77 protein-coding genes and 3 tRNA genes (1 of these 80 only partly in view) are annotated in these 98,313 nt (G+C 68.4%); 34 read left to right on the top strand and 46 right to left on the bottom strand.

Features of this window, described 5'->3' with window-relative positions; translation table 11 throughout:
- The 10 genes from AC0N04_RS08500 to trpE form a co-directional block, all read right to left on the bottom strand.
- On the bottom strand, window positions 1–428 hold a 428-nt coding region (locus AC0N04_RS08500), incomplete at its 3' end, for a GTP-binding protein (RefSeq protein ID WP_474280482.1).
- Between the two features lie 55 nt (window positions 429–483).
- A tRNA-Thr gene (locus AC0N04_RS08495) sits at window positions 484–558 on the bottom strand.
- A 103-nt stretch (window positions 559–661) separates the two neighbouring features.
- Window positions 662–735, bottom strand: a tRNA-Gly gene (locus tag AC0N04_RS08490).
- A gap of 29 nt (window positions 736–764) precedes the next feature.
- Window positions 765–850 (bottom strand) — tRNA-Tyr (locus AC0N04_RS08485).
- Between the two features lie 54 nt (window positions 851–904).
- On the bottom strand, window positions 905–1,624 hold the full coding sequence (locus AC0N04_RS08480; RefSeq protein ID WP_474280480.1) for a uracil-DNA glycosylase: 720 nt from the start codon (window positions 1,622–1,624) through the stop codon (window positions 905–907).
- A gap of 13 nt (window positions 1,625–1,637) precedes the next feature.
- The gene (gene trpC, locus AC0N04_RS08475; protein WP_474280478.1) at window positions 1,638–2,426 is read right to left on the bottom strand and encodes an indole-3-glycerol phosphate synthase TrpC; all 789 of its coding nucleotides are present in this window, start codon (window positions 2,424–2,426) and stop codon (window positions 1,638–1,640) included.
- A gap of 1 nt (window position 2,427) precedes the next feature.
- On the bottom strand, window positions 2,428–3,462 hold the full coding sequence (gene trpD / locus AC0N04_RS08470; RefSeq protein WP_474280476.1) for an anthranilate phosphoribosyltransferase: 1,035 nt from the start codon (window positions 3,460–3,462) through the stop codon (window positions 2,428–2,430).
- Window positions 3,463–3,476: 14 nt separating this feature from the next.
- Window positions 3,477–4,559 carry a low-specificity L-threonine aldolase gene (ltaE, locus tag AC0N04_RS08465; protein ID WP_474280474.1) on the bottom strand — a complete coding sequence of 361 codons (1,083 nt, stop codon included), beginning with the start codon at window positions 4,557–4,559 and terminating at the stop codon, window positions 3,477–3,479.
- Window positions 4,556–5,155 carry an aminodeoxychorismate/anthranilate synthase component II gene (locus AC0N04_RS08460; protein WP_474280472.1) on the bottom strand — a complete coding sequence of 200 codons (600 nt, stop codon included), beginning with the start codon at window positions 5,153–5,155 and terminating at the stop codon, window positions 4,556–4,558. Before AC0N04_RS08460 ends, ltaE begins: the two co-directional genes overlap by 4 nt.
- Before the next feature lie 79 nt (window positions 5,156–5,234).
- Window positions 5,235–6,710, bottom strand: coding sequence for an anthranilate synthase component I (trpE, locus tag AC0N04_RS08455; protein WP_474280470.1), 1,476 nt, complete (start codon window positions 6,708–6,710; stop codon window positions 5,235–5,237).
- A 345-nt stretch (window positions 6,711–7,055) separates the two neighbouring features.
- On the opposite strand from trpE, the gene AC0N04_RS08450 reads away from it, so the two are divergent.
- Window positions 7,056–7,673 carry a chalcone isomerase family protein gene (locus AC0N04_RS08450; RefSeq protein ID WP_474280467.1) on the top strand — a complete coding sequence of 206 codons (618 nt, stop codon included), beginning with the start codon at window positions 7,056–7,058 and terminating at the stop codon, window positions 7,671–7,673.
- Window positions 7,674–7,724: 51 nt separating this feature from the next.
- On the opposite strand, the gene AC0N04_RS08445 is transcribed toward AC0N04_RS08450, so the two are convergent.
- From AC0N04_RS08445 to rpe, 6 genes are all read right to left on the bottom strand, one after another.
- Window positions 7,725–8,753, bottom strand: coding sequence for a cation diffusion facilitator family transporter (locus tag AC0N04_RS08445; RefSeq protein WP_474280465.1), 1,029 nt, complete (start codon window positions 8,751–8,753; stop codon window positions 7,725–7,727).
- The gene (locus AC0N04_RS08440) at window positions 8,753–9,061 is read right to left on the bottom strand and encodes an ArsR/SmtB family transcription factor (protein ID WP_474280463.1); all 309 of its coding nucleotides are present in this window, start codon (window positions 9,059–9,061) and stop codon (window positions 8,753–8,755) included. The genes AC0N04_RS08445 and AC0N04_RS08440 overlap by 1 nt, the downstream gene beginning before the upstream one ends.
- A 141-nt stretch (window positions 9,062–9,202) precedes the next feature.
- On the bottom strand, window positions 9,203–10,387 hold the full coding sequence (locus AC0N04_RS08435) for a S53 family peptidase (RefSeq protein ID WP_474280461.1): 1,185 nt from the start codon (window positions 10,385–10,387) through the stop codon (window positions 9,203–9,205).
- Between the two features lie 152 nt (window positions 10,388–10,539).
- Window positions 10,540–11,055, bottom strand: a complete 516-nt coding sequence (locus AC0N04_RS08430; protein ID WP_474280459.1) for a response regulator transcription factor — start codon at window positions 11,053–11,055, stop codon at window positions 10,540–10,542.
- Window positions 11,052–11,765, bottom strand: a complete 714-nt coding sequence (locus tag AC0N04_RS08425; protein ID WP_474280457.1) for a response regulator — start codon at window positions 11,763–11,765, stop codon at window positions 11,052–11,054. Before AC0N04_RS08425 ends, AC0N04_RS08430 begins: the two co-directional genes overlap by 4 nt.
- Window positions 11,766–11,936: 171 nt before the next feature.
- Window positions 11,937–12,617: a ribulose-phosphate 3-epimerase gene (gene rpe / locus AC0N04_RS08420; RefSeq protein ID WP_474280455.1), complete on the bottom strand. Its 681-nt coding sequence runs from the start codon at window positions 12,615–12,617 to the stop codon at window positions 11,937–11,939.
- Between the two features lie 71 nt (window positions 12,618–12,688).
- On the opposite strand from rpe, the gene apaG reads away from it, so the two are divergent.
- The gene (gene apaG, locus AC0N04_RS08415; protein WP_474280453.1) at window positions 12,689–13,063 is read left to right on the top strand and encodes a Co2+/Mg2+ efflux protein ApaG; all 375 of its coding nucleotides are present in this window, start codon (window positions 12,689–12,691) and stop codon (window positions 13,061–13,063) included.
- A gap of 17 nt (window positions 13,064–13,080) precedes the next feature.
- On the opposite strand, the gene AC0N04_RS08410 is transcribed toward apaG, so the two are convergent.
- Complete coding sequence (locus AC0N04_RS08410) at window positions 13,081–13,212, bottom strand: hypothetical protein (RefSeq protein ID WP_474280450.1); 132 nt, start codon at window positions 13,210–13,212, stop codon at window positions 13,081–13,083.
- Here AC0N04_RS08410 and mltA point away from each other — a divergent pair.
- Window positions 13,211–14,395, top strand: coding sequence for a murein transglycosylase A (gene mltA, locus AC0N04_RS08405; RefSeq protein ID WP_474280448.1), 1,185 nt, complete (start codon window positions 13,211–13,213; stop codon window positions 14,393–14,395). The genes AC0N04_RS08410 and mltA overlap by 2 nt on opposite strands.
- Window positions 14,396–14,417: 22 nt before the next feature.
- On the opposite strand, the gene AC0N04_RS08400 is transcribed toward mltA, so the two are convergent.
- The gene (locus tag AC0N04_RS08400; RefSeq protein ID WP_474280446.1) at window positions 14,418–15,095 is read right to left on the bottom strand and encodes a hypothetical protein; all 678 of its coding nucleotides are present in this window, start codon (window positions 15,093–15,095) and stop codon (window positions 14,418–14,420) included.
- 201 nt (window positions 15,096–15,296) lie between these two features.
- Window positions 15,297–15,836, bottom strand: a complete 540-nt coding sequence (locus tag AC0N04_RS08395; RefSeq protein ID WP_474280444.1) for an Lrp/AsnC family transcriptional regulator — start codon at window positions 15,834–15,836, stop codon at window positions 15,297–15,299.
- A gap of 195 nt (window positions 15,837–16,031) precedes the next feature.
- On the opposite strand from AC0N04_RS08395, the gene AC0N04_RS08390 reads away from it, so the two are divergent.
- From AC0N04_RS08390 to AC0N04_RS08360, 7 genes are all read left to right on the top strand, one after another.
- Entirely contained in the window at window positions 16,032–19,589 is a 3,558-nt protein-coding gene (locus AC0N04_RS08390) for an indolepyruvate ferredoxin oxidoreductase family protein (RefSeq protein WP_474280442.1), read from the top strand.
- A gap of 150 nt (window positions 19,590–19,739) precedes the next feature.
- Window positions 19,740–20,387 (top strand): DUF6515 family protein, encoded by a 648-nt coding sequence (locus AC0N04_RS08385; protein ID WP_474280440.1) that lies wholly within the window; start codon window positions 19,740–19,742, stop codon window positions 20,385–20,387.
- A 214-nt stretch (window positions 20,388–20,601) separates the two neighbouring features.
- Window positions 20,602–21,912, top strand: a complete 1,311-nt coding sequence (locus tag AC0N04_RS08380; RefSeq protein WP_474280438.1) for an efflux RND transporter periplasmic adaptor subunit — start codon at window positions 20,602–20,604, stop codon at window positions 21,910–21,912.
- 12 nt (window positions 21,913–21,924) lie between these two features.
- Window positions 21,925–25,320 carry an efflux RND transporter permease subunit gene (locus AC0N04_RS08375; protein WP_474280436.1) on the top strand — a complete coding sequence of 1,132 codons (3,396 nt, stop codon included), beginning with the start codon at window positions 21,925–21,927 and terminating at the stop codon, window positions 25,318–25,320.
- Between the two features lie 34 nt (window positions 25,321–25,354).
- Window positions 25,355–28,447 carry a multidrug efflux RND transporter permease subunit gene (locus AC0N04_RS08370; RefSeq protein ID WP_474280434.1) on the top strand — a complete coding sequence of 1,031 codons (3,093 nt, stop codon included), beginning with the start codon at window positions 25,355–25,357 and terminating at the stop codon, window positions 28,445–28,447.
- Between the two features lie 9 nt (window positions 28,448–28,456).
- Window positions 28,457–29,878 carry an efflux transporter outer membrane subunit gene (locus tag AC0N04_RS08365; protein ID WP_474280432.1) on the top strand — a complete coding sequence of 474 codons (1,422 nt, stop codon included), beginning with the start codon at window positions 28,457–28,459 and terminating at the stop codon, window positions 29,876–29,878.
- 62 nt (window positions 29,879–29,940) lie between these two features.
- Window positions 29,941–30,156 (top strand): HP1242/YdcH family protein, encoded by a 216-nt coding sequence (locus AC0N04_RS08360; RefSeq protein ID WP_474280431.1) that lies wholly within the window; start codon window positions 29,941–29,943, stop codon window positions 30,154–30,156.
- Between the two features lie 37 nt (window positions 30,157–30,193).
- On the opposite strand, the gene glpK is transcribed toward AC0N04_RS08360, so the two are convergent.
- Window positions 30,194–31,744: a glycerol kinase GlpK gene (glpK, locus tag AC0N04_RS08355; protein ID WP_474280429.1), complete on the bottom strand. Its 1,551-nt coding sequence runs from the start codon at window positions 31,742–31,744 to the stop codon at window positions 30,194–30,196.
- A 72-nt stretch (window positions 31,745–31,816) separates the two neighbouring features.
- Between glpK and glpD the strand changes: the two genes are divergently transcribed.
- Both glpD and AC0N04_RS08345 read left to right on the top strand, forming a co-directional pair.
- Window positions 31,817–33,370, top strand: a complete 1,554-nt coding sequence (glpD, locus tag AC0N04_RS08350) for a glycerol-3-phosphate dehydrogenase (RefSeq protein ID WP_474280427.1) — start codon at window positions 31,817–31,819, stop codon at window positions 33,368–33,370.
- A gap of 135 nt (window positions 33,371–33,505) precedes the next feature.
- Window positions 33,506–34,063 carry a DUF3617 domain-containing protein gene (locus AC0N04_RS08345; RefSeq protein ID WP_474280425.1) on the top strand — a complete coding sequence of 186 codons (558 nt, stop codon included), beginning with the start codon at window positions 33,506–33,508 and terminating at the stop codon, window positions 34,061–34,063.
- A 22-nt stretch (window positions 34,064–34,085) separates the two neighbouring features.
- On the opposite strand, the gene AC0N04_RS08340 is transcribed toward AC0N04_RS08345, so the two are convergent.
- From AC0N04_RS08340 to AC0N04_RS08330, 3 genes are all read right to left on the bottom strand, one after another.
- Complete coding sequence (locus tag AC0N04_RS08340; RefSeq protein WP_474280423.1) at window positions 34,086–34,850, bottom strand: SDR family oxidoreductase; 765 nt, start codon at window positions 34,848–34,850, stop codon at window positions 34,086–34,088.
- A complete protein-coding gene (locus tag AC0N04_RS08335; RefSeq protein WP_474280421.1) occupies window positions 34,843–35,538 on the bottom strand; it encodes a class I SAM-dependent methyltransferase in 696 nt (231 codons plus the stop codon). The genes AC0N04_RS08340 and AC0N04_RS08335 overlap by 8 nt, the downstream gene beginning before the upstream one ends.
- Window positions 35,539–35,627: 89 nt before the next feature.
- Complete coding sequence (locus AC0N04_RS08330; protein WP_474280419.1) at window positions 35,628–37,259, bottom strand: GGDEF domain-containing protein; 1,632 nt, start codon at window positions 37,257–37,259, stop codon at window positions 35,628–35,630.
- A gap of 358 nt (window positions 37,260–37,617) precedes the next feature.
- Here AC0N04_RS08330 and gtfA point away from each other — a divergent pair, with 358 nt between their 5' ends.
- From gtfA to AC0N04_RS08315, 3 genes are all read left to right on the top strand, one after another.
- The gene (gtfA, locus tag AC0N04_RS08325; RefSeq protein WP_474280417.1) at window positions 37,618–39,081 is read left to right on the top strand and encodes a sucrose phosphorylase; all 1,464 of its coding nucleotides are present in this window, start codon (window positions 37,618–37,620) and stop codon (window positions 39,079–39,081) included.
- Window positions 39,082–39,281: 200 nt separating this feature from the next.
- Window positions 39,282–41,852, top strand: coding sequence for a TonB-dependent receptor (locus AC0N04_RS08320; RefSeq protein ID WP_474280415.1), 2,571 nt, complete (start codon window positions 39,282–39,284; stop codon window positions 41,850–41,852).
- A gap of 121 nt (window positions 41,853–41,973) precedes the next feature.
- A complete protein-coding gene (locus AC0N04_RS08315; RefSeq protein ID WP_474280413.1) occupies window positions 41,974–43,470 on the top strand; it encodes a tryptophan halogenase family protein in 1,497 nt (498 codons plus the stop codon).
- A gap of 15 nt (window positions 43,471–43,485) precedes the next feature.
- On the opposite strand, the gene AC0N04_RS08310 is transcribed toward AC0N04_RS08315, so the two are convergent.
- The 4 genes from AC0N04_RS08310 to AC0N04_RS08295 all read right to left on the bottom strand — a co-directional run bounded on the left by AC0N04_RS08310 (window position 43,486) and on the right by AC0N04_RS08295 (window position 48,059).
- Window positions 43,486–44,808 (bottom strand): MFS transporter, encoded by a 1,323-nt coding sequence (locus AC0N04_RS08310; RefSeq protein ID WP_474280411.1) that lies wholly within the window; start codon window positions 44,806–44,808, stop codon window positions 43,486–43,488.
- Window positions 44,809–44,898: 90 nt separating this feature from the next.
- Window positions 44,899–46,215 (bottom strand): ABC transporter substrate-binding protein, encoded by a 1,317-nt coding sequence (locus AC0N04_RS08305; protein ID WP_474280409.1) that lies wholly within the window; start codon window positions 46,213–46,215, stop codon window positions 44,899–44,901.
- Window positions 46,212–47,129 carry a carbohydrate ABC transporter permease gene (locus AC0N04_RS08300; RefSeq protein WP_474280407.1) on the bottom strand — a complete coding sequence of 306 codons (918 nt, stop codon included), beginning with the start codon at window positions 47,127–47,129 and terminating at the stop codon, window positions 46,212–46,214. Before AC0N04_RS08300 ends, AC0N04_RS08305 begins: the two co-directional genes overlap by 4 nt.
- Before the next feature lie 18 nt (window positions 47,130–47,147).
- A complete protein-coding gene (locus AC0N04_RS08295) occupies window positions 47,148–48,059 on the bottom strand; it encodes a carbohydrate ABC transporter permease (protein ID WP_474280405.1) in 912 nt (303 codons plus the stop codon).
- A 172-nt stretch (window positions 48,060–48,231) separates the two neighbouring features.
- On the opposite strand from AC0N04_RS08295, the gene AC0N04_RS08290 reads away from it, so the two are divergent.
- From AC0N04_RS08290 to AC0N04_RS08275, 4 genes are all read left to right on the top strand, one after another.
- Window positions 48,232–50,403 carry an alpha-galactosidase gene (locus tag AC0N04_RS08290; protein WP_474280403.1) on the top strand — a complete coding sequence of 724 codons (2,172 nt, stop codon included), beginning with the start codon at window positions 48,232–48,234 and terminating at the stop codon, window positions 50,401–50,403.
- A gap of 12 nt (window positions 50,404–50,415) precedes the next feature.
- A complete protein-coding gene (locus AC0N04_RS08285; RefSeq protein WP_474280401.1) occupies window positions 50,416–51,465 on the top strand; it encodes a UDP-glucose--hexose-1-phosphate uridylyltransferase in 1,050 nt (349 codons plus the stop codon).
- A gap of 7 nt (window positions 51,466–51,472) precedes the next feature.
- Window positions 51,473–52,648, top strand: coding sequence for a galactokinase (gene galK, locus AC0N04_RS08280; protein WP_474280399.1), 1,176 nt, complete (start codon window positions 51,473–51,475; stop codon window positions 52,646–52,648).
- Window positions 52,649–52,751: 103 nt separating this feature from the next.
- On the top strand, window positions 52,752–53,822 hold the full coding sequence (locus AC0N04_RS08275) for a LacI family DNA-binding transcriptional regulator (protein ID WP_474280530.1): 1,071 nt from the start codon (window positions 52,752–52,754) through the stop codon (window positions 53,820–53,822).
- A gap of 3 nt (window positions 53,823–53,825) precedes the next feature.
- On the opposite strand, the gene AC0N04_RS08270 is transcribed toward AC0N04_RS08275, so the two are convergent.
- Both AC0N04_RS08270 and AC0N04_RS08265 read right to left on the bottom strand, forming a co-directional pair.
- Window positions 53,826–54,821 carry a LacI family DNA-binding transcriptional regulator gene (locus AC0N04_RS08270; RefSeq protein ID WP_474280397.1) on the bottom strand — a complete coding sequence of 332 codons (996 nt, stop codon included), beginning with the start codon at window positions 54,819–54,821 and terminating at the stop codon, window positions 53,826–53,828.
- Between the two features lie 202 nt (window positions 54,822–55,023).
- Window positions 55,024–56,544: a CoA-acylating methylmalonate-semialdehyde dehydrogenase gene (locus tag AC0N04_RS08265; RefSeq protein WP_474280395.1), complete on the bottom strand. Its 1,521-nt coding sequence runs from the start codon at window positions 56,542–56,544 to the stop codon at window positions 55,024–55,026.
- Window positions 56,545–56,670: 126 nt separating this feature from the next.
- Between AC0N04_RS08265 and AC0N04_RS08260 the strand changes: the two genes are divergently transcribed.
- Together AC0N04_RS08260 and AC0N04_RS08255 are read left to right on the top strand one after the other, a co-directional pair.
- Window positions 56,671–57,642 carry a LysR family transcriptional regulator gene (locus AC0N04_RS08260; protein WP_474280393.1) on the top strand — a complete coding sequence of 324 codons (972 nt, stop codon included), beginning with the start codon at window positions 56,671–56,673 and terminating at the stop codon, window positions 57,640–57,642.
- 251 nt (window positions 57,643–57,893) lie between these two features.
- Window positions 57,894–58,559, top strand: coding sequence for a YecA/YgfB family protein (locus tag AC0N04_RS08255; protein WP_474280391.1), 666 nt, complete (start codon window positions 57,894–57,896; stop codon window positions 58,557–58,559).
- A gap of 31 nt (window positions 58,560–58,590) precedes the next feature.
- Here the strand turns inward: AC0N04_RS08255 and AC0N04_RS08250 are convergent, their stop codons facing one another.
- Together AC0N04_RS08250 and AC0N04_RS08245 are read right to left on the bottom strand one after the other, a co-directional pair.
- The gene (locus tag AC0N04_RS08250) at window positions 58,591–59,868 is read right to left on the bottom strand and encodes an Hsp70 family protein (RefSeq protein ID WP_474280528.1); all 1,278 of its coding nucleotides are present in this window, start codon (window positions 59,866–59,868) and stop codon (window positions 58,591–58,593) included.
- A gap of 154 nt (window positions 59,869–60,022) precedes the next feature.
- The gene (locus AC0N04_RS08245) at window positions 60,023–61,339 is read right to left on the bottom strand and encodes a D-amino acid dehydrogenase (protein WP_474280389.1); all 1,317 of its coding nucleotides are present in this window, start codon (window positions 61,337–61,339) and stop codon (window positions 60,023–60,025) included.
- A 372-nt stretch (window positions 61,340–61,711) separates the two neighbouring features.
- Between AC0N04_RS08245 and AC0N04_RS08240 the strand changes: the two genes are divergently transcribed.
- Window positions 61,712–61,924, top strand: coding sequence for a hypothetical protein (locus AC0N04_RS08240; protein WP_474280387.1), 213 nt, complete (start codon window positions 61,712–61,714; stop codon window positions 61,922–61,924).
- Window positions 61,925–61,950: 26 nt separating this feature from the next.
- Here AC0N04_RS08240 and AC0N04_RS08235 read toward each other — a convergent pair whose 3' ends face one another.
- The 4 genes from AC0N04_RS08235 to AC0N04_RS08220 all read right to left on the bottom strand — a co-directional run bounded on the left by AC0N04_RS08235 (window position 61,951) and on the right by AC0N04_RS08220 (window position 65,843).
- Window positions 61,951–62,373 (bottom strand): universal stress protein, encoded by a 423-nt coding sequence (locus AC0N04_RS08235; protein WP_474280385.1) that lies wholly within the window; start codon window positions 62,371–62,373, stop codon window positions 61,951–61,953.
- A 77-nt stretch (window positions 62,374–62,450) separates the two neighbouring features.
- Window positions 62,451–63,227: a metallophosphoesterase gene (locus AC0N04_RS08230; RefSeq protein ID WP_474280383.1), complete on the bottom strand. Its 777-nt coding sequence runs from the start codon at window positions 63,225–63,227 to the stop codon at window positions 62,451–62,453.
- A 43-nt stretch (window positions 63,228–63,270) separates the two neighbouring features.
- Window positions 63,271–63,870 carry a nitroreductase family protein gene (locus tag AC0N04_RS08225; protein WP_474280381.1) on the bottom strand — a complete coding sequence of 200 codons (600 nt, stop codon included), beginning with the start codon at window positions 63,868–63,870 and terminating at the stop codon, window positions 63,271–63,273.
- Window positions 63,871–63,980: 110 nt separating this feature from the next.
- A complete protein-coding gene (locus AC0N04_RS08220; protein WP_474280379.1) occupies window positions 63,981–65,843 on the bottom strand; it encodes a phosphoenolpyruvate carboxykinase (GTP) in 1,863 nt (620 codons plus the stop codon).
- Between the two features lie 367 nt (window positions 65,844–66,210).
- On the opposite strand from AC0N04_RS08220, the gene AC0N04_RS08215 reads away from it, so the two are divergent.
- Entirely contained in the window at window positions 66,211–67,902 is a 1,692-nt protein-coding gene (locus tag AC0N04_RS08215) for an isovaleryl-CoA dehydrogenase (protein WP_474280377.1), read from the top strand.
- A 12-nt stretch (window positions 67,903–67,914) separates the two neighbouring features.
- On the opposite strand, the gene AC0N04_RS08210 is transcribed toward AC0N04_RS08215, so the two are convergent.
- The 3 genes from AC0N04_RS08210 to AC0N04_RS08200 form a co-directional block, all read right to left on the bottom strand.
- On the bottom strand, window positions 67,915–68,355 hold the full coding sequence (locus AC0N04_RS08210; RefSeq protein ID WP_474280375.1) for a DUF3761 domain-containing protein: 441 nt from the start codon (window positions 68,353–68,355) through the stop codon (window positions 67,915–67,917).
- 545 nt (window positions 68,356–68,900) lie between these two features.
- Window positions 68,901–69,209, bottom strand: coding sequence for an STAS-like domain-containing protein (locus AC0N04_RS08205; RefSeq protein WP_474280373.1), 309 nt, complete (start codon window positions 69,207–69,209; stop codon window positions 68,901–68,903).
- Window positions 69,210–69,289: 80 nt separating this feature from the next.
- A complete protein-coding gene (locus tag AC0N04_RS08200) occupies window positions 69,290–70,303 on the bottom strand; it encodes an ATP-binding protein (protein ID WP_474280371.1) in 1,014 nt (337 codons plus the stop codon).
- A gap of 855 nt (window positions 70,304–71,158) precedes the next feature.
- On the opposite strand from AC0N04_RS08200, the gene AC0N04_RS08195 reads away from it, so the two are divergent.
- Together AC0N04_RS08195 and AC0N04_RS08190 are read left to right on the top strand one after the other, a co-directional pair.
- Window positions 71,159–72,217, top strand: a complete 1,059-nt coding sequence (locus AC0N04_RS08195; RefSeq protein WP_474280369.1) for a GSU2403 family nucleotidyltransferase fold protein — start codon at window positions 71,159–71,161, stop codon at window positions 72,215–72,217.
- A 393-nt stretch (window positions 72,218–72,610) separates the two neighbouring features.
- Entirely contained in the window at window positions 72,611–74,140 is a 1,530-nt protein-coding gene (locus tag AC0N04_RS08190) for a sigma-70 family RNA polymerase sigma factor (RefSeq protein WP_474280367.1), read from the top strand.
- Between the two features lie 10 nt (window positions 74,141–74,150).
- Here the strand turns inward: AC0N04_RS08190 and AC0N04_RS08185 are convergent, their stop codons facing one another.
- Both AC0N04_RS08185 and AC0N04_RS08180 read right to left on the bottom strand, forming a co-directional pair.
- Window positions 74,151–75,287, bottom strand: a complete 1,137-nt coding sequence (locus AC0N04_RS08185) for a metallophosphoesterase family protein (RefSeq protein WP_474280365.1) — start codon at window positions 75,285–75,287, stop codon at window positions 74,151–74,153.
- A 207-nt stretch (window positions 75,288–75,494) separates the two neighbouring features.
- Window positions 75,495–76,652: a hypothetical protein gene (locus tag AC0N04_RS08180; RefSeq protein WP_474280363.1), complete on the bottom strand. Its 1,158-nt coding sequence runs from the start codon at window positions 76,650–76,652 to the stop codon at window positions 75,495–75,497.
- A gap of 278 nt (window positions 76,653–76,930) precedes the next feature.
- Here AC0N04_RS08180 and AC0N04_RS08175 point away from each other — a divergent pair, with 278 nt between their 5' ends.
- From AC0N04_RS08175 to AC0N04_RS08135, 9 genes are all read left to right on the top strand, one after another.
- The gene (locus AC0N04_RS08175) at window positions 76,931–77,233 is read left to right on the top strand and encodes a type II toxin-antitoxin system HigB family toxin (RefSeq protein ID WP_474280361.1); all 303 of its coding nucleotides are present in this window, start codon (window positions 76,931–76,933) and stop codon (window positions 77,231–77,233) included.
- Window positions 77,234–77,252: 19 nt separating this feature from the next.
- Window positions 77,253–78,488: an ImmA/IrrE family metallo-endopeptidase gene (locus tag AC0N04_RS08170; protein WP_474280359.1), complete on the top strand. Its 1,236-nt coding sequence runs from the start codon at window positions 77,253–77,255 to the stop codon at window positions 78,486–78,488.
- Between the two features lie 247 nt (window positions 78,489–78,735).
- Complete coding sequence (locus AC0N04_RS08165; protein ID WP_474280357.1) at window positions 78,736–79,050, top strand: hypothetical protein; 315 nt, start codon at window positions 78,736–78,738, stop codon at window positions 79,048–79,050.
- Between the two features lie 4 nt (window positions 79,051–79,054).
- Window positions 79,055–79,495 carry a hypothetical protein gene (locus tag AC0N04_RS08160; RefSeq protein WP_474280355.1) on the top strand — a complete coding sequence of 147 codons (441 nt, stop codon included), beginning with the start codon at window positions 79,055–79,057 and terminating at the stop codon, window positions 79,493–79,495.
- Complete coding sequence (locus AC0N04_RS08155) at window positions 79,492–80,004, top strand: MPN domain-containing protein (protein ID WP_474280353.1); 513 nt, start codon at window positions 79,492–79,494, stop codon at window positions 80,002–80,004. The genes AC0N04_RS08160 and AC0N04_RS08155 overlap by 4 nt, the downstream gene beginning before the upstream one ends.
- Window positions 80,001–81,545 carry a ThiF family adenylyltransferase gene (locus AC0N04_RS08150; protein ID WP_474280351.1) on the top strand — a complete coding sequence of 515 codons (1,545 nt, stop codon included), beginning with the start codon at window positions 80,001–80,003 and terminating at the stop codon, window positions 81,543–81,545. Before AC0N04_RS08155 ends, AC0N04_RS08150 begins: the two co-directional genes overlap by 4 nt.
- A gap of 582 nt (window positions 81,546–82,127) precedes the next feature.
- Complete coding sequence (locus AC0N04_RS08145; protein WP_474280349.1) at window positions 82,128–82,547, top strand: hypothetical protein; 420 nt, start codon at window positions 82,128–82,130, stop codon at window positions 82,545–82,547.
- Window positions 82,548–82,562: 15 nt separating this feature from the next.
- Window positions 82,563–82,778 carry a BPSL0761 family protein gene (locus AC0N04_RS08140; protein WP_474280347.1) on the top strand — a complete coding sequence of 72 codons (216 nt, stop codon included), beginning with the start codon at window positions 82,563–82,565 and terminating at the stop codon, window positions 82,776–82,778.
- 1,165 nt (window positions 82,779–83,943) lie between these two features.
- Window positions 83,944–84,999 (top strand): site-specific integrase, encoded by a 1,056-nt coding sequence (locus AC0N04_RS08135; protein ID WP_474280345.1) that lies wholly within the window; start codon window positions 83,944–83,946, stop codon window positions 84,997–84,999.
- Window positions 85,000–85,008: 9 nt separating this feature from the next.
- On the opposite strand, the gene drmC is transcribed toward AC0N04_RS08135, so the two are convergent.
- The 6 genes in view from drmC to drmD are tightly spaced (at most 31 nt apart) and all read right to left on the bottom strand, a layout consistent with a single transcriptional unit that may run on beyond the window.
- Window positions 85,009–85,812, bottom strand: coding sequence for a DISARM system phospholipase D-like protein DrmC (gene drmC, locus AC0N04_RS08130; protein WP_474280343.1), 804 nt, complete (start codon window positions 85,810–85,812; stop codon window positions 85,009–85,011).
- 5 nt (window positions 85,813–85,817) lie between these two features.
- The gene (gene drmB / locus AC0N04_RS08125) at window positions 85,818–87,650 is read right to left on the bottom strand and encodes a DrmB family protein (RefSeq protein ID WP_474280341.1); all 1,833 of its coding nucleotides are present in this window, start codon (window positions 87,648–87,650) and stop codon (window positions 85,818–85,820) included.
- On the bottom strand, window positions 87,650–91,228 hold the full coding sequence (drmA, locus tag AC0N04_RS08120) for a DISARM system helicase DrmA (protein WP_474280339.1): 3,579 nt from the start codon (window positions 91,226–91,228) through the stop codon (window positions 87,650–87,652). Before drmA ends, drmB begins: the two co-directional genes overlap by 1 nt.
- 31 nt (window positions 91,229–91,259) lie before the next feature.
- Entirely contained in the window at window positions 91,260–92,675 is a 1,416-nt protein-coding gene (locus tag AC0N04_RS08115; RefSeq protein ID WP_474280337.1) for a hypothetical protein, read from the bottom strand.
- Window positions 92,675–96,964: an Eco57I restriction-modification methylase domain-containing protein gene (locus tag AC0N04_RS08110; RefSeq protein ID WP_474280335.1), complete on the bottom strand. Its 4,290-nt coding sequence runs from the start codon at window positions 96,962–96,964 to the stop codon at window positions 92,675–92,677. The genes AC0N04_RS08115 and AC0N04_RS08110 overlap by 1 nt, the downstream gene beginning before the upstream one ends.
- 2 nt (window positions 96,965–96,966) lie before the next feature.
- Window positions 96,967–98,313 carry the end of a DISARM system SNF2-like helicase DrmD gene (drmD, locus tag AC0N04_RS08105; RefSeq protein ID WP_474280333.1) on the bottom strand. The gene runs 1,830 nt beyond the window's last position, so only the last 1,347 of its 3,177 coding nucleotides appear in the window; its start codon lies beyond the right edge, outside the window; the stop codon is at window positions 96,967–96,969.

Here is a 98,313-nt window from a genome sequence, read left to right as displayed (position 1 = left end):
TCGTCCACCATGTCGCACTTGTTCAGGAACACGATGATGTACGGCACGCCCACCTGGCGCGCCAGCAGGATGTGCTCGCGCGTCTGCGGCATCGGGCCGTCAGCGGCCGAGCACACCAGAATCGCGCCGTCCATCTGCGCCGCGCCCGTGATCATGTTCTTCACGTAGTCGGCGTGCCCCGGGCAGTCCACGTGCGCGTAGTGCCGGTTGGCCGTCTCGTACTCCACGTGCGCCGTGTTGATCGTGATGCCGCGCGCTTTCTCTTCCGGCGCCGCGTCGATCTGGTCGTACGCCTTCGCCTCGCCACCGAACTTCGCCGACAAAATCGTCGTGATCGCCGCCGTCAGCGTCGTCTTGCCGTGGTCCACGTGTCCAATCGTGCCCACGTTCACGTGCGGCTTGGTCCGTTCAAACTTGCCTTTTGCCATCTTGCGCTCCTTGGGGAGTTCGAGTTCACAAAAACGTCGGAATCGACAAATCAGGTGGTGCCCATGGCGCGGATCGAACGCGCGACCTCTCCCTTACCAAGGGAGTGCTCTACCACTGAGCCACATGGGCATCGACACAGGACTGGACACACGCCTTCCGGCATGTCAGCACCCAGACCTGTGCCGACTCTTTCAAAACACCGCTCAACACCTCGCACAACCTTGGCCAACGCTGGAGCGGGAAACGGGAATCGAACCCGTGTCATTAGCTTGGAAGGCTAAGGTTCTACCATTGAACTACTCCCGCCCGGGACAGTTCGTCAAATTGTGTCGCTGTGGTGGAGGAGGCTGGATTCGAACCAGCGTAGGCGTAAGCCAACAGATTTACAGTCTGCCCCCTTTAGCCACTCGGGCACCCCTCCGCAGCGAGCCTGAGACTATAGCACGAGCTTGTGTCGATGCAAACAACGCGGCGTTCAATCCAGCGTCCAGTCGATGCCGGCACATGCCGCGGCACCGAAATGCCCGCAACCGATGAAGGGCAGCGGTGGCCGACGAGCCGCCAGCGGCGACGGGTGATTGGACTTGAGCACGACGTGACGCCCTTCGCCTTCGGCCTCGATCAACGGCGCCTTGGCCTGGGCATGCGCGCCCCACAGCAGGTAGACCAGCGCCCGCGGCTGCCGTGCCGTCGCCGCGATGACCGCGTCCGTCAGCGACTCCCAGCCGCGCTTGGCATGGCTGCCCGGCTGGCCATCCTCGACCGTCAGCGAGGTGTTGAGCAGCAGGACGCCACGGCGCGCCCAGGCGCCCAAGTGCCCGTGGCGCGGCGGCGCCAGTCCCAGGTCCCGCTGGCGTTCCACGAAGAGGTTGCGCAGGCTGGGCGGTATCGGCACGCCGGGCGGTACCGAAAACGCCAGGCCCTCCGCCTGGCCCCTGCCGTGGTACGGGTCCTGGCCCAGGATCACCGCGCGAACCTGCGCCAGCGGCGTCAGCGCCAGCGCCTTCAGGGGTTCGGCGGGGTAGATGTCGGCACCGGCGCGTTGGCGCGCCTCGACGAAGCCGACCAGGGCCTGGCCGGCCGCCGAGGCGCGCCAGGGCGCGATCACGGGCCGCCAGTCGGGCGGCGCGTCGTCCAGTACCGCCGTCAGCGAGCGGGCCAACCGCTGGCCCGGCGCAGCGTCGAACAAGGTCATCGCGAAAACGGCTTCAGGCGAACAACTCGCCGAGCGCGACCCCGGGGTCGGGCGCGCGCATGAACGCCTCGCCGACCAGGAAGGCGTTGACCTTGGCTTCGCGCATGCGCAGCACGTCGGCCCGAGCCAGGATGCCCGATTCGGTCACCAGCAGGCGGTCCGCCGGCACCCGGGGCAGCAGCCCCAGCGTGGTGTCCAGCGTCACATCGAAGGTGCGCAAATTGCGGTTGTTGATGCCCACCAGCGGCGTCTTGAGCCGGAGGGCGCGATCCAGCTCGGCCCCATCGTGGACCTCGACCAGCACCGCCATGCCGAGCGCCATCGCGACCGCCTCCAGATCGGCCATCTGCGCATCGTCCAGGCAGGCGGCGATCAGCAGAACGCAGTCGGCGCCCAGCGCGCGGGCCTCGACGATCTGGTAGTCGTCGACCATGAAATCCTTGCGCAGCACCGGCAGGGCGCAGGCGGCGCGGGCCTCGCGCAGGAACTCGGCATGGCCCTGGAAGAACGGGCGATCGGTCAGCACACTCAGACAGGCCGCGCCGTGGCGGGCGTAGCTGGCGGCGATATCGGCTGGCACGAACGGGTCGCGGATCACGCCCTTGCTCGGGCTGGCCTTCTTGATCTCGGCGATCACGCCCGCCCGGCCGGCGGCGATCTTGGCGCGCAATGCGCCGACGAAGTCGCGCTGGCCACCGAGGGCTTCGGCGTCGCGTCGCAGCAGGGCCAGCGGCCGCGCCAGCTTGGCGGCGGCGACTTCTTCGCGCTTGACGGCGACGATGCGGTTCAGGATATCGCTCATGTCACACCGGCTTGAACTGCTGGGTGGCCGCGACGAACTGGCTCAGCTTGGCCTGCGCCTTGCCGGAGGCCACCGCGTCGCGGGCCATCCTCACCCCCTCGGAGACCGAAGCCGCGTTGCCGCCGCAGTACAGCGCGGCGCCGGCGTTGAGCAGCACGATGTCGCGCACCGGACCGTCTTCGTTGGCCAGCGCGCGCTGGATGCACAGCACCGACTCGGCCTGGTTGGCGACGCGCAGCACGCGCGAGTCGTACACCGGCAGGCCGAAGTCGCTGGGGTGGACCACGTATTCCTTGACCTCGCCGTCGAGCAGCTCGCCCACCAGGGTCTCGCCCGACAGCGAGATTTCGTCCATGCCGTTCATGCCGTGCACCACCATCACGTGCTCCGAGCCCAGGCGTTGCAGCACGCGCACCTGGATGCCCACCAGATCCGGGTGGAACACACCCATCAGCTGGTTGGGTGCCCCCGCCGGGTTGGTCAGCGGCCCCAGGATGTTGAAAATGGTGCGCACGCCCAGTTCCTTGCGCACCGGCGCCGCATGCTTCATCGAGGCATGGTGGCTGGGCGCGAACATGAACGCGATGCCGGTCTGCTCCAGGCAGGCCGCGACCTGCTCGGGCGTGAGCATGATGTGCGCGCCCAGCGCTTCCATCACGTCGGCCGAACCCGAGGTGGACGAGACGCTGCGGCCGCCGTGCTTGGCGACGCGCGCGCCCGCAGCCGCGGCCACGAAGGTCGACGCGGTGGAGATGTTGAAGGTGTGCGAGTTGTCGCCGCCGGTGCCCACGATGTCGACCAGCCCGGTCTTGTCGGCCACCGGCACCGGCGTGGCGAACTCGCGCATCACGGTGGCCGCGGCGGCGATCTCACCGATCGACTCCTTTTTCACCCGCAGGCCGATCGCGATCGCGGCGATCATCACCGGCGACATCTCCCCGCTCATGATGCGGCGCATCAGTGCCAGCATCTCGTCGTGGAAGATTTCGCGGTGGTCGATGACGCGGGTCAGCGCGTCGACGTTGGTGATGGTCATGAGCTGTCCCGAGATCAATACACGCCGCGGGCGGCCGTCGCGGTGGCCGGCCCGTTGGCAGGGTCGAAGAAAGAACGCACCGCCGCCACGGCTTGCGCGATGCCGGCATCGTCCACGTCCAGATGCGTCACGAAGCGCAGGCCGATCAGTCCGGTCGCCAGCACGCCGCGTGCTTGCAGGTGCGCCAGCAGCGCCGGGCCGCGCCCGTCGTCGACATCGACGAACACGATGTTGGTGTTCGCAGAGCGCACGCGCAGGCCCGGCAGGCCGGCCAGGCCCTCGGCCAGTGCCGCGGCGCGGGCATGGTCGTCGGCCAGGCGGGTCACATGGTGGTCCAGCGCATGCAAGCCCGCCGCCGCCAGCAGGCCGACCTGGCGCATCCCGCCGCCCAGCATCTTGCGCAGGCGATGGGCGCGGGCGACCAGCTCGCGCGAGCCGCACAGCACCGACCCGATCGGCGCGCCCAGGCCTTTGCTCAGGCAGACCGAGACGCTGTCGAACCCGGCCGCGATGCGGCGCGCCGCGTCGAAGGCATCGCCGCCCGGCCCGGCCGTGGCGACCGCGGCGTTGAACAGCCGCGCGCCGTCCAGGTGCGTTGCCAGACCGTGCCGGCGCGCCAGCGCCGTGGCCTCGGCCAGATAGTCCAGCGGCAGCACGTGGCCGTTCCAGGTGTTCTCCAGGCACAGCAGCCGCGTGCGCGCAAAGTGCGGGTCGTCGGGCTTGATCGCGGCCTCGATGTCGGCCAAGGCCAGCGTGCCATCCGGCTGCTGCGACAAGGGCTGCGGCTGGACGCTGCCCAGCACCGCCGCGCCCCCGCCTTCGTAGCGGTAGATATGGGCCAACTGCCCCGCCAGCGCCTCGTCGCCGCGTTGGCAATGGGCCATCACGGCGCAGAGATTGCTCTGCGTGCCGCTGGGCACGAACAGCGCGGCCTCCTTGCCCAGCAGCGCCGCCAGGCGTTGTTGCAGGGCCAGCACGGTGGGGTCGTCGCCGAAGACGTCGTCACCCAGTTCGGCATCGGCCATGGCCGCGCGCATCGCGGCAGTGGGGCGCGTGACGGTGTCGCTGCGCAGATCGATCGGTCGATTCGCGTTCATGCCGGGGCTCCCGCGCGACTCATCGCGACAAAGTTGCGCAGCATGGCGTGGCCATGCTCGCTGAGGATGGATTCGGGATGGAACTGCACGCCTTCCAGCGGCGTCGCGGTGCCTGCCAACTCGCGATGGCGCACGCCCATGATCTCGCCGTCTTCGGAGCGAGCGGTCACCTGCAGCATGGGCGGCAGCGTCGCCTCCTCGATCACCAGCGAGTGGTAGCGGATCACCGTGAAGCGGCTCGGCAGGCCGGCATAGACGCCCTGCCCGTCGGTCGCGATCTCGCTGGTCTTGCCGTGCATCTGGGTCTTGGCGCGAATGATGCGGCCGCCCAGCGCCGCGCCGATGCTTTGGTGGCCCAGGCACACCCCCAGGATCGGCAGCCGGCCGGCGAATTCCCGGATCGCCGGCACGCAGATGCCGGCCTCGGCGGGCGAGCACGGGCCGGGCGACAGCACCAGCTGGTCCGGCTTCATCGCGCCGATCTCGGCCAGCGTGACCTCGTCGTTGCGCACCACCCGCACCTCTTCGCCCAGCTCGCCGAAATACTGCACCAGGTTGAAAGTGAAGGAATCGTAGTTGTCGATCATGAGCAGCATGGTCAGGACTCCCGCCGTGCCGCCCCAAGGGAGGCCTGCCCCCTCGGGGGGCTGTGAATGAAATGAACGTGGGGGCTCATCAAAATCCCTCCTCGACCAGTTCAGCGGCGCGGATCACGGCCCGCGCCTTGGCCTCGGTTTCCTTCCACTCCAGCTCGGGCACCGAATCGGCCACCACGCCGGCACCGGCCTGCACGTAGAGCGTGTTGTCCTTGACGATGCCGGTGCGGATGGCGATCGCCACGTCCATGTCGCCGGCGAAGCTGAGGTAGCCGCAGGCGCCGCCGTAGATGCCGCGCTGGCTGATTTCGAGCTCGTCGATGATCTCCATCGCGTGGATCTTGGGCGCGCCGCTGAGGGTGCCCGCCGGGAAGCTGGCGCGCAGCACGTCCAGGCTGGTCAGCCCGGGCTTGAGCAGGCCCTCGACGTTGCTGACGATGTGCATCACGTGCGAGTAGCGCTCGATGCCGAAGGCTTCGGTGACCTTGACCGAACCGGTCTGCGCCACCCGGCCGACATCGTTGCGGGCCAGGTCGATCAGCATCACGTGCTCGGCGCGCTCCTTGGCATCGGCCAGCAGTTCGTGCTCCAGCTGGCGGTCGGCCTCCGGCGTGGCACCGCGCGGTCGGGTGCCGGCGATCGGGCGGATGGTCACCACCTCGCCTTCGGGTCGGGTTTCCTGCCGCACCAGGATCTCGGGCGAGGCACCGACGATCTGGAAATCGCCCATGTCGTAGTAGTACATGTAGGGCGAAGGGTTGAGCGAGCGCAGCGCGCGGTACAGCGACAGCGGCGACTCGGTGTAGCGCTTCTTCAGACGCTGGCCCAGCACGATCTGCATGCAGTCGCCGGCAGCGATGTATTCCTTGGCCTTGAGCACCGCGCGTTCGAAATCCGCCTTGTCGAATTCGCGCTCCACCGCGTAGCTGGCGCCGCGCCGCACCACCGGCGCGGCCACGCTGTAGCGCAGCTTGTCGCCCAGCTCGGCCAGGCGCTTCTTGCCGTTGAAGTAGGCCTCGGGCTTCGCCGGGTCGGCCCACACGATCAGGTACAGGCGGCCCGAGAGGTTGTCGATCACCGCCAACTCCTCGGTCTGCAGCAGCAGGATGTCCGGCGTGCCGATGCCGCCGGCCTTTCTGACGCCGGCCAGCTTCTTTTCCATGTAGCGCACCGTCTCGTAGCCGAAGTAGCCGGCCAGTCCGCCGCAGAAGCGCGGCAGACCGGGCCGGATCGCCGGCTTGAAGCGCTGCTGGTACTCGGCGATGAAGTCGAGCGGATTGCCCTCGTGGGTTTCCACCACGCGGCCGTCGGTGACGACTTCGGTCACACCGTCGGTGGCCCGCAGCAGCGTACGGGCCGGCAGGCCGATGAACGAGTAGCGGCCGAAACGCTCGCCCCCCACCACCGACTCCAGCAGGAAGCTGTGCTTGCTGCCACCGGCGAGCTTCAGGTAGAGCGACAGCGGGGTTTCGAGGTCGGCAAAGGCTTCGGCGATCAGCGCGATGCGGTTGTAGCCTTCGGCGGCCAGGCTCTTGAATTCGAGTTCAGTGATCACAGGTCGGTTCCTCCGGGGCCCGGAGCACGGCGCAGCCTGGGATCGGGCCGCCGCGGTGTCGGGCTGAGATGGGGTGGCGGCCTCGGGGCCGCCGCGGAGATCCGGCGCAGGCCGATCGGGCGATCGGCCGACACGCGGCAAATGGACTCAGGCTCGCCAGCGACGCCAGGGCCAGGCTCCCCGGTCGTTTGACGACGCCATCCATTTGCGCGGTATGAACATGCGCAAAGTGTAGCAGCGCCCATCCCTCCGGTGCATCCCGCTGGACAGGCCCGGCGACGCCAGCGACACTGCCGCGCCGGGTCGACGACCGAGCCGACCGGTGTTGTATGCAGGAGCAGTTTCATGAAGCGTCGTCTTGTTGTTCCGGGGCTGGCCCTCGCCCTGGCCTGCGGCTTGTCGGCCGCACCGCCAAGGGCCCACGCCGAAGACGTGGCCGGCGTGCCCTACGAGCCCACGGCCCAGGTCGGATCGAGCCGCCTGCTGCTCAACGGCGCGGGTGTCCGCTACAAGCTGATCTTCAAGGTCTACGCCGCCGGCCTGTACACCAGCGTCCGGGCGACCACCCCCGACGCGGTCTACAACGCGCCGGGGCCGCGGCACCTGCACATCGTGATGCTGCGCGCCATCGACGCCCACGAGCTCGGCAAGCTCTTCACCCAGGGCATGGAGAAGAATGTCCCGGCCGAGATCTTTGCGCGCTCGATCAACGGCACGCTGCGGCTGGCGGACCTGTTCTCGCGCCGGCACACGCTGGCCGCCGGTGAATCCTTCGACGTCGACTGGCTGCCGGGTACCGGCACCGTCGTGTCGGTCAACGGCCATCCCGAAACGGAGCCGATCAAGGAGCCCGAGTTCTTCACCGCGCTGATGAGCATCTGGCTCGGACCGCACCCCGCCGACGAACAGCTCAAGCAGGCGCTGCTCGGTCACCGCGCGGTGACCCGCGCTTACGGCAGCTGAAGACAGCGCGCCCCCACCGGCCGGGTCGAGCCAGCCGGCCCGCAGCGCAGGTCACGCCGCCAGGCTGCAGTTGTGGCGGGTCGTACCCTGCTCGACCTGCAGCGTGCTGTGATGGACCGAGAAGCGCTCGGTCAGGGCTGCGGCGATCACATCGACCTCGACATCCCCGGGATAGCCGTCGGGCATCACCAGGTGCACGGTCAGCGCGGTCTCGGTCGTGCTCATCGCCCAGATGTGCAGGTCGTGCACGTCGCTGACCCCCGGCAGCGCGCGCAGGTAGCGCGCCACCTCGGTCGCATCGACGCCGGGCGGCACCGCGTTCAGCGCCAGTTGCACCGAATCCCGGAGCAGGCCCCAGGTCCCCGCCAGCACCACGGCGACGATGACCAGGCTGACCAGCGGGTCCAGGAGATACCAGCCGGTGTACAGCATCGCCGCACCGGCCACCACCACGCCGAGCGACACCGCGGCGTCCGCCGCCATGTGCAGATACGCGCCGCGCAGGTTCAGGTCCCCCCGGCTCCCCTCCATCAGCATCCAGGCCGAGACGCCGTTGACGACGATGCCTGCGCCGGCCACCCACATCACGGTCAGCCCGGCCACCGCCGGCGGCTGGGACAGGCGCAACACCGCTTCCCAGCCGATCGCGCCACAGGCGATCAGCAACAACATGGCATTCGCCAGCGCCGCGAGGATCGAACTGCCGCGCAAGCCGTACGTGAAGCGCTCGCTGGGCGTGCGGCGCTGCATCAGCATCGCCGCATACGCCAGCGCCAGCCCGAGGACATCCGACAGGTTGTGGCCGGCGTCCGCTACCAAGGCGGTCGAGTGGGCGGCCAGGCCGTACCCGAACTCCACCGCCACGAACGCGGCGTTCAACACCATGGCGACGATGAAAGCCTTGCCCTGCCGGCGCGGGTCGCCATGGTGATGGTGGTGGCTGCCATGGTCATGGTCGTCATGGACATGGCCGTGGCCGTGATCGTGGCCGGCATGGGCGTGGTCGTCCGCATGGCGGCAGGTCGAGTCGTGGTCGTGGTCGTGGTCGTGGTCGTGGTCGTGGTCGTGGTCGTGAGCCATCAGTCGGCGTCTCCGTCAGGTTCTGCAATGTGATCGAGCATGTCCGCAAGCACGCCCGAGACATGGCGGTCCGCCGCGGCGTAGAACACCTGCTTGCCGTGCCGATCGGCCTTGACCAGCCGCGCTGCGCGCAGCAGCCGCAGGTGATGGCTGACCAACGAGGGGCTCAGGCGGAGTTGGTCCGCGATGTCGCCCACCGCAATCGGCGCGTCCAGGCAGGCCAGCACGATGCGCAGGCGGGTGGTATCACCCAGCAGGCGAAACATGTCGGCGAGTTGGATGATGTCGCCGTCGCTCGCGGGGGCCATCGATTGATCAAATAAGTGAACAGATGTTCACATGATAGCCAACACGAACGCCGCGAACGGCGGAGACCACAACGCAAAGCGGGCGGCCCGGGTGGATCACCCGGGCCGCCCGCAGCAATATCGCCGCAGCGACGGAAGCGCTCAGAACGCCGATACGCCGTTGGGTGTGCCCAGCCCGGTCGGGCCGTCATAGCCCACGCCCGCCGTGCAGAGGTAGGCCGGGCTGCAACTCCCATTGCTGCCCGAGGTGACGTCGAACAAGGCGCCCACGTTGGCGTAGGGGTCGCTGCCGTAGTTCACCGGCCCGCCGTTGACGGCATAGACACCGCCGATCACCGGCGCCGCCACGCTGGTGCCACCGAACACCAGCCAGCCGGACGTCGTCGAATTGACCGGGCCGTAGACGGCCACGCCGGTCGACGGGTTCGCCACCGCCGAGACATCCGCCACGGTGCGCTTGGCGCAGCCCGCATCCGTCTGCCAGGCCGGCTTCGCATACACGGTGCTGCAGCCACTGCCCGCACCGGACCAAGCCGTCTCCGACCAGCCCCGATCGTTCACCGCCTTGACCAGCGTGGTGCCGCCGACGGCCGTCACATGCGGCGACGACGCCGGGAACTCGACCCCGTAGCCGCCGTCACCCGAACTCACCGTCACGGCCTGCCCGGGGTGGTTGTAGCTGGGTTCGTAGCCGGAGGTGCCCGATTCGCCGCCGCCATAGCTGTTGCTGATCACCAGTACGCCGGGCAGCGTCGAGGCGGTGTTGACCGCCGTGGCCAGGTTGGCGTAGCTGTTGCTGTTGGCCTCGACCAGCACGATCTTGCAGCTCGGGCAGATCGCGCTGGCCATCTCGATGTCCAGCGCCTCTTCCTGGTTCCAGCCCAGGTTGGTGGCCGGATAGTTCTTGCCGCCGTTCTGATCGACCTGCTTGAAGCAGCCGTTCTTCTTGGTGCACGGCGGCAGGCCGAACTTCTTGCGATAGACCTTGAGATCGGCGTTCGCGGTCTTGTAGTGGTAGGCGTCAACGATCGCGATCACGGTGGTCGCGCTGCCGGTGCCGGTCACCTTGTACGCACTGCGCAAGTCGGCCGGCCCATAGCCTTGAGGCAGCAGGTTCGGCACCAACTGCCCATTGACGTTCGACACGATTCGGGCATGGCAGCGTGCATGCCCCGCGGGCGCCGGGCCCGCGCAGGCCTGGACGCTCGGCACCGTCGGCACGGCGTCCTGTCCGGGGGCTGCACTCTGGGCGAAAACGCCCAGGCTGATCAGGCATCCGCCGGCCACCGCGGCCCAGCCGAGACACCATGACTTCAAACCTTGCATGACGGGTCTCCTGTGAAGTTCGATCCGAATTGATCGGACCCCATTGGGAACTTCGCACGGCCAGCGTCAACCCAGGTTCTAGGGACTATCCCTAGGGTGGAGCGGCACCGCGGCGTGCCCCTGGCGGCCGATGCCGCGCCCGGCCCGTCACGTCACACCAGCGAGTCGCGCCGCAGCAGCACCGCGCCGGTCAGGTCCTGATAGCGCCGCAGCAGGTCCAGCACGCGGCGCGGCGTGTAGGGCTTCACGACGAAACCGCTGGCGCCCATGGCCAGCGCCTGCCGCACGTTGTCGGCCGAACTCTTGCCGGTGACCATGGCGACGAAGGCCGACGGATCGGCCTCGCGGATCTGCTGCAAGACGGCGAATCCGTCCAGGCCGGGCATGTCCAGGTCCAGAAAGGTCACGCGCGGATAGAGCTCGAACCAACGGCTCAACGCCTCCACGCCGTTGCGCGCCTCGCTGATCTGCAGGCCGCCGGCGAAGTTGCGCAACACCGCCGACAAGATCTCCCGGCTGGCGCCGGTGTCGTCGGCGATTAGCACGTCGCAGCCATGGGTGCGTCGGGTCCGGTCCGCGTCGGCGGAACGGACGGCATCGGGCTCGTCGGCAGCAACGCTGGCACCGGCCGCCGCGATCTGCGCCGACACGTCGTCGGTCCCGCTCATCGCACCCCCTGCTCCGTTGGCGCCACCACGCGCCAGCCGGCCACCAGCAGCGCCTCGCAACAGGTTTGCGCTTCGTCAAACCGACCCGCATCGATCAGGACTTCCACCGGCCGCGCCAGCCGGCTCAGGGCCGGCTGGCCCAGGCTGCCGGCCGCCCCCTTCAGGCGGTGCGACGCGCCACGCAGCGCAGGCCATTGGCGGTCGTGCAGGGCCGTCTCGATCTCGGCGAGCATCGCCGGCAAACCGAGCAAGAACTTCGATGCCAGGCGCGCGACCAACGCGTCCAGCGCCACCTGCGCGGCGGCGTCCAGCACCTCCTCGGGTTCGCGCAGGCACTCCAGCGCCGACCGCACCGCAGCCGGCTCCGCCGGCAACACCCATCCGCCGTCAAAACCCAGCGCCGCCAGATCGGTCTCGGACACCCTCTCCTCTTCGGGCGCCAGCGCCAGCAGCGTGCCGCGGTAGCCGGCCCCGCGCAGCAACGACGCCACACCCGCGCCGTCCAGTCCGGGCAGGCGCAGCTCAATCAACAGCATGCCGTGATCCCCGGCCAGCGCCTGCTCGACCACTTCCTCGCCATCGAACACCGCCGTCACGCCGGCACCGCACGCCGCCAGACAAGCCGCCAGGGCATCGCCGTACGGGTCCCTGCGGCATGCCAGCAGAACGCTGACGCGCGTGGACGGATCATCGACCTGGGATTGCGACACCGGCTTGCGTCCTTTCTGTGATGCTGCTCAGGAAACGGCGGGCCGCTCCTGGGTTGCGCTGGCTGCCCCGGCCGCCACGGCGACCCGGGAGACGCCAGTGTGTCGCCGACGGGCCGTCGCCAAGCGCTCAAACAACGGCACGCAAACCGTCCATTCGGCCGCCGACGCCGTTCAGCGCGCCAATTCGGCCCGCATCGCGGCCATCACCGCACGGTAATCCGGCTGGCCGAAGATCGCACTGCCCGCAACGAAGGTGTCGGCCCCGGCGTCGGCGATACGGCGGATGTTGTCGGTCTTGACCCCGCCATCGATCTCGAGCCGGATGTCGCGCCCCGAGGCGTCGATGATCTTGCGCACCTTCTCGGCCTTGCGCAACGTGCTGTCGATGAAGCTCTGGCCGCCGAAGCCCGGGTTGACGCTCATCAGCAGCACCACGTCGATCTTGTCGATCACCCACTCCAGCACGTCCAGCGGCATCGCCGGGTTGAACACCAGGCCGGCCTGGCACCCCTCGGCCCGGATCAGCTGCAGCGTGCGGTCCACGTGGGCCGAGGCGTCCGGGTGGAAGGTGATGATGTCCGCGCCAGCCTTGGCGAAGGCCTGCGCCAGCGCATCCACCGGTTGCACCATCAGGTGCACGTCGATCGGGGCCGGCGTGCCATCGGGCTTGACCGCATGCGGCTTCAACGCCTGGCAGACCATCGGGCCGAAGGTCAGGTTCGGCACGTAGTGGTTGTCCATCACGTCGAAGTGGATCCAGTCGGCGCCGGCGGCCAGCACGTCTTTCACCTCCTCGCCCAGGCGGGCAAAGTCGGCGGACAAGAGGCTGGGGGCGATGCGATAGGCGGGCATGGGCAACAGACCGAAAGGGGTGAAGAAGGCGAGCGACCGGAATTCTAGGCAGGCTTGCTAGCATCGGGTCCATGACCGGACCCCAATTCACCTGCACGGTGGTGACGCAATACCTGCCCGAGCAGTCGTCGGCGGCCGACAAGGTCTACGCCTTCGCCTACACCATCACCATCCGCAACACCGGCGCCGTCACGGCCCAGCTCGTGGCGCGGCACTGGCAGATCACCGACAGCGCGGGCCATGTCGACGAAGTGCGCGGCCTGGCCGTGGTCGGCCACCAGCCGCTGCTCAAGCCGGGCGAGCAGTTCGAATACACCAGCTGGACCCGGCTGGCCACGCCGCGCGGCCGGATGCAGGGCACGTTCTTCTGCATCACCGAAGAGGCGCGCTGGTTCGAGACGCCGATCCCGGCCTTCGAGCTCTCGCAGTCGCACGCGCTGCATTGACGGCTCGCCACGGCGGCTCAGGGTTCGGGCCGCGTGGCATCCTCGGCCTCTTCGAGGGGCTCGTTCGGGCTGCGGCCTGACACCGTCCACCAGACCATGAACACCAGCAAGCCGGCCGCGCCGACGGCTTCAAAAAACAAGGTCCACATGCATTCGTCCTCTAGGCACCCAGGCACCAAGGCTGCATTGTCGCGCTGGCGCCGGGCCGGCGCGGCGCTGGCGGCGCTGAGCCTCGCCGCCTGCGGCCTGCTGCCCTCGCAGGGGCCGGCGCCGGTCGAGTCGCGCAGCCCCGTGGTCGCGCCGGTACCGCCCGGCGAACCGGCGGCCGGCGCGATCGAGCGACCCCACGCCCGCTGGGTTCCCGCCCGCTATGCCGATTTGCCGGGCTGGTCGGCCGACCGGGCTGCCGCGTTCTTCCCGGCACTGCGCCTGGGCTGCGCCCGACCGGCCGAAGGCTGGGCGCGGCTGTGCAGCCAGGCACGCGACTTCACGCCTGCCGACGACGCCAGCGCCCGCCAGTGGCTGGAACAGCGGCTTCAGGTGCTGCGGGTGGAATCGCCGGACGGCGACGCTACCGGCCTGGCCACCGGGTACTTCGAGCCGCTGGTGGCCGCACGCCGCCGCCCCACCGCGCGCTTCAACGTGCCGCTCTACGCCCCGCCCGCCGACCTGGGCCGCCGCAAGCCCTGGTGGACGCGCCAGCAGCTCGACACCCAGCCCGCCGCTCAGGCGGCCTTGCGAGGCCGGGAAATTGCCTGGGTCGACGACCCGCTGGACGCCTTGATGCTGCAGGTGCAGGGCTCGGGCCGGCTGCAACTGACCGAACCGGACGGCACGGTGCAGCTGCTGCGCCTGGCCTATGCCGGCAGCAACGACCAACCCTACCGTTCGGTGGGCCGCTGGCTGATCGATCAGGGCGAGCTGCAACCCGGCGAAGCGTCCTGGCCGGCGATCAAGGACTGGGCTCGGCGCCATCCGCAGCGCCTGACCGAGATGCTGGCGCAGAACCCGCGCCTGGTGTTTTTCCGCGAGGAACCGCTGCCCGATCCGACGCTGGGCCCCAAAGGCGCCCAAGGCGTGCCGCTGACCCCGGGCCGCTCGATCGCGGTCGACCCGCTGAGCATTCCGTACGGCACGCCGGTCTGGCTGGACAGCACCGAGCCGCTGTCGGCCCGGCCGCTGCAACGCCTGGTGATGGCGCAGGACACCGGCAACGCCATCGTCGGCGCCGTGCGCGCCGACTACTTCTGGGGTTGGGGCGACGAGGCCGAGGCGCAGGCCGGGCGGATGAAGCAGCCGCTGCACGCCTGGGTGCTGTGGCCCAAGTCCTGAGCGCCGCGCGGCCCGGGCCGGCTCAGCGACGGCGGATGCGCACCTCGACCACGCGTCCGGCATCGGCCGACGCCGGGCGGGTCGACACGCTGTAGCCGTCGGTCGCCGCGTCGGGGCCGGCCGGCTCCAGTTGCGCCAGCGGCACCCATTGATCCAAAGGCACGTCCAGCTGGCCGGCCAGATCGGTCTGGTCGGCTGGGACGTCGTCGCTCACGGCCTCCTGCGGCAGGCTCAGCGCCCAGCGCAAGTCCACCGGCGCGGCGCCGCCGCCCCAGCGCGGCTGAAAGACCAACCGGGTTTGCCGGGCCACCATCCGGGTGCCGCCGCGCAGCCCCTGCCCCCGGGGCGTCCAGATCCAGTGCAAATCCTGCAGCGGCTGCCAGTGGGTCAGCTGCATCTGCGCCGTCTCGCCGTTGCGCACCCACAGTACCGGCAACGCGCCGGACGGTCGCCCCGCAGCCACCGTGCCGACGACCTGGTCGCCGGCCCCTGCACTGCGCGAGCGGGTGGAGACCACGCGATCAGGCTGGCCGCCGGTCATGCCGACGGCGGGTCTCGCAGTGGCCTCGCGCAATTCGATCTGCAGTTCGACCCGGGGCAGTCCGGCGCGCTGCGCCGCTGCGGGCCGGCGCGCGGCGGCCCCTGGCGCCGTCTCGGCCCGCGCCCCCCAGGGGAGCCACGCCGCCACGGCCGCCGTCACGACCCAGGCAGCCGCGCGCCACCTCGGCCGAGGTGGAACACATCGCGCCCCGGCGGGGGCGGCATCGGAATAAAGGAATGAACGCATCGTTCCAGCTTATCGGCAGTGCTTGGCGGCCAGTCGGTGGAATCACGCCCCTCGCCCCCCTCTGTTCCGGCTCGACCGGGGCCGCCTGCCCGACCTGGCCGGCGGCCGCACGCGTCAGGGACTGCCCGGTCGCAGATGCCCCAGCGGCAACGCGCCGCCGGCCTTGACCTCGCCCAGCGAGAAGCTGGTGTGCAGGTCCTTCACGGTCGGCAGCTTGAACAAGGTGTCCATGGTCCAGCGCGAATAGGCGTCCAGGTCGGTCACCAGCACCTGCAACTCGAACGTGCCGGCGCCGCTGATGTAGTGGCAGGCGATCACCTCCGGCCATTCGCGGATCGCCGCCTCCAGCGCCCGGGTGGTGTCGGCGTTGTCGCGCTCGGTATCCACCCGCACGAAGGCCAGCACGCCCAGGCCGATCTTGCGGCGGTCGATCTCGGCCCGGTAGCCGGTGATCACGCCGATCTCCTCGAGCCGCCGTACCCGCCGCCAGGTCGGCGCGGGCGACAGGCCGATGGCCGCGGCCAGATCGGCATTCGACTGGCGGGCGTCGCGCTGCAGCGCCGCCAGGATCGCCACGTCGTAGCGGTCCAAGGCGGCGGGGCCGCCGGGCGCCGGTGAAATTCGGGTTTTCACTGATTCGCCTGAATTTGGCATGAATGTTTCCTTCGATTGACTATTTTCGCAATATTGTTTTCTCATCATGCGGCCAGAGGCAATCGAAAGAAAGCACCTGTCGCGACCTTGCTCCTACACTCGATCCACTGCCACCGGCGTTTGCGGCGGGGCCGGGTCACAAGCCCAGCCTCGCTGCGCGCCTCGTCGCACCCTGTGCACGCAAGGAGTCCCGCCATGAACGCCCCGCTCCCCGACGCCGTCCTGAAGGCGTTGTCCACCGTCACCCTGGACGACAAGTACGCGCTGCCCAGCGGCCGGGCGTTCATGAGCGGCGTCCAGGCGCTGGTGCGCCTGCCGATGCTGCAGCAGGTGCGCGACGCCGCCGCCGGCCTGAACACCGCCGGCTTCATCAGCGGCTACCGCGGCTCGCCGCTGGGCACCTACGACCAGGCTTTGTGGGCCGCCAAGAAGCATCTCGCGGCGCGGCACATCGTCTTCCAGCCCGGCGTCAACGAGGAATTGGGCGCCACGGCGGTCTGGGGCACGCAGCAACTGGACCTGTTCCCCCAGAAGGCGAAGTTCGACGGCGTGTTCGGCCTCTGGTACGGCAAGGGCCCGGGCGTGGATCGCTGCCTGGACGTCTTCAAGCACGCCAACATGGCCGGCACCTCGCAGCACGGCGGCGTGATCGCGATCGCCGGCGACGACCACGTCGCCAAAAGCTCGACCGCACCGCACCAGAGCGACCACGTCTTCAAGGCCTGCGGCTTCCCGACCTTCTTCCCCTCCAGCGTGCAGGACATCCTGGACATGGGGCTGCACGCGTTCGCGATGAGTCGCTTCGCCGGCGTGTGGACCGGGATGAAGACGATCCAGGAGGTGGTGGAGTCGGCCGGCAGCGTCGACGTGTCGCCCGACCGGGTCAAGATCGTGCTGCCCGAAGACTTCCGGATGCCGCCCGGCGGCCTGCACATCCGCTGGCCCGATCCGCCACTGGAACAGGAAGCGCGGCTGATGGACTACAAGTGGTACGCCGCGCTGGCCTATGTGCGCGCCAACCGACTGAACCACGACGTGATCGCCAGCCCGCGCGACCGCTTCGGCATCATCGCCAGCGGCAAGGCCTTCAACGACACCCGCCAGGCGCTGGCCGACCTCGGGCTGGACGACGCGAGCTGCCACGCGCTGGGCATCCGGCTGCACAAGGTCAACGTGGTGTGGCCGCTGGAAGCGACGATCACCCGCGAATTCGCGCAAGGCCTGCAGGAGATCCTGGTGGTCGAGGAAAAGCGCCAGGTCATCGAATACCAGCTGAAGGAAGAGCTCTACAACTGGCGAGCGGACGTGCGGCCCAACGTGATCGGCAAGTTCGAGGAGGACGAAGGCGACCTCTCCGGCGGCGAGTGGAGCCGGCCGAACCCGAGCGAGAACTGGCTGCTGCGCGCCAAGGCCGACCTGACGCCGGCGATCATCGCCAAGGCGATCGCCAAGCGCCTGAAAAAGCTGGGCGTGCCGCGCGAGATCGCCGCCCACATGGATGCGCGCCTGGCGGTGATCGCCGCCAAGGAGCAGCAGCTCGCCGCGATGGACGTGAGCACGGCCGAGCGCACGCCGTGGTTCTGCTCGGGCTGCCCGCACAACACCAGCACCCGTGTGCCCGAAGGCTCGCGCGCAGTGGCCGGCATCGGCTGCCACTACATGGTCAACTGGATGCCCGGTCGCCACACCGAGACCTTCACCCAGATGGGCGGCGAAGGCGTGCCCTGGGTCGGCCAGGCGCCGTTCACCGGCGAGCAGCACATCTTCGCCAACCTCGGCGACGGCACCTACTTCCACTCCGGCCTGCTGGCGATCCGCCAGAGCATCGCCGCGGGCGTCAACATCACCTACAAGATCCTCTACAACGACGCGGTGGCGATGACCGGCGGCCAGCGCGTCGGCGAGCGCCCCGAAGGCCACAGCGTGCTGCAGATCATGCACAGCCTGGTCTCGGAAGGCGTGGCGCGACTGGTGATCGTGACCGACGAGCCGGCGAAGTACGCCGGCGTCGCGCTGTCGCCCGGCGTGACCGTGCACCACCGCGACGAGCTCGATGCGATCCAGCGCCAGTTCCGCGAGATCGCCGGCACCACCGCGATCATCTACGACCAGACCTGCGCCACCGAAAAGCGCCGCCGCCGCAAGCGCGGCACGCTGGTCGACCCGGCCCAGCGCGTGGTGATCAACGAGCTGGTCTGCGAAGGCTGCGGCGACTGTTCGGTGCAGAGCAACTGCGTCTCGGTCGAACCGCTGGAGACCGAGTTCGGCCGCAAGCGCCAGATCAACCAGAACAGCTGCAACAAGGACTTTTCCTGCGTCAAGGGCTTCTGCCCCAGCTTCGTCACGGTCCAGGGCGGCACGCTCAAGAAGCCCAGTGCCGCCGCCACGCCGGCGCTGCCGCCGGTGCCCGAGCCGGTGCTGCCGGTGGCCCGCGAGGCCTGGGGCATCGTGGTGGCCGGGGTCGGCGGCACCGGCGTGATCACGATCGGCCAGTTGCTGGGCATGGCGGCCCACCTCGAGGGCAAGGGCGTCGTCACGCAGGACGCGGCCGGCCTCGCCCAGAAGGGCGGTGCCACCTGGAGCCACGTGCAGATCGCCGAGCGGCCCGAGGCGCTCTACACCACCAAGGTCGACACCGCCAAGGCCGATCTGGTGATCGGCTGCGACGCCATCGTCACGGCCCACAAGACCACCCTCGCGGTGCTGCATCCCGAGCGCAGCTTCGTCGCGCTCAACACCCACCGCACGCCGACCGCCAGCTTCATCGGCGACGCCGACTGGCAGTTCCCGGCGGCCGCCTGCGAGAACGCGGTGGCCCAGGCGGTCGGCGCCGGCCACGTCGCGGCCTTCGATGCCGAGCACCTGGCCACCCGCCTGCTCGGCGACTCGATCTACACCAACCCGCTGCTGCTGGGCTTTGCATGGCAAAAGGGCCGCATTCCGCTGGGCCAGGCCGCGCTGCACCAGGCCATCGCGCTCAACGGCGTGCAGGTCGAGAAGAACCAGGCAGCCTTCGAATGGGGCCGGCGCTGCGCGCACGATCTGGCCGCAGTCGAGGCCTTGTTCGCCACCCGCCAGGTAATCCAGGTGGTGCGCCGGCCCGCGCTGGCCGAACTCGTCGCGCGGCGCGTCGAGTTCCTGACCGGCTACCAGAATGCGGCGTGGGCCACGCGCTACAGCGAGTTCGTCGAGCGGGTGCGCGCGGCCGAGGCACCGCTGGGCAGCACCCGGCTGGCCGAGGCGGTGGCGCGCTACCTGTTCAAGCTGATGGCCTACAAGGACGAGTACGAAGTGGCGCGGCTGCACACCGACCCGGCCTTCACCGCCCGCATCGACGCGATGTTCGACGGCCCGGTGACCCTGGTGCACCACCTCGCGCCGCCGCTGCTGAGCCGCACCGACGCGCAGGGCCAGCCGCTCAAGCAGGCCTTCGGCCCGTGGATCCGGCCGGTGTTCAAGGGCCTGGCGAAGCTCAAGGGCCTGCGGGGCAGCGCGTTCGATGTCTTCGGCCGCAGTGCGGAGCGCCGCGCCGAGCGGGCGCTGATCGACGACTACCGGCAGGCCCTGGACGCGGTGCTGGCCGGGCTGAGCACCGACCGGCTGGCGCTGGCGGTCGAGATCGCCAGCCTGCCCGAGCAGGTGCGCGGTTATGGCCATGTCAAGGCGCGCCACCTCGCGGACCTGCAGCCGCAGTGGCAGGCGCTGATGGCGCGCTGGCGCGAAGGCATGGCGCCGCGGCGACCGGGCGCCTGAGGGGCCCGCCGGCTGCCGGCTGCCGGCTGCGCAGTACGGCGCAGCCGGCGCATCGCGCGGGGATACGCGAGCGCAATACGGTGCTTACATGTTCGCGCGATGATCCCTTCCGGTCGGCGGCCTGAATCGCTGGCCGGAAAGGATCCGACGATGAAGCTCTCGATCATCCGGCGTGGCACGCTGCTGGCGACCCTCGCCTGCCTGGCCGTCCCCGCCCTGGCGCAGGACCGCCACGACCACCGCGAGCGGATCATGCGCGGGCCGATGCGCTTCGACGCCCGCTACCACCACGACCATTACTACCCCTCGGTGGGTTTCGTCACCGGCGTGCTGCCCGGCGGCAGCATTGGCATCGGGTTTGGCGGCGGGCATTACTACTACAGCGGCGGCGTCTGGTTCCGGCCCTACGCAGGCCGCTTCGCGGTGGTGGTGCCGCCGATCGGCATCGTGGTGCCGATGCTGCCGCCGTCGTACGTGACGCTCTGGATCGGCGGCGCGCCGTACTACTACGCCAACGGCGCCTACTACGCGGCCGTCGCCGGCCAGGGCTATGCGGTGGTGGCGCCGCCCCCGGGCGCGGACGGCGCCCAGCCGGCACCCGCCGCGCCGCCGGCGCCCCCGGCACTGCCGGATCCGATTTACTACCCGCGCAACCAGCAAAGCGCCGAACAGACCGAAGCCGACCGCCAGGCTTGCAACCGCTGGGCCACCTCGCAGCCCCAGGCGATGGCCGACGCCAGCGTGTTCCAGCGCGCTGTCGCGGCCTGCATGGACGGCCGCGGCTACTCGGTGCGCTGAGCGTGCCCGTGCCCGGGGCCGACGACGCCACCCGGGCCTGCGCCGCCGCGGTTACAGTCATCCGGCATCGTGGCCGCGCGGCGGAACCCGCGCGGCGCGCTCCCGGCGGCCTGTCTCGCGCCGTTCGTGGGTCGGACAGATGCCCGCTGCCGACCCGTGGCGCCTGCCTGACCCCGTTTCGCCCTGTCACGACCCCAGCCCCCATCGGCCCCGCATGACCGCCCTCCCTCACCCCCCTTCCCGTCGCTCCCCTCGTCGCCCGACCGAATCGGGCCGGGTGGGGCCCTGGCTGCTCGTCGCGCTGCTGGTCCTGGGCCTCGGTGCCGTGGCCTGGACCTGGCGGGCGCACCATCCGGCTGCCGGTGGCCCGGGCGGGCGGGCCGCCGGCATGGCGGCCGGTGCCGGCCGGGCCGGCGGTTTCGGCGGCAGCCAGCCGGTGTCGGTCGGCCTGGCGGCGCGGCGTGACATCCACGTCAGCGTCAGCGCGATCGGCAACCTCGTCGCGTCGAACACCGCCACCGTGCACGCCCAGGTCAGCGGCGTGCTGCAGAAGCTCGATTTCACCGAGGGCGGCCCCGTCCGTGCCGGCCAGGTGCTGGCCGAGATCGATCCGCGCGCCTTCCAGGCGGCGGCCGACCAGGCCGCCGGCACGCTGGCGCGCGACCAGGCCCAGCTCGACAACGCGCGGCTGGACCTGGCCCGCTACCGCGATCTGCGCGCCAAGGATGCCGCACCCCAGCAACAGCTCGACACCCAGCAGGCGCTGGTGCGACAGCTGGAAGGCACCGTCAAGGCCGACCAGGGCACGCTGGCCAGCGCCCGCCTGCAGCTGGCCTACACGCAGGTGCGGGCACCGATCAGCGGCCGCGCCGGCCTGAAACAGGTCGACCTGGGCAACGTGGTCGGCCCGTCCGATGCGGCCGGCGTGGTCACGATCGCCCAGACCCGGCCGATCGCGCTGGTGTTCGCGGTGCCCTCGGCCCATCTGCCGGCGATCACCCAGGCCTTGCGCAACGGCCAGCCGCTGCCCGTGCAGGCCTGGGACCGCGAGGGCCAGCAGCGCCTCGCGCTGGGCCAGGTGGCCACGATCGACAACGCGATCGACCCGAGCACCGACACGATCAAGGTCAAGGCGATCTTTCCGAACGCCGACGACGCGCTGATCCCGAACCAGGCGGTCGGCGTCAGGCTGCAACTGGCCACGCTGGCGCAGACGCTGGCCGTGCCTCAAGCCGCCGTGCAGCGCGGCGCGCAAGGCTTCTACGTCTACGTCGTGAAGCCCGACAACACGGTGGGCGCCAGGCTGGTCCGGCCGGGCGCGGTCGATGGCGACTGGATGGCCGTCGCCGGGCCGCTGAAGCCGGGCGAGCGGGTCGTGGTCGACGGCATCGACCGGCTGCGCGAAGGGGCCCGGGTCGAGGTCATCGCCGCCGACCCGAACCAGCGCGCCGGTGCCGCCCCGGCGCCGCAGCGCCCGCGCGGCCAGGGCAGGGCCGCCTCGCGCGCCAGCGCCGCGTCGAACTGAGCGGCGCGCGCCATGAACCCGTCGCGCCTGTTCATCCAGCGCCCGGTCGCCACGTCGCTGCTGATGCTGGCCATCCTGCTGGCCGGCCTGCTGGCCTACCGGATGCTCCCGCTGTCGGCCCTGCCGGAGGTCGACTATCCGACGATCGCCGTCACCACGCTCTACCCGGGCGCCAGCCCCGACGTCATCTCCACCACCGTCACCGCGCCGCTGGAGCGCCAGTTCGGCCAGATGCCGGGCCTGGGGCAGATGACCAGCAGCAGCTCGGGCGGCGCCTCGGTGATCACGCTGCGCTTCTCGCTCGGCCTGTCGCTGGACGTGGCCGAGCAGGAGGTGCAGGCCGCGATCAACGCCGCCGGCAACCTGCTGCCGGGCGACCTGCCGATGCCGCCGGTCTACAGCAAGGTCAACCCGGCCGACGCCCCGGTGCTGACGATCGCCGTGACCTCGCCGTCCCTGCCGGTGATCAAGGTCCACGACCTGGTCGAGAACCGGCTCGCGCCCAAGCTCTCGCAGGTCGACGGCGTCGGCCTGGTCAGCATCGCCGGCGGACAGCGGCCCGCCGTGCGCATCCAGGCCAATCCCGCGGCGCTGGCGGCCGCCGGCCTGTCGCTGGAAGACGTGCGCAGCGCGATCGCCGCCGCCAACGTCAACCAGGCCAAAGGCAGTTTCGACGGCGCCCAGCGCGCCTCGACGATCGACGCCAACGACCAGCTGAAATCGGCCGCCGAATACCAGAACCTGATCCTCGCCTGGAAGAACGGCAAGGCGCTGCGCCTGAAGGATGTGGCGGCCATCGTCGACGATGCCGAGAACCTGCATCTGGCCGCGTGGTCGGACACCACGCCCGGCGTCATCCTCAACGTGCAGCGCCAGCCCGGCGCCAACGTGATCCAGACGGTCGACCGCGTCAAGGCCTTGCTGCCGCGCCTGCAGGCCAGCCTGCCGGCCTCGATCGACGTGCGGGTGATCGCCGACCGCACCACCACCATCCGCGCCTCGGTGGACGACACCCAGTTCGAGCTGCTGCTGTCGGTGGCCCTGGTCGTGATGGTGATCTTCCTGTTCCTGCGCAGCGCCAGCGCCACGCTGATCCCCAGCGTCGCCGTGCCGCTGTCGCTGGTCGGCACCTTCGGCGTGATGTACCTCGCCGGCTTCTCGATCAACAACCTGACGCTGATGGCGCTGACCATCTCGACCGGCTTCGTGGTCGACGACGCGATCGTGATGATTGAAAACATCGCCCGGCACCTCGACGTGCCGGGCGATGTTTCGGCGCAGGCTCATGTCGCTGAAAGCGACGTGAAGGACGCGAACGCGTCCGGCCGAAGCCAAAACATGGCGCCGGAAGCTCCGCTGTCGGCGCAGGCTCATGTCGCTGAAAGCGACGTGAAGGACGCGAACGCGTCCGGCCGAAGCCAAAACATGGCGCCGGAAGCTCCGCTGTCGGCGCAGGCTCATGTCGCTGAAAGCGACGTGAAGGACGCGAACGCGTCCGGCCGAAGCCAAAACATGGCCCTCACACCCATGGCCGCCGCCCTCAAGGGCAGCGAACAGATCGGCTTCACGATCATCTCGCTGACGGTGTCGCTGATCGCGGTGCTGATCCCGCTGCTGTTCATGGGCGACGTGGTCGGCCGCCTGTTCCACGAATTCGCGATCACGCTGGCGGTGTCCATCCTGATCTCCGCCGTCGTCTCGCTGACGCTGACGCCGATGATGAGCGCGCGCCTGCTGCGGCCCGAGGGCGAGCGTCGGCACACCCGGCTGGGGGCCTGGTTCGGCCAGGCCTTCGAGCGCCTGATCGACCGCTACGGCCGCGCGCTGGACTGGGTGCTGGACCGGCCGCGCGCCACGCTGGGCGTCTTCGGCCTGACGCTGTTGCTGACCGGCCTGCTGTACGCGGTGGTGCCCAAGGGCTTCTTCCCGGTGCAGGACACCGGCCTGATCCAGGTCATCACCGAGGCCACGCAGACCACCTCGTTCGGCGCGATGGCGGCGCGCCAGCAGGCGCTGGCCGCGGTGATCCTGAAGGACCCGGACGTGGACCACCTGGCGTCGTTCATCGGCGTCGATGGCGCCAACCCGACCCTCAACACCGGGCGCATGCAGATCTCGCTCAAGCCCTTCGCCCAGCGCAGCGATTCGGCCTCGGCGGTGATCCGGCGGCTGGCCGACGCCACCTCGCACGTGCCCGGCATCACCGCCTACATGCAGCCGGTGCAGGACCTGACGATCGAGGACCGGGTCTCCAAGACCCAGTACCAGTTCCTGCTCAGCTCGCCCAGCGCGGACGACCTGGCGCTGGCCACCGGCCAGTTGCTGACCCGGCTGAAGACCTTGCCCGAACTGGCCGACGTCGCCGACGACCTGCAGACCCAGGGCCTGCAAGCCTATGTGCAGATCGACCGCGAGGCCGCCGGGCGCCTGGGCGTGACCGTGGCCGCGATCGACAACGCGCTCTACGACGCCTTCGGCCAGCGCCTGATCTCGACCATCTACACCCAGTCCAGCCAGTACCGCGTGGTGTTGGAGGCCGGCGACCGCTTCCGTCGCGGACCGGCGGCCCTGGCCGGCCTGTACGTGCCCGGCAGCACGGTCGGCGCGAACGGCGTCGCGACGGCGGTCCAGGTGCCGCTGGGCTCGGTGGCGCAGGTCGTCGAGCGGCCGGCGGCACTGGCGATCAACCACGTGGCGCAGTTCCCGTCGGCGACGATTTCGTTCAACCTCGCCAGCGGCGTCTCGCTCGGCGCCGCGGTGGATGCGATCAAGGCACAGGAGGCGCAGCTGGCGCTGCCCGTCAGCGTCGAGACCAGCTTCCAGGGCGCGGCCGAAGCCTTCCGCGCCTCGCTGTCGAGCACGCTGCTGCTGATCCTGGCCGCCGTGGTGACGATGTACATCGTGCTGGGCGTGCTCTACGAGAGCTACATCCACCCGCTGACCATCCTGTCCACGCTGCCCTCCGCCGGCCTCGGCGCGCTGCTGGCGCTGCTCGTCTCGCACCAGGACCTGGGCGTGGTCGGCATCATCGGCATCGTGCTGCTGATCGGCATCGTCAAGAAGAACGCGATCATGATGATCGACTTCGCGCTCGACGCCGAGCGCGAACAGGGATTGACGCCGCGCCAGGCGATCCACCAGGCCTGCCTGCTGCGCTTTCGACCGATCCTGATGACCACCTTGTCGGCGCTGCTGGGCGCGCTGCCGCTGATGCTGGGCACCGGCGCCGGCCACGAGCTGCGCCTGCCGCTGGGGGTGACGATGGTCGGCGGGCTGATCGTCAGCCAGTTGCTGACGCTGTTCACCACGCCGGTGATCTACCTCGGCTTCGAGCGCCTGGTGCAGCGCCAGAGGGCCTGGCGCGAGCGGCGCGTGCAGGCCGGGCTGGCGCGGGCGGGTGGCGCATGACGCGGGCCGCCATCGAGCCCGGACGGGGTGGGCGGTGAACATCTCGGCCCCGTTCATCGCTCGGCCGGTGGCGACCACGCTGATCACGCTGGGCGTGGCGCTGGCCGGCCTGCTGGGTTTCCAGCTGCTGCCGATCGCGCCGCTGCCGCAGGTCGACTTCCCGACCATCTCGGTCAGCGCGTCGCTGCCCGGCGCCAGCCCGGACACCATGGCCGCCACCGTCGCCACGCCGCTCGAACGCGCGATGGGCAGCATCGCCGGCGTCAACGAGATCACCTCGCGCTCCTCGCTCGGCTCGACCAGCATCACCTTGCAGTTCGACTTGAACCGCGACATCGACGGCGCCGCGCGCGACGTGCAGGCCGCGATCAACGCCGCCCGCACGCTGCTGCCCACCGGCATGCCCGGCAACCCGACCTACCGCAAGGTCAACCCGGCGGCGGCGCCGATCATGATCCTGGCGCTGACCTCGGACACGCTGTCGCGCGGCCAGATGTACGACGCCGCGTCGACCGTGCTGGCGCAGCGCCTGTCGCAGGTCGACGGCGTGGGCCAGGTCACGGTCGGCGGCGGCGCGCTGCCCGCCGTGCGCGTGGAGCTCAACCCGGACAAGCTGGCCGCCGCCGGCATCGCGCTCGACAGCGTGCGCGCCGCGCTGGTCGCCACCAACGCCAACCGGCCCAAGGGCGCCGTGGAACAAGGCGGGCGGCACTGGCAGATCGGCGCCAACGACCAGGCCCGCACCGCGGCCGACTACGCCCCGGTGGTGCTGCGCTACCGCGACGGCGCCGCCGTGCGCCTGCGCGATGTCGCCGAGGTCAGCGATTCGGTGCAGGACGTGCGCAACTACGGCCTGGCCAACGGCAAGCCGTCGGTCGTGCTGTTCGTGCTGAAGGAGCCGGGCGCCAACATCATCGAGACGGTGCAGCGGGTGCGCGCGCTGCTGCCGCGGCTGCAGGCCTCGATCTCGCCGGCGATCGCCGTCAACGTGGTCAGCGACCGCACGCCGACGATCCGCGCGTCGCTGCGCGAGGTCGAGCGCGCGATGGCGATCGCGATCGGCCTGGTGATCCTGGTCGTGCTGCTGTTCCTGCGCAGCTGGCGCGCCACGCTGCTGCCGGCGGTCGCCGTGCCGGTCTCGCTGGCGGGCACCTTCGGCGTGATGTACCTGTGCGGCTACAGCCTGGACAACCTGTCGGCGATGGCGCTGACGGTGGCGACCGGCTTCGTCGTCGACGACGCGATCGTCGTGCTGGAGAACATCACCCGCCACGTCGAGCAAGGCATGGCGCCGCACGCGGCGGCCTTGCGCGGCGCGCGCGAGATCGGCTTCACCGTGGTGTCGATCAGCCTGTCGCTGATCGCGGTCTTCATTCCCATCCTGCTGATGGGCGGCGTCGTCGGGCGGCTGTTCCGCGAGTTCGCGGTGGTGCTGTCGTCGGCGATCCTGGTGTCGATGGTGGTCTCGCTCACCACCACGCCGATGATGGCCGCCCAGTTGCTGCGCACGCCCGCGCCCCGGCGCGCGCCAGGGCGGCTGGGCACCGCGTTGGCCCGTGCCAACCGCGCCGTCGTTCGCGGCTACCGCCGCTCGCTGGCCTGGACGCTGCGGCACCAGCCGGTGGCGCTGCTGTCGCTGCTGGCGGTGATCGTGCTCAACGTGACGCTGTACGCCACCATCCCCAAGACCTTCTTCCCGCAGCAGGACACCGGCGTGATGTTCGGCGGCGTGCAGGCCGACCAGAGCAGCTCGTTCGCGATGATGCGCCAGCGCCTGGACACCTTCATGGCGATCCTGCGCGCCGACCCGGCGGTGGCCAACGTCAACGGCTTCACCGGCGGCGGACGCACCAATTCGGCCAACTTCTACATCACCCTCAAACCGCTGGCCGAACGCAAGGTGCCGGTGGACGCGGTGATCGCGCGGCTGCGCAAGCGCCTGGCGCACGAGCCCGGCGCCAACCTGTTCATGGTGCCGGTGCAGGACATCCGCATCGGCGGCCGGCAGTCCAACTCGCAGTACCAGTACACCTTGCAGGCCGACGATCTGACCGATCTGCGGACCTGGGAGCCGCGGATCCGCAACGCGCTGTCGCAACTGCCCGAGCTGACCGACATCGACACCGACCAGCAGGACCACGGCATGCAGACTTCGCTGCTGATCGACCGCGACGCCGCCGCGCGGCTGGGCGTCAGCGTCAACAGCATCGACACCACGCTCAACGATGCCTTCGGCCAGCGCCAGGTCGGCGTGATCTTCAACCCGCTCAACCAGTACCGGGTGGTGATGGAATTCGCACCCGAATTCCTCCAGGACCCGGCCACGCTGGGCAAGGTCTATGTCACCAGCAACAGCGGCGCACAGGTGCCGCTGTCGGCCTTCGCGCGCGTGGAAACCACCAACACGCCGCTGGCCGTCAACCACCAGGCCGGCACACCCTCGTCGACGATCAGCTTCAACCTGCCGCAGGGCGTCTCGCTGTCGCAGGCCACCGCGGCGATCGACCGGGCGATCGCGCAGCTGGGCGTGCCGGTGTCGGTGCGCGGCGGCTTCGCCGGCACGGCCAACGCGTTCCAGCAGTCGCTGTCGTCTCAGCCCCTGCTGATCGCCGCGGCGATCGTCGCGATCTACCTGGTGCTGGGCATGCTGTACGAGAGCCTGGTGCACCCGGTCACGATTCTGTCCACGCTGCCGTCGGCCGGCGTCGGTGCGCTGCTCGCGCTGATGCTGTTCAACACCCAGTTTTCGATCATCGCGTTGATCGGCGTGATCCTGCTGATCGGCATCGTCAAGAAGAACGCGATCATGATGATCGACTTCGCGATCGCCCGGCAGCGCGCCGGCCAGACGAGCGCCGGCGCCGCGATCTTCCGCGCCGCGGGGCTGCGCCTGCGGCCGATCCTGATGACCACCGCCGCGGCGATCTTCGGCGCCGTGCCGCTGGCGCTGGGCACCGGCGACGGCGCCGAGATGCGCCAGCCGCTGGGCATCGCGATCGTCGGCGGCCTGATCCTGAGCCAGTTGCTCACCCTCTACACCACGCCGGTGGTGTTCGTGCTTATGGACCGGCTGCGCCGCCGCCCGCCGCAGCCGCGCGCAGCCCCCGTGCTTGCGCCGACGACCTAGGACCGCCCCATGCCCGCCCGCCCTCGCTCCTCCCCGTTCCGCGCCCGCCGCCTGGCCCCGCTGGGCGCCAGCCTGGTGCTGGGCGCCTGCGCGCTGACCCGCGTCGCGCCGCCGCCGCCCGTCGCCCCGCCGGCGCAGTTCAAGGAAGCCGGCGCGTGGCAAGCCGCCGCGCCCGAGGCCGCCGTGCCCGACCGCTGGTGGACGCTGTTCCAGGACCCGCAGCTCGACGCGCTGGAGCAGCGCCTGGTGATCGGCAACGAGAACCTGAAGGCCGCCGCGGCCCAGGTGGCCAGCGCGCGCGCCGTGGTCACGGCCAGCCGGGCCGCGCTGGCGCCGACCCTGTCGATCGGGCTCGCCGGAACGCGCAGCGCCGGCCCGAGCGGCGCAGCCGGCAGCGGCGCCCATCCGGCCAACAGCGTCTCGCTGAGCGCCAGCGCCGGCTGGGAGCTGGACCTGTGGGGCCGCCTGGCCCAGGCCAGCGAGGGCGCCCGTGCCAGCCTGCAGGCCAGCGCCGACGACCTCGCCGCGGCCCGCCTGTCGGCCCAGGCGCTGCTGGTACAGACCTATTTCTCGCTGCGCGCGGCCGACTGCGAACTGGCGCTGCTCGAACGCAGCGTGCTGGCCGATCAGCGCGCGCTGGAATTGACCCAGGCGCGCTACGACGCCGGCGTGGCCGCCCGCACCGACGTGCTGCAAGCCCAGACCCAGCTGCACAGCGTGCAGGCCCAGATGGCGGACTGGAAGGCGCAGCGCGCCCAGCTGGAACACGCGATCGCGTCGCTGCTCGGCGAGCCGGCGGCGCGCTTCGCGCTGGCCCGCGACGCGCGCTTGCCCGAGGTCCCGGCGGTGCCCGAGCTGCTGCCGGCCACGCTGCTGCAGCGCCGGCCCGACATCGCCGCGGCCGAACGCCGCATGGCCGCCGCGGCCCTGCAGGCCGGCCAGGCCCGCGCCGCGTTCTTCCCGGCGCTGAGTCTGTCGGCCGACGCCGGCTGGCGCCACACCTCGCTGAGCCAGCTGGTCAGCGCCCCGAACCTGTTCTGGTCGCTCGGCCCGTCGCTGGCCGAGGCCGTGCTCGACGGCGGCCAGCGCCGGCTCGCCAGCGCCCAGGCCCTGGCGGCGCTGGACCAGGCAGGCGCCAGCTATCGCCAGACCGTGCTGGCCGCGCTTCAGGAGGTGGAGGACAACCTGGTGCTGGCCACGCAGCTGCAGGACGAGTCGCAGTCCCAGTCCCAGGCCCTGCAGGCCGCGCAACGCGCGCTGGAGATCACGCTGGACCAGTACCGCGCCGGCACGGTCAGCTACCTGGGCGTGGTCAGCGCGCAGACCGCCGCCCTGAACGCCGAGGCCACGCTGCTGGCGGTGCGCAACCGGCAACTGGCGGCCGTGAACGAGTTGCTGAAGAACATCGCCGGCCGCTGGGCGCCCGCCTGAGGCCGCCGCGCGGCCGGATGCAGTAGAGTGGTCCGGCACCCCACCTCCGAGGAGAAGCACCGATGTTTCCCGAATACCGCGAGCTGATCCACCGGCTCAAGACCAGCGACCATCACTTTGCGCAACTGTTCGACAAGCACAACGCGCTGGACCAGCAGATCAGCAACATGGTGTCGGGCGTCGCGCCGGGCAGCCATGACGAGATCGAGATGCTGAAGAAGGAAAAGCTGCATCTCAAGGATCAGCTCTACGCCCTCTTGCGCAAGGCCGGCGGCTGAGCCGGGAGGCCTCCGCGCCCGAGGAGCGGCGCTCTGTCTACGGTGCCACCACCTGCCGCACGGCATGTTCCCAGCGGGCCAGGCGTTCCTCGGCCTGGTCGCGCGGCAAGGTCGGGTGGAAGCTGCGCTCCGCCCGCCAGTGCCGCGCCAATTCATCGGTGCTGCGCCACACGCCGGTGGCCAGGCCGGCCAGGTAGGCGGCGCCCAGCGCGGTGGTCTCGGTCACCGCGGGGCGCAGCACCGGAATGCCCAGCAGGTCGGCCTGGAACTGCATCAGCAAGTCGTTGACGCAGGCGCCGCCGTCCACGCGCAGCTCGCTCACCGGCCCCGCCCCGGCGGCCACCGCGTCGCGGCTCATCGCAGCCAGCAAGGCGGCACTCTGGAACGCGATGCTTTCCAGCGCCGCCCGCGCGATGTGGGCCACGGTGCTGCCGCGCGTCAGGCCGACGATGGCACCGCGCGCGTCGGCGTTCCAGTACGGCGCCCCCAGCCCGGTGAACGCGGGCACGAAGACCACGCCGCCGGCGTCGGGCACGCTCTCGGCCAGGCCTTGCACCTGGGCACTGCCGGGGATCGCGTGCAGGCCGTCGCGCAGCCACTGCACCACCGCGCCGCCGATGAAGACGCTGCCTTCGAGCGCGTACTGCGGCGTCCCCGCCGGCCGGGCTCCGTGGCCGGTCGCCGCGGCCCCGACCGGCCCGTCCCGGTCGCCGGGCATCTGCGCGGCGCAGGTGGTGATCAGGCCGTTGGCGCTGGCCAGGGCCTGCGCGCCGGTGTGCAGCAGCATGAAGCAACCGGTGCCGTAGGTGTTCTTGGCGACGCCGGCCCGAAAGCCGGCCTGGCCGACCAGCGCGCTTTGCTGGTCGCCGGCGATGCCGCCGATCGGGATCGGCGCGCCGAACAGCGCCGGATCGGTCTCGCCGTAGCGGTGGCTGCTGGCGCAGACCTGCGGCAGCAGGCTCTCGGGCACGTGCAGCAGGCCGGTCAGCTCGGGGCTCCAGCGGTGATGGTGGATGTCGAACAGCATGGTGCGCGACGCATTGCTGACATCGGTGGCGTGGACCCGCCCGCCGGTCAGCTTCCACAGCAACCAGCTGTCGATGGTGCCGAAGGCCAGCTCGCCCTGCGCGGCGGCGAGGTGGGCGCCGGGCACGTGGTCGAGCAGCCAGCGGATCTTGGTGGCCGAGAAATACGGATCGATCACCAGCCCGGTGGCCTGCCGGATGCGGTCCGCATGGCCTTGCTCGCGCAGCTGCGCGCACAGCGGCTCGGTGCGCCGGTCCTGCCAGACGATGGCGTTGTGGATCGGCGCGCCGCTGCGGCGGTTCCACAGCACGGTGGTCTCGCGCTGGTTGGTGATGCCTATCGCCGTCACGTCGCGCGCCTGCAGTCCGGCCTCGGCCAGCGCCTGCCGCGCGGTGGCCAGCTGGCTGGCCCAGATCTCCTCGGGGTCGTGCTCGACCCAGCCGGGCTGCGGAAAGATCTGGCGGAACTCGCGCTGCGCCCGGGCGACGATGCGGCCTTGGGCGTCGAACACGATGCTGCGCGAGCTGGAGGTGCCCTGGTCCAGGGCGAGCAGGTAGGTCATGGCGTCATCAGGCCGTCGTGAACAGGGGCCGACAATAGCGGCCCGTCCGCGACTTGACCACCCTGGTTTGCTTTGAGCCCCACGACCCCCCTGCCACCTGCCGATCCGATCGAGACGGATGTCCTCGTCGTCGGCGGCGGCATCAATGGCTGCGGCATCGCACGCGACCTGTCCGGCCGCGGCTGGCGGGTGCTGCTGGCCGAGCAGCACGACCTGGCCTCGCACACCTCGTCGGCCAGCACCAAGCTGATCCACGGCGGCCTGCGCTATCTGGAATATTACGAATTCGCGCTGGTGCGCAAGGCCTTGCAGGAGCGCGAGGTGCTGCTGCGCAGCGCACCGCACATCATGCGGCCGCTGCGCTTCGTGATGCCGCACGACCCGGCGATGCGACCGGCCTGGATGATCCGCCTGGGCCTGTTCCTCTACGACCATCTGGCCCGCCGCGAGGTGCTGCCCGGCTCGACCGGGCTGGACCTGCGCCGCGACGTGGCGGGCGCCCCGCTGCAGCCGCGCTTCACCCGCGGCTTCGCCTACTCCGATGGCTGGGTGGACGACGCACGGCTGGTGGTGCTGGCGGCGATCGACGCGCGCGAGCATGGCGCGACGGTGCTGACCCGCACCCGCGTGAGTCAGGCCCGGCGCGAGCCCACCGGCTGGCGCGCCACGCTGGTGGGCGACGACGGGCGCGAGCGGACGGTGCGGGCGCGCGCGCTGGTCAATGCCGCCGGCCCGTGGACCGAGCGCTTTCTGCGCGACGTGGCCCGGCCGGAGCACGGCGAGCCGCTGGCCCGCCGGCACCTGCGGCTGGTCAAGGGCAGCCACATCGTCGTGCCGCGCTGCTTCGAGCACGACCGCGCCTACCTGTTCCAGAACCCGGACCGGCGCATCATCTTCGCGATCCCGTACGAGCAGCGCTTCACCTTGATCGGCACCACCGACGAGGACTTCCACGGCGAACCCGGCCAGGCCGCGTGCAACGACGCCGAGGTCGCGTACCTGTGCGAACAGGCCAGCCGCTATTTCGCGCGGCCCGTGCTGCCGTCGACGGTGGTGTGGCGCTACGCCGGCGTGCGCCCGCTGCTGGACGACGAGGCCGGCGACGCCTCGGCGGTGACCCGCGACTACCTGCTCGAAAGCCACGCCGGCGGCGCGCCGCTGCTGAGCGTCTGGGGCGGCAAGATCACCACCTTCCGCAAGCTGGCCGAGGACGCCGCGAGCGAAGTCGGCCGGCTGCTGGGCGAGGTGCGCCGCCCCTGGACCGGGACCGCCGCGCTGCCCGGCGGCGACCTGCGCGAGTGGATCGGCGCGCCGCAACGACCCGACCTGGACATCGAGCGCCTGCAGCAGGCCGTCGCGCAGCGCCATCCCTGGCTGCCGGCCGCCACGGCGCGCCGGCTGGCGCAGGCCTACGGCAGCCGGCTGTCGCGGGTGATCGGCTCGGCCGCGTCGCTGCACGAGCTCGGCGACGAGCTCGCGCCGGGGCTGTTCGAGGCCGAGTTGCGCTACCTGCAACGCGAGGAGTGGGCACGCGACGCCGACGATGTGCTGTGGCGTCGCAGCAAACTGGGGCTGCACCTGGACGCGGCGCAGCGCCAGCGCGTCGCCGACGCGCTGCGGCCGTAGCGGCGCGAGGCGGCAGCGCCTGCCCCCACGGATCGCGCCTCCCGCATCCCCAAGTTCGCGCTTGCGCGGCGCTTGACCCGCGCCGCACACTCACGCGGGCGAGGCAAGCGGCCCGCGCCCTGGCGAGGCATCGACATGAACACAGCACTCCCTTCCCTGCCCTGGGTGGTGGCCATCGCGGCCATGGCGGTCGGCGCCGTGTCGCCGGCACAGGCCCAGGCCGGCCTGCAGCCCGGCCTGTGGGAACACCGGATGCAGATGAAGACCGCCAGCGGGCAGATGGAGGGCGCGATGGCGCAGATGCAGAGCCAGCTCGCCAACATGCCTGCAGAGCAGCGCAAGATGATCGAGGAGCGCATGTCCCACAGCGGTGTCGGCCTGGGTGGCGCGCCGAACACCGTGCGGGTGTGCCTGAGCAAGGAGCACGCCGCGCGCGGCGAGGCCCCGCAGGGCGACGGCCGCTGCCAGCAGCAGATCGTCCAGCGCAGCGGCGGCACGGTCAAATTCCGTTTCACCTGTTCGGGCAACCCGCCGTCCAGCGGCGAGGGCGAATACACCATCACCAGCCCGCGGGCCTACAGCGGCCACTCGGTGGTCGAGACGGTGGTCAAGGGCCAGCCCGAGCGGGTCGAGATGACCCAGTCGGGCACCTGGCTGAGCGCCGATTGCGGCGGGCTCAAGCCCGCCCCGTGAATGCCGCCGGCGAAGGGCTGCCTCAGCGCCCGCCGGCCACGTCGAGCACCGCGCCGGTGGTGTAGCTGGCCTCGTCCGACAGCAGCCAGACGATCGCCGGCGCGACCTCGTCGGCCCGGCCCAGCCGGCCCATCGGGATCAGGTGCTGGCTGGCGGCCACCCGCTCGGCATGGCCGCCGGACGCGTGGATCTCGGTGTCGATGATGCCGGGGCGCACCGCGTTGACCCGCACGCCTTCGGCCGCCACCTCGCGTGCCAGGCCGGCCGTGAAATGGTCGATCGCCGCCTTGCTCATCGAGTAGTCCAGGTAGAGCCCGGGCGAGCCGACCCGCGCCGCGGCCGACGACAGGTTGACGATCGCGCCGCCCCGGCCGCCGTGCCGGGTGCTCATGCGCCGCACCGCCTCGCGCGCGCACAGCACGCTGCCGCTGAGGTTGACGGCCCACATCCGCGCCAGCCGGGCGGCGCCCATCTCGTCGACGCGCGCCGCCACGTCGAGCACGCCGGCGTTGTTGACCAGGCCGCCCAGCGGGCCGAGCTGCGCCTCGGCCGCGGCGAACATCGCCATCACCTGGGTCTCGTCGGCGACGTCGGCCGCGACGGCGATGGCGCGCCGGCCCAGCGACCGGACCTGGGCCGCGACGGCCTCGGCGGCGTCGCGATCGCACCGGTAGTTCAGCGCCAGGTCCCAGCCCTGGCGGGCGGCCTGCAGCGCGGTGGCCGCGCCGATGCCGCGGCTGGCGCCGGTGATCAGCAGGGTGCGGGCACGGGGCGCGGCGTCAGGCATCGTGGGCGGTTCCGGCGAAGGGGGCGGGGGATGGCGGCGGCACGGTGCCGCACGCGAGGTAGATGGTACCCATCCACAGCCGCTCCACCACCAGGTCCGGCAGGCGCGCGGCCAGGGATCGCCAGGGCGCGTCCAACCCGCCCGGCGAGGTGATCGAGTACCAGGCGGCGCCGGCCACGAACAGGTTCCCGAAGCCGTTCCACGGCGCGGCCCAGCACAGGCCGCAGGCCACCACCCGGGCGCCCGGACGCAGATGGGCGAGCACATGGTCCAGTGCCGCGGGCTGCTGCAGGATGTCGTGCGTGAAGTGGAACAGCGCGCCATCGGCCGCTGCCGGAAGGCGCGCGCGGTCCGCCGTGGCCTGCTGCAGGTGGATGCGGGCGCCCGCCAGCTGCGCAGCCCGTCGGCGCGCCAGCCTCAGCATCGCCGGGCAGGGTTCCACCCCCCACACCTGTCCGCCGGGACGCACCCGGCGACTCAGGCCGGCCAGGCTCAGGCCGGTGCCGCAGCCCAGGTCGAGCACAGTCTGGCCTGGCGCCAGCGCCAGCTGTGCGATCGCCCGCTCCCGCAGCGGCTCGAAGACGGCCAGTTCCAGATCGTAGTGCGCCGCCCGCTGGCGGTAGATCGCATCGGACGCGGCGGCCGGCGGCGCGCCGGCACGGCGATGGGCGGGGTGGGTGTCGGCCATGGTGGACCTTGCGATCCGCCCCAGCATCCGCTCTTCGCGCGGCGAAGTCCACACCATCGATCAAGGCCGCCGCCGGGCGGCCCCCGGGCTCAGCCGGCGCGCACGCGGTTGCGGCCGGCCTGCTTGGCGCGGTAGAGCGCGCGGTCGGCCTGGTCGAACAGCAGCGAGGCGTCGCAGGGCGGGGTCTGGGCCAGGCCGATGCTGACGGTCACCGCCAGTCCCGGCGCGAGCGCCGTCCAGTCGTGCCGGGCCACGCCCTCGCGCAGGCGCTCGAACACCTCGATCGCGGTGGCCAGGCCGGCGCCGGGCAGCACGACCAGGAACTCCTCGCCGCCGATGCGCGCCAGCACATCGTCCGAGCGCGTGTTCTCGCGCAGGATCTGGGCCATCTGCACCAGCACCTGGTCGCCCACCCGGTGGCCATGGCGGTCGTTGACCTGCTTGAAATGGTCGAGATCGATCAGCCCGAGCACGAGGTCCTGGGCCTGGCTGGCGGCCTGCGCCAGCAGACCGGGCAACTGTTCGTCGAGATGGCGGCGGTTGCCCAGGCCCGTCAGCGCGTCCTGGCTGGCCTGCAAGGCCATCTGGACCGCGCGGGCGCGCTCCGCCTGCGCCTCCTGGCGCGCCCGGTCGGCCTGCAGGCGGGTGTGTTCGGTCTCGGTGCGGGTCACCAGCAGGCGCGACTGGGCGCGCAGCTGCTGGGCCATGCGGTGGCGCTGAAGCCGGTCGCCCTGGTCGTGGTGGGCCAGGGCCTCGTCGATGCGCCCGAGCTGGCGGCACGCGCGGTACAAGGTCTGGTGCAGGCGGATGCGGGTGGCGCCGGGGACGTCGTCGGCCGCCTCGCCCAGCAGTTGCTGGAGCACTTCGCGAGCCTCGGCGGGCTGGCCCTGGCGCAGGTGGCCTTCGGCCAGGGTGCAGCGGATGCGCCAGCTTTGCGCCGCGTGGCCGCGCGCCTCGGCCTCGGCCAGCGAGCGGTTCAGCATCGGCAGCGCCGTCTCGGACTGGCCCTGGTGCAGCAGGGCCTCGCCCAGGTTGCCTTCGAGAAAGATCTGGAAGAAAGGGTCCGCCCGGCCCTCGGCCTGGGACAGCGACAGCGCCCGGCGGGCGTAGCCGGCCGCCCGCGCCAGCGCGGCGCCGGCCTCGTCCGGATCCACGTCGTCGCGCAGCAGGTAGTAAGCGCCGATGGTGATCGCGGCGAGGTTGTTCAGCGTCGTGATCTGGGGGTAGGCGCCGCCGTCGGCCTCGGCATGGGTCAACGCCTCCAGCATCAGGCGCTCGGCCTGCCAGGGATCGCCCATGCGTTCGAAACAGGCCGCCATCGCGTTCAACGCGACTGCGATCTCGCCCGGCTGGCCGCTGGCCTGTGCCAGGTCGGCGCCGCGGATGGCGGTGCTCATCGCCAGTTCGAACTCGCCCAGCTCGCAGGCGCCGAGCGTGAGCCAGCGCAGCAGTTCCGCCTGGAGCTTGGGCTGCTCGGCAGCCCCGTCCAGCGCCAGCGCGCGCTGCGCCACCTCCAGCAAGGCCTTGAGCTGACCCAGGCGGAACTGGCAGAAGCAGGCCAGGTGCCAGGCCTGCAGCCGCTCGTGGTCGGACGCGGCGGCGTCGCCTGCGTCCAGCGCGGCCTGCATCGCCGCGGCCAGCGCACCCTGGTCGCGCTGGCCGCGGGCGTGGGTCATCAGCGCCGACCAAGCGGACTCGTCGAGCGGGGGGGCGGCGGACACGGGGGGATTCTTCAACGGCAGGGGATGGCGTGCGGTGGGCCCTTGGCGACACCGGGACAACGCCGACGGCGGCCATTCCGGCGGCGCGACCCGGCGGGCAGATACAGATGGTGACAGAACGCCGGCCGCGGCGATTGCGAGGGTTCCCTGAGGGGCGTGACGCAATGCGCAACGACTGCCGTTTCGCCGCGCCCCATTGCGCGATGTGCACGGGTTTTCCCGCAATTACAATCGATTGTAGTTTCGCGATGATGCCACGCCCTGTGCCGGCGCCCGGGTCGCGCCGGGCCCGGGCCTGCCGAGGGCTGCCGTCGCGCCCGGGCCCTTTCCCGCTGTCCTTCGATCCGTCCCCGATGCCATGAAAAACCAGGTCCAACTGATCACCTATGTCGATCGCCTCGCCGACGGCGGCTTGCGCGCGCTGCAGGCCTTGCTGAACGGCCCGCTGAACGGCGTGTTCGGCGGCGTGCACCTGCTGCCGTTCTTCTTCCCGATCGACGGCGCCGACGCCGGCTTCGATCCGATCGACCACACCCTGGTCGACCCGCGGCTGGGCGATTGGGCCGACGTGCGCGCGCTGGCGGCCGAGACCGAGGTGATGGCCGACGTGATCGTCAACCACATGTCGTCGTCGTCGCCGCAGTTCAAGGACTTCTCGGCGCGCGGCGCGGCGTCGCCCTACGACGGTCTGTTCCTGACGCTGGGCGCCGTCTTCCCGCACGGCGCGACCGAGGCCGATCTGCTCAAGATCTACCGCCCGCGCCCCGGCCTGCCGCTGAGCTGCCGGGTGCTGGACAACGGCGAGCGCCGCATCCTGTGGACCACCTTCACGCCGCAGCAGGTGGACATCGACGTCACGCATCCGCAGGGCCAGGCCTACCTGAGCGGCATCCTGCGCACCCTGTCCGACAACGGCATCCGCATGGTGCGGCTGGACGCCGTGGGCTACGCCATCAAGAAGGCCGGCGACAGCTGCTTCATGATGACCGAGACCTTCGCCTTCATCGACCGCTTCGCCGCCGAGGCGCGTGCGCTGGGCATCGAGGTGCTGGTGGAGATCCATGCGTACCACCAACGCCAGATCGAGATCGCCCGACGGGTCGACTGGGTCTATGACTTCGCGCTGCCGCCGCTGGCCTTGCATGCCTTGAGCTTCGGCACCGCCGAGGCGCTGAAGCGCTGGATCGCCATCCGCCCGAACAACGCGCTGAACGTGCTCGACACCCACGACGGCATCGGCGTGATCGACATCGGCGCCGACCCGCAGGACCGCGCGGCCCACCCGGGCCTGGTGCCCGACGCCGAGATCGACGCGCTGGTCGAGCGCATCCACCTCGACAGCGGCGGCCAGAGCCGCCAGGCCACCGGCGCGGCGGCGTCGAACCTCGACCTGTACCAGGTCAACTGCAGCTTCTACGACGCGCTGGGCCGAGACGACGCCGCCTACCTCGCGGCGCGCGCGCTGCAGTTCTTCCTGCCCGGCGTGCCGCAGGTCTACTACGTGGGCTTGCTGGCGGGCGAGAACGACATGGAGCTGCTGGCGCGCAGCGGCGTGGGGCGCGACATCAACCGCCACCGCTACGGCGCCGGCGAGGTCGAGCAGGCGCTGGCCCGGCCGGTGGTGCGGGCCTTGATCGACCTGATCCGCCTGCGCAACACCCACCCGGCCTTCCAGGGCCGCTTCGAGGTCCTGGACAGTCCCGCCCACGAACTGGCGCTGCGCTGGCAGACCGAGACCGACTGGATCGCGCTGCACCTGGACCTGCGCGCGCGCCGCCACATGGTGACGCAGGGGGTCCATCGGGCCACCGGCGCCGTATAGAACGATTGCAGCATCGATTCCAACAACGATCCAGCCCGCTGGAAATATCGTCTTATTTCTGCCATCTGTGCTGGTATTCCCTGTGTTGCAATCGATTGCGATCAATCAACAAAAGAACTAAATTTCCGACCGTTCCGGCCATGACCCGAGCCGACGTGCCGGCCCTTTCCCACCACGGCTTTACCCCGCGAGGAGACTCCATGAAGAAGCAACCCCAGGCGCCTCGCCTGACCCAGATCGCCGCCCTGCTGGCCACATCCTCGTTCGCGGCCTTGCTGGCCGTGCCGATGCAGGCGCAGGCCGACGGCACGGCCGCGCCGGCCGCCAGCGGCGCCGCCACCGGCGCGAAGGACTCGGGCGACGCCCTGGGCCTGGACCGGATCGTCGTGACCGCCACGTCCGACGCCAAGAGCAAGCTGCAAAGCTCGGTGTCGGTCACCACGGTCGATTCCGATCTGGTGACGGCGATGAACCCGCAGACCCAGTCGGAAATCCTGAACCTGATCCCCGGAATGATTGCGCAAGGGGGCGAAGGCCCCGGCGGCAACAGCAACATCTCGGTGCGGGGCCTGCCGATCACGACCGGCGGTTCGCCCTTCGTCCAGTTGCAGGAAGACGGCCTGCCGACGGTGTTGTTCGGCGACATGAATTTCGGCAACAACGACTACTGGACCAAGTTCGACCGCTCCAACACCATCGAAGCGGTGCGCGGCGGATCGGCCTCGACGCTGGCATCGGGTGCGCCGGGCGCGGTGTTGAACTACGTCAGCGACACCGGTGATGTCCCGGGCGGCGAAGTCGGCTTCGAGACCGGGCTGGGCAACAACTCGAAGAAGGCCTATTTCGATGTCGGCGGCCCGATCGCCAAGGGCCTGCGCTACCACGCCGAGGGCTATCTGGTCGAAGGCGCGGGCGCGCGCGACCAGGGCTTCAACGCCCAGAAGGGCTACCAGCTCAAGGCCAACCTCACCAAGGATCTCGACGGCGGCCTGGGCTACGTCCGCTTCAACGTCAAGCTGCTGGACGACGCCGAACCGCTGTACACGTCCTACCCGGCGCTGCTGACGGCCAACAGCAGCGGCTATTCCAGCATTTCACCGTTCCCGGGATTCGATTCGCGCACCGGGTCGGCGGTGGGCGTCTACAACCAGTTCGTCAACGTGCTCGACAGCCAGAGCGGCCAGATGACCCGTGTGGCGTCGGACGGCCTGCATCCCAAGGCCAATGCCTATGGCGTGCAATTGCACCTGACCCCGGGCCAGGGCGTGACGGTCGACGACAAGTTCCGCTACACCCAGATGAGCGGCACCTTCTCGACCCAGTTCATGGGCCTGACCCAGGCGTCCAGCGTCATCGGCTCGACGGTCAACGGCCAGACCGTGGGCTCCATCGTCTATGCCAACGGACCCAAGGCGGGCCAGGCCTTCACCGACACCTACCTGAACGGCGGCACGCAGATCTACACGCACATGAGCGACATGGGCAGCCTCGCCAACGACCTGTCGCTGAGCAAGGCGTTCGCACTGGCCGACGGCAAGCTCAAGGCCAGCGGTGGCTTGTTCTACATGGACCAGACCATCGCCCAGGACTGGCATCCGAACTCGCATTTCCAGACGCTGGACGGCAAGAACCCCGCTGCGCTGAACCTGGTGAGCACCACCGGCCAGTTGCTGACGCTCAACGGCGTGTCGGGCTACAACACGGCCTGGGGCGCCAGCGTCGACCGCGCCTACAACATCAGCGCGGCCGACACCGCTCCGTACCTGAACATGAATTGGGAAAAGGGCCCGCTGCAGTTGGATGCCGGCCTGCGCTACGACCAGATGAAGGTCACCGGCTGGGCCGAATCGGCCAGCAACGCGACCACCACCACGAGCATGATCAACGGCTCGCTGGTGTCGTCGTCGACGCTGGATCCGTCGACCTTCGAGGCCCTCGACTACACCGCGCACTACACCTCGTACACCCTGGGCGGGCTGTACATGCTGGACTCCAACACCAGTGCCTTCGCCCGCGTCAGCCGCGGCGGCCGCTTCAACGTGGACCGCAACATCCTGTCGGGCTACACGAACGCCGATGGCTCGCTGACCTCGTCCGGCGCGCAGAAGGCCGTCAGCATGGTGAACCAGCAGGAGCTGGGCCTGAAGCACCGGGGTCGTTTCGCCAACACCGCGTACAGCCTGAACGCCACCGTGTTCCACAACACCTACGGCGCCTCCAACTTCGACCTGACCCAGGGGCCCGCCGGCACCTACTATGAAAGTTCGTACAAGTCGACCGGCCTGGAACTGGAAGGCTCGCTGCGCCATGGCGGGGCGTCGCTGGTGGCCAACCTGACCTACACCGACGCGGTCATCACCGCCAATGCCCAGGGCCCGACGCCCCAGACACTGGTCAGCAGCGGCGTCGGCAACGAGCCCTCCGGCACGCCCAAGCTGGTCTGGATGATCGCGCCGTCGTACACGATCGGCTCGGTGCACGGGGGGCTGATGTTCGTCGGACGCGGCGCCACCAACCTGAACAGCAGTTCGCCGTACTGGTCGCCGTCGGAAGTGCAGACCCATCTGAACCTCGCCTGGGAATTCATGCCCAACGCCACCGTCAGCCTGAACGTGCACAACCTGTTCAACAAGCAGTACACGAACGGCCACCTGGACCAGTCCAGCCTCAGCGCACTGCAAGGCGACGGCATGATCAACGGCCAGTACGTCGGTACCGTGGGTGCCGTCAACGGCCGTACGGCAGTGTTGGACTTCAACTACGCGTTCTAAGGCCGCTCGCAGGCCCGCAGGCCTTCACGGCCTCTCCCGGCGCGCAAGAAGACGCCTTCTTGCGCGTCTTTTCCATTGAGGGCGTCCACGCCGGCCGGACGTCCAGTGCAGGGGACTTCTCATGGCAGACAGACAGATTCGCCGCATCGTCATCCTCGGCGGGGGCTCGTCGGGCTGGATGACGGCGGCCGCGCTGGCCAAGTCGATCGAGCACGGCTGCGACATCACGCTGGTCGAGTCCGAGGAGATCGGCACCATCGGCGTCGGCGAGGCCACGATCCCGCCGATCAAGCAGTTCAACCAGATGCTGGGCCTGGACGAGAACGAGTTCCTGCGCCGCACTCGGGGCACGTTCAAGCTGGGCATCCGCTTCGCGAACTGGGGTCGCCTGGGCCATGCCTATTTCCACCCGTTCGGCAGCTACGGCCGGCCGTTCGATCTGGTGCAGATCCAGCACCACTGGCAGCGGGCACGGGCCCAGGGCCGGGCGCAGTCGCTGGACGACTACTGCATGGCCTGGGCGGCTGCCCAGGCCGGCCGTTTCCAGCCGCCGCTGGCCGATCCGCGCCACGTGCTGTCGACCTACGACCACGCCTACCATTTCGATGCCGGCCTGTATGCCCGCTACCTGCGCGACTATGCCGAGGCGCGCCGCGTCCGGCGGATCGAGGGCAAGGTCCGCTCGGTGCAGCAGCACCCCGAGACCGGCTTCATCGAGAGCCTGACGATGGAGAGCGGCGACGTCATCGCCGGCGAACTGTTCATCGACTGCTCGGGCCTGCGCGCGCTGCTGATCGAGGGCACGCTCAAGACCGGCTACGACGACTGGACCCACTGGCTGCCCTGCGACCGGGCACTGGCGGTGCCGTGCGAGACCGGCAGCTTCCCTCCCTACACCTTGTCCACCGCGCACGCCGCGGGCTGGCAATGGCGCATTCCGCTGCAGCACCGCACCGGCAACGGGCATGTCTATTCGTCGGCCCACATGGGCGACGACGAGGCCGCGCAGATCCTGCTGAACCACCTCGACGGCAAGGCGCTGGCCGAGCCGCGCCTGATCAAGTTCACCACCGGCCGGCGCAGGCAGTGCTGGAACAAGAACGTGATCGCCATCGGCCTGTCCAGCGGCTTCCTGGAACCGCTGGAGTCGACCAGCCTGCATCTGGTGCAGGCCGGCATCTCGAAATTGCTGGCCTACTTCCCGGACCGGGATTTCGACCCGCTGGTCATCCGCGAATTCAACCGCGTGGCGGCCGCCGAGGTCGAGCGCATCCGCGACTTCATCATCCTGCACTACCACCTGACGACGCGCGACGACAGCCCGCTGTGGCGGCACTGCGCGCACATGCCCATCCCGGACACGCTGCAGTACAAGATCGATCACTTCAAGCGCTTCGGCCGCCTGATCCCCGGCGAGATGGACCTGTTCGGCAACGCCAGCTGGCTGGCGGTGCACATCGGCCAGGGCAACTGGCCCGAGCGCAACGACCCCTTGCTCGACTACCGCGCGCTGGACGGCGCGGCCTACCTGGAGCGACTGCGCGCTGCGATGGCGGCGGCGGCGCAAGAGCTGCCGCCCCACCGCGCCTACATCGACCGCCACTGCCGGGCGGCCTGAGCCGGCCATGCCGGCTCAGGCGTGCTCGGGTGCGTGCCGGGGCAGCTTGACGAACAGCGTGGCCACCGCTGCGGCGATCAGCAGCGCGCCGGCCAGCAGGATCACGTTGCGCGCGTCGCCGCCCAGCCAGGCGTGATAGAACAAAGGCAGCGTGACGCTCTGGATCAGCATCGGGATCACGATGAACATGTTGAAGATGCCCATGTAGACCCCCGTGCGCTCCGGCGGAATGCTGTGGGCCAGCATCACGTACGGATTGCCCATGATGCTGGCCCAGCCCACGCCGATGCCGATCATCGGCACGAACAGCCACAGCCGGTCGTGGATGCCGGGCAGGGCCAGCATGCCCAGGCCGGCGAGCGTGAGGCAGACCGCGTGCATCGTCCTGGAGCCGAAGCGGCGCGCGAACGGCACCAGCGCCAGCCCGCCGACGAAGGCCACGGCGTTGTAGAAGCCGCCGATCTGCCCGTTCACCAGCACGGCGTCGCGATAGCCGGCGGCCGTGACGTCGGTGGTGTCGAACAAAGTGCGGGCCAGCGAGTAGGTGATGTACTGCCAGTAGCAGACCATGCCGTACCACTGGAACAGCTTCATCAGCGCGAGCTGTCGCATCGCCGTGGGCATCTCGACGACCGCCCGCCAGATCTCGCTGAGCGTGGCCCCGGCGCCCCGGGCCTTGGCCTTCATCTCGGCGATCTGCTCGGCCGCGAGCGGCAACTCCTTGACGCGCAGCACCGAGAACACGATGGTGCTCAGCGACAGCACCGCGCCGATGATGAACGCCACCTTGGTGATCTGCGGGATGTGGTTGCCGTCGACCGCGTCCTTGTTCATGCCCATCCACACCAGGATCGACGGCGCCAGGTAGGACAAGGCCTGCGCCAGGCCGGCGAAGGCGCTCTGCGTCAGGAAGCCCAACGGGTGCTGGCGCGGGTCCAGCCGATCGCTGACATAGGCCCGGTAAGGCTCCATCGTGACGTTGTTGGCCGCATCGAGGATCCACAGCAGGCTGGCCGCCATCCACAGCGCGCTGCTGTAGGGCATGGCCAGCAGGCTCAGCGAGCACAGCACGGCGCCGATCAGGAAGTACGGCGTGCGCCGGCCCCAGCGCGAGACGGTGCGGTCGCTCATCGCGCCGATGATGGGCTGGACCAGCAAACCCGTCATCGGCCCGGCCAGCGACAACAGCGGCAGCGCCGCCTGGTCGGCCCCGAGGTAGCTGTAGATCGGGCTCATGTTGCTCTGCTGCAGGCCGAAGCTGAACTGCAGGCCGAGGAAGCCCACGTTCATCTGCACGATCTGCGACAGGGAAAGAATCGGCTTGGCGCCAGAGGTCATGGTGGGCTGCAGAGGCGAGGGTGAGCGCGACTCTAGGCAGCGATGCAAACGATTGCAATTGAGGATTTCCCGCAGAGGGGCGCCGCGGACTCAGGGTTGCATCGCCGCCCGCACCTGCTGCTCCGCCCGTTTCAGCGTCGGCCCGGCGGGCTGGTGGGCGAACAGGATGTCCTGCAACGCGGCATCCATGATGTCATTGACTTCGGCGGCATGCGGCGCGATCGGCGGCGCGAAGGTGCTGCCCCGCGCCATCGCCAGGAACGCACCGGCCTGCGCGCCCGCCCGGCGCTGCGCCTGCAAGGCCACCTCGGCCAGGCCCTGGATGGCGGGGTAAACCACGCCGGCGCGCGCCACCGTCTGCTGGCAGGCCGCCGAGCCCAGGTAGCGCAGCCACTGCCAGGCCGCCTCGCGGTGCTTGCTGCCGATCCAGATCGAATGGCCCAGGCCGTTGAGCATGCTGGTGCGCCGGCCGGTGGGCCCGACCGGCAGCGGCACCCAGGCATGCGGAAAGCTCAGGTGGCTGCGCAGGTAGCCCGTCATCCACGAGCCGGTGGGCACCATGGCCACGCGGCCGGTGATGAACAGCGCCTCGGCCCCCAGCTTGCCCAGCGTGCGCGGCGTGGTCGAGATGCCGTGCGTGGGCAGGTCCGACAACCAGGTGAGCGTCTCGGCCAGGCGCGGATCGTCGTAGTGCAGCACGGGCGACCAGGGACGGTCCTGGAAGCGAAAGCCGTCGCTCTCGGCGAAGTGGCTCCATTCGGTCTGGCCCATCATGCCGCCGGCCGACGGCGTCTGGTAGCCGTAGACCGCCACGTGGGCCTTGTCGAACCGCGGATCGAGCGCGTTGCGGCCGGCCTGGTCCCGCGTCATCAGCGCGATGATGCGGCCGAAGCTGCCGCCGTCCTTGGGATTCCAGGTCATCGCCGCGAGCTGCGCGTCGCTGATGCCGGCGCGGTGCGCCATGTCCAGGTTCACCAGCATCGCCACGGTGTCGAAATCGGCCGGCAGCGCGTACTGGTGGCCGCCCTGGCTCCAGTGGGCGTACAGGCCCGGCAGGTACTGGCCCGGGTCCAGGTGGTCGCGCGCCACCAGCGGCGCCAGGTCCACCAGCAGGCCGTTGTCGACCTGTTCGGGAAACTTCTGCAGGTGGTTGGCGAAGACGTCCGGCGCGGTGTCCGAGATGAAGCCGGTCGCCAGCGTGGTCCAGTAATCGTCCCAGCCCTGCTGCTGGATGCGGATGCGGATGCCGGGGTGGCTGCGCTCGAAATCCGCGGCGCACTGCTGGTAGAGCGGGCGCTGGTCGGCATCCCACAGCAGGTGCCGCAGCACGATTTCGGCCCGCGCCATGGCGCCCTGCGCGATCATCGCCGCCGCGATCAGCACCGACCTGGCCCACCTTCGCATCATTTGCCTCCGCTGTACTGGACCGATTCCACCACCCGCCGGCCGAAGGCCAGCAACAGCAGCAGGGTGGGCAGCATGGTGATGCAGCTGGCCGCCATCAGGCCGGTCCAGTCCACCTGGCCCTGGGGCGTCTGCGACTTGAACGCCTGCAACGCGACCGGCAGCACCTGATGACCTTCGCCCGGCGAGACGATGAAGGGCCAGAAGAACTCATTCCAGGCGCCGATGCCCGACAGCATCGCCACCGTGGCCAGCGGCGTGCGGCTCAACGGCACGATGACGCGCCAGAAGAGGGTCCAGTGCGAAGCCCCGTCGAGCAGCGCCGCCTCTTCCAGGTCGCGCGGCACCGAGAGGAAGAACTGGCGCAGGAAGAAGATCGAGAAGGCCGACAGCAGCGCGAACGGCGCGACCATGCCGGCCATGCTGTTGAGCCAGCCCAGGTCGCGGATCAGGATGAAGTTCGGGATGAACAGCACCACGCCGGGCAGCATCATCGAGCCGATGAACAAGGCGAACACCAGCTTGCTGCCGGGAAAGCGCAGGCGCGCGAAGGCGTAGGCGGCCATCGCGCTGTTGCTCGTCTGCAGCAGCACCACCAGGCCGGTGAAACACAGCGAGTTGCCCAGCGCCTGCAGAAAGTTCACCTCGGCGCCCGAGCCGCCCAGGGCCTGGCTTTGCGCGGGCGACAGCAGCCCCAGCACGCGCTTGAAGTTCGCCATCGTGGGCTGCCGCGGCCAGACCTCACCCGCGTGTTCCAGCAACTGCGACGGCTGCTCCAGCGCGGTCTTCAGCATCACCCACAGCGGGCCGACGGTGAGCAGCAGCATCGCGATCAGCGCCGCCCAGGCCAGCACGCGGCCCGCGCCGAAGCCGCCGGTGCCCAGGCCGGGAATGCGGGTGCGTCGGGTCGGGCTCATGGTGGATGCGTGGCGGGCTCAGGACAGGTCGCTGTGGTCGGCGCGCATCACGCGCATCTGCAGCACGGTGTAGAGCAGCATCACGGCGCACAGCGCGACCGACATCGCCGAGGCGTAGCCCATCTTCAGGAAGCCGAAGGCGTTCTGCACGATGTACTGCACGATCACGCGGGTCGCGCCTTCGGGGCCGCCCTGGGTCGTGACGGCGACGGTGTCGAAGATCTGCAGCGAGCCGGTCACGCTGGTGACCAGCACGAACACCATCACCGGCCGCAGCAGCGGCAGCGTCACGTGGCGGAAGGTCTGCCACTCGCCGGCCCCCTCGAGCGCGGCCGCCTCGTACAGGCTGCGCGGGATGTTCTGCAGGCCGGCCAGGAACAGCATCGCCACCAGGCCCATGTGGCGCCAGATGTTCACCGCCGCCACCGTGGCCAGCGCCTGGTCCGCACCGGCGAAGAAGGGCTGGGCCGGGCCCCCCAGCGCGACGATCAGGTGGTTGACCAGGCCCAGCGTCGGATCCAGCGCCCACAGCCAGAGCATGGCCACCAGCACGTTGGACAGCAGGTACGGCAGCAGCACCAGCGTCTTGACGAAGAGCGAGCGTGTCAGCCGGTCCATCGCCACCGCCAGGCCCAGGCCGAACACCGTCTGCAGCGGGATGTTCATCAGCGCGTATTCGAGCGACAGCGCCATGCCGCGCCAGAAGCGATCGTCGGCCCACATGCGCTGGTAGTTGGCCCAGCCCACCGGACGCGCGGGCCGCAGCAGGTTCCAATCGGTGAAGCTGATCTGCAGCGCGCGCACCGCCGGCCAGGCGTAGAACAGCAGGAAGCCGACCAGCGCCGGCGCGATCATCATCCAGGCGGTCCGGGCTTCGCGGTTCCAGCGCCGCGCGCGGTGAGGCGTGGAGGAGCTGCCAGAGCGGATCATTTGCTAATGTTATTAGCAACTCAGTCCAACACGCATCAGGGTAAGCCATGAGCTGATTTTTCTATACAGCGACCGATCCAGGAGGACATGTGCTTGCGGTTTGAAAATATTATCAGCACAATGCCGCACGCCGGGCCGCCTCGCCCGGACTCTTCCGACACGACGCGCCACCATGTCCTGCCCCCCCGCCCTGCCGCACGCCCCTGCCGACCTCCTCGCGCTGCACAGCCGCGGCGCGACGCTGATGCTGGAGATCCACGCCGACGAAGCCCCGTTGTGGCGCTACTGGGGCCCGCGCCTGCCCGAGGGCACCACGCCGGGGCCGGTCCTGCGCGACGAACGGCCGCTGCCCTCCTTCATGCTCGACTTCGACCAGCCGCTGACGCTGGCGCCCACCTTCGGCGTCGGCTGGTTCGGCCACAGCGCCTTGCTGGCGCACCGTGCCGGCCACGACTTCGCACAGGCCGTCACCCGTTGCGAGGTGGAATGGCTGGCGCCCGGCCGCGCAGTGCGCCTGCATCTGCACGACGAGGTGGCCCACTGCCGCCTGAGCGTCGCGCTGCGCCTCGACGACGCCAGCGACGTGCTGGTGATGCAGACCGAGCTGCACAACACTGGTGATTCGCCGCTGGACGTGCAATGGCTGGCGGCCGGCACGCTGCCGCTGCCCGGCCGGGCGAACGCGGTGCGCAGCTATGCCGGCCAGCACAACCACGAATTCCTGCTGCAGGTGGACCCGCTCTCGCGCAGCCAGTGGCGGCGCGAGAACCGGCGCGGCCGCACCTCGCACGATTGCTTTCCGGGCGCCGTCGTCACCACGCCCGGCGCCACCGACGACGCGGGCCTGGTCTACGGCGCACACCTGGCCTGGTCGGGCAACCACCAGCAGACCATCGACTGGCTGCACGACGGCCAGTACCAGTGGCAGCTGGGCGAATGGCTGGCACCGGGCGAAGGGCTGCTGGCCCCCGGCCAATCGCTCCGGACCCCCGAACTGGTGGCGACGCTGTCCTGCGCCGGCCTGAACGGCCTGGCCGCCAACTTCCACGCCGAACTGCGCTCGCGCCTGCCGTGGGACGGCGGCGCGATGAAGCCGCGGCCGGTGCACCTCAACACCTGGGAAGGGCTGTACTTCGACCATCGCCTGCCGGACCTCCAGGCACTGGCCGACGCCGCCGCCGCGGTGGGCGTGGAGCGCTTCGTGCTGGACGACGGCTGGTTCCAGGGCCGCCACCACGACCGGGCGGCGCTCGGCGACTGGTGGCCCGACCCCGGCAAGTACCCCGACGGCCTGGCCCCGCTGGCACAGCACGTGACGGACCTGGGCATGGAATTCGGCCTCTGGTTCGAACCCGAGATGGTCAACCCCGACAGCGAGCTGTACCGTGCGCATCCCGACTGGGCGCTGCAGCTCACCGGCCGCCCGGTGCTGACCGCGCGCAACCAGCTGGTGCTCGACCTCTCGCGCCCCGAAGCCAGCCAATACCTGTTCGACCGGATCGACGCCCTGCTCGCGGCGCTGCCGATCCGCTACGTCAAGTGGGACCACAACCGCGACCTGACCACCGCCGGCCTGGGCAACGGCCTGCCCGGCTACCGGGCGCAGGTGCTGGCGGCCTACGCGCTGATGGCGCGGCTGCGCGCGGCGCACCCCGCCGTCGAGATCGAAAGCTGTTCGGGCGGCGGCGGCCGCATCGACTTCGCGGTGCTGCGCCACACCCACCGTGTCTGGACCAGCGACTGCATCGACGCGCTGTCGCGCGTGGCCATCCAGCGCGGCTTCCTGCAGTTCTTCCCGCCCGAGATCATGGGCGCGCACATCGGCACCGCCCCCGCGCATTCGACCGGCCGCAGCCAGGCGATGGCCTTTCGCGGCGCCGTGGCGCTGCCCGGCCACCTGGGCGTCGAATTGGACGTTCGCCGGCTGGACGACCGCCAGGCGGCCGAGCTGAAAGGCTGGATCGCGCTGTACAAGCAATGGCGTGGCCGCTTGCACCGGGGGCGGGTGTGGTTGGGCGAGGCGCTGGACCACGTCGTCTGGCAGGCCCACGGCGACAGCGACGAGCTGCTGCTGCTGAGCTACCGCCTGCAGCCCAGCTCGCAGCGCTACCCGGGCCGGATCGCGCTGGCGATGCTCGACGAACAGGCACGCTACCGCGTCACAGCCGTCACCCCGGACGCCTTGCCGGCGGGTGCGCTGTACCACGGCAGCGCGCCCTACTTCGAGTCGCTGCGCACGCCCGACGGCGTGGTGCTGGACGGCGCCTGGCTCAAGCACGCCGGCCTGCCGCTGCCGCGCAGCCAGGCCGAGACGGCGTTCATCGTGCACCTGCAACGCCTTTGACGCACCGACGCGATGACCCCCTTCGATCCGACCGAGCATTCCCACCGCCGCTTCAACCCGCTGAACGGCCAGTGGGTCCTGGTGTCGCCGCACCGCGCCCGCCGACCGTGGCAGGGCCAGCAGGAGCCGGCCGCCGCCGCGCCTCGCGCCGCCCACGATCCGCAGTGCTACCTGTGCGCCGGCAACCGCCGCGTGACCGGCGAGCTCAACCCGGACTACCGCGGCACCTTCGTGTTCGACAACGATTTCGCGGCGCTGATGCACGACGCGCCCGAGGCCCCCGCGAACGCAGACCCGTTGTTCCGGCAGCAGGCGGCACGCGGCACCAGCCGGGTGATCTGCTTCTCGCCCGACCATTCGCGCACCCTGCCCGAGCTGGCGCTGCCGGCGATCCGCGGCGTGGTCGACACCTGGGCCGCGCAGACCGGGACGCTGGGCGCCGATTGGCGCTGGGTGCAGGTGTTCGAAAACAAGGGCGCGATGATGGGCTGCTCGAACCCGCACCCGCACGGCCAGGTCTGGGCCTGCGATTTCCTGCCCAGCGAGGTCTCGGCGGAGCAGCACCACCAGCGCGAATACCTGCGCATCCACCGCCAGCCGATGCTGCTGGCGCTGGCCGAGCGGGAATGCCGCGCGGGCGAGCGGGTGGTGGTGCAGGGCGCGCAGTGGGTGGCGGTGGTGCCGTACTGGGCCACCTGGCCGTTCGAGACCTTGCTGCTGCCGCGCTTCGCGGTGCAGCGCCTGGACCAGCTCGACGCCGACCAGCGCGACGACCTGGCCCGCGTTCTGCAGGAGCTGACCGCGCGCTACGACAACCTGTTCCAGTGCTCGTTCCCCTATTCGATGGGCTGGCATGGCGCGCCGTTCGAGCCCGGACGGCCGACCCCCGACCCGGCGTGGCAGCTGCACGCCCATTTCTACCCGCCGCTGCTGCGCTCGGCCGCGGTGCGCAAGTTCATGGTCGGCTTCGAGATGCTGGCCGAGGCGCAACGCGACCTGACGGCCGAACAGGCCGCCGATCGCCTGCGCACCGTGCCGGCCCGCCACTACCGCAGCCTGTGAGGCCACCATGTTGACTCCTCCCCTGACGGAGCGGCTGCTGGCGGCCTTCTTCGGTGCCTTCGATGCCGCGCCCGCTGCGTGGGTGCGCGCGCCCGGCCGGGTCAACCTGATCGGCGAACACACCGACTACAACGACGGTTTCGTGCTGCCCTGCGCGATCGACGCCCAGACCCTGGTCGCCATCCAGCCGCGCGACGACGCCCGGGTCCGGGTGGTCGCCTGCGACGAAGGCAACGCGATCGACGAGGTCTGGCTCGACGCGCCGATCGCCCAGGCGCCCGGAAAACCCTGGGCCAACCATGTGCGCGGCGTGTTGCAGATGATGCGCGAGCGCGGCATGCCGGCGCGGGGCGCGAACCTCGCGATCGCCGGCGACGTGCCGCGCGGCGCCGGACTGTCGTCGTCGGCCTCGCTGGAAGTGGCGGTGGCCCAGGCCTTCAAGACGCTGCACCGGCTCGACACGCTGACGCCCGACGACCTCGCCCTGGTGGCGCAGCGCGCCGAGAACCTCTTCGTCGGTTGCCAGTGCGGCATCATGGACCCGCTGATCTCCGCCCGCGGCCAGGCCGGCCACGCCCTGCTGATCGACTGCCGCAGCCTGGACACCCGGCCGGTGCCGCTGCCCGACGACGTCGCGGTGATGATCGTCCACTCCCGCGTCCGCCGCGGCCTGGTGGACAGCGAATACAACCTGCGCCGCGAACAATGCGAGGCCGCTGCCCGCCACCTGGGCGTGGCCGCGCTGCGCGATGCCACGCTCGCGCAACTGCAGGCCTGCGGCGGCGCGATGGACGCGCTCACGTGGCGCCGCGCCCGCCATGTCGTCACCGAGAACCAGCGCACGCTGGCCGCGGCCGATGCGCTGGCGGCGGGCGACCTGGGCGAGATGGGCCGGCTGATGGCAGCCTCGCACGCTTCGATGCGCGACGATTTCGAGATCACCGTGCCGGCCATCGACCGCCTGGTGGCGTTGCTGCAGAGCGCGATCGGCGACGCCGGCGGCGCACGCATGACCGGGGGCGGGTTCGGCGGCTGCGTGGTCGCCTTGCTGCCTGCCGCGCGGGCCGACGCGGTGCGCGAGCGGGTGGAGCGCGAGTACCGCTCGCCGGACGGCCTGCCGGGCACCGTCTACCTGTGCCGGCCGGCCGACGGCGCGGGCCTGCTGGCGCCGCCGGGCCGCTAGGCGCGGCCGCTCGCCCTGGGCGCCCTATCATCGGCGCCGAACTCGACCCCACCCGCCCATGAACGCCACGCGCAAGCCCCCGCCCGGCCGACGCCGCCCCACCATGACCGACGTGGCCAAGGCGGCAGGCGTGTCGCAGTCCACCGTGTCCATGGTGCTGAACAACGTCAGCGGCGCCCGGCTGTCGGACCAGACCCGCGCCAAGGTGCTGGGCATGGCGGTGAGCCTGGGTTACCGCATGCCGCGACGCGACCTGCTGCCGGCGCTGGCCGCCGCCACGGTGTCCGGCGGCGGCGCGCCGCGCAACCTGATCGGCTACCTGGTCGACGAGATCTCCACCAGCCCGCACCCGGTGGTGAGCGTGGACGGCGCACGCGATGCCGCCTGGGAGCAAGGCTGCCTGCTGAACGTCGCGGTGACCCGCAACAACGCCGAGCAGGAGGCCGCTGCGATTGCCGCGCTGCGCGCCAATCCGGCCTTGCTGGGCATCATCTACTCGACCATCTTCACCCGCGAGGTGCAGCCGCCCGACAGCCTGAACGGCGTGCCGACGGTGCTGCTGAACTGCCACGACGCCGCCCGCCGGCTGCCGGCCATCGTGCCCGGCGAAGTGGCGGGGGGCCACACCGCGACCGAATACCTGATCCTGCAGGGCCACACGCGGATCGCCTTCATCAATGGCGAGCCCTGGATGGAGGCCGCGCAGGACCGCTTCAAGGGCTACCGCCGAGCGTTGGCCACCGCCGACCTGCCCTTCGACCCGGCGCTGGTGAAGGACGGCGACTGGATGTCGGGCAGCGGCTTCGACGGCACGCTGCAGCTGATGCAGCTGGAGCGCCCGCCCACCGCCATCTTCTGCGCCAACGACTTGATGGCGCTGGGCGCCCTCGAGGCGCTGAAGCAGCTGGGCCGGCGGGTGCCCGAGGACGTGTCGGTGATGGGCTATGACGACCAGGAAATCTCCCGCCACACCCATCCGCCGCTGACCACGCTGGTGCTGCCCAACTACGAGATGGGCCAGGCGGCGGTGGAGGCCCTGATGCGCCTGACCCAGCCCGACGCCCTGCCCGCGCGGACCCGGCGCACGCTGACCAAGATCGACGGGCCGCTGGTGCTGCGCGAGTCGGTGGCGGCGCCGGGCGCACCCGGCGCCGCGCGCATCGCCCGCCGTTGACGCTCAGGCGCCTCGGCTGCTCTCGCGCACTTCGAGCGTGGTGGGCAGCAGCGTCGGCTGGGGCTTGGCGCCGCCGAGCTGCGACAGCAGCTGCGCGATCAGGGCCTGGCCGGCCTCGGCGATGGGCTGTCGCACGGTGGTCAGCGGCGGGTGGAAGTGCCTGGCCAGCTCGATGTCGTCGTAGCCCGCCACCCGCACGTCGTCGGGCACGCGCCGGCCCAGGCGGCGCAGCGTGCTGATCACCGTCATCGCCATCAGGTCACTGGCGGCAAACACCGCGTCGAACGGTGGGCCGTCGGCCACCAGTTGCTCGACCTCGCGCTCGATCGCTTCGCGCACGAAGGGCGCGGCGCGGGTCAGGCGCGGATCGGGTGTCCGCCCGGCATCTTTCAGCGCCCGCAGGTAGCCTTGATGGCGCAGCTCGACCTCGGGCAGCCCGGGGTCGCCGAAGAAGGCCACCCGCTGGGCCCCCTGGGCCAGCAGATGGGCGGTGGCCAGGCGCCCGCCCTGCAGGTTGTCCGAGCCCACCGTGGCATACAGCTGGCCGGGCAGCTGGCCGCCCCACACGACGAAGGGCACGCCGCGCACCGCCATCTCGTTCAGCTGATCGTGGCGATGCCACTGGCCCACCAGCACGATGCCCGCGGCGCGGCCGGTCTCGAAGCTCTGCGCCGCCAGGTCCAGCCGGTCGGCGTCGACGCGCGACAGCAGCATGTCGTAGCCCCGGTCGGTCAGCGCGTCGGCCAGGCTGCCGATCAGACTCAGGAAGAACGGATCGGACAGGTGCTGGCGCGTCGCCGGGTCGTACGGCACGTTGACCGCGATCGTGCGGTTCTGCTTGAGCCGCAGGTTCTGCGCACCGACGTTGATGCTGTAGTTCAGCGACTTGGCCAGTTCGGCCACGCGCCGACGGGTGGCTTCGTTGACCAGCGGGCTGCCGGCCAGCGCCCGCGACACGGTGGACACCGAGACACCCGCCAGGCGGGCGATATCGGCCATCTGCAGCCGCGAGGCGCGGCCGGTGGACGCGGCCGGGACCGGGACCGGGGCCGCGGGAACCGGAGCGGGGGCAGGAGCGGACTTGGATTTCGGCATGGGTGAGTCGACGGCGGTGGCCGGGCCTGGCGCCCCGGACGGGGGGCCCTCCGGCCTCGGCATCAACCGGCGATGGTAGCTGCCGCCGACGCGGTCCGCCGCCCCCTTACTTGGCCGTGGGCATCACGAACTCGGCGCCCTTGGCGATGCTCGCCGGCCAGCGCTGCATGATGCTCTTCTGCTTGGTGTAGAAGCGCACGCCCTCTTCGCCGTACGCGTGCATGTCGCCGAACAGGCTCTTCTTCCAGCCGCCGAAGCCGTGCCAGGCCATCGGCACCGGGATCGGCACATTGATGCCCACCATGCCCACCTGCACCCGGCGGCTGAACTCGCGCGCCACGTTGCCGTCGCTGGTGAAGCAGGCCACGCCGTTGCCGAACTCGTGCGCGTTCACCAGCTGCAGCGCGCTGGCGAAATCGGGCACGCGCACGCAGGCCAGCACCGGACCGAAGATCTCTTCCTTGTAGATGCGCATCTGCGGCGTGACGTGGTCGAACAGCGTGCCACCGGTGAAGAAGCCTTGCTCGTGGCCGGCCACCTTCAGGCCGCGGCCGTCGACCACCAGCTGCGCGCCTTCGTCCACGCCCAGCGCGATGTAGCCCTCGATGCGTTCCTTGGCCTGGGCGGTGACGATGGGGCCCATCTCGGCGTCGAGCTCCATGCCGTTCTTGATCTTCAGCGCCTTGGCGCGCTCGGCCAGCTTGGGCACGACCTTGTCGGCCACGTCGCCCACCAGCACCGCCACGCTGATCGCCATGCAGCGCTCGCCGGCCGAGCCGTAGGCCGCGCCGATCAGCGCGTCGACGGCCTGGTCCACGTCGGCGTCGGGCATCACCACCATGTGGTTCTTCGCGCCGCCCAGCGCCTGCACGCGTTTGCCGTTCCGCGCGCCCGTCTCGTAGATGTACTGCGCGATCGGCGTCGAGCCGACGAAGCTCACCGCCTTCACGTCGGGGTGGTTCAGCAGCGTGTCCACCGCCAGCTTGTCGCCCTGCACGACGTTGAACACGCCGTCGGGCAGGCCGGCCTGCTTCAGCAGCTCGGCGATGAACAGGCTGGGTGACGGGTCCCGCTCGCTGGGCTTGAGCACGAAGGTGTTGCCCGTGGCCAGCGCCACCGGGAACATCCACATCGGGACCATCACCGGGAAGTTGAACGGCGTGATGCCGGCCACCACGCCCAGCGGCTGGCGCAGCGTCCAGTTGTCGATGCCGGTGCCGACCTGGTCGGTGAAGTCGCTCTTGAGCAGCTGCGGCGCGCCGCAGGCGAACTCGACGATCTCGATGCCGCGCGTCACCTCGCCCTGCGCATCGGTGAAGACCTTGCCGTGCTCGGCGGTGATCATCGCGGCCAGCGTGTCCTTGTGCTGGTTCAGCAGGCCCAGGAAGGCGTTGAGCACGCGGGCGCGGCGGATCGGCGGCGTGTCGGCCCAGGCCGGAAAGGCCGCGGCGGCGGCCGCCACGGCGGCGTTCACGTCGGCCGCACTGGCCAGTTGCACCTGGCGCGCCACCGCGCCGGTGGCCGGGTTGAAGACCGCCTGCTGGCGATCGCCGTTGCCGGGGTGGCGTTGGCCGCCGATGAAATGCGCCACGGTGGTGGTCTTCGTGAAAGCTTCAGGGGCACCCATGGGAGTCTCCAGTGCAGGTTGCGAATGCGGCCAGTCTAGGCACCGGCGGACGCGCTGCCAATCTCACAGGCCTGGATTCATTGTTCACGATGGTGAACAATCATCTCCAAAATGAGGAATCAATCGATGCGCTCCCCCCCTTCGCACCGCGCCCCGCCGTGGGCCCATGTCTACGCGCTAACCGTGCTCGGCGACACCGGCAGCTTCACCGCCGCCGCGCAGCGTCTGGGCTTGAGCAAGGCGGCGATGAGCCAGCGCGTGACCGAACTGGAAGCGGCCGCCGGCGTGCCGCTGGTGCGGCGCACCACCCGCAGCGTGCGGCTGACCGAGGCCGGCCAGCAGTTGAGCGACCACAGCCGCGGCGCGTTCGCCACGATCGATCAGGCCTTCGCCGGCGTGAAGGACCTGGCCGCGGCGCCGCGTGGCCTGCTGCGCGTCACCGCCCCGGTGGCGCTGGCGCGCCAGCAGGTCGTGCCGCTGCTGCCGACCTTCTTGCGCCGTTATCCCGAACTGCGGCTGGAGCTGGATTTGTCCGACCGGCTCAGCCCGCTGGCACAGGAAGGCTTCGATCTGGCGATCCGGCACACCAGCACGCCGCCCGACACCCATGTCGCCTGGGCCTTGTGCGAAACCCGCTCGGTGCTGGCCGCCAGCCCCGCCTACCTGCACCAGCGGCCGGCGCCGCAGCAACCGGCGGACCTGGCGGCCCACGATTGCCTGCACTACCCCCGCCCGGGCGACACGCCCTTGTGGTCGCTGGAGCCCCTGGCCGGCGGCGCGCGCGTGAGCGTGCCGGTGCGCGGCCCGCTGGCGGCCAACAACAGCGAGGCGCTGCGCGAGGCGGCGGTGGGCGGACTGGGCATCGCCCTGCTGCCCGATTTCAGCGCCCAGGCCGCGCTGGCCGCGGGCCATCTGGTGATGGTGCTGCCGGCGTGGCGGCCGGTGGGCGCTTTCGGCACCCATCTGTGGGCGATCCGCCCCCACACCGCCCAGGTGCCACGCGCCGTGCGGCTGCTGGTCGATCACCTGCGCGAGGCCTTGAAGAGCGGCTTCGGCAACCCGGTGGCCGGCGGCGAACGGCGAAAAAAAACGACCTGATCCTTGCGGACCAGGTCGGGCAAAGTCCTCCAAGAGGACGTCGTTGGGACCGGTGGCGTCACCGTGCCGGACGGGCCACGGGCGACGGGAAGGCGGCTGGACCGCTGGCGTTCAACGCCGTGGAGGGAACCGCTGCGCCCTGACGCGAGAACGGGACTGTAGAAGCGCCCCTCGGCCACCGCCATCCCCCAGACTGGGGACGACGGCGCCGTGGCGCAACGGTTCGCCGCCCGCCGCGGGACAATGGCAGCATGAATGCCGCCGCCAAGCCTCCCGCCACGCCCCTCACCGAGGCCGACATGGCCGAACTCGAACGCCGGCTCGACGCGGTGCCACCGCCTCTGGAACCGCTGGACCTGATGATGCTCGACGGCTTCCTGGTCGGCGTGCTGCTGCAGCCGGAGCCGCAGCCGGAGTCGCGCTGGATGCGCCACGTCAGCGACGTCGACGGACGCGAGTTGCCGGCGGGCTTCGACGCCGAGCCGCTGCGAGCCCTGGTGCGCCGCCGCCACGGCGAGCTGAACCGGGCGATCCATGGTCGCCAGTGGTTCGACCCCTGGGTGTTCGAACTCGACGACGACGCCGACCCGCTGGAAACCGTGATGCCCTGGGTCGCGGGTTTCGCCACCGCGATGGAGTTGTTCCCGCAGTTGATGCGCAACGACTCGCAGCAGGTGCTGGAGCCGCTGGCCGTGCTCTACCGGGCCTTCGACCCGGACGATCTGGAAGACGCCGATGACCTGCTGGAGATGATCGAGCAGATCGAGCCACCCGCCGATCTGGCCGAGGCGGTCGAAGGGCTGGTCACCAGCACCTTGCTGCTGGCCGACGTGACGCGGCCGCAGTCCGGCCCGGCCCGGCCCGCCGCGAAGCCACGGAGCGGCCGGCGCCCCGGCGCGCCACGCGCCCGCCGCTGAGACATCGGCGCCTGCCGCAGCAACGCAGCGCTCAGCGGAACACCCGCTGCGCGTGCAGGCCCAGGCCCTGGGCGACGCTGGCAAGACGGTCGCCGCGTACCGTGCGGGCCTGGCGGAACGGTGCAGCGATCCGCGTCGCCAACGGTGCCAGCCCGGTCGATCCGCCGGTGAGGTAGACGGCCTCGATGCGCTCGGGCGCCACGCCGGCCAGGCGCACGGTCTCGACACCGGCCTGAACGATGCGCTCCAGATCGGCCTCGATCGCGTCCATCGCCTGGGCCTCTCCCAGCAGCGCGACCAGATCGCGCTCGACGGCGTACAGGTCGATGTGGGCCTCGCGCCCCTCGGCGACGGCGATCTTGGCCGCCTCGGCTTCGGCCATCAGCGCGTGGCCCAGATGGTCGTCGACGATGGTCATCAGCCGGGCATGGAACTGCGGGTCGGCGTAGAAGCTCTTCATGCCGCGCAATTCCATCACCCGCTGCGGCGTGTAGACGGTGTTGATCAGGTGCCAGGTGGCGAGGTCGAAATAGACCTTGCTGGGCACCTCGCGTTCGGCCGGCGCCGGGCCGCGCGCCCGAAAGCCCGCCAGCGGCAGGATGGCCGCCAGCTCGACGTGGCGATCGAAATCGGTTCCGGCCACGTGCACGCCATGGCTGGCCAGCAGGTCGTCGGCACGGTCCAGCCGCTCGCGTCGCGCCGGGCCGACGCGCACCACCGAAAAGTCCGAGGTGCCGCCGCCGATGTCGGCCACCAGCACCAGCTGTTCGTGGTCGGTGCCGGACTCATAGTCGAGCGCGGCGGCGATCGGCTCGTACTGGAAGCTGACCTGGTCGAACCCGACCTGCCGGGCCGCCGCCTCCAGCGCCGCCTGCGCCTGGGCGTCGCGCTCGGGGTCGTCGTCGACGAAGAACACCGGCCGCCCCAGCACCACGCGGCGCAGCGGTGCGCCGGCCTGGGCTTCGGCGAGCGATTTCAGGTGGCGCAGATAGCCTGCGATGACATCGAGAAACTTCACCGAGTGGCCGCCGCCGACATCGGTGCCCTGCTCGACCAGCGAGGAGCCGAGCACGCTCTTCATCGAGCGCATCAGCCGGCCTTCCAGCCCTTCCACGTAGGCCGCCAGCGCGGCACGGCCATACAGGCAGCGCGGCGCGGCATGGCGCGCCTGGCCTTCCATCGTGTAGAAAACCGACGTGGGCATGGTGCGCTGGCCCGGCTCGACCTCGACCAGCCGCACCCGGCCCGGCCCGTCGGGCAAGGCGATCGCCGAGTTCGAGGTGCCGAAATCGATCGCGCAAAAAGGCAGGGCGGCGGGCATGAAGCGGCGCGGCGGCGGCGCCGGCGCAGAAGCGAAAGGGGCGCGATTGTGGCACGCGTCACCCGCCGGGCCGGCACGCCAGCGGCCACGTCCGCGCACGCCCGATGCCGGCGCTCGCGGCCGGCGCGGACTCGACCCGCGCTCAGGCCGGCACGACGACCTGCGGCGGCCGTGCCGGCCGCGCCGTGCCGCAGAACGCGAAGTCGAGCTGGGGCTGCTGGCCGGAGATCAGCTCGGCCAGCGCGCGGCCCGAGCCGGCGCCATGGGTCCACCCCAGCGTGCCGTGGCCGGCGTTGAGCCACAGGTTGGCGATCTTGCTGCGGCCGATGTAGGGCACGTTGTTGGGCGTGCTGGGGCGCAGGCCGCTCCAGTAGTTCGGCTCGCTGGTGTCGGCGACGCCGGGGAACAGCTCCTCATAGCGGCGCACCAGGGCGGCACAGCGGCGCTGCGCGGTCGCGCCGTCGAGGCTGGCGTCGTAGCCGGCCATCTCGGCGGTGCCGGCGATGCGGATCTCGTCGCCCAGGCGCGAGATCGCGATCTTGCGCGTGTCGTCCAGCAGGCTGACGACGCTGGCGTCCTGCGGCCGCTTCAGCTTGAGCGTGGCCGAGTAGCCCTTGGCCGGATAGATGTCCAGATCGACGCCCAGCGGACGCAGCAGCGGCGCGGTGAACGAACCCATCGCGGCCACGTACTGGTCGGCCTGCAGCGCGACGGCGCGGCCGCTGCGCTGCTCGCGCAAGCGCACCGAGCTGAGTTCGCCGCCGGCCCGCTCGAAACCGAGGACGTCGTGCTCCCACAGGAAATGCACGCCGCGTTCAGCACATCGGCGGGCCAGTTGCTGGGTGAAGACGCGGGCGTCGCCCGATTCGTCGCTGGGCGTGAAGGTGCCCCCGTGGATGTGCGGACCGAAGGCGGCCAGCGCCGGCTCGACCTTCAGCACCTCGTCGCGGCCCAGCACCCGGCGATCGACGCCGACCTGGCGCATCAGTTCGGCGGCCTGGGCACCGGACTCGAAGTCGGCCGCCGACGAGAAGAAATGCAGGATGCCGCGCTCCAGGCGGTTGTATTCGATGCCGGTGTCGGCCACCAGTTGCTTGAGCGAGGCGTGGCTGTAGGCGCCCAGCGCCACCAGCTGCCTGACGTTGCGCGCAAACGCCGCGTCGCTGCACTGGGTCAGGAACTTGGCGCCCCAGCGCCATTGGTACGGATCGAGCCGCGGGCGGAACAGCAGCGGCGAGTCGTCCCGCAGCAGCCACTTGGCGACCTTCAACGGCGCGCCGGCATTGGCCCAGGGCTCGCAGAAGCTGACCGAGATCTGCGCGCCGTTGGCGAAGCTGGTCTCCAGCGCCGCGTCGGGTTGGCGATCCACCACCGTCACCTCGTGACCTTGCTCGGCCAGATACCAGGCGGTGCTGATGCCAATGATGCCGCCGCCCAGAACCACCACTCGTTTCGTCATGCTTGCCTCACGTCTTGCGCCTGCGGCCGCAGCAGGAGGCTGCAGCACGGTGGGCGGATTCTCGACAAAAGGCAGCTCGCAATGAAGATGAATTAATTGAAATCACCAATCATTAGTTTTCATGATATTAAAACCAAACCAGGCTGAGCGCGCTGATCACCGCCATGGCCAGCATGAGCCAGAGCACCCATTGCGCGGGACTGAATCGCATGCGGACCTCGCCGGAATCGTGTTCGACCGGACGACCGAAGCAAACGGCGTTCCGTCCGGACTCGCGGGCCGGCGTGGAAATGGGGCCGGGAAGCGCCCTTCATCCGTGCATGGCGCCCCGTCGCGAGGCCGACACTCGGGCCCAACGCACCGGAGACCGCCATGCCCTTGCCGCTTCTCGCCAGCCGCCTGCGTCGATGGATGACGTCCTCGGCGACGCGACGCCGCGTCGACGACGCCGCCGACATGGGCACGGCCATCGGCCTGGAGTACTCGCTGGACCAAGCGCCTGCGCCGCGACCGGCCGGCACCGAAGCGGCCCGTGCCGCACCGGCCGCACGTCCGGCCTGGCTGAGCTGGCGCCGCGGCCACTGAAGTCGGGGACGCCCGACTCGACCCGGTCAGCGCACCAGCAGCAGCGGCGTCTGGCAGTGGGCGAGCACCTTGGTGACCACCGAGCCCATCACCAGATTGCCCAGCGTTCCGTGGCCATGCGAGCCCATCACCAGCAGGTCCGGGTGGTCCTTGGCGGCCTGGGCGGCGATGGCCTCGGCGGCCGGCCCGACCTTGGTGACGAACACCGCCGACAGCCCCTGCTTCTTGAAGAAGCTGCGGATCGGCTTGAAGACCTTCTCGGCCTCGTCGTCGTAGAACGCCTTGAGCTGCTCCTTGCTCAGCATGGCCGCGGCGCGTGCGGGCACCGCCATCACCGCATACACCACCGTGTACTGGTGCTGCGGCCCCAGCCACTCGTCATGGGCCGCCAGATACGCCAGCATGCGACGGGTGTAGGCACTACCGTCAGCGGCGACGAGAATCTTCATGGTGAGTCTCCTGCTCAAGGGCCGGGCCGCCAGTGTCGCATGCGGGGCCGTGGCGCCGGAGACGCCGCACCGGGGGCTCAGACGGTCAGCACGCGCAGCGCATCGAAGCCCTCGGCCTCGCCTTTCTTGACCAGCCCGCGCGCCTGGCAGATCACCCGCGCGTCGGCCCGGCCCGGCCGAGCCACGCGGTAATCGTGCCGGCAATGCAGATGGCCGTGCAGCCACAGGTCGGCCCGCGGCAACAGGTCGTCGTCGGCATTGCAGAAACTGGCCGACCCCGGTTGCTGGCCATAGCGCGGGTCGACGCTGCGCAGGCTGGGCGCGAAGTGGGTGACGGCCACGCAGGCGTCCCAGCGGCCCTGCGCCGGTTGGCTCAGCGCCTGTTCCAGCCAGGCCCGGCAGGCCAGGGCCTCCTCGCGCACCGCCGCGGCATCGAACGGCTGCCCGCGCTGGCGGCTGCGCTGCACGTTGACGAAGTACGCACCGGCGCGCATCGCGCGCTCGCGCTGGGCAGCGCCGAACAGGTCGAAGTCGCTCCAGCGCACCGTGCCGAGAAAGCGCACCCGGCGGCCATCGTCGCCTTGCAGCAGCGCCTCGGAGCGCTCCAGCAACGTGATGCCCAGCGCGGCGCAGCGCGCGTGCAGGCCGGCCCAGGCCTCGGCGATGTCGCGGCCATCGAACTCGTGGTTGCCGGCCACCATCAGCACCGGCACCGGCCAGCGCGCGAAGCGCTCCAGCCCGGCCCAGGTGGCGTCGATGTCGCCGGCCAGCACCAGCACCTCGGCCTCGGGCGCGGCCACCGGCTCAAAGGGCTCGGTTTCCAGATGCAGGTCGGACAGGAGTTGAATCCGCATCCTGTCGATGATCGCAGATGCGCGCCGCGGCCGGGCGCTGCGCTCAAACGCCGTCGAAACGCCAGGCGCCTTCGGCCACCACCTGGCTCAGCGGCAGGCGCTCGCTGGGCATCTCGCGCGCCTGCAGGGCGTCGGGCAGGCCGGCCTTGTCGCCGCGCTTGCCGATCGCGACCACCGCCTCGATCGCGACGTCCGCCGGCACGTTCAGCCGCTCGCGAAGCTTGGCCCCGTCGAAGCCGCCCATGCCGTGGGCGGACCAGCCGGCGTGGTGGACCTGCAGCGCCAGGCTCATCCAGGCCGCACCGGCGTCGAAGGAATGCCAGGGGTTGGGGTTGGCCTCGGTCTTGCCCGGCGGCACCGAGCTCTTCTTCGACAGCACCACCACCAGCGCCGAGGCCTTGGCAGCCCAGCCCTGGTTGAACGGCACCAGACCGTCGAAGATCGCCTGGAAGGCCGGCGTGCCGGTACGGCCGTACAGGAAACGCCAGGGCTGGATGTTCGACGCCGAAGGCGCCCAGCGCGCCGCCTCGAAGAAGGCCGACAGGGTGCTCTCGGCGATCGCCTCGCCGGTCATCGCGCGCGGCGACCAGCGCTCCAGGAACATCGGGTGAATGGCGTGGTCGGAGGTGCGGGGCGACGTCATGGCGGCAATCTCGGCGGGAAGTGGTGACGGCGCGGATTATCCGTTCGCCGGCCCCGCTTTGCCGAACCTGCCGCGCAGCGCGTCCACCGGGACGCACCGCGCGGCGGACCTCAGGCGGCCACCCGTGCGCTGAGGGTGGCCCGGGTGGCCTTGAGCTGCTCGGGCAGGTGGTAGGCCAGCTGCGCGAACAAGGCGTCGTGCAGCTTCAACTCCTCGGCCCAGGCCGTGGGCGACGCGTCGATGATGCTGTCGAACTGCTCGCGGCCGAAGGCCAGGCCGTTCCACTCCAGGTCTTCGTAGCGCGGGCTGATGCCGAAGAAGTGCTCTTCGCCGCCGGCCTGGCCTTCGAGGCGGTCGATCATCCACTTCAGCACGCGCATGTTGTCGCCGTAGCCCGGCCACACGAACTTGCCGTCGGCACCCTTGCGGAACCAGTTGACGCAGTAGATCCTGGGCAGCGTGCGGCCACTGGCTTCGAGCTTTTTCTCCATGTCCAGCCAGTGCTGGAAGTAGTCGCTCATGTTGTAGCCGGTGAAGGGCAGCATCGCGAACGGGTCGCGCCGCACCACGCCTTGCTGGCCGACCGCCGCCGCCGTGGTCTCGGAACCCATGGTGGCGGCCATGTAGACGCCTTCCTGCCAGTTGCGCGCCTCGGTCACCAGCGGCACGGTGGTGGAGCGGCGGCCGCCGAAGATGAAGGCGTCGATCGCCACGCCGGACGCATCGTCCCAGGCCGGATCCAGCGCCGGATTGTTGGTGGCGGCCACCGTGAAGCGCGAGTTCGGGTGGGCGGCCTTGGCGCCGGTTTCCTTGGCGATCGCCGGCGTCCAGTCCTTGCCTTGCCAGTCGATCGCGTGCTCGGGCGCCGGGCCCATGCCTTCCCACCAGACGTCGCCGTCGTCGGTCAGCGCGACATTGGTGAAGATCACGTCCTTGTGCAGGCTGGCCATGCAGTTCGGGTTGGTCTGCTCGTTGGTGCCCGGGGCGACGCCGAAGTAGCCCGCCTCGGGGTTGATCGCGTAGAGGCGGCCGTCGGCATGCGGCTTGATCCAGGCGATGTCGTCGCCGATGGTGGTGACCTTCCAGCCGTTCAGCGCGGTGGGTGGGATCAGCATCGCGAAATTGGTCTTGCCACAGGCGCTGGGGAACGCGGCCGCGACGTGGTACTTCTTGCCGGCCGGCGAGGTGACGCCCAGGATCAGCATGTGTTCGGCCAGCCAGCCCTGGTCACGCCCCATGGTGGAGGCGATGCGCAGCGCGAAGCATTTCTTGCCCAGCAGCGCGTTGCCGCCGTAGCCCGAGCCGTAGGACCAGATCTCGCGGGTCTCGGGGTAGTGCACGATGTACTTGGTGGTGTTGCAGGGCCAAGTCACGTCCTGTTGGCCAGGCTGCAGCGGCGCGCCCACGGTGTGCACGCAGGGCACGAAGCTGCCGTCGCTGCCCAGCAGATCGATCACGGCCTTGCCCATGCGGGTCATGATGCGCATGTTGACCGCGACGTAGGCCGAATCGGACAGTTCGACGCCGATGTGGGCGATCGGCGAGCCCAGCGGACCCATCGAGAACGGCACCACGTACAGCGTGCGGCCCTTCATGCAGCCCTTGAACAAGGCCTGGTCGCCGGTCTGCAGCAGCGTGCGCATCTCGGCCGGCGCCATCCAGTTGTTGGTCGGGCCGGCGTCTTCCTTCTTCTCGCTGCAGATGAAGGTGCGGTCTTCGACGCGGGCCACGTCCGACGGATCCGAACACGCCAGGTAGCTGCCGGGCCGCTTGGCCGGGTTGAGCTTCTTGAAGGTGCCGGCCTCGACCAGTTGCTGGCACAGGCGGTCGTACTCGGCCTGCGAGCCGTCGCACCAGTAGACATCCCGCGCTTCGGTGAGCGCGGCGATCTGGCCGACCCATTCGATCAAACGGGCATTTTTGACATAGGCGGGCGCGTTCACGCGGACACCTTCCGAGGCGGGGCGGTTCATGGGGACTCCAATCATCGAAACAAAGACGAAATTGGGCGAACCCCGCACCAGCACGACACCGCGCTGCCACGGGGCTCGCCCAATGCCGCGAACGTCAACCGGCCCGACCGGAAGCCCCGACCGGTTACACCGGACTTCCGTAAAAACCGCGCCGATTCCTGTCCCCAACGGGCCAGCACTCTCGATTTCAGTGTAACCGCGTGGTAACCCCGCCTCCTCGGCGGACTATGCAAATCCAGAATAAAGGCATGCCGGGGGCGCCTGCATCGGCGACGCGACGGCCGCCCCGCCGGGGGAGGGTGAGTCGGGATCGGCGCCCGTGCGGCGCTGGACTACGCTCGACACCACCCCCTTGGAGCCTGTTCCCATGAACTCCACCTCCCGCGCCGCAGCATCCCCATCGCAAGGCGACCGCGTTCTTGCCGACACGCACGAGGTGCTGAACGTGTCGCGTGAATTGGCCGACTACAACCTCTACACGCAGGACGCCGCGCTGCAGCAGGCGGTGCGTCGCGAAGGCGCCGGCTGGGCCGACGCCGAATTGGCCCGCTTCGGCGAGCACATCGGACGGGCCGACTATCTCGAACTGGGAGCGCTGGCCAACCGATACCCGCCTGAGCTGGACACCCATGACCGCTTCGGCAACCGGGTCGACCTGGTGCGCTTTCACCCGGCCTACCACGCCCTGATGAAGACGTCGATCGACCACGGCCTGCACGCCTCACCCTGGACCGATCCGCGACCCGGCGCGCACGTGGCCCGTGCGGCGCACTGCTACCTGCACAGCCAGGTCGAGGCCGGCCATGGTTGCCCGATCACGATGACGTTCGCGGCCATGCCGACGCTGCGCACCACCCCGGCCCTGGCCGCGCTCTGGGAGCCGAAGATCACGGCCCGTACCTATGACCCGCGCAACCTGCCCGACGCGGCGAAGCAGGGGCTCACCATCGGCATGGCGATGACCGAGAAGCAGGGCGGCTCGGACGTGCGGGCCAACACCACCCGCGCCGTGCCGCTCGGCGCCGAAGGGCCGGGCGAAGCCTATGAACTGGTCGGCCACAAGTACTTCGTCTCGGCGCCGATGTGCGACGCCTTCCTGGTGCTGGCGCAGACGGCGCCGGGTTTGTCGTGCTTCCTGCTGCCGCGCTGGCGGCCGGACGGCACCAAGAACCCGCTGCAGTTGCTGCGGCTCAAGCGCAAGATGGGCAATGTCTCGAACGCGTCCAGCGAGACCGAATTGCGCGGCGCGCTGGCCTGGATGGTGGGCGAACCCGGCCACGGCGTGCGCACCATCATCGAGATGGTGGCGATGACGCGCTTCGACTGCATGATCGGCTCGTCCGCCGGCCAGCGCGCGGCCGTGTCACAGGCCCTGCACCACTGCGCGATCCGTTCCGCCTTCGGCCAGGTGCTGAACCGCCAGCCGCTGATGCAGAACGTGCTGGCCGATCTGGCGCTGGAGAGCGAAGCGGCGCTGACGCTGGCGATGCGCGTCGCCCGCGCCCTGGACCACCGCGACGACGCGCACGAAGACCTGCTGGCGCGCCTGGCCACGCCGGTCGGCAAGTACTGGATCTGCAAGCGCACCCCGCAGCACGCCTACGAGGCGATGGAATGCATCGGCGGCAGCGGCGTGATGGAGGACGGCCCGTTCCCGCGGCTGTTTCGCGAGTCGCCGGTGAACGCGATCTGGGAAGGCAGCGGCAACGTGCAGTGCCTGGACGTGCTGCGCGCGCTGCGCAAGACACCCGCGGTGGCCGACGCCTTCTTCGACGAAGTGGCCCGGGCCCGGGGCGGCAGCCGGCCGCTGGATCGCTGGACCGAGGCCTTGAAAAGGGATCTGGCGGATCCCGCGGCGATCGAGTACCGCGCGCGGGACCTGGTCGACCGGATGGCGCTGGCGCTGCAGGCGGCCCTGCTGCTGCAGCACGCGCCGGCCATCGTCGCCGACGCCTTTTGCCGCTCGCGCCTGGCGACCGAAGGGCAGCGCCATTACGGCACGCTGCCGACCGGCGTCGATTGCGCGGCCCTCATCGAACGGGCGACCCCGCGCTGCTGACCCGCGCCGGACTCAGGACGCGCAGGCCTTGCCGTGGTCGGGCCGATCGCCTGCCGCCTTGGCGGCCGACTCGGTCATGTACGCACCCTGCTTGGTCTTGCCATAGTACTTGGTGCCGGGGCAGTGGTAGATCTTGGTCGAGGTGTTGACCCAGACCTGGCCCGCGCCGCCGCCGGCCACGGGCGCGGCGGCCGGCGCCACGGCCTTGGGTGCCGGCGCCGCCGGGGTCGGCGCTGCAGCCGGAGCCGGCGTCGCGGCGGCCGCGGCGGCAAACCAGGTCTTCACTCCCTTGTGGCCCCGGCAGGCGCCTTTCTTCGCGGCGTCGGTGCTGTAGGTGCCGTCCTTGCACAGCCCGGTCGAACCGGCAGGGGCAGCGGCAGGGGTCTGAGCGGTGGCCAGGGCCGACGCGAACAGGCCGGCAACGAGCACGAGGGACAGAGACGAACGTTTCATCGGGAACTCCATACGGAAGTGGGACCATCGGCGCCCGCGCGCCACAGGACGGAGCCGGGCCTGGCGATCATGGCACGCCGTGCCAGGCACACCGTGTGCGATGGCGAAGCGCGCCGCCACGAATGCCGCCGGCCGTTGGGTGTCCGCCACGCGCCGTGCGCCGCGCTCAAGCGGCCTGGGGCACGTGGCCGGACTCGATCAGGCGTTGCATGACATCCACCTCCACCGGCGGGGAGTAGAAATAGCCCTGGGCCTTATGCAGGCCTTCTCCGGTCATCCCCGGCTAGGCAGCCAGCACGCAGCGCGACAACCTGAAGGAATTGAACAACCTTCGCTCGGCATTTGGCGCCATGCTGATCGTGGCCATCAAGCCGCACTGCGTACGTGGCTACCTAGACAGGCGATCCTCTCAGCGGCCCAGCCTACCGCGAGCTGGCAACCTCGTCTAGGTCTGTGGCGAGACGCGGCGGCGGCGCATCGGCTTGTGCAAGGACACCAAACAAAAAAGCCCGCTGGTGCGGGCTTTCTGTTGAGAGGGCGGGGCCTCAGTGGGTGCGCTTCAGGAAATCTGCGGCACGGTCAGACACCACAAATTGAACGATGCCCTTCACTGTGTCCGAGCAGCCCTTGAACGTGATGTGTTCGAGTACGGAGGGGCCCTGTGCCTCGACAAGCACACCGACCAACTCGTCAACGAACGACTGAGTAGCCTCGACCCCAGTGAAGTCGATGGCGACTCGCGCTCCTCTTCCGATGGCAGACTCAATCTGCTCCCGGATGGGAAGGGCGCTTTGGCGCATCCCCATCATCCGCGTCGGAGACTCTTGCATGAGGTTGATCAGCTGGGTAGACATGGCTGGTACTCGCTGAAGTGTGCTTACGTCCAAAGAATACCATCAGATAGCACAATCTTGCGATGGTGGGGATTCCCGGATTAGGGGTCGAAATTCACGCTGATCTTTGGTGCGTCATCGATTGGTGGCAGCAGTTGCGGGATGTTCACTGCGGGCAAAAGAGCCCTACGGCACTTCATCAGGATCGCCACACCACCCCAGTGGGCCCCCGCCCCGAGAAGAAATGCCCTGACGTAGTTCTCAGCTATCGCAGCGGCATTGCCCGAAACGATAACCAACCCACCTCTCGTAGCTTTGGCGATCCGATAGGTGGTGGTTAGGCCCACCCCACGGTTGGAAGTGCCCCCGGGCAGCCCCCTGTCAGGGTTGCAACTCACAAAGGGCTCCAATGCAGTCGGGATGGCGGCCAAGTGCGTCTTCGTCTGGAGCTTCGGTGAGTCCTTCAGAGTGGCAAGGAACCCGCAACCATTGTCAACTACGGCAAGTTGCACCTCCCCTCGCCCTTGGTAGAACTGGGCGGCAACCCATACGGCAGCATCTGACCGGCCTTCCCTCTTGGCGTGACTCAGCGCGTTGAGTAGAAGCTCGGACAGTGCGTAGCGAATTGGATGTCGGAAGGTCTCAAACCGATTCTGGCCAGTAGCCTCGTCTATAGCCCCATTCGGATCCTCAAACGTGAGCTTCCCTGCAACCGCAGTCGATAGCCGAGCTGCGGCGTCGTCGACCTCGCGCTCATGGGACACCCTGGTGAGCTCAACCAATGAGTCGCTGAGGTCATTGCGATTGAGGCACGTCGACTCCACGCCTTGAATGCCACACCTCTTGAGGACCTCCATCCGGTCAAGATAGCTACCGACGTCAGTCGAAAGCCATTCCAGCCGGATCCCTCGGGTTGCAGCCATTGGCTCCAGCAGTGCCCCAAGAACCGCAATACCCAAGGGGTCGAAAAACTCGGTTTCCGAACCGTCCAGTGTCACGGCGTGGGGCGCCTGTCGAACCTTCTCGCACACACTGAATACGCCATCAAGGTTCCGGGCCCCAAAGATCTTAGGAAGCCTGATAGTGAGAGGTTCGGTGACATTTGTCGCGAGCATTGGGAACAATGTACTTCACCCACCGGGACTAACAGCTAGACAAAGGGCCAATCGCCGGTGTCCCGTTCGCTGCTGCAATGCCCGAAGGCGTGGGGATCTAGCCTGCTGGGCCGAATCGGGTTCACGATTTCCCCAAATCGCTCCGCTACCGCGCGCAATGGTGCTGAGTTAAGACCTCGGGCCAGAACGCGAGCAGCGCAAGGGTGTGTGGGGTCTAGCCGTCCCCCTCTGAATCGGTCCAGGGGCCCCCTGCCGAAATTCGCAGCGGCCCGGCCCCTGCCAGGCGCGTCGGCGCTGCCGCATGAGTGGTGGGCAGCTGCTGATCAGGTGCAAATCACGGGGCTGCGGGCGGCACAGCGCAGGTATGAGATCCAGAAACAACAAAGCCCAACTTTGCGGGTTGGGCTAAGTTGTTGATTTTATTGGTGGCCTGGGGCGGAATCGAACCACCGACACGCGGATTTTCAATCGAAATCCGCGTGCGCGCTGTTACAGATTCCAGACGCAACAATCAACAAAATCAAGCACTTAGTCCGCATCAAACCGCAGTTAAACGCAGCCGTCCGCACTCGAATCCTGATGCGATTGCCAGAACAGCGCCAGAACTTCTTATACGCTCCGGCACCCGGCGCTCACACCTGTAGGAAGTGTAGCAACAGCTCCTCAACGATGTGGTGGGGTCATGCTGCCGGTGGCGCTCGGGTGGCGTTCCAGCCCGCTTCGCAGTGGCCCCATGTGCAAGCTCTCTAACGCCGAGCTGTCGTGGGCTGAGGACATTGGTTGCTAGCTGACTCCGGCATCTCTTGGGTGCCGGCTTCTTGTACCTCAAAAATACAACTTAAGGTACAATTCGACATGCCCCGCGCTGCCGCCGACCGCCCTCTGTATGTGCCCTTCGAGGGGCCGGTCAGCACCCTGTACGCCGAGCTGGTGGAGCGTGCTCGAACCGAGCGCCACCTGCTGCCCGGCACGCCCGGGTCCTTGGCGTTGCGCGAACGACCGGGGTTCGGCTCGTACTGGTACCGGCGCCACTACGACGCGCCCGGCACGCCGCAAGTCGAGGACTTCGTCTGCAGGGAAAACGACGTCGAGACGTACGAGGCGATGCGCCGGCGCATCGAAGCGGCCGAATGGAGCCAGGAGCAGGTGCGCAACCTTCGCCAGCTTGGCATGCAGGTCGCCGACAAGGACGCCGCGCGCGTCTTGGTCGAGCTGCACAACCGCGAGCTGTTCACCGCCGGCCTCGTGATGGTCGGAACGCTCGCCTTCATGTCCTGGCTCAACGAGTTCGGGGTGAAGGCGCTCGCCTCCCGTACCCAGGACATCGACCTGGCCAGGCGACAGAAGCTCAAGCTGGCGGCGCCCACCCCGTTCCTGGAGGCCGTGGCCGCCACCAGGCTGGGCTTCTTCGCCATCCCGGGCATCTCCGCGGCCGCGCCGTCGACCTCGGTCAAGCGGGCCGGCAAAGAAGGCCTGCGCGTCGACATCCTCACCTGCGGGGCTGAGCTGGGAACGGTAGTTCCAGTGCCTGAGCTGGACTGGCACGCGCAGGCCATCCCGCACTTCGACTACCTGCTGGCATCACCGCGCCGTGCGGCAACGCTGGCCGGCGGACACTGCGTGCCGGTCAACGCGCCGGCGCCCGAGCGCCTGGCCTGGCACAAGCTGTACTCGAGCACCCGCCGCGCCAATGACACGGCCAAGGCGGAGAAGGACCTGCGGCAGGCCGCCACACTACTGGCCGTGCTGGTGGAACGCGACAACCTGGGGCTTGCGGCCACTGCAGCGGCGGCGCCGAAGGAGGTGCTCGACGCCGCTCGTCAGCGCCTGCCGTCCCTTCGCAGCCTGCTGGCGCCACACCCTGAAGCGATGGACGAGGTGGAGCAGGCGTTGGCCGCCAAGCGGCAACGCTGAGCGAACCCTGGCCTGAAGACGACCCCGGCGATTGCCGCGGTCGGTGAACGAGCCGTGTGGCCTCCTCAGGTCCTCATCTCACCTCAGCTCGAACCGTTGACGCGAGCGGACGCCTGCGTTTCTAGTTGCGCTCCAGGATTCCAGCCGGCGGTCCCCGGCACCCCGGCTTTCGCACCCCTGGGGGCAACCGGCGGGGCGCGGCTGGCGTCGAGGATGCTGGTCGTCGACCCCGAAAGGGGGCCACGAAGATTCTGCGCACAATGTCACGATTCCCGCTCGCCGACCTGGGATTACCCCGGCCAGTCGACCATTCGGAGGTCGAGAGTGCAATGTAGGTCTGCGCGCGGGAAATTCCTGCCCACTCGCAGCTAGACATGTTCAAGGACGACCAACGTGACCGAAGCCACCCACTTTGTAACGCACCAGCGCATGCTCTGGGGTGTGCTGGGAGCGTTGGCGCGGCACGGCTATGTCGCGCCCCCCGACGAAGGCCAGGACCTCATCCACGACTTCTACGTCGACGCTTGGTCGGGATTGCTTGAGCGCTACGACGTAAGGAAGAGTCCGTTCAAGACGTATGTCTGCTCGGCTTTCTACAAGTTCGCCAGGCGGCGCATCGTCGCACTTCAAGGGTGGAGGCACCGCTTGGTGGACTTGGACGTCGCTGCGCACGTTCCTGCCGTCGAACAGGCACCGGAAGGGTTGGCGGAGCATCGGCAACTTGTGGAGATGCTGCAGCGGGCGATGAACGCGCTGCCCTCGCTTGAACGCCAAGCGCTGACGGCATTTGTAAGCGCAGACGAGCCGGGTGAGCGTCACCTCGCCCAGCAATTGTCAGTGACGCGCTATGCCGCTCGCGAAGCGCTAAGCAACGCGATGGCCCGTTTGGCCGTGAGCTTCGGGAAATTGCCAGCGGCTTCCAATCTGGAAGCGCGCGTAGCGGTCTGCTTGTGGCAGGAGAACCGTTCTCGACGGAGCACTGCCGAGCATCTTCGGGTAAGCCTCGAAGAAGTGGACGCAGCGAAAACGAAATTCGTTGAGCATTTGATGAGCGTCTTGCGCACGCGCAGTAGGTCCGCACTTGAAGGGAGTACCGTCATGAATGAATACCTTGCCATCCTTCTGCAGGCCTTGCTTGCGATAGGCGACCAGGAGCAGCTCGCACGCGTTCGAGCCAACGCCACCCAAATCATCGAAGCCCTCAAGCAATCGAACGAGGACCTTCCGTTTCCGGGGGCGCAAGAGCCGACGGCGGAAATGGAGAACTGGGTCGCAGAGGTGTACGCCGCTTTGGCCGGAGCGGATGGAGCCGAGGAGGCATCGAGCCCGCTTGGGCAAGCGATGGCGGAGTTGCGAACGCGTGAGGCCGAGCAAATTGGTGTGGCTTTTGCCAGACTTGTTCGAGACTCGCCTCACCTGAGCGCTTGGGACCACTACTTCGGCGAGCGCCGTCGAACGCCAGCCAACGTGGTGGACTTTCTCTCCCAGGATGATTCCGTCAGAGCGGCTGACGAGGTTGGGACGACACTGGCCAGGCTCGGCTTGACACCCATGATGTTCTTTGGAGCGACGAGGGCGTTTCAGACGCTCTTTGACAAGGCGCGTCGCACGCCTACGCTGCTCGCACGTTGGGAAACGCTGCGCGACGCGCCTTCGGGACTAGCGCTTGAACTGGCAGACGCAAGGTGCGTCCCAATTCCACAGCTGGCGCTAGACGTGCAGGTCGCCGGGACCAAGCATCTGGAAAGCGAGGACGCCCCTGCGATGGTGCGGTGGGTGCATGACGCCGCCTTGCAGCGCCCGTACCTCGTGGGAGGCTATCAGCTGGACTCCAAGCGCGCATGCTTTGTCAAGGACGCGCGTATATGGAACCCTGAGCCGGCCGCCCTGATGGCACGTTGGTCCGCCCCTGAACCGCACTGAGGCCCGTAGCTCACACCCGGAATGTGATGTTGTCTCTCGCGTGGGACGACTTCACAAACCCGCCGATTTCAGTCCGCTCATAGACTTGAGCGTGCCAATGGGTGGCGCCGGCCCGGTCATCGTAGACGCGGTGGACAAGCAACGAGTTCGGGGGGAGCCTCTTGGTCGGTATCGCCTGCAGCCCGAACACTCGGTACCAGTTCTTCGGTATGCCATCGAGGATGGTCGCACTGCCGGCGCGGAGTTCCGTTCGCAGACTTCCTCCGAGGCCGGCGTGAAAATGGTCCAAACAGGGCTCGTGCGAATGTCCCGTAAGTATGGCCTGAACGTCATGTCGTTCGAGATATCTCCCGAGCTCTGACTTGGAGCCGCTACGCATCCACAAGAACGCTCCAGCTTGAAGCCACGAATGGTGTACTAGCATCATTCTTATTTCCTGCGGGTCGGATGGGCCAAAGCGCGCCGCAGGGTCTGTGAGCTGGCTTTCAAACTTCCCCAGGGCCATCTGACGGTCGAACGATGCCGGTGGGACATCCCCATCGCTGTCGATGCCTACAAACCGGATGCGACGTCCGTTCGCCAAGGGAATGCTCGGGTGAATGTGCGGCACTCGATGTGCAAACCCACCGTAGTTTGTCGGCCCGGCATTCCAAGCGACGTACTGCCCTGCCCAATGGTCATGGTTGCCTGGAATGATGAGGTCTATCTGGGCTAGCGACAAACCGGCAGTTCGCAGTCCAGGTGTCGATGGGCTGAGGTCCAACGAGCGCTCGAGAAAGTCACTTGCGTTCGTGAAATTGACGACAGCGCCGTTGCGCGTCACGTCGCCGGTGACAATCAGACGGAATTCCTCGCCGCTGTCCTTCAGACCAATACAGAAAGTCTCGAGCGCCTCAAGCGCTACGGCATGATGGCCAAGAAGCCCATCAAACGGGAACGGATATGGTAGGGCGTAGGCGCGCGCGGCAACGGCACTAACTGGCGCATCTCCCTTGTTGGGGTCTACCTCGCCGATGTGCAAGTCTGAGACGTGGACGAACGTCGCGAGCCGCGTCCAGTCACCCGGTACGCCATTGGGCATCTTGGCCTCCCCTTCGAAGGCACATGCCGCACGCGTTGCGCCTTTCAGGAGCAACTCTACGCTCATCGTCCGAAAACCTCCACTGAGCCACCGAGCGTCAAACCCCAGTGTCATCAATCCAAATGAAGTGGACGACGAAGACTCGGCCCCTCAAGGACTGCCCGTCACCCTTCGAGATGCAGCAATTCGACAGCCATTCGGAGGTAACAGCGCGCGCGTTCTAGCGGATGAGTCTCTGCCTGTCTTCCGCGGTCTCCAGGTGCAGTCGAATGCTCAGTAGCAGTGGTCGTCGACATCGTCGACGACCGGCCAATGCTTGTTGATGATGGGGTCCAGCCAGTCCGCCGCGTTGCGTATCCAATGGACCTGCTCCGCGCCCTGTGCGTCTGTGAACTCGCCGCTTGACTCCATCGCCAGGGCCAGCGAACGCAGGCGTGCCGCACGTTCGAGCCGCGACGCAGCCTCTTCGAAGTGCTTCAAGCGCTCCAGTTGCTCCCGCTTCGCATCGACCTTTCGGGCATGTGCGCTGCGGCGCTCTTCATTGCGCCTGCGTTCCTCTGCACGAACCTCCTGCAGCAGTCTTTCCTTCAGCGCATGCTCCCGCAGCCTCGCGGGCACATCCGCGATGCGGTCGGCCAGGGGTGCGTCTGAGCCGTCCTGCACCACGAACTCCACGCGGCGATACCCAGGACTGCGGACTTCAAGACGAAGCTCGATGGTCGGGTGAAAGGTCCAACGGTCAGGCCGGTAGTGATACCCGTTCGGGTTCGCCTTGGTTTCGGCCTTCTCCCGTGCGGTCAACTCCCGCTCCTCGCGGCGGCCGGATTCGAAGATGCGCATCGTGAATGCGACGCCGCTGACCACGAAGGTTGCGGGCTCGCGCGCAGACTCATCGGACGTGAAGGTCAGTCCCGCCGCCTGACAATGGCGAATGATGCGGTCCATCGTCAGCAGAGCGCGCTCCTGATTCTGAGGCGCGACGCTCACCTCGAAGTGGCCCATGCCGCCAATGGCGGGCCAGTCGCGCGTGTCGACGTGGCTCTTCTTCAGCCTTGCAGCCATTCTTTTGATGATGGGCAGGCAATCGGCGAGGGCCGTGCGCATCTTTGGCAAAGGCGGCATCGGGGGTTGTGGGGTTGCTTTGGCTGCCTCAAGCCGTCGGGACACCTCCTCGGCCTCGACATTCACCCATTTCGTCAGCTGGTACGTCGTCTCGCCATCAAACTCAGGCAGCGGCGGCGCCGGCACAACCTTACCAAGCTCGACCTTGGTCCAGTGGCCTGACGGCGGCAGCGGTACGGCGAGTGTTTGTGCAGCTCGCTTCACATCCGCGGCGGCGACGCCGTACAGCTGCGCCAGTTGGGTGAGCGGCTGTGCCCAAACCTGTTCGTGAAGCCTTGCTCGCTCAAAGTCGATGGTTCTCGTGCTCATGTCGGCGCTCGCTCTTGACCGACAAACGGTAGCGCGAACGTGTGGCATGACGGGGTCGGCCGCTGGGCGCAGGGGGTCCAGGGCGCTGACGCTCTCGCGGCCAGCCTAAGGCCGCGTCGGCTGCGCGCCCTTCCAGCCGCGGCGCACTGGGCGCCCATGAAGCCGGTCCCTTGCTGACCTTATGCGACGGCCAAACTTCCCCAGACTGCGCGTCACACCGAGAATCGTTCATTCTCCATTTTGGTTTTCTGGTAGAGTATCCCTAGTAGAGAACCATCATGCAGCTCCTCGGCCTCATCGTCGTCCAGAACCTCACCTCGGCGCACCCGGTGTGCCGAGGCCCGGTTGCTGCCTGGATGATGGAGGTCAAGGAAGCATCCTGGAACGGCATGCAGCAGGTGCAAGAGCACTACCGTTCCGCGCAAATCACCCCGGACGGCAAGCGCGTGATGTTCGACGTGCACCTCGGCGTGTACCTGCTGGCCACGAAAGTGAACTACGACAGGGGCATCGTCCTCGTCGAGGACGCGTGGGTCGATGGCCAGCCCGCAAGGGCTGCGACCCGCACGTCGAAGAAGTAGACCCACCAAAGGCAACTCCATGACATCACAAGTGCGCATCATCAAGAGCGACGCAGAATACCGAGCAGCACTCGCGCGTCTCGCTGCCCTGATGGACGTCGACTTCAAGAAGGGGTCGGAGCAGGAGAACGAGTTCGAGCTGCTCCGCCTGGTCGTCGGCGCCTACGAGTCCAAGCACGCCAAACCGACGCCGGTGCAGCCCATCGAAGCCATCACCTTCCGGCTGGCGCAGCGGGGGCTCACCAAGAAGGACTTGGTGCCCTACATCGGGTCGCCATCTCGCGTTTCCGACGTCCTGGCCGGGCGACGGCAACTCACGGTGGCGATGATGCGGCGCTTACACAAGGGTCTGGGCATACCGGCGGCCTCGTTGATAGGCGACGGCGACCTGGACGACGACGGGGGGGATGATTTGCCGGACTACGACTACACGAAGTTCCCGCTCGTGGAGATGGCCGAGCGCGGCTGCTTTCCCGGGGCGCAGTACGGCCTGGCAAAGCTGCGAGAGAACGCCGAAGAGCTCGTGGCGCCGCTGCTTCGCTCGGTCTGCGGCGCATCGTCATCGCGTGCGCTTCTGCGGGCGCCGCTGCACCAGAGCGGGTCTCGCACAATGGACGAATACGCGCTGCTCATCTGGCGGGCATTGGTGGTCAGCAAGGCCCGGAAGTCGCCACCACGCGCGTCGTACAAGGTCGGCAGCATCACCAGCGCGTGGCTGCGCGACCTGGCCAAGCTTTCTTCCTTCGACGGCGGTCCGCGGCTGGCCAAGGAGTACCTCAGCAAGCACGGCATCTGCCTCGTGTTTGAGAAACACTTCAAGAAGACCTACCTCGATGGCGCCGCGATGCTGGACGGTGAACAGCCCATCGTGGCGCTGACGCTGCGGCATGGCCGCTTGGACAACTACTGGTTCGCGCTTCTGCACGAGCTTCTGCACGTCGCCCGGCACCTGAAGGCAGGGCACCTGTTCATCGCCGACAACCTCGAAGACAACACCCGCAAGGGGCAGACCGAGGAAGACGAAGCGGACGACGGCGCTCAGGAGGCGTTGATTCCGGCCAAGCTGTGGGCGAAGGCCAAGGTCAGGACCACCTACGCGCTCGATGACGCGCTGGAGCTGGCGCGCGACGCCGGCATTCACCCCGCCATCGTGGCCGGTCGCCTGCGTTGGGAGACCGGCAATTGGCGGCTGCTCTCCGGAGTGGTCAGCGACGCGGGGTCGGTGCGTCAGTACTTCGAGGAAGAACTGGCATGAAGCTCAAGAACACCTGGCACGTCTGTGCGGTGCGGTGTCGGCATTCACACGAAAGGAGTTCTATGCCCCAGAAGTAGGAAGCGGCCGAATACCCGGGGGCACTCGACCGCTGAGGATTCGCTGCCTGGACAGTTCATCCTTGCTTGGTAGGCGGGAGCGATTGTCTGCAGCGACCTCTGCGATGTCAAGGCACGCCCGTGCTGGCCCGGCAGCCAGCCCTGTGTTTTTTCATCATTGAGAGGTTCATATGCAACCCATTCAGTCTGCGGGCGACGACGTCGCCCATCATCTGCACACGCTCGTGCTGCGCGTGCGCTACTTGGCCTCGGCGAGGTCCTACATCGACCCGAAGGCACCCCTGACCGAAACGCTGGGGGAGCTCAAGCCGGTGGTGCTGACCTACTTCGGCTTGGTCGAAGGTCCGGTGGACGGAGGACGCAAGGAGTACGCGTTTTCCGCCCACGGCGTCATCCAGAGCAACCTGTCCGAGACCCTCGGCGCTCTGGCGCATGGCAAGCACGAACTGGAACTGAAGCTCCTCGAGCAGTTCATCCAGGGGTAACGCCATGGCCACCGACTTCGAGCTTGCTCTGTTTGAGCAACAGCTTGAAGAGGTCCTCGCGTTGCCTGAGGCATGTCGTTGGAGCCTCGAGCGGGACAAGTCCGTCCCGCTCGGGGTCTTCGCGGTCATGCACCCGCTGAGCAAGCCCGAGGAGCTTTTCAAGGCCAGGCTGCGATGGACTGACCTGTTGAAGGCAGCGTCGCTGAAGTTCATCGACATGAAGACTGGCGCCGACAACAGCCCTGCGGCGTGGCCGAAGTGCTTCGGTTTCCGGCCCGGCAGCCTAGACGCCTGCCTACCGTGGACAGCCGAGGGGCACGGCCTGCATGGCGAGTGGGCGCACTCCGCGGCCAACGCCTTTCCAAAGGTCGAGGCGCCCGTGCAGTTCGCGCTGCTCAACGTCCAGTCGTCGCTGGACAACTCATTTGAAGGGAGGGGCCCGTGATGCAAGAACTATCTTGGACTCTGCCGGCCGACCTGCTTGATGTGTCGGTCGAAGTGATGCGCCCAAATGGTCGCATCGGCAATGAAGGGCTCGCGCTTTGGCTCGGAGCCGCGGAAGGCGCGCAGGCGCGCGTCACGCATGTGGTGGCCGTGCATGGCGCGGGCTTCCGCGCGGCGCCACTGCAACTGCGGCTGTCCTGGAATGCCATGTCGCGCCTGACCGACCTGGCCGAGGAGCTAGGCGCCTATCTCGTCGGACAGATTCACTCGCATCCAGGCCGCTTCGTGGACCTCTCCCAGGTCGACCGAAAGTACGGCGTCCGATGCCAGGACTACCTCTCGGTTGTCTGCCCTCACTACGCGCAGAGCGCGGTAGCCGGTCTTGAGGAGTGCGGCGTCCATGTCTTCGATGGAGGAAGCTACCGTCGGCTCGGTGCTGCGGAAGTCGCACGGCGCATCGAGCGCGATGCTGCGTCGGTGAAGCTGGTCAAGTTGGAGGTACCCGCATGACCTCAAGCCGAGACATCGCCGCAAGTCGACCCCTGGGCGTCGCCGAGGGCCTGGGAAGCGCACTGCTCGACGAAGCAGTCATCTTCTCGCAGCTAGTCATCGTGACCGGAGACGGCCAGACACTTGCCACGCAAAACGGGCGTTGGTGTTTGCTCGACAGCGTGCGCCTTCTGTCGCGCATCGTCGGGCCATTGACCGTCGTACTGCCAAGCGGACTCGGCACCTTCGAAGCCGAGGTCCGGGAGCTTGCAGCGCGTGTCTGGACCAAGGGTGCGGTGACCGTCGTTGCAGATGGTGTGCCCATCGCGCTGGAGTCGGCCGTCGCGATTCTGAATATCGGTTCGTCGGTCGATTCGAGTCTGCCCTCGACCTCCATCAACTCGAACGGGTGGGTGGCCCGGGTTACCTCCGGGCCGACGCCACTGCCCTCAGACAGCGACCAGAGCAATCCGCTGGCGGCGCTAATGGCGGCCTCTCTCGGCGTCACAGAGGTTTTCAAGCGCGTGTATCGAATCCCACGCGAGACGGCGCCGCTGCTCGATGCAACGCAGTTTTCGTTGTTCGAGCTGAGCACGTCGCCAGCGGGTCTCGGCCCGCCGCTTCCTGCGTCCATCTCGCTGCCGGACACCGTGTTGGTGGGTGCTGGAGCCATCGGCAACGGCATCGCCTTGGTCCTTTCGCAGCTGTCGCTTCAAGGCCGCCTGCACATCGTCGACATGCAGAACTACGGACGCGAGAACCTGGGTACCTGCGTCGTGCTCGACGACTTGTCCTGGCTCTTGAATCCCAAGGCCGAATGCCTGGCGGCTTGGTTAAGCCGTCCTGACGGCCTTCGCTGTACCGGAGAGCAGGCCTTCGTGGCGGACGCGCGCTCTGGGGAGCATGTGCGCGCGATGGCCGTCGAGTTGGTGCTCAACGGCTTGGACGACGTTGGTGCCCGACACGACGCTCAATTGCTATGGCCCTCTGTCCTCGTCGACGGAGGCATCAATGCCGTCGGTGCGGCAGTCGTCACACATCGGCTGGACCGCGCGCATGGTGCCTGCATGCGATGCTCGTTCCGACTACCAGCTCGTGACGAGCACGAGCTCCAAGCGAGAGCAACCGGCCTCAGCATCGCATCGCTTAACTCGGACCTCGGCCGGCCGCTGACCGAGCAGGACGTCTCGGACGCGGAAGAGTCCAAGCGCGCGTGGCTAAGCGAACTGCTGGCGCAGGGCAAGACGGTCTGCGCAACCATCAGCGAGGCCCAGTCGCGGTCGCTAGGCCTGACGATTGCGCAGGATTTCAATCCTTCGGTACCGTTCGTGGCCACCGCGTCGGCGGCACTCGTGATGGCACAAGCGCTGAAGGCGCTGCTCCACCCAGACGCGGAGTTCATCCAACGCTTTCAGATGGAGAGCATCTTCAAGGGACCGGAGGCGTCTCTTGGTGTGCTGACACGTGCCGACCCAGGATGCGAGTGTGTCGCGCTTCGGCCACTCATCGACAAGGTCGCGTCAGCGCGCCGAACGAGGCAAGCTCAGCACCCGCGTGCATGAGGACGGGCCACCTGCGAGCCCTAGATTGCCCGCCCCCGTGGCCTGTCCAAGGGGTGTCGCGCGAAGGGTTCAGGTTGAAGTACGACCCCGGCAACTACCGGGGTCGCTGAACAAGTTGTGTAGCTTTACAAACGCTCGGGCGCTGGCTGCGTGCGAAGTCGCATGCTGTCAGACGCCGTCCCATCCTCCTGTTTGGTTGCTCTGAGACTCTCGCGACCGCCTTTGCTGCGGCGGTCGCAAGTCGACGTGACGCAAGGCGAGTCGGTTCACGTGTTTGGCAATCGTCGAGAAACTGCCCCTCGACAGCTCGAGTCGCAAGTTCTGCGGTCCTGGCACGCGGCCCTGCTTGAGCAGCGCCACGTAGGCGCGCACCACGTCGACATCGGTGATGCCGGGTCTTCCCATCTGTATGTGTCCTCGCTTTGAACGGCGCCGCAACGCGCGGTACCTGCAGCGTCTAGCGAGATTCGGAAGCGGCCTGCAAAGCTCGGCGCGCCTCGGGCATTACGTAATCGGAATCGCTGGCGGCGCCGGGCAAGCTCGGGAAGGATTCGCACACCACAACCACGTTGGAGCCGCGACATGCAAACCCTCATCAAACCCTTCCACCAACCCATCCGCACGGTCCTGCACCTGAGCCCTGCCGTGACCAGCGCAGCGCTGGTTCAGGCCCAGCGTCACCGACGAGGACTGGGCGAGTGGGTGGAAGGGCTCGTCGTCCAGACCTGTGCCAGCGACGAGGTGACTCAATCCGAGCGCCGGCTCGCCGAGCTGATGTCGATTGAGTTGTTCGCCCACGTTGCCAGTAACTGCCCTGGTGCGCTCCAGGGGCGGTGGCGGCTGCTGTTCGACCGCTGCATGCAAGAGGAGTCGCTGTGGCGCTACCCGCAGGTCACGTTGGAAGAAGCCGAAGGCGGTGCCGACTGCCAGCCGGTTCTGGACATCGGCGAGCTGTCGCGCCGCTGGCCCCACTTGGTGGCTAGCGTGTGGCTGGCGGACTGAACGGATTCGACGGAAATGACGACGCCCGCTGAGCGCACACGTGCAGTGCTCCAGAACTTGGATTTTCTGCGTGAGCTTGTCGACCCATCGGTGATGAAGGATGTTCCGGACACTGTGCGTGAACAAGCCAAAAGGCTGCTCAGGCACTACCCGACAGCGCCAGCGATGCACATCGCATCCCTGGCATGCCCGAATTGGTTTGGTTCAGCGGAGACGCCGCCAGCCGCGTAGTTGGCTCGTGGGTCGCAATCGGGCCCTGTAGCCACTCGTGTTGGAAACGCCAATCCAGCCGCGGCCCGCCGGGGGCGCACATCTCCCTCGAGACCGCTCTGGCTGCGGATAAAAGGCGGACCTAGACACCCAGTCGGAGGAGAGGGCTCGATACCCCGCGTCCGACCTTGAGCACCAAGCGGGATGTCGGGGTGCAGCCTGGGAGCGAGGTCCAGAGGGCGACAGGTGCGGCGCAATCCGCAAACAGTCTGGACCAGGGGTGGCGCATTGCGGCGGCCACCCTGCCCACGTGGCGCGGGACGCTCCCCGCGCGTGTCCGGACGTCTAACCGGTCCGCGAGTGTGGCAAGACTCGAAACCGGCCTCGGCGGGTAAGGGGGAGTCTTGCCCTCAGCACTCGGGGCTCCTTCCCGTCTGAGATAAGAACTCTTGAATTCCCCGAGGGTTCTTTCTTCCTCTGAATTGCAGGAGCATCGCTCCTGCGCACGCGCCGCTTGGGCGCACTGGAGCGATTGGCGGGCGCACGCGTGCGCGCCTCGCGGGGGCATGACCGTCAGCAACGCGTGCTCTGAAGCGACCTCAGTTCGGGCTGACCAAGTTCGACATCAACTGCGGGACCGCCTGGGAGCAGCGGCCGAGGCCCTTGAGCAGTAGAAACTTGTCCTTGAAAGGCGCACCCCCATGGTGCCCGGTGTGAGCCGGCTCACACTTCCAGTCAATCTCCTGTTGGCGTTGTGAATGGGCTCACAAACTCGAATCGAATGTTGTTGATGGAGCGTCGAGCGGTCGGCACAGTGATGCCTGTGATGCGCATCACGTCAACCCTCAACCGCCAACACAGGAATCTCATGTTTGAATCGAACGTTCCCGCGGGGGAACCGTCCCACGCCGACGACAACGCGCACACGCCTCCGCAACAACAGCTGAAGTGCCGCTGCGGCCGCTGTACCTCCTGCACAACCCCGAAGCCGCTGCCAGGCCTCGGTCTCTCGTCAGCCACTGACACAGACACGTCTTGGGTGGCGATGAATGCCACGCCCGAGGCAGCATCGGTCGCCAACGACTCAGCCGAGCCTCCGTCGCATCGTGGGCGCGCCCGTTCACAAAGTCACGCCGCTAAGCGGCGGCGTTGGGAACCAGAGTTGGAGCGGAGGCACGAGAGCTACATGCAGGCCAGATACCTGCCTCTTCGAGAACTGGCCAACCGCATTTCCTTTGCGATGGCCAGCCCGTCTCGTGCCGAGGATATGGTGCGTTCGGTCGCATTGTTCGAGAAGGCGCTTGGGGCTGAACAGTTCGCGAACATCACGGTCGATGACACGCACACCTTTGTCTACTACTTGCGCGGGGCCGAAACGCGCGAATCCACGCTTGTGCGGCACCTCGCCAACCTGTCCTTGCTCGTCACGCTGTGCACCAGGCACGGCGTGCTGCCAGCGCACACGGTCAATCCGTTCAAGGAGATGGCCGCTTCCCTACGGCGACGCGCTGCCCCGGGCGAATGTCGGGTGGGCCCGTTGCCGGCAGTCGACTTGCAGCGACTGCTGACGGCGCCGCAGTTCGCCGCTGCGCGTGACGCCGCGGAAGATGCGCGCGCCGCGCGCTTCTGGTTACCGTTGACCGCTCTGCTGACTGGTGCACGCGCCTTTGAGCTGATGAACGTCACCGTTTCGGACCTCCAGCGCCAGGGCAAGACTTGGATGTTGAGGTTGCCGGAGACCCGGCCGCGCGCCATGAACAGCTTCGAGTTGGGGCGCTGGTTGCCGCTGCACGAGGAATTGATTCGCTGCGGTCTCCTCGCCTACGCTGCCAAGCGCAAGTTGGATGGTCACGTTCATTTGTTTTCAACCGCGTCCGAGGGGCAACGGCGGAGCACCGCACAGGCTCCTGTGAATCGTTGGCTCTCGCGCCTGACTCGCTCATTGGGCTTAGCACCAGGTCGGCAGAACCTGGCGGCGCTTCGCTACAACTACCTTCGCGCTTGCTTCGCCTCTGGAATGCCGATGGTGCTTGTGCAGCTGATTACTGGGACCCGTGTATACCGGGGCACGTCGCGGCGGATTTGGGAGATGAGCCTGCAGTCTGCTGCGATGCCCCATTGGGACGCAGCATTCATGACGCGTATGAGTTTCGAAGGGGTGGATTTGTCCCACCTCTACATCGACGAACCCCTCAAGGACGTCGACATTGCATTCGCACCATTCGATGTCGACCACGCGTAGCAAGTTCGACTAAGGACCGGCCGACGTCGATGTTGGCGAATGTGGCCGCAGAACCCCAAGTCGAATAAGCTCGTCAACTTGGGAGGCGGCTTCCTCAGGCGCCGTACCACCGGTCAGCAACACGCCGAGTTCGATGTTGAGGTCGAATGCATCCGCGGTCAGATTGGCGCTTGAGATGAGCAATCGGTGCCTGTCGGCAACTGCGAACTTGGCATGGAGAGTGCCATGGCGCCCGCGCACGTCACGGCGCCGCTCATGCATCGGCCAGACGAAGACCTCGACGTGTTGGGCTGCTCCATCGAGCAGATGCGGCAGGGGGTCGAAGTCGACTTTGCCACCGCTCACGCTGTCGCTCTCGAGAACGAAGACCACTCGGACGCCCCTGCGAACGGCGGCACCGATGGCCTCAACAACGTCCGGTACCTTGTAGGCGGCAAAGGTGACCAAGTAAACCGACTCCCTGACTCCCCGAATCAGCTCAAGCAACGCGGGCCCGGTACTGCGAAGCGTTGACGAAACCGTTGTAGGACCCGACCAGACCAGCTCGACCTGTCGGTTCCGACGCTCTGCCGCCACAGCATGCGCGGCACCGCGCAGCAGGTTGGCGACATCAGCTGGCGACGGTGGGCCTGAGCAACGGACCCAAGCTTCCTTCAGCTCGACGAACCGCTGACCAGCATCGCCAGAGAGACCGACCCCAGCGCGCGCCATCCCATCCGACTCGAGGACAGCAACAACGCGCGCGACAGCCTCCGGAGACACGTCGGCCGCGAATCGCACGCAGGCATCGAGCAATATCAGGGACGCGGACATAGTCGTCAAGTGAAGAGCGGAACGACGGCGCTGCCCAGCGCGGGAACAAGAAGCGAGCGGTCAAGGAACTTGTTTCCTCGCTCGCAGGAGGTCTCCGGCGCGAACTGACAAGCGTGACACGCAGCACCATGCAGCGAAGCCGTGCCGTCACCGCCTGGGTGATGCTCGGCGCACAGCGGGTCTGACGAGCAAAGCTCCATGGCTTCGAGGGCTCGCCTCACCAATCGGCCGAGTCGCTCCGGCTCGCCCTGCGAGACGAGGCCACCCAACGTGCCCTCGCTGTCCGGGGCGGCTGTGTATAGCAGCAGTCCGGCCATCGGCATGCCCTCGCCGCCAGCGTCGCAGTAGATGCGCTCTCTGATGCTGGCGGCGCTGTAGCCCGACTGCAGCGCCAGCTGGCGCATCAGGGCGTGCGAGAACGAGTGGATGAGGGCGAACCGGAGCCCTGGGTAGCCGTCATCGGGATTCGGCATGGCCCGCGCCGCCTTCCAAGCTGCGTGCGCTGTTCTGAACTCCGCGTCGCGGGCAGCGTTCTTCGTCGCCCAGTCGATGAGCACGTCGCGCTTGAACTGCAGGAACAGTCCCTCGCCACGTACCTCGGACACCGGTACCCAGGTGGGCGCGCCGCGTGAAAGCGGCGCACGAAGTTCAGGCGGAATGTCTCGCGGGTCAGCGTAATCCCCCGGCGAGTCGATACGCGTGAATCCCACAAGAGCACGCACTTCGCGGAGCCGTTCGACCCGGACCACCTTCTCGAAGTAGGCTTCGAACCCAGCTGGTGCCGCTACCGGCGTCAGCTCGAAATCCACCGAATTGCGAGTCGGGTCCGGCGCGGAGAATACTTGCCACTCGGGCTCCTTCAGGTCCGCGTTCTCCGTCTCTGTGCCAGTGCCCGAGCGCTTGCTCTGGATGGCCTTCCAGACGGCAGCATCGTCGTACTCTTCGAACCCTCGCAAATTGCCAACCACCCGGAAGGCTGTCAGCACCTCGGGCGAACTGACGTGTTGGAGGGTCACCCACTTCTCTTCGACCAGTTGGGGCAAGCGGTCGGCGTGCCGAGGAATCGACAGTGCCGACAGCGTGATGCCGAACCACGAGTTCGAAGCACCGAGCAGCATCGTTTCCGCCTGCTCGCCACAACCGCCTGGCTCGAAGTCACGAAGGTGGGGCCGGCGCCCGCGACAGGCGAACAACGGGTCATCGCGTGCCGCGTCGCCGAAGGCCTCGACGAGCGAGCGCGTGGTGCCACAGCTGTCGCAATGAACCATGAGGTTCGCAGCTTCGTCACCCACGCCGAACTTGCGTAGCCGCAGGGGGCCATTGCAGGATGTCGCGCCGCTGTGCGTGAAGCGCAGCCACGGAAAGTCATCAATGTGCCCGTGACTGCAGGCGAGCTGGAATCGGGTCGGCAGCACCGCGGGCGGATTAGGGCTCTTGTTGCACGCGGTGTGTCGGTAGCGCACGCGGTCCGGCCGGTAAGGGTCGGACTGCAGTTCGAACAGGCCCGAACTCAGCGGCGCGACTAGGTCGCACCATGGGCAGCGGTACCACTGCGGAAACGCTGCGACCGGCACGCCGATGCGCGGGCCGTTGAGCGGGTCTCGGTTGCCTTCGTCCGCATCCACTGGCGGCAGCATCAGGCGTTCGACCTGGGGACCCAGTTGCCCGCGAACGGCCGCCAGCAGCCGTTCCTCGCCCACGGGCGTGGCGTACTGCAACTTCCAGTCGTCCAAGCCCATCACCATGGCGGCGATGTTGGGCAGGTCCACCATGGCACCCACACCGTAGGTGTGCAACAGCTGCGTCGGGCGTATATCGCCCACTCGATGCTCGGCCATCAGCCTTGCCCTCCTGCGGTCCCGGTAGCCGCGGCCTGAATGGCCAGGGTGCCGCCGGCGGCGCCCGCTGCCGGCTGGGTATATCCCTGCCCATATCCATCGTCCAACGGCCGGTCATCCAGCAGCAGATTCACGCTGGGTTCAACGTCGCGCAGCGAGCCGAGGCAGGTGAAGGTGTCCCAGTCTCCGATTCCGGCTTTCTGCAGCAATGGCCGCGTCAGGCCGTCGCGTTCGGTCTGGTAACCCAGTCGGGCACCGCCGGGCTTGGGCGCCGCCTCTCGCAACCAGTGGTCAAGCCGAGACTGCAGTTGGCTCTGGACCTTCTGCCCTTCTGCGGCCGACTGTGTGATTTCCGCGGCGCGTCTTGCAATGGCGAAGACCGCGGACTGCACGAGTGCGGCGGTACGGTCAAGCTGACCGGCGGCTTGGTTAGCGTTGTACGTCCCTCCCGGCAAGCGCACCAAGGCTGTCAGGATGGCCGATAGGCCGCGGTCAACGGCGCGGGCCGCAAATGGGGTCACGGACAGCGCCTCGACGTGTTGGTAGAAGGTCGAGTGGTAGTGCGCGAAGCGTTCGTAGTGGGACAGGTCCCGCGGACGTGCCCAGTTGTATACCGTGCACACCAGGCCGGGCGCGGTGGCATTGCGGCCCACGCGGCTGGTTGCCTGGATGTACTCCGACGTGCCCTTGGGTTGCCCGGCCACCACCATCAGGCCCAGGCGTTTGATGTCGACGCCGACCGAGACCATGTTCGTGGCCAGCACGACGTCCAGCGGGTATGGCGAAGTCTGTCCAGGAACGCGCTTTGCGTGCGGGGGCAGCGCGGGGTCGTGCTGCACTTCCAGGCGGTCGAGCAATGCCGGGATGTCGCGCGAGTTCTTGCGCGAGGTCAGCTCCTCCAGCGCCGGTGAGTGACGACGTGCCATTCCACGGCGGTCCATGTCGCGCAAGCGCGACCGCACGTCATCGTCGACCAGCCGCCGCATCCCGCCCAACTCGCGCATCGAATTGAAATAGCCGAGCAGCGTCATCCACGGGTCGATGGCCTTGCCGTACCTTGCGAACAGCGTCTGGCCAGCTGACAGGTAGGCCACGTAGACGCGGATGAGTGCAAGCTTCAGGCGACGCCCGAAGGCCGCAACGCCGAAGTAGCGTCGGCCCGGGTAGCGGTCACCAGGGGCCCGTTGAACGCTGAAGAAGTTGTCCTCCACATCCAGCCCCTGAGGCGGGAACACGCGTACGTCGCGCAGGAACAGTGAGCGCAGTTGCTCGCGTGCCTGCTTGATGGTGGCGGTCGACGCGATGAGCTTCGGCCGAACTGCTCGGCCGTCAACTGTCCAAGTGCAGAGTTGGTCCACCGCCGATTCGTACAGGCCCACCAGGCTGCCGAGCGGGCCGGAAATGAGGTGCAGTTCGTCCTGGATGATGAGGTCTGGTGGCCGCAAAGGCCCATGGTCCACGCGGCGGACCGCTGACATCCCGTTGCGCGCGGGGTGGTGCCCCGCATCGTCCATACAGGGTGACGTGAAGCCGTGCCGGGGACAGTAGCCGTCCACCTGCCCGAACAGCATCTGGGTGCGCCCGTTCCAGGGCATCTGGGCAAACTTGTCGACCGTGGCAATCAACAACGCAGGCAGACGCCGATAAATTTCCTCGTCCACCGTCAGCACCGGAATGCCTTCGTCCGGTGACTTGCTGCGGCTGAAATCGCAGCGACCCAATTGGTCCCCACAGAAGGTGAAGACGCGGGCTCGACCGCGGCTGTAGGTCTCCACCGTCACGTCCTGGCCGGACTTGATTTCGCTGCCGCACCACGGGCAGTTCGTCAACTGCAGCGGGGACCCCGTGCCTCGGCCGCCACCGGAGCCATGCGCTCGCAGAATGGACTCGTGGGCATCGTCGATGGTGTTGGGCGTCGTGCGCATGCCCACCCACAGCCCGATGCGGAATGGCTCAGCGCCCCAAGTACCAGGGTCCGAACGGCGGATGACCTCGCAGGCGCAGACGAGCGCTGCAGCGCGCTGGAACTGCTGCAGGGTCAGCAGCCGCAGCGTGTACCTCATGATGACCGCGACACCTGCGTGGCCCAGCCGGCCACCCACTACGCCCTGCAAGCGCCGCATGGCCATCGTGTACGCCGTCAAGCCAAGGTACGCCTCCGTCTTCCCGCCGCCCGTCGGAAACCAGAGCAGGTCAGCCACCGCAGCTGCCGATTCGCCACGGTCGGGGTGGTCCAGTTGGGTCACACCGGGCAGGTTGAGCAGGACGAACGCGAGCTGGAACGGGCGCCAGCTTCGGTTCGCCGGTTGGTCGAGCTCCTCGAGAGTCGACGCGATGCCGGCACGCTTGCGCTCGGACAGCAATGCATGAACACGCTGCTGCCACATTGCCTGGTTGGCAAAGCGGAAGGCGCGCATGGCGTTCACGTCCGTCTCCAACAGCGCGATGCCAGCCTCGATGCGCTCCTGCGCTTGTAGGCACGCGTCCATGGCCTCGCGTGCGGTGCCTTCGTACTCATCGAGGCCGTCAATGCCTGCATCAACACGGGCCCGGTTGCTCGCAATCCAACCCGAGTAGGCCTGCGTCAGTGACCGCAGGGATGCCACTAGCTCCCCATCGGGCATCTCAGAAAGCCGCTGCATGTCCAGCACCACGGCAGCCAGTGCCGGGTTGTCCTCTGCGGTCGGTGGCGTCGTCACCGGCACCTCGTACGTGGGGGTCACCCGGGTCAGCAGGCTCACTGCGGCCCTGGGGTCGCCCTCTGCGGTCTGGGCATCCACGGCCACGCCATGGCCCACCGCGAATTCGACGTGCCTCCGATAGAGCATCTCGAGTCGAAGCTGTTCGTCGTCAGGCGCTGCAGAGCGGCGTGTCCGCTTCTGAAAGGCCGCAGAGCCATCGGCTGCCAAGACCTGCAGCTCGGGCTGAAACACTAGCTCGTCGTCCTTCGGGCGGCGAGTGGCGGTCAGCTGCGCATTCACCAAGAAGAGCGACACCAGCCAATCGCCATCGAGCTTGCGTACCCGTCCGCGCAGCACCACGTCAGGCTGCTCGGTGTCCGCCGGCATCGCCGCGATGTCGCCCGCGACCAGCGGCACCGCGAGTGGCTTTCCGCCCATCGGGTACCGCTTCCAGACCATCTTCGGGTTGCCAGTTGGCGTGGTGAGCGCGTCGCTCCGCTCGCGTGCGTAGCGACCCCAACTGGGTGTGACGGACAGCGCGGTGCAGCCGCCCTTGACCGTGCAGGTCAGTCCGATGGCCGCAGGCGCCAGTGAATCCATCGGCAGCGCCAGGTCGTCGTTGTTTCCATCCTCGACGGTTCCGGCCCCATCAGAGGCCAGCGAATCCGATTCGGAAGCGCGCACGACCGTGCGGCGTGGGGCGAGGATGCCGACCAGATAGCGGTCGGAGACCCGGCTCTCGTCCACCTCCTCCAGCGGCCCGCCAGCCGGGCCGAGCAGTTCCTTGACCACCAAGTCTTCGAGCTCGGTCCGCAGTGCCGTAGGCGTAGGCAGAGCCGCTGCCAAAGGCAACGTCGGAGCCGCTTCTGCCGCGGGCTGGGTCCCTGAACTACTCATGGCTGGTGGCTCCTCGCCTGTTGGTCTGCTGTCACTTCGGCTTCAGCTCGTCGGTCCCTGGGGGAGCTGCGGCCCCTTCGGCGCCCACATGGAGCGTCCGCGACATCATCGGATGAAAGTCGGGAATGATGCTCCGCACCATGCCACTCTCAAAAAAATGGTGCGCGATGGAAGGGAACAATTCAGGGGCGACAGGGTGCGTCGCGTTTGGGTTGTGGAACATGTTCAATCCCTCAGCCCAAGTCTCGCCTACTAAGCCCGGGGCAACCTCGAATGCAAAGCGCCTCGGTGCTGTTGCATTCGGCCGGTGGTCGTAGGCTAGCCCTTCGCGAAACGTACTGATGCCAGGTGCCTCGAAACCAGCCAACCGGCCCATGCGACTGAACTTCGACAGTGTTCCGCTGTTCGAGTGCAGGACCGCGCTCACATTCTCCGCGCCAGGTTGAAAGAAGAAGCCAGAAGGAATCTCCTTGTCTCCGTACCGATGGAAGTCAATCTTCATCGGGCGAATCACAAGCCGGCCTTGAGCATCGAGCTCGTGCTCATGGTGGTAGCCATACAAATAGCGCTGCAGCGCAGTACTGGTCCACAGCATCGACTGGGGCGCATGAAAATCGGCGACAGCAAAGATGAGCGAATGGCCAGTCGCATGCTCGAGCTCCCAGTACGGCGGCTGTTTGCTGAGCTTCGAGTACAGCGCACTACCGAATTTGATTGGCACGAAGTCCTTCAGCAACTCCTGGGCTTCCGCGTCCGAAATCACATCCAGGTTCGGCACTTCACTGCCGAGCGTTGCACCGCCCGTCGGATTGACCGTCACAGCTTCGATGCATATCCGGTCGTCGCCGAGCGCAATGACGTAGTCCGGGGCGCTGAACGACCTGTCCAGCGGTAAGCACTCTTCGTTCAGGTAGGCGTAGAGGTAAAGCTCCCAAATGCGCGCATCGAAACCGTAGGTCTGGAACTCCCGGACAAAGTGCCCGTCGATGTCGACGAAGTTCCGCATCATTTCGCGGATGATGCTGATGGCTGGTGTCCAGACTGGAAATCGCACCATCGCTCGAAAACTATGGTGCAGCTTATCTTCAGAAACGGCCGGCGTGAAGAGGTCCGGTAAGCCGCCCGTCTCGTCACCCTGCGGAAAGACGCTCGCGCCGGTGTCTGCGTGGCGTTGCATTGCAGCCATCAAGGCGTGATTTGCTTCCCTCTGAGTCGGAACGCTCACGTTGCCGTCAATCCATCGGAAGCGACCGTCCTCGTCTCTTCCCAAGACGGCGTAGCTCCAGTCGAAGTCAACCAAGTCGAGTGTCACTACACCCAAGAGCCATTCGTTGCTGTCGGCGTACCACTCGACTTCGCGGTTCACCGCCGACGCGATGGGCGCGCGAGACCACAGAACGAAAGCATTGAACCGTTCGCGGCTGATGGGGTGAATCGCTCGCGACATCAATCAAACAACGGCGTTTGCGAGCTCGGCGCAGTGGCCTTCTTGGCTGTGGGTCGGCCCGGCCGTCGGCGGGCCGTGGACAGTTCAGCCTGGGCGGCTTGGAGGCTGTGTGCGGCGGCCTGCTCCTCTTGGTAACGTCGCCGGTTAAGGGTCGAAAGCCTTCTGAGCAGTTCCAAGCGCGACGATTCGTCGAGTCCAAACCGAACGTTGTCACCCGAAGGCAGGTACGAGACCGTATGGAATCCGTGCACTGGATGGACATCGCTCCAGCCGTAGTCTCGCAAGACTGCGTGGTCGATGTCTGAGATTAGTTGTCGCAAGCGCTGATACTCACCGCCGGTTTCGTTCGGGTCATGGAAACTGTTCATCAGGCGCGTGACGCCAACACCCAGCCTCTGCTGGAGCGAGTGTCGTGCGGCATGCAGCTCTTCACCTAGCGCACGCAACTCCTCGGCCAGCTCAGTGGGGAACGGGAAGGTTTCAAACACGTCGGACGGCGTGTACCTAAGGCGTGTCTCGAGGGAGGACGAGAAATTCCAAGCCCAAGCATCATGGACGCTGGATTGGAGGAGTGCGAAGGTCGCCACCGAGTCAGCCGTTATGACACCGAGCGCATGGCTGAAGACCTGTCGCGGCTGCACGAACGAGAGGTACCAATACTTGCTGTGCAAGGTGAAGGCCAGTACGCGACCGAGCGGCTGACGAGACTCATGCCAGTCGACCGGATGGCGAGCGAAGGGATGACCGCAGCCAGCAGCGTGATACAGCGCTGGGCGCTTCTCGGCGAAGTGCCACCACTTGTCGCGGTAGACGGCACGATTGTTCTGGTCCCGCTCCGGTTTCACGAGCTGGCGCACCACTTCTATCAGCTCCGGAAAGTCCGACGCGACATGCCCTGGATAGTCCGACGGCACGTGGCCCTCGCGCATCCAAAGCTCGCGCTGTCTCTCGGTACCTGAGGCCCAACTGCCGTCGTCCGCCGAGCGGTCCAGCGGCCAGTCCCAGAAGTTGATGACCCAGCGGGAGGCTTGATGCGAAGGGTGTGTATTCAGGTCCTCACCGCTCAAGTAGGGGAACAGCACCTCTGAGTTCCGCTCATCCCGCGCAATATGAGTCTGCGCAACTTGCGGCGACACTGTGAAGCCCATGCCGAGCACGATGGAGCCTTGAAAGCTCCTTCCGGCATTAGCCTGCAACGGCTTGGGGCTCCATTCGTCTTCGGCCGACAGAAAGGCTGAAATCATCGGCACCGGGACTCCGTTGAGCCGTCGCGTGCCGCTCCAGGCGCCGCGCACTCCGTGCACAGCGCTGGCCAACACTGCGGCGGCGCCGGGCCATTCAAAATTTGGCCGAGCCGCGAAGAGCGCGATACCCCGGTGAAGCATGGCCTCCAATCCCACCTGCCGGGTATCGCCCTCGGCGATGGTGTTCACCGCCAGCAGGCCGAATGTGCCGTCTGGCCGCAGCACCTGAGCTGCGCGCAGGAAGAAGTAGGCGCAAAGGTCTGCGCTGCCGCGGCGCCCGTCAGCGAGGTACAGCACCAGATGGTCGCGGTAGTCGGTGCCGAAAAGCCCGGTGATTTTCTGACCTCCCATGAAGGGCGGGTTGCCCGCGAGGGCGTCGAATCCGCGCCTGTCTGACGCTGTGAAGACCTCTGGAAACTCAACCAACCAGTGGAAGGGTCGCCGCGGTAGGCCGCTGGCGTTAGCGGCACCAAGCATCCGTTCGGCCAGCTGGCGCAGCGGCAGCAGAGCAATTGCGTCCGAAGGCTCGGCAACGAGCCGGTGGTCCTCGCGTTGAGGCACCAGCGCGGCGCCGGCCTGCAAGAGCAAGTCCTCAAGCCGCTGGTCCAACAAGGTTCCGCTTCGTTCAGCGTTGGAGCCGGCAGTCGATAGCGCGGCGCCAACGATGAGGTCGGCCAGCACGCGCACGCGCACCAGCGAATCCTCTGCTTCGCGATGCAGCCGGGCCTTCAACTCGGCATCCCGCACGTCCAGCGCCGTGAATCGCTCCAGTGCCTCGCGCCGTGCGCGGGCGTGTGCAAGCAGGCTTCGCACTTCGGCGAGCAAGTAGTCCACCACCCGCGTCTGGGAGCGACCAGGCACGAGGTGAAAGCTCTCAAGTTGCGCCGGGTCGTGCAGGCCCAGCAAGCTGTCGCCGCATTTGATGGCATGGTCCAGAAACGTAAACGGCCGATGCTTGTGCAGCGTGACGAGCCACAGCGACAGCTTGGCCATCTCGACCGCCATCGGGTTGAAGTCCACGCCGTACAAACAGCGCTCGGCCACCAACCGTCGCGCCAGCGCGAGCCGCTCCTCAGGGTCGGCCGGCAAGAGCTGTTGGCTGTGGCTGGCCCCGGCGGGGACGGCCTCCGGTATGGCGAGCGGACCCGCTCCGGGTGACTGCGCCTCGGCGCTCGACCAGCCCTCGACCACGCGCTCGGCCATGTACCGGCAGGCCTGCACCAGGAAGGCGCCCGAGCCACAGGCCGGGTCGCAGACCTTCAGAGCCAGGATGTCGGCCGGTGCCCTGAGCGTCTCTGCGCTGGGCTCGATGCCCTCACTGACGCCGATGTAGAGGAGCGGGTCGAGGGTGGTCTTCACGACCTGTTCGGTCAGCACCCGAGGCGTGTAGTGCGTGCCCGTGCTGCGCCGGTCGGTGCCCTTGGTGACGTAGATGCTGCCGGTGTGAACGACCACAGGCTGGCCGGCACTGTCTTCACGCAGCAGGTGTGCGAATGGTGCAAGCCGGGCATACAGCCCATCATGACCGGCGCAAACCGCCTGCATCGCCAACGGATTGAGTGGCTCACCGCGGCTCAAGTCACGCCGCAGTGCCGGCGCCTGGCGCCCTGTTCGCTCCTTCACGTAGTCCACCAACGCCGACTCGCTCTCGGCAGCCTTAGCCTCCAGCACCGAGAGTTCCACCTCAACATCGTCGCCACCGCCGCCGCGAAGGCCGAGCACCGTAGACCCAGCGCGCCGCGCCGTGTGGTCCAGCAGGCCTTCGTAGACATGGCCAATCTGCTCGATGTCGAGCGCACGGAAGCTCAAGCGACGGGGTTCGGTGCCACCTCCGGGGAGACGCATTTCGAGGAACTGCAGCGCCTCCAGCAGATGCAGCACGGTGCGGTTGTTGATGGGCAGGGGCTGGGCTGGCGCGCTGTGCCAGCGCGTGCCAGCAGCTCGGCCTTCCAGGAAAGGGAAGCGGTCGGGGTCGAACAAGGCGCCGCCGTACGCAGGCAGGCGCAGCTGGTCGTGCTCGACCCCGGAGTAAATGGCCCGGAATGTGGCCAGCAGTCGCGACCAGGCGTCGTGCCGGTAGGTCAGCAGGTTCTCGTCGGGCACCTCGCGCAACTGGTCTCGCAGGGTCGAGATGGCGTAGTGCCGGTTCCACAACGGGTCGCCCAGCAACAGCAGGCCACGTTCTTCGGCGGAGAACACAAAGACGAGCCGCATCATTACCGTGAGCGCCGCCTCATAGAGCTGCTTCTCACCGATGCCAGTGAGCAGCTGGCCCTGCCTGTCGGCATTGATGCGGTCCACGGCCTGCACCAACACCTCGACCGCCTTGCGCACCTGGTAGCCCAGCTGGTCAGTGACTTCCTGCTGGCTCTGTGCGCTTTCGGCCAGCATGGCCGACAAGCGGTCGGCTTCGGCGACACCGAAGGTGCGTCGCGCGCCAAGCAGCGAGCAGAAGGCGCGAAGGGTCAGCGGCTCCTCGCTCCACAGAGCGGCATCCCAGGTGACGTAGGTTGTCGCCTCGCCAGGATGGGAGGCAACCAACTGCCAGTCGGCGCCGTTGGTCACCAAGCCCAGCGGTACTCCAGCCCCTTGGAGCAACGCCATCATCCGCGTCGAGGGAGATGCCGTTCGCCAGCGACCATCGGAAACGCTGGCGTCGAGATTCTGGGTCGGCGGATAGGTTGCGACGAGCAGAGCGGGCTTGTCGTTCTCGGCGAGCTTGACCGCGTAGGTCGGCCGCAGGGTTTCACCATGCTCTGGAATCAGGACGTCGAGACCTGCGGGCATGGCCGGCCCTTGCAGCAGCACTTCGCTGGGGTACCGAAGCACCCGCTTGAGCACGAATTCAATCCACGCGGTGTGGATGGCGCGTTCGCCCTCCGAGTCTTCCCACTCGGAGAACGCCAGGCGAGCGTCTCGCGCCAGTCCGTCGTCCAGAGTGTCGAGTTGCTGGGGGAACACCCGCATCAATACGGGCAGGGACAGGAACGGACCGGAGATGTCGACCAGCGACAGCCATTCGTTGTGGTGACGGGCGACAGACATGGTCAGGCGGACAGGCCTTGCGGCACAAGGTAGGTGACGGCCACAGGGAAGAGCTTCGGCGACGGCTGGGCGTATCTGGCTCGAATCAACTGCTCCTCACGTTCCATCTCTTGCGGCAGTTCGCTCAGACGACGCTCGAGCGCACCGCGGTCACGTTCGAGCTGTTCCTTCTCCGGCGTGGTGAATAGCTCCAGCTGGGGCTGGACTGCCGTGAGCTCTTCGCGGATACGTTGGATGAGCTCCTGCATCGAGCCGCGCATCGCCGTCACCTCGTTGTCTGCACGCTCATCGAGTCGGCTCTGCAGGGTCTTGGTTCGGTCGCGCATCCGCGCCTCCAGCGCACGCAAGAGGTTGTCGCGGTGGCTGGGCCAGAGTGCCTCGAGACGGTCGAGAAAGCCCTGCGGCGCGGCCTGGGGTAGGCCCGCAGCATCCAGGCGCTCGAGTTCGCCCACGCGGTCGATGCGCGTGAAGCGGCCCTCCTTGACCTGGCCTCCGGCAAAGATGACCTCCTCGTGGAGGCGCTGATTGTCAGCACCAAGCACCACAAGCCGGGCGTGCGCAATCGTCACGGGTACATCGGACTCGTTCGCGGGTAGCAGCCGTGCCGTGATGCGGCTCAGGCGCTTCTCGGCAACGGCCCAAATCTGTGCCCGCAGGAGCTGCAGACACATCTGCACCAGTCGATGATTCAAGTGCACCAGGACCACATCGTCCCGCCCTTGAGTCAACGCATGGTCAAAGACGATGGGGCGCTGCTCGTGAGAGTGCGGATGTGCCAGCCCTTCATGTGCCGACTGCCAGGTGCCAGCCAGCTGAGGGACACGGAAGACGGGGCACCGACCACGCAAGCCTGTCGGGTCTGGCCAGATACCTGTCAGGGTGGTCTCGATGAGACCTGGCTGACCCGCCAGCGCCAACCCGGTCTCCACGACCGACTGGATGGTCTCGGGAGTCAGGTCCAGGGCCCGGCGCGTTTCCAACAGCTGGCCATGGAGCTTGGCAAGCTGCGCGTTCAGCTCGTTCTCTACGCGCCGGATGCGCAACAGGTTGCGTGCGGGCTCGGCCTGCCGCTCGGCCTGTGAGGTGTCGAGGGTCTTCCGGCGACCGAGCATGGCCTCGGTCACCTGTTGAGAGATGACCGGGCCAACCTTGCCGAGGTCCTCACGGATGGTCTCGACCTTCCGGGCAGCGCGGAGCAAGAACTCGAGGTCGCCCTCCAGGTCCCCGGGGTTGGCATCGGCAGCCCCCCGCGCCCGATGCTTGTAGCCCTTGCCAACGAAGTGATGGATGAAGACCTTCGGCTGGCGTTGGCCGTGACGGTCGATGCGACCGTTGCGCTGCTCCATGCG

This window comes from Ideonella sp. sgz306126 (assembly GCF_056032705.1).
The sequence above is the reverse complement of the archived record's forward strand: the minus strand, read 5'-3'. Positions and strand labels throughout refer to the sequence as shown.

Bases quoted from the DNA above. Each gene is read 5' to 3' on its own strand.
- AC0N04_RS08480 (WP_474280480.1), bottom strand. From the start codon at position 1,624: ATGACCTTGTTCGACGCTGCGCCGGGCCAGCGGTTGGCCCGCTCGCTG.
- trpC (WP_474280478.1), bottom strand. From the start codon at position 2,426: ATGAGCGATATCCTGAACCGCATCGTCGCCGTCAAGCGCGAAGAAGTC.
- trpD (WP_474280476.1), bottom strand. From the start codon at position 3,462: ATGACCATCACCAACGTCGACGCGCTGACCCGCGTCATCGACCACCGC.
- ltaE (WP_474280474.1), bottom strand. From the start codon at position 4,559: ATGAACGCGAATCGACCGATCGATCTGCGCAGCGACACCGTCACGCGC.
- AC0N04_RS08460 (WP_474280472.1), bottom strand. From the start codon at position 5,155: ATGCTGCTCATGATCGACAACTACGATTCCTTCACTTTCAACCTGGTG.
- AC0N04_RS08450 (WP_474280467.1), top strand. From the start codon at position 7,056: ATGAAGCGTCGTCTTGTTGTTCCGGGGCTGGCCCTCGCCCTGGCCTGC.
- AC0N04_RS08445 (WP_474280465.1), bottom strand. From the start codon at position 8,753: ATGGCTCACGACCACGACCACGACCACGACCACGACCACGACCACGAC.
- AC0N04_RS08440 (WP_474280463.1), bottom strand. From the start codon at position 9,061: ATGGCCCCCGCGAGCGACGGCGACATCATCCAACTCGCCGACATGTTT.
- AC0N04_RS08435 (WP_474280461.1), bottom strand. From the start codon at position 10,387: ATGCAAGGTTTGAAGTCATGGTGTCTCGGCTGGGCCGCGGTGGCCGGC.
- AC0N04_RS08430 (WP_474280459.1), bottom strand. From the start codon at position 11,055: ATGAGCGGGACCGACGACGTGTCGGCGCAGATCGCGGCGGCCGGTGCC.
- rpe (WP_474280455.1), bottom strand. From the start codon at position 12,617: ATGCCCGCCTATCGCATCGCCCCCAGCCTCTTGTCCGCCGACTTTGCC.
- apaG (WP_474280453.1), top strand. From the start codon at position 12,689: ATGACCGGACCCCAATTCACCTGCACGGTGGTGACGCAATACCTGCCC.
- mltA (WP_474280448.1), top strand. From the start codon at position 13,211: ATGCATTCGTCCTCTAGGCACCCAGGCACCAAGGCTGCATTGTCGCGC.
- AC0N04_RS08410 (WP_474280450.1), bottom strand. From the start codon at position 13,212: ATGTGGACCTTGTTTTTTGAAGCCGTCGGCGCGGCCGGCTTGCTGGTG.
- AC0N04_RS08395 (WP_474280444.1), bottom strand. From the start codon at position 15,836: ATGCCAAATTCAGGCGAATCAGTGAAAACCCGAATTTCACCGGCGCCC.
- AC0N04_RS08390 (WP_474280442.1), top strand. From the start codon at position 16,032: ATGAACGCCCCGCTCCCCGACGCCGTCCTGAAGGCGTTGTCCACCGTC.
- AC0N04_RS08385 (WP_474280440.1), top strand. From the start codon at position 19,740: ATGAAGCTCTCGATCATCCGGCGTGGCACGCTGCTGGCGACCCTCGCC.
- AC0N04_RS08380 (WP_474280438.1), top strand. From the start codon at position 20,602: ATGACCGCCCTCCCTCACCCCCCTTCCCGTCGCTCCCCTCGTCGCCCG.
- AC0N04_RS08375 (WP_474280436.1), top strand. From the start codon at position 21,925: ATGAACCCGTCGCGCCTGTTCATCCAGCGCCCGGTCGCCACGTCGCTG.
- AC0N04_RS08365 (WP_474280432.1), top strand. From the start codon at position 28,457: ATGCCCGCCCGCCCTCGCTCCTCCCCGTTCCGCGCCCGCCGCCTGGCC.
- AC0N04_RS08360 (WP_474280431.1), top strand. From the start codon at position 29,941: ATGTTTCCCGAATACCGCGAGCTGATCCACCGGCTCAAGACCAGCGAC.
- glpK (WP_474280429.1), bottom strand. From the start codon at position 31,744: ATGACCTACCTGCTCGCCCTGGACCAGGGCACCTCCAGCTCGCGCAGC.
- AC0N04_RS08345 (WP_474280425.1), top strand. From the start codon at position 33,506: ATGAACACAGCACTCCCTTCCCTGCCCTGGGTGGTGGCCATCGCGGCC.
- AC0N04_RS08340 (WP_474280423.1), bottom strand. From the start codon at position 34,850: ATGCCTGACGCCGCGCCCCGTGCCCGCACCCTGCTGATCACCGGCGCC.
- AC0N04_RS08335 (WP_474280421.1), bottom strand. From the start codon at position 35,538: ATGGCCGACACCCACCCCGCCCATCGCCGTGCCGGCGCGCCGCCGGCC.
- gtfA (WP_474280417.1), top strand. From the start codon at position 37,618: ATGAAAAACCAGGTCCAACTGATCACCTATGTCGATCGCCTCGCCGAC.
- AC0N04_RS08320 (WP_474280415.1), top strand. From the start codon at position 39,282: ATGAAGAAGCAACCCCAGGCGCCTCGCCTGACCCAGATCGCCGCCCTG.
- AC0N04_RS08315 (WP_474280413.1), top strand. From the start codon at position 41,974: ATGGCAGACAGACAGATTCGCCGCATCGTCATCCTCGGCGGGGGCTCG.
- AC0N04_RS08310 (WP_474280411.1), bottom strand. From the start codon at position 44,808: ATGACCTCTGGCGCCAAGCCGATTCTTTCCCTGTCGCAGATCGTGCAG.
- AC0N04_RS08305 (WP_474280409.1), bottom strand. From the start codon at position 46,215: ATGATGCGAAGGTGGGCCAGGTCGGTGCTGATCGCGGCGGCGATGATC.
- AC0N04_RS08300 (WP_474280407.1), bottom strand. From the start codon at position 47,129: ATGAGCCCGACCCGACGCACCCGCATTCCCGGCCTGGGCACCGGCGGC.
- AC0N04_RS08295 (WP_474280405.1), bottom strand. From the start codon at position 48,059: ATGATCCGCTCTGGCAGCTCCTCCACGCCTCACCGCGCGCGGCGCTGG.
- AC0N04_RS08290 (WP_474280403.1), top strand. From the start codon at position 48,232: ATGTCCTGCCCCCCCGCCCTGCCGCACGCCCCTGCCGACCTCCTCGCG.
- AC0N04_RS08285 (WP_474280401.1), top strand. From the start codon at position 50,416: ATGACCCCCTTCGATCCGACCGAGCATTCCCACCGCCGCTTCAACCCG.
- galK (WP_474280399.1), top strand. From the start codon at position 51,473: ATGTTGACTCCTCCCCTGACGGAGCGGCTGCTGGCGGCCTTCTTCGGT.
- AC0N04_RS08275 (WP_474280530.1), top strand. From the start codon at position 52,752: ATGACCGACGTGGCCAAGGCGGCAGGCGTGTCGCAGTCCACCGTGTCC.
- AC0N04_RS08270 (WP_474280397.1), bottom strand. From the start codon at position 54,821: ATGGCCGATATCGCCCGCCTGGCGGGTGTCTCGGTGTCCACCGTGTCG.
- AC0N04_RS08265 (WP_474280395.1), bottom strand. From the start codon at position 56,544: ATGGGTGCCCCTGAAGCTTTCACGAAGACCACCACCGTGGCGCATTTC.
- AC0N04_RS08260 (WP_474280393.1), top strand. From the start codon at position 56,671: ATGCGCTCCCCCCCTTCGCACCGCGCCCCGCCGTGGGCCCATGTCTAC.
- AC0N04_RS08255 (WP_474280391.1), top strand. From the start codon at position 57,894: ATGAATGCCGCCGCCAAGCCTCCCGCCACGCCCCTCACCGAGGCCGAC.
- AC0N04_RS08245 (WP_474280389.1), bottom strand. From the start codon at position 61,339: ATGACGAAACGAGTGGTGGTTCTGGGCGGCGGCATCATTGGCATCAGC.
- AC0N04_RS08240 (WP_474280387.1), top strand. From the start codon at position 61,712: ATGCCCTTGCCGCTTCTCGCCAGCCGCCTGCGTCGATGGATGACGTCC.
- AC0N04_RS08235 (WP_474280385.1), bottom strand. From the start codon at position 62,373: ATGAAGATTCTCGTCGCCGCTGACGGTAGTGCCTACACCCGTCGCATG.
- AC0N04_RS08230 (WP_474280383.1), bottom strand. From the start codon at position 63,227: ATGCGGATTCAACTCCTGTCCGACCTGCATCTGGAAACCGAGCCCTTT.
- AC0N04_RS08225 (WP_474280381.1), bottom strand. From the start codon at position 63,870: ATGACGTCGCCCCGCACCTCCGACCACGCCATTCACCCGATGTTCCTG.
- AC0N04_RS08220 (WP_474280379.1), bottom strand. From the start codon at position 65,843: ATGAACCGCCCCGCCTCGGAAGGTGTCCGCGTGAACGCGCCCGCCTAT.
- AC0N04_RS08215 (WP_474280377.1), top strand. From the start codon at position 66,211: ATGAACTCCACCTCCCGCGCCGCAGCATCCCCATCGCAAGGCGACCGC.
- AC0N04_RS08210 (WP_474280375.1), bottom strand. From the start codon at position 68,355: ATGAAACGTTCGTCTCTGTCCCTCGTGCTCGTTGCCGGCCTGTTCGCG.
- AC0N04_RS08205 (WP_474280373.1), bottom strand. From the start codon at position 69,209: ATGTCTACCCAGCTGATCAACCTCATGCAAGAGTCTCCGACGCGGATG.
- AC0N04_RS08200 (WP_474280371.1), bottom strand. From the start codon at position 70,303: ATGCTCGCGACAAATGTCACCGAACCTCTCACTATCAGGCTTCCTAAG.
- AC0N04_RS08195 (WP_474280369.1), top strand. From the start codon at position 71,159: ATGCCCCGCGCTGCCGCCGACCGCCCTCTGTATGTGCCCTTCGAGGGG.
- AC0N04_RS08185 (WP_474280365.1), bottom strand. From the start codon at position 75,287: ATGAGCGTAGAGTTGCTCCTGAAAGGCGCAACGCGTGCGGCATGTGCC.
- AC0N04_RS08180 (WP_474280363.1), bottom strand. From the start codon at position 76,652: ATGAGCACGAGAACCATCGACTTTGAGCGAGCAAGGCTTCACGAACAG.
- AC0N04_RS08175 (WP_474280361.1), top strand. From the start codon at position 76,931: ATGCAGCTCCTCGGCCTCATCGTCGTCCAGAACCTCACCTCGGCGCAC.
- AC0N04_RS08170 (WP_474280359.1), top strand. From the start codon at position 77,253: ATGACATCACAAGTGCGCATCATCAAGAGCGACGCAGAATACCGAGCA.
- AC0N04_RS08165 (WP_474280357.1), top strand. From the start codon at position 78,736: ATGCAACCCATTCAGTCTGCGGGCGACGACGTCGCCCATCATCTGCAC.
- AC0N04_RS08160 (WP_474280355.1), top strand. From the start codon at position 79,055: ATGGCCACCGACTTCGAGCTTGCTCTGTTTGAGCAACAGCTTGAAGAG.
- AC0N04_RS08150 (WP_474280351.1), top strand. From the start codon at position 80,001: ATGACCTCAAGCCGAGACATCGCCGCAAGTCGACCCCTGGGCGTCGCC.
- AC0N04_RS08145 (WP_474280349.1), top strand. From the start codon at position 82,128: ATGCAAACCCTCATCAAACCCTTCCACCAACCCATCCGCACGGTCCTG.
- AC0N04_RS08140 (WP_474280347.1), top strand. From the start codon at position 82,563: ATGACGACGCCCGCTGAGCGCACACGTGCAGTGCTCCAGAACTTGGAT.
- AC0N04_RS08135 (WP_474280345.1), top strand. From the start codon at position 83,944: ATGCAGGCCAGATACCTGCCTCTTCGAGAACTGGCCAACCGCATTTCC.
- drmC (WP_474280343.1), bottom strand. From the start codon at position 85,812: ATGTCCGCGTCCCTGATATTGCTCGATGCCTGCGTGCGATTCGCGGCC.
- drmB (WP_474280341.1), bottom strand. From the start codon at position 87,650: ATGGCCGAGCATCGAGTGGGCGATATACGCCCGACGCAGCTGTTGCAC.
- drmA (WP_474280339.1), bottom strand. From the start codon at position 91,228: ATGAGTAGTTCAGGGACCCAGCCCGCGGCAGAAGCGGCTCCGACGTTG.
- AC0N04_RS08115 (WP_474280337.1), bottom strand. From the start codon at position 92,675: ATGTCGCGAGCGATTCACCCCATCAGCCGCGAACGGTTCAATGCTTTC.
- AC0N04_RS08110 (WP_474280335.1), bottom strand. From the start codon at position 96,964: ATGTCTGTCGCCCGTCACCACAACGAATGGCTGTCGCTGGTCGACATC.